The sequence below is a fragment of the Leclercia sp. GLN_9 genome (assembly GCF_043105735.1).
GTDB classification, from domain to species: Bacteria; Pseudomonadota; Gammaproteobacteria; order Enterobacterales; family Enterobacteriaceae; genus Enterobacter; species Enterobacter adecarboxylatus.
On sequence record NZ_JBICLV010000043.1, the window covers coordinates 55,229 to 170,571 of the forward strand.

Consider the following 115,343-nt stretch of genomic DNA (forward strand, 5'->3'; position numbering starts at 1 on the left):
CTGCATTCTTCTTATGTTTACGCAGCCCTTGCGCTGTGCGGCTCGCAGCAAATTTCCAGAACTGTGACCGGCGTCAAATGAGTTGTAACCGCGTTGTTAAAATATGTTCAAAACTGATGGGTGCCAGGAGCCATGATATGAATTCCATCTTTACCGAAGAGAACCTGCTGGCCTTCACCACCGCGGCGCGATTTGGCAGCTTTAGCAAAGCCGCGGCCGAGCTGGGAGTCACCACCTCGGCCATCAGCTACACCATCAAACGTATGGAGACCGGCCTCGATGTGGTGCTGTTTGTACGCAATACCCGCAGCATCGAGCTGACCGAATCGGGGTTCTACTTCTACCGCAAAGCCATAGACCTGCTGAATGACTTCCACGCCATCAAGCGCGGGATCGACACTATTTCCCAGGGGATTGAGACGCGGGTGCGGATCTGCATCAACCAGTTGCTCTATACCCCGCGCCACACCGCACGCTTATTGCAGGTGCTGAAAAAGCAGTTCCCGACCTGCCAGATCACGGTGACCACCGAGGTGTATAACGGCGTCTGGGATTCGATCATTAATAATCAGGCGAATATCGCCATCGGTGCCCCGGATACCCTGCTCGACGGGGGCGGGATTGATTACACCGAAATCGGCGCGATCCGCTGGGTGTTTGCCATCGCCCCGGAACACCCGCTGGCACTGGCGCCCGAGCCGCTGGCGGAGAGCCAGCTGCGGCTGTACCCCAACATCATGGTCGAAGACACGGCGCATACCATTAATAAAAAAGTGGGCTGGCTGCTGCACGGCCAGGAGGCGATCCTGGTCCCGGATTTTAATACCAAGTGTCAGTGCCAGATCCTCGGGGAAGGGATTGGTTTTTTACCGGAGCATATGGCCAGAGAGGCGGTGGAGGCGGGGCTACTGGTCACGCGGCGAATCAACAACCCGCGCCAGGACTCGCGCATGCTGCTCGCCACGCAGCATGCGGCTACCGGTCAGGTCACCCGCTGGATCAAACAGCAGTTTGCACCCCAGGGGGTGTTGACCGGGATCTACAGCGATTTACTGTGGCGAACTTAGCTGCGGCTCTGCACCCAGAACGCATGGATAAGGCCAGGAATGTAGCCCAGCAGCGTCAGGATGATGTTCAGGATAAACGCCCAGCCAAAGCCTTTGCCCAGCAGTACGCCAAGGGGCGGTAAAATGATGGTAATTACGATACGCCAGAAACCCATAAATTCTCCATGCAAGCAGTCAGGTCATTGTATAAAAAGAGGTTTTAACTCTAAGCGTAGTGAGTCTACGCACAGCTGCCAGCCTTCGCGTGAAGTTTTACCCTCTTTTACCCTCTTTACACAGGTTTAGGCTGGCGATTTAGGAGTATTCCGCGCGTGGCGCTGTACCGCGGCCTGCGCCTGGGCTACTGTTAGGGGCGAAACTATCATGAGGAGATAACTATGTTTTCTGTTGGCGATTATGTACAACCGCGTATGGGTGGTCCAAAGCTGAAAGTGATCGAAGTACACGAGGATCAGATTGTGGCGGTACAGGCGAGTAACGAAGAAGGGGAAAAATATACCCTGAAGGCAGCGGACGTATCGCTGTATAAAGAAGATGGCGATTTTGGCGTCTGCTAAACAGACGCGACCGGGCGGCGTTAATCCGCCCGGTGGGTACGGATTAAATCAGGAAATCATCCAGTGATTTTCCTTCCGCCAGGGCAAGGGTAATCGGCTTCGGCGTACGACCCTGACCGGTCCAGGTTTTCACCTGACCGTCGGTATCCGTAAAGCGATATTTTGCCGCACGCGCCTGACGCTTCTTCGGCTGGGCCGGGGTGTTCAACAGGTTGGAACCCAGCAGGTCTTCTGCCGAAATACCGTCAGCTTTCATCTTCTCCAGCAGAGCGTTAATTTTCTGATTCTGCTCAGCGCGCTGCTGTTCAACTTTAGCCTGTTCATTACGCTTTTCTTCGGTGACGATGCGGAGCTTTTCGAGCATATCTTCCAGCACGTCCAGCGAGAATTCACGCGCCGTGGCGCGCAGAGTACGAATATTATTAAGATTCTGTAACAGCGAAGTCATATAAAATGAAAACCTTTTAAGTCGATAAAATAAGCAATAGCGGTCATGGTAATTCATTTGTTTATGAACATCCAGACGACAGTGCAGGAAAATATAATTTATCTCAAATTAAATGAAACAAAGAAATATAAAGTACGACCCCTTACTTTTTGTATGATTTATTCTTATAACCAGTTTAAGGTTTATTTAACTCCTGACCTTTTCCAGGGCTATTACCCCTTCAATTATTTTGATGGTATATCGAATATTCATTCATTCCTGCTGCATAAAGCAAAAATCCCTATTCCGCTATCTTTTGCTTCTCAACCGCAAACTTACAACATAACCCGCCAGCAAAGCGCAGGCGTTATTACGCCGGAACACAGCCCATGCCAGAGGCTGAAAAATAAAAATATAAGCCATTGTTTATAATTGAAAAATTAAAAGACCGAAGAGAAAATGCCGCCGCGCTCACCAAACCGGTACGTTTAGAGCATTTTCCCGACAAAACGCCATTAAATAAAAATTTATCGCTAATTGTAGGTTTTAATGCAGAGAGATACGCTATACACGAAAAATAAAGCAACCTAAAGCACTAGCCTGTCCCGCTTTAGCCTCTCTGATATACGACCCTGAAGGAGTCACAACATGTTCTCTCGGCAGTCTCGCCTGCGTCACGCGGTAGCGGATACCTTTGCCATGGTGGTCTACTGTTCGGTGGTGAACATGCTGATTGAAATATTCCTCTCTGGAATGACCTTCGAGCAGTCGCTTTCCTCCCGTCTGGTAGCCGTCCCGGTGAATATCTTAATTGCATGGCCGTACGGTTTTTATCGTGATGCGGTGATGCGTTTTGCCCGGCGCTACTCCCCTACCGGCTGGATGAAAAATCTGGCGGACGTCGTTGCGTATGTCACTTTTCAGTCGCCCGTTTATGTCGCGATTTTGTTAACGGTGGGAGCCGACTGGCACCAGATCGCCGCGGCGGTAAGTTCAAATATCGTGGTATCGATGATGATGGGTGCGGTGTACGGCTATTTCCTCGATTACTGCCGACGTCTGTTCAAAGTCAGCCAGTATCATCAGGTCAAAGCGTAAGGCACGGCGACTGGCGAAAAGCCAGTCGCGTCGTTATTGCGAGTCGCCAAACAGGCCTTTCAGAAAACGTTCCAGCGCCATGCGGGAACTGAAGCCATGCGGAATACCATAATGTTCCTGGTTATTGCCCCCTAAATAGAGCGGGAACTGCTCATAATGGTCGCTGGTTTTCATCTCTGAGGCAGGCTCCGCAAAGGAAAGACTTCTCTCTTTCAGCGTGGGATGAATGATCAGCGCCGTGCGCCCCATACGTGCTTCGCGGTTCACATAAACATAATTATCGCCACGACGGTACCCGTATGCTTTTTGGGTTACCACATCCACGGTAAATCCCGCTTTTTCAAGTTCGCGCGCAACCTCATCCGGTCGTAAATACATATTCTTTCCTCATTATCATTCCTGCCCGGCAACCTTACCGTATTCAGCAATAGCAGTGCTTTCAGAAAAATCCATAAACGGCCTGATAAGCCGTGACCGGCTTCAGATATTAAAAAGGTGGTCTAAACTGTTAATTACCGCAAATTCAAGGGAGAAGCATATGTTTAACCGTTCAAACCGAAACGATGTTGATGACGATGTTCAGGATATCCATAACGATGTCAGGAAATTAGCGGATTCGCTGGAGAGCGTTTTGAAATCCTGGGGATCAGATGCGAAGGGCGAAGCGGATGACGCCAGACGTAAAGCCAAATCGCTGCTGCGTGAAACCCGTGCGCGTCTGCAGGGTCGCTCCACCGGCAAGCAGGCCGCCTGTGATGCCATCGGCTGCGCTAACACCTTTATTCGTGAACGTCCGATGTGTGCAGTAGGTACTGTCGCCGCGGTGGGGATCTTTATCGGTGCGCTGCTGGCTCTGCGCAAATAATCCCCGATCCCGTTCTATCGTCTTCGCCCCCATGCCCTCTGGTGTGGGGGTTTTTCTTTTTTAACCCCTGCGCGCGCCCTCTCCCGCTGAACGCATCCCCGGCAGTAAAATCCCGCATATTTTCCCATATCTTGTATGGTTGAAACTTATAGCAACTACATCTAGTATTTCCTTTAGCAAGAGAGACTCACGGTGACGCAGCAACTGGCGTCGGAATCCCATTCTAGATGGAAATACGAATCATGCGCATTATTATTTACACTCGAGCCGACTGCGTGCAGTGCCATGCCACCAAACGTGCGATGGAGAGCCGCGGCCTGGTCTTCGAGCAGGTGTTTGTTGACCAGGTTCCTGATGCGGCAGAGAGCCTTCGTGCCCAAGGGTTCCGCCAGCTGCCGGTGGTTATCGCCGGTGATACCCGGTGGTCGGGCTTCCGCCCGGACATGATTAACCGCCTGCCGCAGCCAGCACAGGCCGCCCGGGCATGAGCCTTCTCGTCTACTTCTCCAGCAGCTCGGAGAACACGCACCGCTTTATCGAGCGCGTGGGGCTACCCGCCGTGCGGATCCCCCTGAACGAACGGGAGCGGATCCAGGTAGACGAGCCTTTTATTCTGGTGGTGCCCAGCTACGGTGGGGGCGGAACGGCCGGGGCGGTGCCGCGGCAGGCGATCCGCTTTCTCAACGATCCGCACAACCGGGCGCTTATCCGCGGCGTGATTGCCGCTGGCAACCGTAATTTCGGTGAGGCGTTCGGCCGCGCCGGGGATGTCATCTCACAAAAATGCGGCGTGCCGTATCTCTATCGCTTCGAGCTGATGGGGACGCAGCAGGACGTCGATAACGTGCGTAAAGGAGTGAACGAATTTTGGCAACGACAACCGCAGAGCGCGTAATGCAGCGATCAACCGATTTCCATGCGCTGAACGCCATGCTCAACCTGTACGATCGGGACGGGAAGATCCAGTTCAGTAAAGATCATGAGGCGGTGGACGCCTTTTTTAACGCCCACGTCTATCCCAACACCATGACCTTTGCCAGCCCGCAGGCGCGTCTCGATTACCTGGTCAGCGAGAGTTATTACGATCCGAAGGTGCTGTCGCGCTTCGATCCTGCCTTTGTGCTGGCGCTGTTTGCCCATGCTCACGCCAGCGGTTTTCGTTTCAAGACGTTCCTCGGCGCGTGGAAGTTTTACACCAGCTACACGCTAAAAAGCTTCGACGGCAAGCAGTACCTTGAGCACTTTGAGGATCGGGTGGTGATGGTGGCCCTGACCCTCGCCCAGGGGGATGAAAACCTGGCCCGCCAGCTTACTGACGAGATGCTGGCAGGCCGTTTTCAGCCCGCGACACCCACCTTCCTCAACTGCGGAAAAGCTCAGCGCGGGGAGCTGGTCTCCTGCTTCCTGCTGCGCATTGAAGACAATATGGAGTCGATTGGCCGCGCGGTAAACTCGGCGTTGCAGCTCTCCAAACGCGGCGGCGGCGTAGCGTTTTTGCTTTCGAACCTGCGGGAAGCCGGGGCACCCATCAAGCGCATTGAGAACCAGTCCTCCGGGGTGATCCCGGTCATGAAAATGCTGGAAGACGCGTTCTCCTACGCCAACCAGCTAGGCGCGCGCCAGGGGGCCGGAGCGGTCTATCTGCATGCCCATCACCCGGATATCCTGCGTTTCCTGGATACCAAACGCGAAAACGCCGACGAAAAAATTCGCATTAAAACCCTGTCGCTGGGGGTGGTGATCCCGGATATCACCTTCCGGCTGGCGAAGGAGAACGCCGACATGGCGCTGTTCTCCCCCTATGACGTGGAGCGCCTCTACGGCAAGCCGTTTGGTGATGTGGCGGTTAGCGAGCTGTATGACGACCTGGTGGCAGACGCGCGCGTTCGCAAGACCTGGATGAATGCCCGCGACTTCTTCCAGCGGCTGGCGGAGATCCAGTTTGAGTCCGGCTATCCGTACATCATGTTTGAAGACACCGTTAATCGCGCTAATCCGATTGCCGGGCGCATCAACATGAGCAACCTGTGCTCGGAGATTTTGCAGGTTAACAGCGCCTCAACCTATGACGAGGATCTGGATTACACCCGGACCGGGCACGATATCTCCTGCAATCTGGGTTCGCTGAATATTGCCCATACTATGGACTCCCCCGACTTTGGCCGCACCGTCGAAACCGCGGTGCGCGGCCTGTCGGCGGTATCGGACATGAGCCACATCCGCAGCGTGCCGTCGGTAGAGGCCGGGAATGCCGCCTCGCACGCGATCGGCCTCGGGCAGATGAACCTGCACGGCTATCTGGCGCGGGAGGGGATCGCCTACGGCAGCCCGGAGGGACTGGATTTCACCAACCTCTATTTCTACACCATCACCTGGCACGCCCTGCATACCTCGATGATGCTGGCGCGCGAACACCGTCAGCGTTTCGCGGGCTTTGAACAGTCGCGCTATGCCAGCGGCGAGTATTTTAATCAGTATCTGGAAAACGACTGGCAGCCGAAAACGGAGAAAGTGCGCGACCTGTTTGCCCGCGCTGGCGTTACCCTGCCGACGCGCGAGATGTGGCAGCAGTTGCGTGCCGACGTGATGCAGTACGGTATTTACAACCAGAACTTACAGGCGGTGCCGCCGACCGGCTCTATCTCCTACATCAACCATGCGACCTCGAGCATTCACCCTATCGTCTCGAAAATTGAGATCCGCAAAGAGGGCAAAACCGGGCGCGTCTACTACCCTGCCCCGTTTATGACCAACGACAACCTGGCCCTGTATCAGGATGCCTACGAAATTGGCCCGGAAAAAATTATCGATACCTATGCCGAGGCGACAAAGCACGTCGATCAGGGGCTGTCGCTGACGCTGTTCTTCCCCGATACCGCCACCACCCGCGACATCAACAAAGCGCAGATTTACGCGTGGAAGAAAGGGATCAAGACCCTGTACTACATTCGCCTGCGCCAGCTTGCGCTGGAAGGCACCGAAACAGAAGGCTGCGTGTCCTGCGCGCTGTAAGGAGAGAGGATGAAACTGTCACGGGTACAGGCCATTAACTGGAACAACATCGAAGACGACAAAGATCTGGAGGTGTGGAACCGCCTGACCAGCAACTTCTGGCTGCCAGAAAAGGTGCCCCTGTCTAATGACGTGCAGGCATGGGCCACGCTGAGTCACGCCGAGCAGCAGCTCACCATTCGCGTCTTTACCGGTCTGACGCTGCTCGACACGGTGCAGAACACCGTGGGTGCCCCGGCCCTGATCGCCGATGCGCTGACACCGCACGAAGAGGCAGTGATGTCGAACATCAGCTTTATGGAGGCGGTGCATGCCCGCTCCTACAGCTCGATCTTTTCGACCCTCTGTCAGACCAAAGACGTGGATGCCGCCTACCGCTGGAGCGAAGAGAGCGAGGCGTTGCAGCGCAAAGCCCAGCGGGTGCTGGAACATTATCGCGCTGATGAACCATTAAAGAAGAAGATCGCCAGCGTGTTTCTGGAGTCGTTCCTCTTCTATTCCGGCTTCTGGCTGCCGATGTACTGGTCGAGCCGCGGCAAGCTGACCAACACCGCGGATCTGATTCGGCTCATCATCCGCGACGAAGCGGTACACGGGTACTACATTGGCTATAAGTACCAGAAAGGGCTGGAGAAAATGAGCGAGGCCGAGCGCGAGGCGTTAAAAAACTTTGCGCTGGATCTGCTGATGGATCTCTATGACAACGAGCTGGCCTATACCGAAGAGCTGTATGCCGGAACCGGCTGGGAAGAGGATGTGAAGGCGTTCCTCTGCTACAACGCCAACAAGGCGCTGATGAACCTGGGCTACGAGGCACTGTTCCCACCGGAGATGGCCGAAGTGAACCCGGCGATCCTCGCGGCGCTGTCACCGAATGCCGACGAAAACCATGACTTCTTCTCGGGGTCGGGGTCGTCGTATGTGATGGGAAAAGCGGTCGAGACCGAGGATGAGGACTGGAATTTTTAAGGTCCATCCTGAATCTGGCTTAGCGAGATGTTGATCGAATGTAAATAAGTGACTAACATCCGTCCTTTCGGATAAAGAAAATGTCTGTCACCGATTCACTTCTCGCTTTCTCCTTCGCCGCCTTACTGCTGACGCTTACCCCCGGTCTTGATACCGCCCTTATCCTTCGAACGGCCTGCGCCGAAGGGGGAAAGAAAGCATTTCAGGCGGCGCTCGGCATTGATGCCGGCTGTTTCATCTGGGGGGCGCTTGTCGCACTCGGGGTGGGTGCGCTGCTGGCCTGGTCCGAACTGGCGTATACCCTTCTTAAAATCTGCGGCGCGGCTTACCTGAGCTGGCTGGGCTTACAGCTGCTGATGCGCCCCCGATCGTCATTCACTCAGAACGATGAAACGCCCGCTTCCCGAAGCAACTGGTTTGTAAAGGGGATGCTGGGGAACGTACTTAATCCAAAAATGGGCATTTTTTACGTCTCGTTTTTACCGCAGTTCATCCCGGCCGGGCATTCGCCTTTCATCTGGACATTTATTCTGGTCAGCATTCATGTGCTGATCGGCACCCTGTGGTCGGTGACGCTGATCCTGTCCACACAGCTGGCATCCGGCCTCCTGAAAAAAAAGCGCGTCATCATGGCGATGGATCGGGCCACCGGCGGGCTCTTTTTATGCTTTGCCGCCCGGCTTGCTTTCAGCAATCGGTGAGTCAATGCCGTCCGGTTTAAACGTAGCGATTTATTTATTACGCCCGGCAAAAATAAACGCAGCGCGGCCAGGCTAAATTCAGGCAATAAAAAACCCGCTCAGGGCGGGTTTATTTTTTATCAGCAGAGATTAACTGCTCAGGCTATTACCTTCATCGCTATCGTAATAACTACTGATAATTAACGCAGATTACAGAACTGTGACGTTTCCGGCAGCAGGACCTTTAGCGCCATTTTCAATGGTGAAGGAGATTTTCTGCCCTTCATCCAGAGTTTTGAAGCTGTCGCTCTGAATCGCAGAGAAATGTACGAAGACATCTTTGCTGCCGTCATCAGGGGTGATAAAGCCAAAACCTTTATCTGCGTTAAACCATTTTACTAAACCAGTCATTTTATTAGACATAGATAATTCCTTAATTATGAGCCACTTAATCGCGGCAGTGATGGCCTGTATTGAGAGAGTGTCTTACCTGGCACTTAGGAGGAGACTCATGAAGAAGGGTATCTGTGGATAACACCTGAAATGAGGACTGCTTTACTAAAACTGCTTTCGTAAGGTCTGTTTTCCAAACCGATGACGCTATTAAGACACAGAAAAATTAGCTAAGCAATGTTTATATTATTTATTTTACCCATTCAAACACCCGGATGGCTGAACGGCTGACAAACGCCTTCGTTATTTTATTTCTCCTGACATTCTGATTGCGTGAATATATTCTCGGCTAAAAAATGCGTTGTCTCATTTTTAAATTTAATGTGGTCCACAATCAGAGAGATATCTTTTTTTGCTGGCGGCAAAAGCAAAAAAAAAGCAGCCCCGAAAGGCTGCTTTTGCAGGGTCTGGCATTACCCTCTTGCCAGCTCCTTCAGGTGCTTTTTCAGCCGGTGATATTCATCAATCACGTACTGCTCGGCACCCTGCTGGTCGGCAATCGGCTCCACGCGCACGGCGCAATACTTATACTCCGGCGTTTTGGTAATCGGGCTGAGGTTCTCCGTCACCAGCTCGTTACAGGCCCCAATCCACCACTGGTAGGTCATGTACACCGCGCCGATATTCGGGCGATCGCTCACCTGGGCGCGGGTAATGACTTTGCCTTTGCGCGACGTGACCCACACCAGGGCTTCGTCCTCAATGCCGAGGCGCTTCGCGTCGGCGGTATTGATCTGCGCATAGCCCGGTTCGTCGGCCAGCGCAGCCAGCGCGGCACAGTTGCCGGTCATCGAGCGGCACGAGTAGTGACCGACCTCACGCACCGTCGAGAGCACCAGCGGGTACTCCTCGGTGAGCTTGTCGATCGGTGCCACCCAGTCACAGGTATAGAGTTGCCCCAGCCCGTTCGGGGTAGAGAACTCTTTCTCGAACAGGTAGTCCGTCCCCTGATCGGCCTCTGACTCATCGCGGCACGGCCACTGGATGTAGCCCAGCTCGCCCATCTTCTCGTAAGTGGCACCCAGGAAATCCGGGCACAGATGACGGAGTTCATCCCAGATCTGCTGGGTGTTGTCATAGTGCATCGGATAGCCCATCCGGGTGGCGATCTCGCTGATGATCTGCCAGTCGGTTTTCAGGTCCCACTTCGGCTCTACCGCTTTGAAGAAGCGCTGGAAACCGCGGTCGGCGGCGGTGTAAACCCCTTCATGCTCACCCCAGGAGGTGGACGGCAGGATCACATCGGCGGCGGCGGCGGTTTTGGTCATAAAGATATCCTGCACAATGACCAGCTCCAGCTCTTCAAAGGCCTTACGCACCGCAGACAGCTCGGCGTCCGTCTGGAGTGGATCTTCCCCCATGATGTACGCGGCACGCACTTCGCCGTGAGCGACCCGGTGAGGCAGCTCGCTGATGCGATAGCCGGTATGGGCAGGCAGAGACGCCACGCCCCAGGCTTTGGCGAACTTGGCCCGGTTCTCCGGGTTGTTGATGTACTGATAGCCCGGATAGGTATCCGGCAGCGCACCCATGTCGCACGCGCCCTGCACGTTGTTCTGACCGCGCACCGGGTTAACCCCTGCATACGGCTTGCCGAGGTTGCCCGTGAGCAGCGCCAGGCTGGTCAGGGAACGCACGGTTTCCACGCCCTGGTAGAACTGGGTCACGCCCATGCCCCACAGAATGGCGGCGTTTTCCGCCGCGGCGTACATTCTTGCCGCCTGACGGATCTCCTGGGCGCTCACCCCGGTGATGGCTTCCACCGATTCCGGCGTATAGCCTTCAACGATTTTGCGATACTCCTCGAAGCCTTCAGTACGCGCCGCCACAAACGCCCGGTCGTACAGCTGCTCTTCAATGATCACATGCCCCATCGCGTTGAGCAGCGCGATATTGGAGCCGTTTTTCAACGCCAGGTGCATATCGGCAATGCGCGCGGTTTCAATTTTGCGCGGATCGCAGACGATAATCTTCGCCCCGTTGCGTTTGGCTTTGATCACCCGGTTCGCCACGATGGGGTGCGAATCCGCCGGGTTATAGCCAAAAATAAAGACCATATCGGCTTTTTCTATACCGACAATGGAGTTACTCATTGCGCCGTTACCGACCGACTGGTGCAGACCTGCAACCGATGGGCCGTGTCAGACGCGCGCGCAGCAGTCGACGTTGTTCGTGCCGACTGCCGCGCGGGCAAATTTTTGCATGATGTAGTTGGTTTCGTTGCCGGTGCCGCGCGATGACCCGGTGGTCATGATTGCATCCGGGCCGTGTGCGGCTTTGATCGCGTTGAGTTTAGTGGCAACGTAATCCAGCGCTTCGTCCCAGGAGACGGCTTCCAGCTTGCCGCCGCGCTCGCGACGGATCATCGGCGATTTCAGGCGCGGGGTCAGGATTTGCGTATCGTTGATAAAATCCCAGCCGTAATACCCTTTCAGGCAGAGATCGCCCTGGTTGGTCTTACCCTGTGCTGCTTCAGCCTTGACGACTTTGCCGTTATTGACCACCAGGTTGATTTTGCAACCCGATGCGCAATAGGGGCAAACCGTGACGACTTTCTTCATCGGTAGTTGCTCCGTTAGTAATATGTCCTCAGCGGTATGCATGAAGTGTGCCAGCAAGCAGTTATAAGTTAACCCACTGAAAAAGAAGAGAAATAACGGAGGGAGAATGCGGTGCGCTGTCCATTCGTCAAAAATGCCATGACGAACGGACAGCGATGACGAGCAGCGCCTAGCGAACCACCAGCGCGTCGTAGCCTTTGAAGCGGTAGTTAATCAGCGAGGCGATCCAGCAGACGATAAACAGCCCGACCACGATAAACCCGGCGTTGCCCAGATTGTCGTTCAGCGCTGCCACGCTATTCCACAGCCCGCCCGTCAGGCCAAACTTATCGGCCAGCAGGCCCAGCGCTTCCAGCCCGCCGATAAACAGCGCCACCACCACCGACGTGCCGGTGATGGTGATGTTGTAATAGAGCTTGCGCTGCGGCTTGTTGAAGGCCCAGCCATAGGCACCCACCATAATCAGGTTGTCGAGGGTATCAATCAGCGCCATGCCGCTGGTAAACAGCAGCGGGAACACCATGATCGCCCACACCGACATCCCGCTGGAGGCACCGGCTGCGGAGATCCCCAGCACGCCGATCTCCGTGGCGGTATCAAAGCCCAGACCAAACAGAAAGCCCACCAGATACATATGCCAGCTGCGGGTCACCAGGCGGAACGCCGAGCGGAACAGCCAGTTCATCACCCCGCCGTGGGCAAAGGAGACCGCTTCCGGCACCTTCTCACCGCGCTTCATTTTATTAAAGCTGCCCCAGACATCGCGCAGGATCACCAGGTTCACCAGCGCCATCGCCAGCAGGAAAAAGGCCGACACCGCCGTGCCGATCATGCCGCCGGTTTCGTGGAACCATTCCATATTGCGGCTGAAGGCCGTGGCGGTCGCCGCGATGGCGATGGAGGCCAGCACCACAATGGTGGAGTGACCCAGCGAGAACCAGGCCCCAATGCCACACGGGCGTTTGCCCTGCTGCATCATCTTGCGGGTAACGTTATCGATGGCGGCGATGTGGTCGGCATCCACCGCATGACGCAGGCCGTAGCACCAGGCCAGCAGGCTGGCCGCCATCAGCGACGGGGTGTTGTGAAAGATGTAAAACGCCGTCCCCCAGGCGACAACATTGGTGGCGATCAAAGCCAGCATCAGCGCCATGGCTTTAGGGTGGTTATTGAAGTATTTGATAAACATCGTGATATCCCGATTTAAGAAAAAGACGCGGCAGCGATCACCGCCTGTCCAAATGCAATCGCGCCGTCTCCGGCGGGCAGCCGCCCGGGAAACAGCACGGTAAAATCGCTCAGCCAGAAATGCAGGCGTTCCCGCAGGAGCCGGTTATGCAGGACCCCGCCGCTGCAAACGATAGTATTGAGGTTGCGCATCCAGGCATGCGACGCCGCCAGCGTTGCCAGCCCTTTTGCCAGCGCGTCGTGAAACGCCCAGGCGCGTTGTTCGGCACTGACCTGCCAGCCCAGCCACTGTTGCCAGAACGTCGCCATATCCAGCTCGCCGTCGCGTACCGGCAACGTGACCGGATGGCTGACCGGCCCGCCACGGAGCGCCAGAGCCTCCAGCCGACAGGCGGCCTCCCCCTCGTAGCTAAGCTGCGCCGGGGCGCAACCTGTTGCGGCGGCCACGGCATCAAACAGCCGTCCGGTGGATGAGGCCGTTGGGCAATTCACCCCCCGCGCGATCGCCCGGGCCAGCGGCTGCCAGGGTTTATCCCGCAGCGCATCGGCCTCGGGCAGGGTCTGCCACTCGGGCACAAACGCCTGCCACTGGGCCAGCAGGTTGCGCCACGGCTGGCGCGCCGCCAGATCGCCGCCGGGCAGCGCCACCGCCGGCAGGCCGCCGAGCCGGTCACTGCGACGGTAGTTGACCCGCAGGCACTCCCCGCCCCACAGTGCGCCGTTTTCCCCCTGGCCGATACCGTCCAGCACCAGGGCGATCACATCCCCGCCGTCGCGCGGCCAGCCGTGTTCCGCCAGGCAGGCCGCGGCGTGGGCATGGTGATGCAGCACGCTATAGTGCGGATATGACATCTGCTCCCCCAGCAGGGTTGAGCGATAGCCGGGATGGGCATCGGTCACCACCCCCTCCGGGATAAACTGCCAGAGATCCTGCAACGCATTCAGGGCCTGCTGCCACTGGCCCAGCGCGTCGTCATCCCCCAGATCGCCCAGATGCTGGCTCAGGATCGCCTCCCCACCGCGCACCAGGCAGAAGGTGTTTTTCAGATCCGCCCCAAGACACAACAGCGACGGCACAGCGTCAAAACCGGGCGGCAATGGCAGCGCATCCGGGACAAAGCCCCGGGAGCGGCGCAGCATTTCCCCGCTGGCGCGCAGCACCGAGTCATCCATGCGCTGGACGATCTCGCGGTTATGCAGCAGCCAGCCGTCAGCAATGCCGGCCAGATCCTGTAATGCCCGGTCGTTGGTCAGCGCAGGCGGGCAGCCGTTCAGGTTGCCGGAGGTCATCACCAGCGGGCGATCCAGATCCTGCATCAACAGGTGCTGGAGCGGGTTCGCCGCCAGCATCACCCCCACCTCGTTCAGCCCCGGCGCGATGGCCTCGCAGCAGGCCAGGAGCCGCTTATCCACCAGCACAATCGGCGCGGCCGTTGAACGCAGCAGCGCCTGCGCCCCGGCGGGCAGGGCCTGGGCTAATCGCCCGGGAATCATCACCGCCAGCGGCTTCGCCGGACGCTGCTTGCGCTCGCGCAGGCGGTTGACCGCCTGCGCATCGCTGGCATCGCAGGCCAGATGAAAGCCGCCGAGGCCTTTTATCGCCACGATCCCGCCCTGCTTAAGCATCGCTTCCGCGGCCCGCAGGGCGTGGTCTTTCTCTTCCCGCGCTTCGCCGCACACCCAGCTAAGCTGCGGCCCGCAGTCCGGGCAGGCCACCGGCTGGGCGTGAAAGCGCCGGTCGGCCGGGTCGCGGTACTCCGCTTCGCAGGCCGGACACAGCGCAAACGCCGCCATGGTGGTGGCCGGGCGGTCGTAAGGCATCGCCCGGATAATGGTGAAGCGCGGCCCACAGTGGGTGCAGTTGATAAAGGGATAACGGTAGCGACGCTCGCGCGGATCGTTCATCTCGGCCAGACAGTGCGGACAGGTCGCGGCATCCGGCACCACCTGGGTGGTCATCTGCCCCTGCTGGCTCGGCAGAATGGTGAACGCCACCGGCAGCGGCGACCAGTGCCACGGCTGCTCGCTGATATCATCAATACGCGCCAGCGGCGGGCCACCGGCGGCCAGTTGGGTGATGAAGTCCTGCGTCTCACCGCTGAGACGCACCACCACGCCTGCCCCGTCGTTGCAGACGTCGCCCTTCAACCCCAGTTGCCGGGCCAGTTGCCAGACCCAGGGGCGGAACCCCACCCCCTGGACTTTGCCGCGAATGCGCAGCAGCGTGCCGTTTGTACACATGCGTTAACTCTCTACCGCCTCGCGCAGGCGTTGTTTCATGGCGCTGTAGGTGGTCTGGGCATAGTTTTCCGCCCAGGATTGATCGGCAATGGTATCGATCTTCACCGCGCAGTATTTGGTTTCGGGGGTTTTCGAGACCGGGTCGAGGTTGTCCTGGGTCAGCTCGTTGCAGGCCCCAATCCACCATTGATAGGTCATGTATACCGCCCCTTCATTGATGCGTTCGTTGACGTCGGCGCGGCTGATCACCTTCCCGCGGCGGGAGCTTACCCACACCAGCTGGCGATCGCGGATGCCGAGCTTTTCCGCATCCTGCGGGTTGATCTGCACAAAGCCCGGCTCATCGGCCAGGGTTTGCAGCGCCGCGCAGTTGCCGGTCATCGAACGGCAGGAGTAATGCCCCACCTCGCGCACGGTGCAGAGCACCAGCGGATAGTCGGCGTCCGGCATCTCTGCCGGTTTGCGCCACGGGGCGGCGAACAACTGCCCTTTGCCGCTCGGGGTGTCGAAGCGGTTGTCCGCGTAAAGCCACGGCGTGCCCGGATGATCGAGTGTCGGGCACGGCCACTGGATGTGTCCCATGTCGCCCATTTTTTCGTAGGTCACGCCGTAGAACAGCGGGCAGAGTTCGCGCATCTCGTCCCAGATCTGCTGGTTATCGCGGTACGCCATCGGGTAGCCCATCGCGGTGGCGATCAGGCTGATGATCTCCCAGTCGCGCTTGACGTTGCCCTTTGGCTCAACGGCTTTTTCAAAGCGCTGGAAACCCCGGTCGGCGCAGGTAAAGACCCCGCCGTGTTCGCCCCAGGAAGTGGCGGGCAGCAGCACATCTGCCGCCTCGGCGGTTTTGGTCATAAAGATGTCCTGCACCACCACGAAGTCGAGCGCGTCAAACCCTTTACGCACCAGGCCCAGATCGGCTTCGGTCTGGAGCGGATCTTCCCCCATGATGTAATAGGCTTTGACCTTGCCCTCCAGCGCAAGGTGCGGCACTTCGGTGATCCGCACGCCGACCTGGTCATCCATCAGGGCGGGATCGACTCCCCACGCCCGGGCGAATTTCTCGCGCACATGCGGGTCCGTCACGTTCTGATAGCCGGGGAACTGGTTGGGGATCACCCCCATGTCGCACGCGCCCTGCACGTTATTCTGCCCGCGCACCGGGCCGACGCCGCAGTGCTCGCGCCCGAGGTTGCCGGTGAGCAGCGCCAGGGTAGAAAGCCCTTTCACCACGTCAACCGCCTGCCCGAACTGGGTGACGCCCATCCCCCACATCACGGTAGCGGACGGCGCGGCGGCGTAGATGCGCATCGCATCACGGATTTCCCGGGCGCTGACGCCGGTAATCTCCTCGACATTTTCCGGGGCGTACTCACTGACCGTTTCGCGCAGCACGTCCAGCCCCTCGGTGTAGCGGGCCACGTAGTCGGCGTTATAGAGGTTTTCGTCCAGCAGGGTGTAGATGAAGGCGTTCACCAGCGCCATGTTGCAGCCGTTGTGGATCTGCAGATGCCGGTCGGCAATGCGCGCAGTTTCGATTTTGCGCGGATCGCAGACGATCACCCGCGCGCCGTTCTGTTTCGCTTTGATCACCCGCCGGGCGACGATCGGATGCGAGTCGGCGCAGTTGTAGCCGAAGATCAGCAGGCATTTTGAGTTTTCGATATCGCTGATGGAGTTGCTCATCGCACCGTTGCCCAGCGTCTCCTGCAACCCGGCCACGCTCGGCCCGTGGCAGACGCGGGCGCAGCAGTCGACGTTGTTGGTGTTGAGCACCCCGCGGGCGAACTTCTGCATTACGTAGTTGGTTTCATTCCCGGTGCCGCGGGACGAGCCGGTGGTCATGATGGCGCGCGGGCCATAGTTGGCCTTGATTTCGCTCAGACGTCGGGCGGTATAGCGAATGGCCTCCTCCCAGGAGACCGGCACAAACTTGCCGCCTCTCTGGTAGCGGATCATCGGCTGGGTGAGGCGCGGCGTCAGCAGCCGGGTATCGTTGAGAAAATCCCAGCCGTAATAGCCTTTCAGACACAGCTGATTCTGGTTGGTGACGCCCTGCGCGCCTTCGGCACGAACAATTTTATTGTTATCAACGACAAGTTTTAATTTACAGCCCGCACCGCAGTACGGGCAGACGCTGGTGATTTTTTTCATCAGTAACAGACCTGCTAAAAGTGAAAAGAAGGCAGAGGCTTACAGCATCTGCGAGGAAAGTGTGTCCATCGCCGCACGGCGGCGTTTTTCCAGACTCAACTGCTCAAGCTTCTGCCTGTCGATACAGACGATGGCATTGGTCGGGCAGGCCTGAATGCAGGCGGGGCCGTCCGGCTGGTGGTAGCAGAGGTCGCACTTGTTGGCCTCGGCCTTTTCCGACATCACATTCAGCCCGGCGCCGATGCTGCGCACAACCGGACGCAGCACCACTTCCATCGCGCCGTACGGGCAGGCCACCACGCAGGTTTTGCACCCGATGCAGCGCTCCTGGTGGACGTGAACAAAATCGTTATCGCGGGTGATCGCCCCGTTCGGGCAGACGCTGGCGCAAGGGGCGTCTTCACACTGGCGGCACATGGTGGCCGTGGAGACGTTGACGCCTTTAATGACATGAATGCGCGGCAGGAAGTTCTGCGGGGTCAGCGAGGCGCAGTCCTGTGTGTCGTGGTGCGACACCACGCAGGCCACTTCACAGGTACGACAGCCGATGCATTTGCTGGCATCGGCGATGATGAAACGGTTCATCCTTAATCTCCGGAATGATGGTTAGCTTGCCGGAAGTATGCATAAACCGCGCCAAAAGTTAATTCATTGAAATTTATGATTTTTATTTGGATGAGTGGGTGTCATCGACATAAGTGACGATGACAGTGTTGACGGGTTTGCTGTAGGTGTTAGAGCGCCGGGAAGGTTATTCATTTGAAAAGCGACGGTATTGGCATGGTAGATCGGGCAAGCGAAGCGCCCCCGCGTGGCCTTTCTGGAAGGATGCTCGCAAACCTTAAAGTAACCTTATGTAATTCAGGGTTAAGGCTTTTAATCCCGAAATCAGGCTCGTAAAGTGACGGCGTTGCGGCACATCCGCAATCGGGCGTAGGAACCCGTATTCTACAGAGCGATATTTATATGTCGCGACAGTGCATATCCCGTAAAATCACGGTGGCACTGGCGGAGCAGTCGCGAGACTGGCCGTTTTTCTCTGTAGGCGGCATTCCTACCTCCGTCAGTGCTACCTCCTTTGAGCGTAGGAACTCTTTGGCTGGTTAATTCAATTAATACAGAGAGGATGTCATGATGACTACTATCCCCACCCTGACTTACCCGCAATCTGACGAACAGGCTATTCCCGCTTCCCTGACTACGCCGCTTTCTGCTGCTGCGGATCTCTTCGAGGTCGCCGATCGCTGCGCCGCGCTGGTGAGTGTGTTGATCGAAACGGACGACAGAGCATCCCGCATTGCGCTCTGCGAAGGTCTGCTGCACGCGCTGCGCCAACTGCGTGAACGCTGTGATGCCGAACTCCCGCCGCACCTTATCGCCCAGTTGATCCAGGGGGAAACGCTTAACTCCTGTATGCCGGACTGCTGGCAGGAAACCGCTCCCCAAGTGGATTATGCGCTGGCTTTGGTGCAGGCAATTCTGGGTGGAACGTTGTCCGTCAAAGTCGAGAAAGAACTGGCGGGGCTGCTGCACGATCTGGTCTGGCTGCTGAATGAGTTTGTGAAGGAGCCGTATATCAGGGTGCATTGAGTGTGAGTGGAAGTTGGTGAAGGCTGACTGATTTCAGGTTTGATAAGGGGCTATGGTTGGCCCCTGAATGGGGTTGAGGATGGGGTTGGCATTGGGCGGTTGTAGTGTTTGACTTTTTATACGCTAGCAGTATTGGTGGTGGCATTCATCGTTTGAACTCACAGCCAAAAGTGGATTTACTGAAGAGCCGCAAGGTCAGCTAAGAGCGAAAAACGGACATTAGTATTGACTGTGAATTCACTTACTAGAGCCATCCAGGGGCTATGATACGTCTATTTACCAATGGCGGTGGAGTGAAGATAATAGGCGATAAAAATCCATAACATCATGAAATAAGTGTAGATTACAGATAAAATCTTTATTCACGTCTCTATATGCCCAAACTCACGTTCTATGCAATAAAGAATTCACTAGAATACTAGAAGAAGGTGTGACCAGTTTCTCAACATCAGGTGTGTAAGCAACACAAACTATCTCGGTTAAGCTACAAACAGTATGTGATAACTCTCAACTGGATCTGGAAATTTCCTTTCATTCCAAAGAATGATTAGATCTTAGGCAAGTCTATTAGCATAAGTTTAAGCAATTAAGCCGATTCTAAAGCCAGCGAAATCGTATCATCGGTAACATATGATTATATCTCACCAAAAATACGTAAGTATTTCGAAACTGATCACAATAACGTTATATCAGGTCAATAACTTTCCTTCAATTCTTTTTTCTCTATCATCTTTAAAAGATTTAGCTCATCCCACTTGACAAACCAGTAAAATTTGAGCAGAGACGCTAGATCATTCTCGATCTCAGAGTGTGTCCTTTGCTTTTTTGGCTCAAAACACTTGAGATATTTTTTATAAATAAGCCTTCTTGTTTTTATTGACACAAATGGGCAAGACATTACATCCAAAAATAAATGTGCTTTTTCTGAAGACTGTAACAAATCCATATCCGAGCATAGTAAATCTACAATTTTTCCCTCAACTATACCTTTGAGTTCTTGGAATGGATTCCTATTTCGAAAATAGAAAAGCAATGAAATTATCGTAAAATAATCCAATTTCTTTTTATGCAAAATCCCATTAAAGAAAGATGTGTTTATCAGGTAGTTATCTCCAAAAAATGTTGCTGCCAAAATTAAATTTACTTTTTCAATAGATATGTAATCATCAATAAACAATCCATTGTCATTATCACCAAAATTGATATTCTCTGCAGTGTTTACCAGTGATGTCATAAAAATATTGCTATAATCAGTAGAAATCTCTTTCAAATAATTATTAACGATAATCATCGTTTTAGATAATTTGTATGAGGATGATACTGTTGGGTTTACGCTGAAAAAGAACAACATTAAATCAGATAACGTAAATATGACATCTTTTATTTTTTTAACTTCCTCATTTTTACCTTCTCCAAAAGAAAAGTAATGGATGAGCGATATTAATCTTTTAGATAATGAGGATAATATATATGCCGACACATCTGAATATGAAGACTGACGATCTAAGCATATAGACTTTATATTATTAATCATATAAATTTTTAAATCATGCTTACTTCTTATGTTATTAAGTGTAATAACACCTTCGTCTTTTTTATATAATTTTGATTCCAAACTTTGAATCAATTCATTAATCTTAATAATCAATCCCGTTTTGCTGGTGCAGAATGGTCTAGAATATTTTTTGAATTTATTTACATTTAACTGAAGATTAAACTCATTTAACCTCATGTTAATGGTTTTAGATATCATTTCAGCATTAGATTCATTGTTGCAAAATACAATAAAATCATCTACATACCTTAATATAACATAGTCTTTTTTATTTACCCACCCATGCTCATTCATAAGGTCCGACTCAATATTATTGTCGATACGCTGGAAGATTAATTCTGCAAATACCCGACTAAATTCTGAACCTATTGGGATACCATTTGTTTCATTATTATTGCTTCGTTGCATTAGTGTGTCTAACTCTTGACCAAATTGATTGCCATTAGCCACATGCTTACGAATAAAAGTTTTATTTTTTAAAGCCCAAGATACGGAATGAGTATAAATACTATCAAAACAATGGGATACATCCAACATCCACATTGTTGAGAATCTTTTCTCAAGATCAAAAAAAACTTTACTTTGAAATAATTTATATATTCTATTGAAACCACCATATGAAAAATATGAAGAAGAATATCTCCTCATTAATTCATCCTCAGTCGTTTCAATATCCTCTCCTTTGTATCTTTCCGCTTCATTTCTCTCATATAAAAAAAATGAATTGGCAACCTTCTTAGGAAATCTTATTGAATAATTACTTTTTGAGGAGTTATAGGTTATTACTGACGAGTAATTTTTGTAAAATTCACAGTAATTAAGTTGAGATCTAGGGTGAATTAAAGAAAGGCGTCTTAAACTAAAAACATCCTTAACAATGCAATAACCGAAAGGAAAACTTTGTTTTCTCTTTTTTTGTTCTCTTTCATCAACAGAGATAGACAAATCCAATGAAGGATTGATAATGTTTTTTAAGAAAGATGAAAAAGGGGTGAAATCTGTCGATACTCTATAGTTCACCTCAAAATCGGCTAAATTCACATAAAGCCCATCATTTGAGAAAATAATCGGGCAATCAGCGGGCTGAGTATCACACAATAAAGCCCTGGTGTAATCCTTCTTATCAAGTTTGATATTCTTTTTCAGAGCCATATTTTTGTAATCTCTGTATAACGTTTGAAATTATATTTTCTGTAAACTCTTTCAGAAAAACCTTTTGTAAAATTATTTCGCAACAACTCTTTTCTTTGGCTTAGGGTCAAGGAATATTTGGAAACATTACTTAAACGCCCTTTATTTGACATGGCACAATATATTAAAAATTTATCAAGTTGCTCTAATGCCTTAGAGTTTTCATCTAACCTTGCGTTACTATAATATATTCCAGTACTGATTTTGCTTTTCTCAATTGAACTCAATGATTTAATTTTTCTATTTAAATCTCTATTACTTGTTAGAAAAGAAATCCTGTCTAGCAGTAATTTATAATCACCATTATTTTTAAATGCATAGAAAGATCTTGATATTCTGGTCTTTATTTTTTTTAGTCTACTATTTGATAGATCAACAACTACACGTCTATATATACTGTTTACTGCATTTTTTGATAATGCCGTATCCACAATTGAAAAAGAATACCCAAGAAAATCAAATTTATGAAGTAACTTATCATTATTATTATCACCTTTACTTCTTTTAGGGATCAATGGAGAAATATTTAGCTTGTCTTTATTTATCCTCAAACCGTTAGGAAGAAACAATTCCACCTGTTTCATAAAAGAAACTTGTTCTTCATTTCCACTTGAAACAATTACCATGTCATCTACAAATCGCGAGTAATAAAATACTTCCGGATGCCGATTAATATTGTAGTCAAACTCAGACAAATATAATTCAGAGAGCATCGGACTAATTTCAAGGCCTCTAGGCAAACCTTTTGTTTCATGAATACGCTCACAGGCTTTAAGATACCACTCTAAAAGATTTTTTGTATGTCTAGATAGTCTCGACTCATCATGCATATATTTAAAAAGCTGAGGCAAGTGAATTGATTCAAAAAAAGATTTTATATCTAGTCGATAAACCTTAAATTTCGTACCTTCCTTAAGATAAATCTTTAACTCATCGATTATTTTATTTCTTTACTTGGGCAATAATGATTCCAAGCACTTCAAGTTAGAATTACAATGCCTTAATATCAATTTCTCTTTTAAGTTAGATGCGGAATAAACACAGCGTCCTTTTACATTTAATTTTTTGACACTTACTCCAGAGCGAAAATTTTCATCAGCAATCAACATTGCCTCATTGATTAATAACTCTAATCCTTTACTATTTATTTTACTAAAGTAAAAACTTTTCTCAGATTCACTTAAATTACGCTTAAGTGCAGATGAAGTAAATGGCTGCCGGTTCATTGAAACCTCTCAATACTATTTTTTTATGCTTTTTATAACTTTTTAAATCGTTAGGCGCAATCCTATACTTGCTCGACACTGAGTGACCGTCCGCTTTTGGCACAAAGCGGTCCCTCATAATAGTTCTCAGGCTACCGCCGCACATCAACCCCAGCCTTTTGAAAATCCGGATACATCTTTGAATTGTTAAACCCCGGGAGCTTCGCTTTTTCGGCTTCCATTTTTAACGACACACAGTAGCCTTTGTTGCCGCCCTGATCACCCGCGTCTGTGCGCCCCAGAAATCCCGATCTTCCCAGCGCCCAGAACTGCAACTCCCTATTGCCGAGGTTTTGTGGCATCACGAAGGCTGTAACGGTGTGCAACCTGATGCCAGGCTCACCACCACTGCAAGCATGAACATCTCCCCTGGCATTTCACATGCTCCGACTCCCAGAACACTTATCCTCATGCATCCATTAAAATCCCTGGCGCGTTTTATCCCGCATCCTGGATTATCAGACAACGGCAGTTAATTTTTCCCTGCTCAACACACAAAAAAGAGTCCGCATCTCCGCGAACCCTTTCCCCATAACCCCGTTAACCAGAGCGCCTACAACTCCCCAAACGCCCTCCCCCCATCCCTATCCACCAGACTTTCATAAACCCTCTCGACGGCCCCCTTCACCTTCTCCGTCATCGGATAATAAAACCCTACAATATCCGGCTGTATCCCGAGGAAAATCACCTCCCCCACATCCCCCTTCAGCTGATCCACCAGGTAGTTCAGCGGCATATTGTGGGTCGTCATCATAAACATCTCGGCGATGTCGTCCGGGTCGATGCGGCGGATCTCGCCGGGGTTCAGCCCCATATCCGTCGCATCGACAATCAGCAGGCGCGCCGGGCGCAGCTCGCGGATGGCGACCACGTCGTTTTCCGGGGCGCTGCCGCCGTCGAACACCACCCAGTCACCGCGGGGTGCTTCGCGGCACATCTCGGCCAGCAGCGGACCGGCACCGTCGTCGCCCATCATGCTGTTGCCGACGCAGAGTAAAACATCAGTCACGTTGCCTCCGAACCATCAGATAGATGGCGTTTTCCTGGTGAATGGCATGGAGCATGCCAAGCAATGCTTCGCTCCACGCCTGCTGTTGCGCCGTCTGCCGCGCCATTGCGGCGTCGAAGGCGCTGGCCAGCATCACGATATGATTAGCGTCGATGACGATCTCCCCGTAGCGCGGCACGCCCTCCATTTTGCGCCGCGCCTCGCTGCCCGTTTCCAGGGTGGCGATCCACGCCAGGTAGTCCTCCCACGGACAGGTCAGCGCCGCTTCCAGGCAGTCGATCACCCCCAGATGGTGGCCGATGGCCAGCCCGTAGTAGATCACCTGTTGGGCGTCATCGGGGGTGTTGTCATTTTCGTCAATGAACTTGCGGCTGAGCTGGCTGAACACCACGGTTTCGCTCATCAGATACGCTCCTGCCCGACCACCTCAAGGAGGTTCGCCACAATCTCATTCAAGCGCGGGTCGTTCTCCTGAGCCAGCCAGGCCGCCACGCTTTTATCTCCATCCACCAGATGGCGCATAAAGTCGTCGGCGATCTGGCGGCCATAGCGGTAGCCCGCCAGACGGCGCGCGGCGCGGTCGATGCGTACCCGCAGGGGCTGAACCATCTCCGGGTGCAGCAGTTCCGCGGGCTGGTTGTCCAGGCTGCCCGGTTCGCGGGCGTGGATTTTTTGCTCCAGCAGCCCCAGCGCCATGGCAAAGCCATACAGGGTGGCGGCAGGCGATGGCGGGCAGCCGGGGATGTACACGTCCACTGGCACGATTTTGTCGGTGCCGCCCCAGACGCAATAGAGGTCGTGGAAGATGCCGCCGGAGTTGCCGCACGCGCCATAGGAGATACAGATTTTAGGATCCGGGGCCGACTCCCACGCGCGCAGCGCCGGGGAGCGCATCGCGCGGGTCACTGCGCCGGTAAACAGCAGAATGTCGGCATGGCGCGGAGATGGCACCACTTTGATGCCGAAGCGTTCGGTATCGAAAATCGGCGACAGGGTGGCGAAGATCTCGATCTCGCAGCCGTTACAGCCGCCGCAGTCCACACGGTAGACGTAGGCCGAGCGCTTGATTTTTTTCAGCAGCGAGGCCTTCATGCTGGCGATAGACTCATCCACCGTCACCGGCACCGGGATCCCCTGTTCGTTACGTGGGCCTAAGAGTTCGCTCATCGTGTCGCTTCCTTCATCTCGCGGGTCAGATGGATTTTGTCCGAGGGGGTCAGCCCTTGCAGGCGTTTGCAGTCCGGGCAGGTCTCAAAACTTTCCCGGTGACGTTCCGCGCGTTTGTCGCCGTTGTGGCGCAGCAGTTCGATCACGTAGTCGATCTCTTTCTGCACCGCGTACGGGCGCTCGCACACCCGGCAGTGGCAGATGTCAAAGCGCGACTGCTGGAGGAAATCGGCCTTACTCCACACCGCCAGCTCATACTCCTGCGAGAGTTTGATGGCGGTAGTCGGGCAGACTTCCTCGCAACGTCCGCAGAAGATGCAGCGCCCCAGGTTGAACTGCCAGAACAGATCACCGTTTTTTAAATCGGTCTCCACCGTCAGCGCATTAGACGGGCAGGCGTTCACGCAGGCCGCGCAGCCGATACACTGCTTAGGGTCGTGCTCCGGCTTGCCGCGCATATTTTTGTCGACCGCAATCGGCTGGAGAGGATACGACTCCGTCACCGTGCCGGTTTTGATGACTTTTTTGATAAAGGTAAACATGGGTGCTCCGGGTTATTTCAGCGGCGAGTTTTTGCGTTCGATGCTGTAGCGTTCCAGTTCTTTATAAGGAACCACCTTGCTCTTCTTCTTGCGCACGTCCACCACCGTCATGCGGTCGGTACAGGAGTAGCACGGGTCGAGGCTGCCGATAATAAGCGGCGCATCGGAGACGGTGTTGCCCCGCAACATGTAACGCAGCGTCGGCCAGTTGGCGTAGGTCGCCGCCCGACAACGCCAGCGCCACAGCTTCTGGTTGTCGCCGGTCATGCTCCAGTGGATATCATCCCCGCGCGGCGCTTCGCTAAAGCCCAGCGCAAAACGGTTCGGGATATAGGTAAAGCCTTCCACCATCAGCTCGCCACCCGGCAGGTTGTCGAGGCCAAAATCAATCATGTTCAGGGCAGTGAAGACTTCGTTGATGCGCACTTTCAGGCGGGAGATCACGTCGCAGCCCTGCTCGGTGTGGACCTCCATCGGCAGCAGGCCGTACCCGACAAAGGGGTGATCGGCGCGGGTATCGCGGGCGTGGCCGCTGGCGCGTACCATCGGGCCGACGTTACTGAAGTCGCGGGCGATCTGCGGGTCGAGGCGACCCACGCCAACGGTGCGCTGTTCAATGTTTGGCGTGCTCAGCAGGATATCCACCAGATCCTGCACCTCGCGGCGCATCTGCTGGGCCAGCAGGCGGGTGGCGATCATGTCGTCTTTCAGCAGGTCGCGACGGATGCCGCCGATCAGGTTCAGACCGTAGGTTTTACGCGCCCCGGTGAGGATCTCCGCCATCTTCATCGAGGTCTCACGCACGCGGAAGAACTGCATAAAACCGGAGTCGAAGCCGACAAAGTGGCAGGCCAGGCCGAGGTTCAGCAGGTGCGAGTGCAGGCGTTCCACTTCCAGCAGGATGGCGCGGATCATCTGAGCGCGTTCCGGCACCACGATCCCCATCGCATTCTCCACCGAGGTGGTGTACGCCGTGCTGTGGGCAAAGCCGCAGATACCGCACACGCGATCCGACAGGAAAGTGACTTCGTTGTAGCCCATGCGGGTTTCGGCCAGCTTCTCCATGCCGCGATGGACGTAGAACAGGCGGTAGTCGGCGTCGATGATGTTCTCGCCGTCAACGAACAGGCGGAAGTGGCCCGGCTCATCCGAGGTGACGTGCAGCGGGCCAATCGGCACCACGTTGTTTTTCTTGTCCCCGAGTTCGTTGATGAACTCGTAGGTCTCTTTGTCGGTGGTCGGAGCCGGACGCTGACGGTAATCCATGCTGTCTTTACGCAGCGGATAGAGTTCGTCCGGCCAGTCATCCGGCAGCACCAGGCGGCGCTCGTCCGGCAGGCCGACCGGGATCAGACCGTACATGTCGCGCACTTCGCGCTCGCCCCACACCGCAGCGGGTACGCGCGGGGTCACGGACGGGAACTCCGGCTTATCGGCGTCCACTTCCACGCGCACGGTGAGCCAGCAGCGGGTGCCCTGCTCCATCGACAGCACGTAGTACACGGCATAGCTGCCGCAGAGCTGGCGTTCGTCGTTGCCAAACAGCACCGACAACCAGCCGCCCTGCTTGTAGTACAGGAATTCGACCACTTCCGGCAGGTAGTTAACTTTCACCGTCACGGTGATTTGGTCTTTGGTCTGCCAGGCTTCATCCAGCACCACGCCAGGGAAGGCCTGATGCAGGGCGGCAAGATAGTGTTGACCAACTTTTTCTTCAGACATGGGTATTCTCTACAGTCACGCCGCCAGCAAGGAGACGAAAGCTAAAAATGCCAGACCAAAACCGGTCCAGGTTATCCGGGAGGTGGCGTTAAAGCGCAGACGCGCCATGCTGTTCTCGAACAGCGCAATCACCAGTACGCCCGCCACCAGCTTGATCGCTGCAATGACCAGCGCCAGCAGCAGACCGCCTGCGGAGAAGTGCGTCATCTGCCCCCAGGGGATAAACACCCCGACGAACATCTGCAGCACCACCAGCTGTTTCAGGCTGATGCCCCACTTGAGCAGGGCAAAACCCGCGCCGCTGTATTCCGACAGCGGGCCTTCCTGTAGCTCCTGCTCGGCTTCGGCGAGGTCAAACGGCAGCTTGCCCATCTCAATAAAGGTGGCGAAAGCGCAGGCGCACATCGCCAGAATCAGCGTCAGGCTGTGTGCCACCGGCCAGTGATAAATCGTCGCGGTCACCGCGCTGATGTGGGTCGTGCCTGCCACCTGGGCGGCGACCCACAGACCCAGCAACAGGATCGGCTCTACCAGCACACCGAGCATCGCTTCGCGGCTGGCACCGATCCCGGTGAAGGGGCTGCCGGTATCCAGCCCGGCAATGGCGAAGAAGAAGCGTGCAATGGCAAAGAGGTAGATCAGGGTGATCAGATCCCCTAGCGCAGGCAGTGGAGAGCTAAGGGTGATCACCGGCAGCGCGGTGGCAATGGCGAGCATCACCGCCACCATCACAAAGGGCATCAGACGGAAGACCCAGCCGGAGGCCGCCGGGGCCACGCTCTGGCGGCCCAGCAGTTTGATCAGATCCCGGTACTCCTGGAAGATATCCGGCCCGCGACGGGTATGCAGACGGGCACGCGCTACGCGAGTAATGCCCGCCAGCAGCGGCGCCAAGGCAAACAGCACCAGCGCCTGAAGCAATGCATAAATGAGGGTCATGTTCAGGCTCCTCGGGAGATAACGACAACCACCAGCACCGCCAGCTCAATCAGGGCGATACGGTGGAACAACACGGCGGTGCTGCTGCACTGCCAGCCGGGGATAAAGCGGACCGGGTTGAGCCACTTGCGCAGCTTCAGCACCGGGGCAAAGGACTCTTTCACCGGCATAGCAAACCCGTGGGCGGTGATGACCATCGCGGCTTCGTGGTCGTAACCGCAGACCCAGGCAAAGCCGCGGGAGCGGTTCGGCAGGCGATCGCCTTTGCAGATCACCATCAGGATGAACGGCAGCAGCAGACCGGCGAGCAACAGCAGGGTAATCATCGGCTGCGACACCGTGGAGATCTCGCCGCCGCTCACCGGGAACAGCTGGCTTACGATGGGCAGGAACCAGGGGGCCGCCACGCCGCCCGCCACACAGCACAACGCCGCCAGCAAGGTGCTGGCGGTCATCAGCCAGGGCGCGCAGCAGGCATTTTCCGCCTCCTTGGTGCGCGGTGCGCCCAGGAAGGTGACGCCATAGACTTTCGCCATACACATCACCGCCAGCGCGCCGGTGATCGCCAGACCGGTCGCCAGCAGCGGCCCCAGCAGGCGGGCGATAAAGGCGTCGTGGGTGCCGAGGTTAAAGAAGGACTGATAGATCACCCACTCCCCGGCAAAACCGTTCAGCGGCGGCAGGGCCGCCATCGCCATCAGCCCCACCAGCATCGCCAGCGAGATGAGCGGCATTTTTTTGCCGATGCCGCCCAGCTTCTCGATATCGCGATGGCCGGTGCGATACCACACCGCGCCCACGCCGAGGAACAGCGTGGTTTTAAACAGCCCGTGGCTGACCAGATGGTAGAGGCCGCCGGTGAAGCCCAGCGCAATCAGCAGATTGCTGTGCAGCGCAATACCGGTGACGCCCGCCCCGAGACCGAGCAGGATAATGCCGATGTTTTCCAGAGTGTGGTACGCCAGCAGGCGCTGGATGTTGTGCTCCATCAGGGCGTACAGCCCGCCGATAAAGGCGGTGAGCATCCCCATCACCAGCAGCAGCACACCCAGCCACAGCGGAGGCAGCGCGCCACTGAGGGAAACGGTGAGCATGCCGTAGAGACCGACCTTCATTACCACCGTTGAGAACAGCGCGGCAGCGGGGGCGCTGGCATTGGCATGTGCCTGCGGTGCCCAGCCGTGCAGCGGGATCACCCCGGCCAGCAGGCCAAAGCCCGCCAGCCCTGGCAGCCAGACGCTGGCCCCCGGTGCCTGCGCGGTTGCCAGCGCACTCATCGCCCCAAAGTTCAGGGTGCCGTAGTAGCCCCACGCCTGCCAGCAGGCGATGGCCAGCAGGATCGTCCCCAGACGGCCCAGCACAAACCACAGCTTGCCGGACTGGGCGCAGCCGGTGAGAAACGCGCCACACAGGGCCATCACTTCCGCCATCACCACCAGCCAGCCGAGGTTATCGACCATAATGGCGGCCACGGCGGCGGCCATCAGCAGGTTGGTCAGCAGGCCGTTGGCTTTCGCCTGCGGGTGGCGGTGCCAGGCAATGGTATACAGGCTGACCAGGCACGCTGGCAGGCCAATGGCGATAAGCCATATCGCGCGGATACCGGTCATCTGCATGCCGATGTGCAGCCAGGCCATCTCTGCGTACAGCGGCCCGGTTTGTGAAGCGATCAGCGCGATCGCCCCTGCCCCCACCGTCATGGCGCTGGCCATCGCCCCGCCGATCCCGGCGATAGCGCCGCTGAGCGGCTTGTGGGCGCAAACCACCCACGCCAGCACGGCGCTTATCACATAGATGCCCAGCGCCGGGTTAATTAACGAAAAGGCGTTCATCAAAGCTCTCCTTGTTGCGACTGGAACAGCGACAGATCGCCCAGATCCGTATGCAGGGTGAGTTCGCGCTTGTTCCGGCTGGCGCGTGCGATGTCCTCGTTGTTAATCAGACGCAGGGATTTGGTCGGGCAGGTGCGCACGCACGCCGGGCCGTCGGGGTCGAAGTAGCACAGGTCGCACTTCACCCCGATGGCGCGCACGCCGGGCACCCAGTCCAGGAACGGACTGACGCGGGCGGGTGCCGGGGCGGCCATCGGTGCCTTGCTGGTATTACAGTTGGCAGGAATGGCCCGCGGGCGGCTCCCGGCAAACTCGACGGCGCCAAACGGGCAGGCAATACCGCACAGTTTGCAGCTGACGCACAGGCTTTCATTGAGCTGAATGGCACCGTCAATCCGGGTGATGGCATTGACCGGGCACACCTGGGCGCAGGGAGCATCTTCGCAGTGATGGCAAAGCTGCGGCGCAGAGTCGGTGTTGTTACGCATCACTTTCAGCCGCGGCTGGCTTTGCAGGCCATGCTGGCGATGGTTTTCTGAGCAGGCTGCTTCACAGGTATGGCACCCGATACACAGCGTGGGATCAGCAATTACAAAACGATTCACCTGGTTTCCTCTGGTGATAGTCATTTTTGACGAAAAATGGCGGAAGTGTCATTTTCGACACCTGACGACATCGCATTCAGACGGCGGCGTGGTGCTGCGCGAGTGTCGCCAGCGTCAGCGATTCGCCGCGTTCGGTTGCGGCGTACAGCGCGGCATAGACCCCGTTGATTTTCTCGAGGAAATGGTCGAGCACCTCCTCGCGCTGGTCGATGGCGATGGTGCCGTCCAGCATCCCGTCGTCGCTCAGTCGGGCACGGCCAATCAGCACGCTCTCCTCGTTGTCACGCGCTTCGATGGTGTAATTGAAGATGTGCCCGTTAAACGCCTGCTCAGGCGTCACGCGGATAAGGAAGTGGTCGAACAGCCAGAAACCAAGCCCGCTGTCGTTATTGCAGCCCACACTCAGGTAGAGACTGGCTTTAGAAAGGGTAATGGCCTGAACCAGGGAGTTGCCGTAGTGGTTCCAGTGGGCGCGGAGCGTCCGCTGTTGTCCGGCAATAAAATGGGCTTTTTCGCTCAATTCGGTAAGTGTCATGGTGATATACCTGATGCGTCCTGTATAAAGAGTTCGCTTCACTAAGCACATTTCATGCCATTTTTTAAAGTGCTGATTTAAAACATATTAAATTTTAAAGCCCGCCACATCACAGAAAATGACATGTCATTTCGTCATCTTTGTCAGGCCCGTTATTACTTTCCCGCTTTTCCCTCTCTAAAAGATGGCATCAATATTGCTTTACCCGGCAAGACTCCACCGGGAATAGCACAATGCACGAAATTACCCTCTGCCAGCAGGCGCTGGAATTGATCGAACAACAGGCCCATCAGCATCACGCGAAACGGGTGACGGATGTCTGGCTGCGCGTCGGCGCTTTTTCCTGTGTGGAAAGCAGCGCGCTGCAATTTTGCTTTGAGCTGGTGTGCCGCGGCACCCTGGCCGAAGGCTGCGGGCTGCATCTGGAAGAACAGCAAGCGGAATGCTGGTGTCAGGACTGTCAGGAGTACGTCCAGTTACTTACCCATCGCGTACGACGCTGCCCGCAATGCGGCGGCGCAAGTCTGAATATCGTCGCTGACGACGGACTGCATATCACGCGTCTGGAAATTGAACAGGAGTAAACCATGTGTACCACCTGCGGTTGCGATAGCGGCAACCTCTATATAGAAGGTGACGAGCGGAATGCACATTCCGCTTTTCGCAGCGCCCCTTTCTCCCCGGCACCACGCCAGGCGTTTCACGTCACGCGGATTGGCGGCGGGGACTTTGCCCCCACAGAACAGCAGCCGGGCCAGCTGGATTACGGCCAGGGAGTCGCGGGCACCCATGCGCCGGGCCTGAGCCAGCGTAAAATGGTTGAGATTGAAATCGACGTGCTGAGCAAAAATAATCAGCTCGCCCAACGCAACCGCCAGCGGTTCAGCACACGGCAACAACTGGCGCTGAATCTGGTCTCCAGCCCCGGGTCCGGTAAAACCACCCTGCTGACCGAGACCTTAAAGCGCTTACAGCATCGCGTGTCCTGCGCAGTGATCGAAGGCGATCAGCAGACCGTGAATGACGCCGAGCGGATCCGCGCCACTGGCACCCCGGCGATCCAGGTCAATACCGGCAAAGGCTGTCACCTGGACGCACAGATGATCCATGATGCGATGCAGCGCCTGCCGCTGGACGATGGCGGCATTATGTTTATCGAGAACGTCGGCAATCTGGTCTGCCCGGCCAGCTTCGATCTCGGTGAACGCCACAAGGTGGCGGTGCTCTCCGTCACCGAGGGCGAAGATAAACCACTGAAATACCCGCACATGTTTGCCGCAGCTTCCATCATGCTGCTCAATAAAGTTGACCTGCTGCCGTACCTTAACTTTGACGTGGATAGATGCCTCGCCGCCGCGCGGGAAGTGAACCCGGATATTGCGATCCTGCTTGTCTCCGCCACGCGGGGAGACGGCATGGATGCTTGGCTTAACTGGCTGGAGGCGCAGCGATGTGCATAGGCGTTCCCGGTAAAATCAGCGCCATCGCGGACGGTATGCAGGCCAGAGTGGAGGTCTGCGGCGTGCTGCGCGATGTGGATCTCACCCTGGTCGGCGCGTGCGATGAAAACGGCGACAGCCGTCTCGGCCAGTGGGTGCTGGTGCATGTTGGCTTCGCCATGAGCGTGATTAATGAAGAGGAGGCGCTGGACACCCTCGCCGCGCTACAGAATATGTTTGACGTCGAGCCGGACGTCGGCCCGCTGCTGTTTGGCGAGGAGTCCCGCTGACGCGTTTTGTTGATGAATACCGCGACCCGCAAAAAGTGATGCGCCTGATTGAGACGCTTAACGCCCGCGCCAAGGCCTTGCCTTACACCCCGCAGCGCCCGCTGCGGATTATGGAGGTGTGCGGCGGCCACACTCACGCCATCTTCAAGTTCGGCCTGGATCAGCTCCTGCCGGAAAATATCGAGTTTATTCACGGCCCCGGCTGCCCGGTGTGCGTCCTGCCAATGGGGCGGATCGACACCTGCATTGAGATCGCCAGCCACCCGGAAGTGATCTTCTGTACCTTCGGCGATGCAATGCGGGTGCCGGGTAAAAATGGCTCCCTGTTGGATGCCCGGATGCGCGGCGCGGATGTGCGGATTATCTACTCCCCTGCCGACGCGCTGAAGCTGGCCCAACAGCACCCGGATCGTAAAGTGGTGTTCTTCGGCCTCGGGTTCGAAACCACCATGCCCGCCACCGCCCTGACCCTGCGTCAGGCGAAAGCGGCCAACGTGCAGAACTTCTTCTTTTTCTGCCAGCACATCACCCTAATCCCGGTGCTGAAAAGCCTGCTGGAACAGCCGGAGAATGGCATCGACTCCTTTCTGGCCCCCGGCCACGTCAGCATGGTGATTGGCACCCACGCCTACGATTTTATCGCAGATGAATATCAGCGCCCGCTGGTGGTAGCCGGGTTTGAACCGGTGGATCTGTTGCAAGGGGTGTTAATGCTGGTTGAGCAGAAAATCGCGGGCGTGAGCGAGGTAGAAAATCAGTATCGCCGCATCGTGCCGGAAGAGGGCAACCCGCTGGCGCAGGCGGTTATCGACAAGGTGTTTACCATCGAAGGCGAAAGCGAATGGCGCGGGCTGGGGGTAATTGATCACTCCGGCGTGCATCTCACCGACGCGTATCGCCAGTTTGATGCCGAGCGCCACTTCAGCACCCGCGCACAAGACATCTGCGACGATCCTCAGGCACGCTGCGGCGCGGTATTGACCGGGCGCTGCAAACCGGCCCAGTGCCCGTTATTTGGTAATAAATGCACGCCGCAAAGCGCCTTTGGCGCGCTGATGGTGTCATCAGAAGGGGCGTGTAGCGCCTGGTATCAGTACCGTTCTCAGGAGTGTGAAAGTTGAAACAGATAACCCTCGCCCACGGGAGCGGTGGACAGGCCATGCAGCAGCTGATCGGTGAGCTTTTTATGCGCGCCTTTGCCAACCCGCTTTTGAACGAGCAGGAAGATCAGGCCCGCATTCCCCTTCAGGAACTGACCGCCCAGGGCGATCGGCTGGCCTTTTCCACGGACAGCTACGTTATCGACCCGCTGTTTTTCCCCGGCGGCGATATTGGCAAACTGGCTGTCTGCGGTACGGCTAATGACGTGGCCGTCAGCGGCGCGATCCCGCGCTGGCTCTCCTGCGGCTTTATTCTGGAGGAGGGGCTGGAGATGGCAACGCTGGAACGCATCGTCGCCAGCATGGCCGCGACAGCCGCGGCGGCGGGTATTACCATCGTGACCGGCGATACCAAAGTCGTCCCCCGTGGGGCGGCGGATAAAGTGTTTATTAACACCGCCGGTATCGGTTCGATTCCCGCAGGCGTAAACTGGGGCATGCGCCAGATTGCGGCGGGCGATGTGCTGCTGGTCAGCGGCACGCTGGGGGATCATGGTGCCACCATCCTGAATCTGCGTGAAGGTTTAGGTCTGGATGGCGATCTGCACAGTGACTGCGCCGTGCTGACGCCGCTCATTCAGGCGCTGCGGGCAGAGCCGGGCATTAAAGCCCTGCGCGATGCGACCCGCGGCGGTGTGAATGCCGTCGCCCATGAGTTTGCCGCCAGCAGCGGCTGTGGCATTGAATTACAGGAGAGCGCCCTGCCCGTGAAGCCCGCCGTGCGCGGCGCGTGCGAGTTGCTGGGACTGGATCCGCTCAACTTTGCCAACGAAGGCAAACTGGTGATTGCCGTCGGACGCCATGAAGCGGAGCGCGTGCTAGGCTTAGTACGTCAACATCCTCTGGGCCAGGACGCGGCCATCATTGGCGAGGTAGTAGAGCGCAAAGGCGTCCGGCTTGCTGGACTTTACGGCGTGAAGCGAACCCTGAATTTGCCGCATGCCGAACCGCTACCGCGCATTTGCTGACCCCGGCAGCACCCATTCGCTTCTCATTTTTCTGGATATAACGCATGTCGTATACACCCACGAACGATCCCCTCGATCAAGGATTGTTCGATATTACCCGAACCCTGCTGCAACAGCCGGATCTCTGCGCCCTCGCGCGGTCACTGGCCTGGCATGCCCGGCAGATGAACCTGGCCGATCGCGCGAACATTCTGCTCTGGCAGCCAGAGCAGCGTCGCGTTTATCTGTACAGCACCGACGAGCAGGATCGGGATATCCGCTATGAAGATGAGCCGCTGCTGGCGAACGGGCCTTTTCGCCGCATGCTGTCGCGCCCGGACGTGCTGCACTGCCAGGCAGAGACCTTTAAAGAGACCTGGCCAGCGCTGGCCCGCCTGGATCTGTACACCCCCCTGGCCCACTATTGCCTGACGCCGCTGGCGGCCGACGGTCGGATCTTTGGTGGCTGCGAGTTCCTGCGCAACAACGATCGCCCCTGGAGCGACAGCGACTTTTCCCGGCTGCAAACGCTGACTCAGGCGGCGGGCCTGGCAGTCGAGCAGCTGATGGCCCGCCAGAACAGTAGCGACAGCTATGAGGTGCTGTGCCGGGAACGCAACGACTTTCGTCTGCTGGTCGCCATCACTAACGCGGTGCTGTCTAAACTCGACCTCGACGAGCTGGTGACGGAGGTTTCCCGGGAGATCCAGCGCAACTTCGGCATTGATTCCATCAGCATGGTGTTGCGCAGCGAGCGCAAGGGCAAGCTCCTCGTCTATTCCACCCATTACCTGGATAAAAACGCACCGCTGTACGATCAGAGCGAGGTGGACGAGAAAGGCACGCTGTCTGAAAAAGTCATGCGTAACAAAAAGATGCTGATGCTTAATCTGCACAGCCGGGATCAGCATGCCCCTTACGAACGCATGCTGTTTGATATGTGGGGCGAACAGGATCAGACCCTGTGCCTGTTCCCGCTGATCTTCCGCGAGCGGATCCTCGGCACCCTGAAGCTGGCGCAGTGCAAGGCGCAGGTGTTTACGGCTTCGAATCTGGAACTGCTGAATCAGATTGCCGAACGCATCGCCATTGCCGTGGATAACGCCCTCTCCTACCGCGAAATCAGCCATCTTAAGGAGCGGCTGATCGACGAGAACCTCGCCCTCACCGAGCAGATCAATAACGTCGCCACCGATTTTGGCGAAATTATTGGCCGCAGCTCGCCGATGATGACGGTGATGAAGCAGGTGGAGATGGTCGCGCACAGCAACAGTACGGTGCTGATTCTGGGCGAGACCGGCACCGGCAAGGAGCTGATTGCCCGCGCCATTCATAACCTGAGCGGGCGTAGCGATCGCCGGATGGTGAAGATGAACTGCGCGGCAATGCCCGCCGGGCTGCTGGAAAGCGATCTGTTCGGCCACGAGCGCGGAGCTTTTACCGGTGCCAGTGCCCAGCATATTGGCCGCTTTGAACTGGCGGACAAAAGCACGCTGTTTCTCGATGAAGTGGGGGATATGCCGTTAGAGCTTCAGCCCAAGCTGCTGCGTGTGCTCCAGGAGCAGGAGTTCGAGCGGCTCGGCAGCAACCGCACCATCCACACCGACGTGCGCCTTATTGCCGCAACTAACCGCGACTTAACGCAAATGGTCGCCGATCGTGAGTTCCGCAGCGACCTTTACTACCGGCTCAACGTGTTCCCGATCTTCCTGCCGCCGCTGCGGGAACGCCCGGAAGATATCCCGCTGCTGGTGAAGTCATTCACCTCCAAAATTGCTCACCGCTTAGGGCGCAATATCGACAGCATCCCGGCGGATACGCTGCGTCAGCTCAGCAAGATGGAGTGGCCAGGCAACGTGCGCGAGCTGGAAAACGTGATTGAGCGCGCCGTGTTGCTCACCCGCGGTAATGTCCTGCAACTGTCTCTACCGGATATCGATTACCCCCGGTTTGTCAGCGCTACGCCGCCGGAGACGGCAGTCAGTACGCTTCGTGAAGGCGAAGAGGAATATCAACACATTATGCGCGTGCTGAAAGAGACCAACGGCGTGATCGCCGGGCCAAGAGGGGCGGCCCAACGCCTGGGCCTGAAGCGCACCACACTTCTGTCGCGCATGAAGCGCCTGGGCATTGATAAGAACGATCTTTTGTAAGGCGCAGGGGGGAAATATCACCGGCATGAGAGCAATATTATTCTCATGATTTTGGGGTGATATTTTCCGGCCCTCACCGGCATCATTCTCCTGTCATATTCTTCTGCATTTTTGTTATCTCTCCGCGAATTTCGCCTCAATAAGACATTTCTCAAGAAAAATTCATACCGCGCCCAGCCCTTATCTCATGGGAAATTGCGCCGGTTCGCGCGCGGCAAAAATCATGCCACAAGCCAATTCAGGGTTGTCTCAGATTCTGAGTATGATAGGGTATGGCCGGTTAATTATATTCACTGGTAAATATATCGACGTAAATAAATAACGGGACATTCTTTATTGCATGGCAATTAAATTAGAAGTTAAGAATCTTTATAAAGTATTTGGCGAGCACCCGCAGCGCGCATTCAAATATATTGAAAAAGGACTTTCAAAAGAACATATTCTGGAAAAAACCGGGCTGTCGCTTGGCGTTAAAGACGCCAGTCTGGCCATTGAAGAAGGCGAGATTTTTGTCATCATGGGGTTATCCGGTTCGGGTAAATCCACTATGGTTCGCCTTCTCAATCGCCTGATTGAACCCACCCGCGGACAGGTGCTGATAGATGGCGTGGATATCGCCAAAATATCGGACGCCGAGCTTCGCGAGGTGCGCAGAAAAAAGATCGCGATGGTGTTCCAGTCGTTCGCTTTGATGCCGCATATGACGGTGTTAAATAACACCGCCTTCGGTATGGAATTAGCCGGTGTACCGGCCAGTGAGCGTCAGGAAAAAGCGCTGGATGCCCTGCGTCAGGTCGGGCTGGAAAATTACGCCCACGCCTACCCGGATGAACTTTCTGGTGGGATGCGTCAGCGCGTGGGATTAGCCCGCGCATTAGCGATCAATCCCGATATATTATTAATGGACGAAGCTTTTTCGGCGCTCGACCCGTTAATTCGTACCGAGATGCAGGACGAGCTGGTAAAACTGCAATCGCGGCATCAGCGCACTATTGTCTTTATTTCCCATGATCTTGATGAAGCCATGCGAATTGGCGACCGCATTGCCATTATGCAAAACGGCGAAGTGGTGCAGGTGGGAACCCCGGATGAAATTCTGAATAATCCGGCGAACGATTACGTGCGCACCTTCTTCCGTGGCGTGGATATTAGTCAGGTATTTAGCGCCAAAGATATTGCCCGCCGCACCCCGAACGGCATTATCCGCAGAACCCCAGGCTTCGGCCCACGCTCGGCGCTGAAGCTGTTGCAGGATGAAGACCGTGAATACGGCTATCTGGTTGAACGCGGTAATAAATTTGTTGGTGTTGTCTCCATCGATTCCCTGAAAACCGCCCTTGGCGAAAACCAGGGTATCGATGCGGCGTTGATTGACGCTCCGCTTGCCGTGGACGCCGAAACGCCGCTCAGCGAGTTGCTCTCTCATGTTGGCCAGGCGCCTTGCGCGGTGCCGGTAGTCGGAGAAGAACAACAGTACGTCGGCATCATCTCAAAACGGATGCTGCTGCAGGCTTTAGATCGCGAGGGGGCAAACAATGGCTGATCAATCTAACCCGTGGGGCACCACAGACGCCGCTGACAACGCGGCACAATCCGCTGATGCGTGGGGTTCCACCCCGGCTACGCCAGCACCTGACGCTGACAGCGCGGCACAATCCGCTGACGCATGGGGTTCTTCCCCGGCTGCGCCAGCACCTACCGATGGCGGCGCGGCCGACTGGCTGACCAGCGCCCCGGCACCGGAACCTGAGCATTTCAACATTATGGATCCGTTCCATAAGACGCTGATCCCGCTCGACCGCTGGGTAACCGAAGGGATCGACTGGGTGGTGACCCACTTCCGTCCGGTTTTCCAGGGCATTCGTGTGCCGGTGGATTACATCCTTAACGGCTTCCAGCAGCTGATGCTGGGCATGCCAGCACCTGTGGCTATCGTGCTGTTCTCGCTGATTGCCTGGCAGTTTGGCAGCGCGGGGATGGGCGTGGCGACGCTGATCTCGCTGATCCTGATCGGTGCGATCGGTGCCTGGTCGCAGGCGATGATCACCCTGGCGCTGGTGCTGACCGCCCTGCTCTTCTGCGTGGTGATCGGCCTGCCGATGGGGATCTGGCTGGCGCGCAGCCCGCGGGCGGCCAAAATTATCCGGCCGCTGCTGGATGCGATGCAGACTACCCCGGCGTTTGTCTATCTGGTGCCGATTGTGATGCTGTTTGGCATCGGCAACGTGCCGGGCGTGGTGGTGACCATTATCTTCGCCCTGCCGCCTATTGTACGTCTGACCATTCTGGGGATTAACCAGGTACCCGCCGATCTGATTGAAGCCTCGCGCTCGTTTGGTGCCAGCCCGCGTCAGATGTTGTTTAAGGTTCAGCTCCCGCTGGCGATGCCGACCATTATGGCCGGTGTGAACCAGACCCTGATGCTGGCCCTGTCGATGGTGGTGATCGCCTCGATGATCGCTGTCGGCGGTCTTGGCCAGATGGTCCTGCGCGGCATTGGCCGTCTCGATATGGGGCTGGCCACCGTGGGCGGCGTGGGGATCGTGATCCTCGCCATCATTCTTGACCGCCTGACCCAGGCTGTCGGTCGTGATTCACGCAGTCGCGGCAACCGTCGCTGGTATACCACCGGCCCTGTCGGGTTAATCACCCGTTTTTTCCCTAAATAATTCGGGTTGCAGGAAGGCGGCCAGAGAGCGAATCCCCAGGCACACAGATAACGCTGTGGCTGGGGTAAGCGATCAGAGCCAACGCACCTGCAACGTAAATGATGACGGGTACATTTCTAAAATAAGGAACAACGATGCGACATAGCGTAATTTTTGCCACAGCGTTTGCCACCTTTGTCTCTACCGGCACATTCGCCGCTGAACTGCCTGGCAAAGGCATTACCGTGCAACCGGTACAGAGCACCATCTCCGAAGAGTCGTTCCAGACCGGGCTGGTTAGCCGGGCGCTGGAGAAGCTGGGTTATACCGTCAATAAGCCCAGCGAAGTGGATTACAACGTGGGCTATACCTCGATTGCCTCCGGCGATGCCACCTTTACTGCCGTGAACTGGCAGCCGCTGCATGACGATATGTACGCCGCGGCGGGCGGTGATAAGAAATTCTACCGTGAAGGGACATTCGTTTCCGGTGCGGCACAGGGTTATCTGATCGACAAGAAAACTGCGGATCAGTACCACATCACCAACATCGAACAGCTGAAAGATCCCAAGATTGCCAAACTGTTTGATACCAATGGTGACGGCAAAGCCGACATGATGGGCTGTTCCCCGGGCTGGGGCTGTGAGGCGGTGATTAACCACCAGAACAAAGCCTTCGACCTGGCCAAAACCGTGGATGTTAGCCACGGTAACTACTCGGCGATGATGGCCGATACCATTGCCCGCTTTAAGGAAGGCAAGCCGGTCATCTATTACACCTGGACGCCGTACTGGGTCAGCGACGTGCTGAAGCCAGGTAAAGATGTGGTGTGGCTGCAGGTGCCGTTCTCCTCTCTGCCGGGCGAGCAGAAGGATATCGACACCAAACTGCCGAACGGCATGAACTATGGCTTCCCGGTTAACACCATGCACATCGTTGCGAACAAAGCCTGGGCTGAGAAAAACCCGGCCGCAGCGAAGCTGTTCTCGGTAATGAAGCTGCCGCTGGCGGATATCAACGCCCAGAACGCGATGATGCATGCGGGCAAATCGTCTGAGGCCGATGTTCAGGGTCACGTTGATGGCTGGATCAAAGCCCACCAGCAGCAGTTTGATGCGTGGGTAAATGAGGCGCTTGCAGCGCAGAAGTAAGTGCGCGCGGTTTCCCCTCACCCTAACCCTCTCCCCTGAGGGGAGAGGGAACCTGATTACCCTCCCCCCTTTGGGGAGAGGGTATCTGAGCATCTTCTAACCTCTGAAGGGAGAGGGAATCTGAACACCTTTTCTCCTCTGAAGAGAGAGAACCTGAATACCTTCTCTCCTTTGAATGGAGAGGGAGCCTGAACACCTTCTCTCCTCTGAAAGAAAGACCGGAATGAGGGGGAAGCCCAAACCGCACAATCCATCACTCACCAGTTCTCCTCCTTTCTTATTCATCCGTTATTATGTTTTCTGAAAAAATAATCACTCAACTAATGATTTCAAAAACCTAATGACAAAATCGACTGAGAGGCTTAGCCCCGCACTTATTCTTCTGATGTCCGTGGCAACCGGTCTGGCGGTCGCCAGTAACTATTACGCCCAGCCGCTACTGGAAACCATCGCGCGTAACTTTTCGCTGTCTGCCAGCTCGGCCGGTTTTATCGTTACCGCCGCGCAGCTGGGGTATGCCGTTGGTCTGCTGTTCCTCGTCCCGCTGGGGGATATGTTCGAACGCCGGGCCATGATTGTCTCCATGACCCTGCTGGCCGCTGGCGGGATGTTGATCACCGCCTCCAGCCAGTCGCTGGCGATGATGATCTTCGGCACCGCCCTGACCGGCCTGTTCTCGGTGGTGGCGCAGATTCTGGTGCCGCTCGCGGCCACCCTCGCCTCACCGGAAAAACGCGGCAAAGTGGTCGGGACCATTATGAGCGGCCTGTTGCTGGGGATTTTGCTGGCACGTACCGTCGCAGGTTTGCTGGCGGGCATCGGCGGCTGGCGCACCGTGTACTGGGTGGCGTCGGTGCTGATGGTGGTGATGGCCCTCGCCCTGTGGCGCGGCCTGCCGAAGGTGAAATCCGAAACCCACCTCAACTACCCTCAGCTGCTGGGGTCCGTTTTTAGTCTGTTCACACACGATAAACTGCTGCGTACCCGGGCGCTGCTGGGTTGTTTTACCTTCGCCAACTTCAGCATCCTCTGGACCTCAATGGCCTTTCTGCTGGCCGCTCCGCCGTTTAACTATTCCGAAGGGATGATTGGCCTGTTCGGCCTGGCGGGCGCGGCCGGAGCGCTGGGCGCACGTCCGGCGGGGGGTCTGGCGGATAAGGGCAAGTCGCACATTACCACGACCGCCAGTCTGGTCCTGCTGCTGCTCTCCTGGGCGGCGATCTGGTACGGGCATGTCTCGGTGCTGGCGCTGATTGTCGGCATTCTGGTGCTGGACCTCACCGTGCAGGGGGTGCATATCACCAACCAGACCGTGATTTACCGCGTGAAGCCGGAGGCCCGTAACCGCCTGACGGCGGGCTACATGACCAGCTACTTCATCGGTGGGGCCGCCGGGTCGCTCATCTCAGCCTCGGCGTGGCAGCATGCTGGCTGGGCGGGCGTATGTGCAGTTGGGGCAGTTATGGCTATCCTTAATCTGCTGGTCTGGTGGCGCGGCTACCATCGTCAGGACGCTATTCAATAAGGTTTACATAAGTTTGGGGTTTCTTAGGGTGTTAAGGAACCCCTCAGTCTGTTATGGTGACTGGAATCATTTATTCTGGAAATTTTTATGTGGGTAATATATTAGAATACCGCATGAATAACTTACGCCCGAAGACCCATCCCCGTTTTGCCAGTGCTCCCTCCTCTTTTCTGTGCTTACCGGGTCACGGATCTACCCGGCTCTTGATGACGGTGAAATTTGTCTGATGGATTTTAGTCGCACAAATAATTCATTTACATTATTTGTCACTGTCGTTACTATATCGGCTGTAATTAATGAGGTTATGCCCAAATGGATAGTTCGTTTACGCCCATTGAACAAATGCTTAAGTTTCGCGCCAGTCGCTACGCAGATTTCCCTTATCAGGAGATCCTGTTAACCCGTCTCTGCATGCACATGCAGGGCAAGCTGCTGGAAAATCGCAATAAGATGCTGAAAGCTCAAGGGATTAACGAGACGTTGTTTATGGCGTTGATTACGCTGGAGTCTCAGGAGAATCACAGCATCCAGCCTTCCGAGCTGAGTTGCGCCCTGGGTTCGTCTCGTACCAATGCAACCCGTATTGCCGATGAGCTGGAAAAACGCGGCTGGATTGAACGCCGTGAAAGCGATAACGACCGCCGTTGTCTGCATCTGCAACTGACCGAGAAAGGTCACGAATTCCTGCGCGAGGTGCTTCCACCTCAGCACAATTGTCTGCATCAACTCTGGTCGTCTTTAAGTGGTACCGAGAAAGAGCAGCTCGAGCATATCACCCGCAAGCTTCTCACCCGTCTGGACCAGATGGATGAAGATGGCGCCGTTCTTGAGGCGCTACGCTAACGCGACGACACGCTCCAAAAATCCAGATTCATAAGAAAACCGACAGGCCAGCACATCACAGTGCTGGCCTTTCTGATAACAGGTCGGCTCAGCCGATGTGAAATAATAAGATCGTGGAGAAAATCATGAGCGCAAATGCGGAGAACACAACCCCGCAGCAACCGGTCAATAAGAAGAAAGGCAAACGCAAGCGCGCCCTTCTGCTGCTGACCTTGCTCTTTATTATCATTGCCGTGGCATATGGGATCTATTGGTTTTTAGTACTGCGTCATACTGAAGAGACGGATGATGCGTACGTTGCAGGGAACCAGGTTCAGATTATGGCGCAGGTGTCGGGCAGCGTGACGAAAGTCTGGGCTGACAATACCGACTTTGTGCAAAAAGGCGACGTGCTGGTCACGCTGGATCCGACCGACGCCCAGCAGGCGTTTGAAAAAGCACAGACCGAGCTGGCCTCGAGCGTGCGTCAGACCCGTCAGCTGATGATCAACAGCAAACAGCTGCAGGCCAGCATCAATGTGCAGAAAACCGCCCTCGCCCAGGCGCAGACCGATTTCAATCGTCGTGTTCCACTCGGTAACGCTAACCTGATTGGCCGTGAAGAGCTGCAACACGCCCGTGACGCGGTTGCCAGCGCGCAGGCCCAACTGGATGTCTCTGTTCAGCAATATAACGCTAACCAGGCGATGGTGCTGGATACGACCCTCGATCAACAACCTGCGGTGAAACAGGCGGCGACGGAAGTGCGCAATGCCTGGCTGGCGCTGCAGCGAACCAAAATTGTCAGCCCGATGACCGGCTACGTTTCCCGTCGCTCGGTGCAGCCTGGCGCGCAGATTAGCTCCTCAACCCCGCTGATGGCGGTCGTGCCCGCGACCAACCTGTGGGTGGATGCTAACTTCAAAGAGACGCAGCTGGCGCATATGCGTATCGGCCAGAGCGCAACGATCGTCAGCGATATCTACGGCGACGAGGTGAAATACACCGGTAAAGTTGTCGGGCTGGATATGGGTACCGGCAGCGCCTTCTCCCTGCTGCCTGCGCAGAACGCCACCGGGAACTGGATCAAAGTGGTACAGCGTCTGCCGGTGCGTATCGAGCTGGATGAGAAACAGTTGGCGGATCATCCGCTGCGTATTGGCCTCTCCACGCTGGTCACGGTCGATACCGCGAACCGCGACGGTCAGATGCTGGCGAACCAGGCCCGTTCTAACCCGGCTTACGAAAGTAATGCCCGCGAGATCAGCCTTGAGCCTGTGAATAAGCTGATCGATGAGATCGTGAAGGCGAACGCCGGTTAATCCAAAGGTGAGCGTTATGCAACAGCAAAAACCGCACAAACCGTTGGAAGGCGCGCAACTGGTCATCATGACCATTGCGCTGTCGCTGGCGACCTTCATGCAGGTGCTGGACTCCACCATCGCCAACGTGGCGATCCCGACCATCGCCGGGAACCTTGGCTCCTCCCTGAGCCAGGGGACATGGGTAATCACCTCGTTCGGGGTGGCGAATGCGATCTCCATTCCGATCACCGGCTGGCTGGCAAAGCGCGTCGGGGAAGTGAAGCTGTTCCTCTGGTCTACCACCGCCTTTGTCATCGCCTCCTGGGCGTGCGGGGTATCCAGCAGCCTGACCATGCTGATCTTCTTCCGCGTGATTCAGGGGATTGTTGCCGGGCCGCTGATCCCGCTGTCGCAAAGTCTGCTCCTCAACAACTATCCGCCAGCCAAACGGTCTATCGCGCTGGCGCTGTGGTCGATGACGGTGATTGTCGCCCCGATCTGCGGCCCGATTCTGGGCGGCTATATCAGCGATAACTATCACTGGGGCTGGATCTTCTTTATCAACGTGCCGATTGGCGCAGTGGTGGTATTGCTGACCCTGCAATCGCTGCGTGGCCGCGAAACCCGCACCGAGCAACGGCGTATTGATGGCGTGGGGCTGGCACTGCTGGTGCTCGGCATCGGTAGCCTGCAGATCATGCTCGACCGCGGCAAAGAGCTGGACTGGTTCGCCTCGCAGGAGATCATCGTCCTGACGGTCGTGGCGGTGGTGGCGCTAAGCTTCCTGATTGTCTGGGAGCTGACGGATGATAACCCGATTGTCGATCTGTCGTTGTTTAAGTCGCGCAACTTCACCATAGGCTGCTTGTGTATCAGCCTTGCCTACATGCTCTACTTCGGCGCGATTGTTCTGCTGCCGCAGCTGTTGCAGGAGGTATATGGCTACACTGCCACCTGGGCGGGGCTGGCGTCAGCACCGGTTGGGGTGATCCCGGTCCTGCTGTCACCGATTATCGGCCGTTTCGCCCATAAGCTCGATATGCGTCGGCTGGTGACCTTCAGCTTCATTATGTATGCGGTGTGCTTCTACTGGCGTGCCTATACCTTTGAGCCGGGCATGGACTTTGGTGCTTCCGCGTGGCCGCAGTTCATTCAGGGCTTTGCGGTGGCGTGCTTCTTTATGCCTCTGACCACCATCACTCTCTCCGGCCTGCCGCCGGAACGGATGGCGGCGGCTTCCAGTCTGTCGAACTTTATGCGTACGCTGGCGGGTTCCATCGGTACCTCGATGACCACCACCATGTGGACTAACCGCGAGTCGTTGCACCACGCGCAGCTGACAGAATCGGTGAACGTGTTCAATCCGCAGGCGCAGGAGGTCTACAGCCAGTTGCAGGGGATGGGTATGTCCGAGCAGCAGGCTTCAGGCTGGATAGCGCAGCAGATCACCGCTCAGGGGCTGATAATCTCCGCCAATGAGATCTTCTGGCTATCGGCTGGGGTGTTCATTGTGCTACTGGGGCTGATCTGGTTCGCCAAACCGCCGTTTGGGGCGGGTGGCGGAGGCGGAGGCGCGCACTGAGTCGCCTGCCTGAAAACAAAAACGGATCTGCATGCAGATCCGTTTTTTTATGCTCGCGATTCCCGCAACTGCCTTGTGACTAGATGTGCAGTTCCTGCAGTTTATCTTTTGGCAGCGCCAGCTCTTCGTTGCTGTTAACGCGAACGTCACGCTCAAGAATATGACGTGCAATCTCCTGGGCTTCTTCCAGGGAGTGCATCTGGTATGTGCCACACTGGTAAACGTTCAGTTCCGGGATCTGGTTCTGCTCTTTGACCTTCAGCACGTCGGCCATCGCCGCTTTCCAGGCATCGGCGACACGCGTCTCTTCCGGCACACCAATCAGGCTCATATAAAAGCCGGTGCGGCAGCCCATCGGCGAGATATCGATGATCTCAACGCCATTCCCGTTCAGGTGATCGCGCATGAAACCTGCAAACAGGTGCTCCAGGGTATGGATGCCTTTCTCTGGCATGACTTCCTGGTTCGGTACGCAGAAACGCAGGTCGAATACAGTGATCGTGTCGCCGTGCGGGGTATGCATGGTCTTCGCAACGCGTACAGCAGGTGCTTCCATACGGGTATGGTCGACAGTAAAGCTATCTAATAACGGCATACGTCACCTCCGATAGTGATTTTTTTATAAAAAAATGAACTCTTCTGTTCAACGCGAGTCTGACTATATGAAAGACGCGCATTTGTTATCATCATCCCTGTTCTTCAGAGATGTTATTTTGGCCACAGCGATGTGGCCTTTTTCTTTTCTGTCAGGCCTGTTTCGCCAGAAACGCTTCAAACGACTCAGTATCCGCCGCTTCAATCTCACTCTGACGCACCACGGACGCATCGCGCTCCGCAGCAAACTCGGCTTCGCTTAATACTTCCAGCGGCTCCTGTCGCAGCATATCCCGATACTCCGCCGAAAGCGCACGACCGGTGCCGCCAATCCCCTGATCGATCATCGAACGCAGAATGCGCGCCGAGAACGTCAGCTCAGGGTTATCAAAGCTTTCGACCAGCTGGTCACACACCTGCTGATACGCTTCGCCACCGTACACGCTGTCCAGCGTTTGGGCGACACGTTTAAGGTCGCGGAACAGATCTTTACCCACCTGCTGTAACGGGAACTGCGCCGTTTGACACCCGATGCCCAGCGTCAGCCCGGGCTTGCGCCCTTCGAGGATGACCCGGTTCCAGTTGGTGCGGGTGCAGAGCAGTTCGTCAGCGCTCATCTCCGGCGCATCGGCCAGCACACACCAGACCATAAACAGATCGAGGAAGCGTACCTGCTGCTCATCCACACCAATCGGTGAGAACGGGTTGATATCCAGAGAACGCACTTCGATGTACTCAATACCGCCGCGTTGCAGAGCGTCTGACGGTGTCTCGCCGCTGCGGGTGACACGTTTTGGCCGGATCGGCGCGTACAGTTCGTTTTCGATCTGCAATACGTTGGTGTTGATTTGCAGGCGTTTACCGTCTTTCTCAAGTCCGATGTCGCTGTACGCTTCCGATGGCGTTTTGATCGCCCGCTTCAATCCTGCCACATACTCGTGCAAGTCGTTAAACGTAATTCCGAGATTGCTTTGCGACTTATTGGTATATCCCAGGTCGCTGAGACGCAGAGAGGTGGCGTACGGCAGGTAATACATACCGCAGTCAGTCTTCTCAAACGGCAGCGTGGTGGGTTTGCCCTGCAGGAAAGAGGAGCAAATCGCCGGCGATGCGCCGAACAGATATGGGATGACCCAGCCAAAGCGATAGTAGTTACGGATCAGACGGAAATAGCCTGCAGAGATGGCCTCTTTGTCCGTCTCGCCGCACTTCGCCTGCCAGAATGCCATCGGCAGTGAGAAGTTATAATGCACGCCAGAGATGGTCTGCATCAGTGCGCCATAGCGGTTCTTCAGCCCTTCACGATAGAGGGTTTTCAGACGACCAACGTTAGAGGTGCCATACTGCGCCAGTTCGATGTCCTGGCCCTGTTCGATATAGCAAGGCATGCTGAGCGGCCACATGCGTTCGTCACCCAGATTGCGGGCGCTGTGGCGGTGAATATCTCGCATAACCTTCAGCATGTGGTCAATATCGCCATCGACTGGCGTAATGAACTCAAGCAGCGCTTCAGCGAAATCAGTAGTGATCCACTTATGGGTCAGCGCGGAACCCAACGCCTGTGGATGGCTCGTCGTTGCAAGACTGCCATCCGCGTTTACGCGCAGCGTTTCGCGCTCAAGACCACGCTGAATACCCTTCAGAGCCTGAGGGTGGTTTTCCAGCCAGGCCAGTGCCTGTGATACGTCCGGGATCAATTCGACCTCCCGCCTGTCAAAATCATTTTATTTAGCATAATTGTAATGGTTCATGGTCACAAACAGTCCAATTAGTGCCACCACGTCATGCCCTGCATCGTCACCACTGCCACGAGAACGTAGCGCAGCGCCTTGCCCAGGCATAAAAAAAAGAGCACAGGCCCCCAGGAGATGCGCATCCATCCCGCCAGCAGGCACAGTAAATCACCGATTACCGGCATCCAGCTTAATAACAGCGTGGCAGCGCCATAGCGTTTTAGCCAGCCGACTGCCTTTTCCTGCCAGCGCGACGTTTTGCGTAGCGGAAAGAATCGCCCAAGAATAACGTTAGTCAGCCCTCCAAAGCTATTACCCATTGTTGCTATTAACACAAGCAACCAGGGCTGACTTACGCCGGACAACAGCATCGCCACCAGTACCACTTCCGAATTTCCCGGCAGGAGCGTGGCGCTTAAAAAACTGCTGGCGAATAATGAGGACAGTGACAGCAAGTCACTCACAGTAAGCGAACGTCCACTGCGTCCATGCCGGCAGCGTGCGCCGCCTGAATACCGAAGTCGGCATCTTCAAACACGACGCACCTGGCAGCGGGGACACCCATCAGCTCTGCACACAGCAGGAAGGTGTCCGGGGCGGGCTTGTGATTTTTAACATGATCGGCCGCGACAACCGCAGAAAAGTAGCGGCGCAGGCCAAGGTGGTTGAGTAATGCCTCTGCGATCGCGCTCTCACTGCCCGTCCCGACCGACATTGGCCGACGTCCGTGCCACTCTTTTACCACCTCGATTAATGGCAAAGGGCGCACGGTATCTAACAGCATCGCTTTTACCGCATCGGTTTTTTCACGCGCGAGCATATGGGGGTCGAGATCGGCCTGATTCAGTTCAATCACGGCCTGCGCAATACGCCAGGTAGGCGATCCGTTGAGGGCAATCATGGCCTGCAAGTCGAAACGCATTCCATAACGGCCGAGGACATCAGCCCAGGCTTTACGATGCGTTGGCTCAGTGTCCAGGATGGTGCCATCCATATCGAAGATCAAACCGTCATACTGTGCGTACATCGTGCTCTCGCAAAAGGATTACAAAGCATTACTTTATCGTAAATGATGGTTTTTGTCGCTGACAGAGAAGGTGATTGCTGACGGAACGTCGAAGGAATAAACAATGAGGAAGAAGATGGTGCATCCGGGAGGATTACTCGGCTGCGCCTTGCCCTGCGGGTCGTTGCTAAATCAACGCTATTCTCCCTGGTGCTCGCGATTATCTCGCAGAACATGAAACAACAGTTTATCTGCTATCTCGGAGAAGATGGTGCATCCGGGAGGATTCGAACCTCCGACCGCTCGGTTCGTAGCCGAGTACTCTATCCAGCTGAGCTACGGATGCATCGGGATTTACTGCTGTACTACTCGATACTCAGTATTGCTTCATAAGCAACACAAAGTAAAAGATGGTGCACCCGGGAGGATTACTCGGCTGCGCCTCGCCCTACGGGTCGTTGCTAAAGCAACGCTATTCTCCCTGGTGCTCGCGATTATCTCGCAGAGCATGAAACAACAGCCTGGCTGCTATCTCGGAGAATATGGTGCATCCGGGAGGATTCGAACCTCCGACCGCTCGGTTCGTAGCCGAGTACTCTATCCAGCTGAGCTACGGATGCATCGGGATTTACTACTGTACTACTCGATACTCAGTATTGCTTCATAAGCAACACAAAGTAAAAGATGGTGCATCCGGGAGGATTCGAACCTCCGACCGCTCGGTTCGTAGCCGAGTACTCTATCCAGCTGAGCTACGGATGCATCAGGATTTACTACTGTACTACTCGATACTCATATCACTTCGAAAGCAATATGAAGTAATAGATGGTGCATCCGGGAGTATTACTCGGCTGCGCCTCGCCCTACGGGTCGTTGCTAAAGCAACGCTATCCTCCCTGGTGCTCGCGATTATCTCGCAGAGCATGAAACAACAGTTTAGCTGCTATCTCGGAGAAGATGGTGCATCCGGGAGGATTCGAACCTCCGACCGCTCGGTTCGTAGCCGAGTACTCTATCCAGCTGAGCTACGGATGCAAAATGGCGGTGAGGCGGGGATTCGAACCCCGGATGCAGCTTTTGACCGCATACTCCCTTAGCAGGGGAGCGCCTTCAGCCTCTCGGCCACCTCACCACACAACGCCTCTTTCGAGTGCCTCGAGTAACTCGTTAAGAGCTTCTCGTCGCTGCGTGGCGCATATATTACTTTCTGGGACTTATAAGTCAAACAATTTTCCACAAGCTTTTATCGTTTGCACAAATCGCAGGCAATTCGCATGTAAAAGCCGCAAGAAGGGTGTTTTATAAGCACATTTTACTGGCCAGCTGGCAGTTATGTGGGAGTAGAAAGCGTTGTTGTGGAGGTGAAAGCTGATTGCAGAAGGTTAAAAAGAGAGCAATTGAAATCGAACGGTAACTTTTGACAAGGAATATATCGGGAGGGTTGCGTCTCGCCAGACAGCGAGACGCGATAATATCAGTAACTGGACTGCTGGGATTTTTCAGCCTGGATACGCTGGTAGATCTCTTCACGATGAACAGAGACTTCTTTAGGGGCGTTCACACCAATACGTACCTGGTTGCCCTTTACCCCTAAAACTGTCACGGTGACCTCATCCCCAATCATGAGGGTCTCACCAACTCGACGAGTCAGAATCAGCATTCTTTGCTCCTTGAAAGATTAAAAGAGTCGGGTCTCTTGTATCCCGGCATTATCCATCATATAACGCCAAAAAGTAAGCGATGACAAACACGTAATGTGTAGGTAGTCACGGCATCACAATCTGTTAAACGTAAGTTTAGCCGATATACACAAACTCAACCTGACTTTATCATTATCGATAGCGTAGAGCGCAGTACGCCATAACGTTGTCGTTATGGCGTCTGTGCACGCTTTGTAATTATTACAGTTTAGAACTTACCCAGCTTTCAACACTGGCCAGTGCCGCTGGAAGGGCTGCTGCGTCTGTACCACCGGCTTGCGCCATGTCTGGACGACCGCCGCCTTTACCGCCCACTTGCTGAGCGACCATACCAATCAGCTCCCCTGCTTTCACACGGTCGATCACGTCCTTAGATACGCCCGCAATCAGAGAAACCTTACCTTCTGCTACCGTTGCCAGAACGATAATGGTTGAACCGAGCTGGTTCTTCAGATCGTCGACCATGGTACGAAGCATTTTCGGCTCTACGCCTGCCAGTTCGCTGACCAGCAGTTTGACGCCGTTAATCTCAACCGCTTTGCTGGAGAGATTTGCGCTCTCGGCAACGGCGGCCTGTTCTTTCAGCTGCTGCAACTCTTTTTCCAGCTGACGGGTACGTTCCATCACGCTGCGCACTTTTTCGCCCAGGTTCTGGCTGTCGCCCTTCAGCAGCTGCGCGATGTCGTGCAGCTGATCGCTCTGCGCATGCAGTAATGCAATCGCGCCTTCGCCAGTGACCGCTTCAATACGACGAACACCTGCCGCCGTACCCGATTCAGACACAATACGGAACAGACCGATGTCGCCCGTACGGCTGGCGTGCGTACCGCCGCACAGCTCAGTGGAGAAATCGCCCATGCTCAGCACGCGAACGCGTTCGTCATACTTCTCACCGAACAAGGCCATTGCGCCTTTGTTCTTCGCCGCGTCGAGATCCATGATGTTGGTTTCGATCGGCAGGTTGCGACGGATCTGGGCATTCACCAGATCTTCTACCGCACGGATTTCCGACGGTTTCATCGCTTCGAAATGGGAGAAGTCGAAACGCAGCACTTTGTCGTTGACCAGCGAGCCTTTCTGCGCTACGTGCGTGCCCAGAACCTGGCGCAGCGCGGCGTGCATCAGGTGCGTCGCGGAGTGGTTCAGACGGATACGTGCGCGGCGCGCTTCATCAACGATAGCCTGAACGCCCTCGCCCACTTTCAGCGTGCCGGAGGCCAGCGTACCCTGATGACCAATCGCCTGGCCGTATTTCTGCGTGTCGTTTACCGCAAAGCTGAAATCACTGCCTTTCAGCTCGCCTTTGTCGCCAACCTGGCCGCCCGATTCTGCATAGAACGGCGTCTTATCCAGAACCACAACCGCAGACTGACCTGCGCTGATGCTGTCCACGGCTTTGCCGTCAACAAACAGAGCAGTCACTTTGCCGTTGGTTTCGAGATGCTCATAACCTTCGAATTCGCTGCTGCCATCAACACGGATCATCGCGTTGTAGTCGGCACCAAAACCGCTGGACTCACGCGCGCGGCGGCGCTGCTCTTCCATTGCCGCTTCAAAGCCTGCTTCGTCAACTTTGATGTTGTGCTCGCGGCAGACGTCAGCCGTCAGGTCAACCGGGAAGCCGTAGGTATCATACAGACGGAAGGCGGTTTCACCATCCAGCGTATCGCCTTTCAGCTTCGACAGTTCGTCATCCAGCAGGGCCAGACCACGTTCCAGCGTACGGGCAAACTGCTCTTCTTCGGTTTTCAGAACCTGCTCAACCTGTGCCTGCTGGCGTTTCAGTTCATCGCCGGCTGCACCCATCACGCCAACCAGTGGCCCAACGAGTTTGTAGAAGAAGGTGTCCTTCGCGCCCAGCATGTTGCCGTGACGGATAGCACGACGAATGATACGGCGCAGCACATAGCCACGGTTTTCATTCGACGGGATCACGCCGTCAGCAATCAGGAAGGCACAGGAGCGGATGTGGTCAGCAATAACGCGCAGAGATTTGTTGCTCAGATCGGTTGCGCCAGTCACTTCGGCAACAGACTTAATCAGGTTGCTGAACAGATCGATGTCGTAGTTGGAGTTAACATGCTGCAGTACTGCGGCAATACGTTCCAGACCCATACCGGTATCTACGGATGGCTTCGGCAGCGGCTCCATGGTGCCGTCGATTTGACGGTTGAACTGCATGAAGACGATGTTCCAGATCTCAATGTAACGGTCGCCGTCTTCTTCTGCGCTGCCCGGAGGGCCGCCCCAGATGTGATCGCCATGATCGTAGAAGATTTCGGTGCATGGACCGCATGGACCGGTATCGCCCATCTGCCAGAAGTTGTCAGACGCGTAAGGTGCGCCTTTGTTATCGCCGATGCGAATAATACGTTCGCGCGGGATACCCACTTCTTTTTCCCAGATTTCGTAGGCTTCGTCATCGGTTTCGTAAACGGTAACCCACAGACGCTCTTTCGGCAGGTTGAACCAGTTTTCACCGGTCAGCAGTTCCCATGCGTACTGGATAGCATCGTGTTTGAAATAATCGCCGAAGCTGAAGTTACCCAGCATTTCGAAGAAGGTGTGGTGACGTGCGGTGTAACCGACGTTTTCCAGATCGTTATGTTTACCGCCCGCACGCACGCAGCGCTGCGAGGTGGTTGCGCGAGAATAATTACGCTTGTCGAGACCAAGGAAGACATCCTTGAACTGGTTCATCCCGGCGTTGGTAAACAGTAAAGTTGGATCGTTGTTCGGTACCAGGGAGCTGCTGGCAACAACCTGGTGTCCCTTACTATGGAAAAAATCGAGAAACGCCTGTCGGATCTCAGCGGTGCTCTTGCTCATAATTATCCTGAAATCAAGCTAACGAAATGTCACAGCGGGTCGCTACACAACCTTTGTTGGACGGACCAGCTACTGAAAAAAGTGGGAATAAGATAAGTTTTCTTTAAAGGGAAGTAAAATCCCGCATGCGTTCATTCGGTAAAATTACGCCAGATATCCTGAATATCTTCCATTAGGAAGCCGCGATAAAGCAAAAAGCGCTGGATTTTGACTTTTTCCGAAAACTCCCGCGGCAAAGGCTCACCGTACTTCCGCACGGCTTGTTCCCGCGCCAGTTCGCACCAGTCAATGTCACATTCACGCATCGCCTTTTCGCTGGTTTCGCGGGCGATACCTTTTTGATTTAGCTCCTGACGGATGCGCGCTGGACCGTACCCTTTACGGCTGCGGCTGGCAATGAAGCGCGAGACAAACCGGGTATCGTCCAGATAGCTGTGCTCATAGCACCAGGCGACCACCCGATCGTAATCTTCTGCCGTGGCATCAATGGCTTCTGGTCCGTTTTTGCTCATTACCGGCGCGGCGAGCTTGCGGCGAAGCTCCTGTTCGCTGTGATCGCGAACGGCAAGAATACGTACAGCGCGATCTAACAGACGGTTATAAGCAGGACGACGTGCTGGGGATTCATTCATAGATAAACCTGCTGCAGTCAAAAAGCAAAAGGGCCGCACTAAGCGACCCTTGTCTATTACATCCGATTATCAGAAATCTTCGTTGGTTTCTTCAACGCCTTCGCCATCAACAGCGAACTGCGGTTTGGAATCCTGGTTGCTGAGCAGAAGCTCACGCACCTTCTTCTCGATCTCTTTTGCTGCTTCCGGGTTCTCTTTCAGCCAGGAGATAGCATTCGCTTTACCCTGACCAATCTTGTCACCGTTGTAGCTGTACCAGGCACCCGCTTTCTCAATCAGCTTCTCTTTCACGCCCAGGTCAACCAGTTCGCCGTAGAAGTTGATACCTTCACCGTAGAGGATCTGGAACTCAGCCTGTTTAAACGGCGCAGCAATCTTGTTCTTCACAACCTTCACGCGGGTTTCGCTACCCACCACGTTTTCACCGTCTTTCACGGCACCGATACGGCGGATATCCAGACGCACAGAGGCGTAGAATTTCAGCGCGTTACCACCGGTGGTGGTTTCCGGGTTACCGAACATCACACCAATCTTCATACGGATCTGGTTGATGAAGATCAGCAGCGTGTTGGACTGCTTCAGGTTACCGGCCAGCTTACGCATCGCCTGGCTCATCATACGTGCCGCGAGGCCCATGTGAGAGTCGCCGATTTCGCCTTCGATTTCTGCTTTTGGCGTCAGGGCTGCAACGGAGTCGACGATAATTACGTCTACTGCGCCAGAGCGCGCCAGTGCGTCACAGATTTCCAGTGCCTGCTCACCGGTATCCGGCTGGGAGCAGAGCAGGTTGTCGATATCAACACCCAGTTTACGTGCGTAGACCGGATCCAGCGCATGCTCAGCATCGATAAAGGCACAAGTTTTGCCCTCGCGCTGTGCAGCAGCCACAACCTGTAACGTCAGGGTGGTTTTACCGGAGGATTCTGGCCCGTAGATCTCTACGATACGACCCATAGGCAGGCCGCCAGCACCCAGTGCAATATCCAGCGAAAGCGAACCGGTGGAGATAGTTTCTACATCCATGGAACGATCTTCACCCAGGCGCATGATGGAACCTTTACCGAATTGCTTTTCGATCTGGCCCAGTGCTGCCGCCAACGCTTTCTGTTTGTTTTCGTCGATAGCCATTTTTTCCTCTCATGCCGGGTGAAACAACTGCGCTTCACCTTGGATTTCTGTTCTGTTGGGGCAATTATACTGTATGCTCATACAGTATCAAGTGTTTTGTAGAAATTGTTGCCAGAGCGTTTTTAACGCATAAACGGTGGCCTGACGACGCACGCTTTCACGGTCGCCGCTGAAGCATTCCCGCCGGGTAATCCCCTCCCCTTGCGCTGTCGCAAAGCCAAACCAGACCGTTCCGACAGGCTTTTCATCGCTGCCGCCGTCCGGCCCGGCAATGCCACTAATAGAGATAGCATAGTCCGCGCGGGCGGCACGCAGGGCACCAATCGCCATCTCGATGACAACCGGCTCGCTGACCGCGCCATGCTCGATAAGCGTGGGTTCCCGTACGCCGATCATTTGCGCTTTCGCTTCATTACTGTAGGTGACAAACCCGCGTTCAAACCAGGCGGAACTGCCAGCAATATCAGTGATCACTTTTGCCACCCAGCCGCCGGTACAGGACTCGGCGGTGGTGAGCGTGACACCGCGCTGTTTTAACGCCTGCCCGACGCTCTCACTGAGCTGCATCAATTCATGGTCAGTCATATCGTTTTGACTCCTTAAAAACGTGCAGCACAAGATAGCACTTTAGCCTGTAGATATGAGGATGAGGTGAAGGTTTTACGAGGGGGCTTCAGAAAAATTAACCTGGCCGTCAGGGTAATTTAAAAGTGAGTGGCACCACGCCACCCACTTTTCGGCAAGAAGAGGCAGCGTTAACTGAACGGCGAGCTTACGCGCGCCTGCGCCACGGCCAGCCCCAACTGCCAGACCGCCATCGCATAGTGCGTGCTGTGGTTGTAGCGGGTGATGGTGTAGAAGTTCGGCAGACCGTACCAGTACTGGTAGCCGGTACCGATATCCAGACGCAGCAGGCTGACCTGCTGATTGCCATTCAGCGGCTGCTGCGGCGTTAACCCTGCCGCGGTCAGCTGTGCGGTGCTGTAGCGGGTTTTAAAGCCGTTCTCCAGCCCTGGCGCCTGGCCGTTTGCGAGGATTGCCACCGGCTGACCTTGCGTCCAGCCGTGCTCTTTGAAATAGTTGGCGACGCTGCCAATCGCATCCTCTGGGTCCCACAGGTTGATGTGACCATCGCCATTGAAATCGACCGCATACTGCTTATAGGAGGACGGCATAAACTGTCCGTAGCCCATCGCACCGGCAAAGGAACCTTTCAGATCCAGCGGATCGTCCTGCTCGTCACGCGCCATCAGCAGGAAGGTTTCCAGCTCAGAAGAGAAATACTCCGCGCGGCGTGGGTAGTTAAAGGAGAGTGTCGCCAGCGCATCAAGAATACGGGTTTTGCCCATCACGCGGCCCCAGCGGGTCTCCACGCCAATAATCCCGATGATGATCTCCGGCGGCACGCCGTAAACCTGCTGGGCGCGGGTCAGCGCATCCTCATACTGGTTCCAGAACGCTACGCCGTTTTGCACGTTATCCGGGGTAATAAACTGTTTGCGATAGCGTAACCACGCGCCGTTCGGCCCGGCCGGTGGCTGCGTGGTCGGAGCCTGGCGGTCCATCAACCGCAGCACGTAGTCCAGACGTTTCGCCTGGGAGAGGATCTCCTGCAGCTGGGTTTTATTGAAACCGTGCTTGCTCACCATTTTGTCGATGAACTGTTCCGCCGCGGGGTTGTTGGCGAAATCGCCCCCCATCTGCATCACATTATGCTGGGGTTCCAGCAGGAAGCCGCCGGACGGGGCGCCTGCCGTTTGCTGAACCTCTTCGGTCTTCGGTTTGCTGCTGCAGGCGGAAAGCAGAATAAGCGCAGGCAATAAGGCTGCGTAACGACGCTTGAACATGACAGATCCATTCAACAAATTCGATAAGAGGCAAGTATGGTAAAGCATCCGGGACACCTCAAGGAAGAGATGCGAAGCCGCACGGCAAAATCTTTACGCGTCCAAAGCTAAATTCGTTCTCTTCTCAACCACGTCATCCTCTTCCCGCCCAAGACGGCACTCCGTTGCAGGAGTTAAAGCCTGGTGTGATCATGCCTAATGATTCGCACTGTCAGGATGCATTATCATTAGCGCTTAAATTGAAACAGGGATAATTTCGTTGTGAACGTTATAAGCTGGCGAAATTATCATTTTGCAACCCGAAGAACTCAACGCCTATGAAACCCCGTCAGTAGCAGGCGGCGATTCCCGACCCTCTGCAAAAGCAGGGAGAATACAAGGTGTTCAGCGTCAGTAAAGCGATGTGCAACGCCGCCCGGGAAGTGATCCTGATGGCCGATTCATCCAAATTTGGTCGTAAAAGCCCCAATATTGTCTGTAGCCTTGAGAGCGTCGATAAGCTGATCACCGACGCGGGTATCGATCCGGCGTTTAAAAAAGCGCTGGAAGAGAAAGGAATCGAAGTCATTGTAACCGGAGAGAGAGATGAGTGATTTTTTGTTAAACGCGGGTCGTCAAACCCTGATGCTGGAACTGCAGGAGGCCAGCCGCCTGCCGGAACGTCTGGGGGACGACTTCGTGCGGGCGGCAAACACCATTATCCAGTGCGAAGGAAAAGTGATTGTCGCGGGCATTGGCAAGTCCGGCCATATTGGTAAAAAGATTGCCGCGACCCTGGCCAGCACCGGCACGCCGGCCTTTTTTGTCCATCCGGCTGAAGCACTGCACGGCGACCTGGGCATGATCGAAAGCCGCGACGTGCTGCTGTTTATCTCCTACTCCGGCTCGGCCAAGGAACTGGATCTGATCCTGCCGCGCCTGCAGGAAAAATCGGTCGCGCTGCTGGCGATGACCGGCAAATCCCGTTCGCCGCTGGCGCTCGCCGCCAAAGCCACGCTGGATATTTCCGTGGAGCGCGAAGCCTGCCCGATGCACCTTGCCCCTACCTCCAGCACCGTCACTACCCTGATGATGGGTGATGCGCTGGCGATGGCGGTTATGCAGGCTCGTGGCTTTAACGAAGAAGATTTTGCCCGCTCCCACCCTGCCGGCGCACTGGGGGCGCGCCTGCTAAATAAAGTCCACCACCTGATGCGCACCGACGCGGCAGTCCCGCAGGTGAAGCTAAATACCAGCGTGATGGATGCGATGATGGAGCTGAGCCGCACCGGGCTGGGACTGGTGGCGGTCTGCGATGATGACCTCCAGGTTAAAGGCGTCTTCACCGACGGTGACCTGCGTCGCTGGCTGGTGGGCGGTGGCCAACTGGAGGTTAACGTCAGCAGCGCCATGACCACCGGCGGCCTGACGCTGAATGCCGAAAGCCGTGCCATCGAGGCCAAAGAGCTGCTGATGAAGCGCAAAATCACCGCCGCCCCGGTGGTGGACGAAGCTGGCCGCCTGTGTGGTGCCATCAACCTGCAGGATTTTTATCAGGCAGGCATCATCTAACCTTTCAGACCCAGACGTTTCGCCAGCCGGTGCAGGTTGGCGACGTCGGTCTCCAGCGCCCTTGCGCTCGCCGCCCAGCTGCGGCTGTTCTGCTCCAGCGTCCGGGTGATCATCTGGCGCTGAAACGCCTCCGTTGCCTCACGCAGATTCTGATGTACCACCACCGGGTTTTCCGGCATGACCGCAGGTGTGCTCTCATCATGCAGGGCGAAATGCTGCGCGTGGATCACCACGTCATTCCCCAGCCGCGCCGCCCGGGCCAGCACCACCGCCCGGTGGATGGCATGTTCCAGCTCGCGCACGTTGCCTGGCCAACCGTAACTCAGCAAATGCGCCCGCGCGCCGGGGCTAAGCACCACCCGGGACAACCCCATCCGCAACCGGCACTGTTCGCAAAAATAGCCCGCCAGCAGCACCACGTCTTCGCCCCGTTCGCGCAGCGGCGGCACCGAAAGCGGGAAGACACTCAGGCGGTGGTACAGGTCGGCGCGGAAGTTCCCGGCCAGCACCTCTTCACGCAGATCGCGGTTGGTGGCCGCCAGTACCCGCACATCGACCCGCAGGCTGCGGTCGTCGCCCACGCGCTGGATATCGCCATACTGCAAAACGCGTAACAGCTTGGCCTGTAGCGCCAGCGACAGTTCGCCAATCTCATCAAGGAACAGGGTGCCGTTATCGGCCATTTCAAACTTGCCGCTGCGGTTGCTGATGGCCCCGGTAAAAGCCCCTTTCACGTGGCCGAACAGCTCGCTCTCCGCCACGCTCTCCGGCAGGGCCGCGCAGTTGAGGTACACCAGCGGATTCACCGCTCTTGGCGATGCCTCATGGATAGCTTTCGCCACCAGCTCTTTGCCGGTGCCGGTTTCCCCCTCGATCAGCACGTTCAGGTCGGAAGCCGCGACAATCTCAATCTCTTTTTTCAGGCTCACCATGCCCGGCGATAGCCCGATCATTTCGGTATTTTTCACCTGCTCAAACACCGCCGGGCCAGCGGGCAGGCTGTTCTGGCTCTCCAGTTGCTCAATCAGCAGGGCATTGTTTAGCGCCCCGGCGGCAAGGGCGGCAATGAGCCTCAGCTCCTCGTCGCTGAAGGTATCGAACTGATCCGGTGACATACCGTCGAGGGTCAGCGCACCAATCAGGTTTTGTCCGGCAAACAGCGGCAGGCCGATACAGGCGTGCACCTTCAGGCTCTCTTGTCCGGGGATCAGCCCGTCGTAGGGGTCGGGCAGATCGCTGTCGGCCGGGAAGCGCACCACATCCCCGGCGCGGGCGATGGTCTCCAGCCGCGGGTGGCCCTCCAGGGTAAAGCGCCGCCCCAGCACGTCCTGCGCCAGCCCGTCGATCGCCAGCGGGATAAACTGCCGCCCTTCATAACGCAGCAACGCCGAGGCATCGCAATCCAGCACGTGGCGCAGGGTGGAGATCAGCCGCTGAAAACGATCCTGATGGCCGATACCGCTTTGCAATTCAATGGCGATTTTCGCCAGCACCTCTACAGAAAAACTCATTGTCGCCTCGCTGTCATTTTGACAATGCATCTTGTCATATTGACTATATCAATGACAGTCAAAATGACTACCCCTCAGGGGTTAATAATTTTTAAAATCCTTTTAAATCAACATATTAAAAAGTTGGCATGCAACCTGCAATTACCCTGACATCTTTCGTTTAATTTCGCTGTATTAAGTTGAGGTTGCTATGTCTATTCTGGTTAAAAACAATATTCATTGGGTTGGTCAACGTGACTGGGAAGTACGTGATTTTCACGGCACGGAATACAAAACACTGCGCGGCAGCAGCTACAACAGCTATCTCATCCGCGAAGAAAAAAATGTCCTGATCGATACCGTCGATCATAAGTTCAGCCGTGAATTCGTGCAAAACCTGCGCAGTGAAATTGACCTGGCCGATATCGACTACATCATCATTAACCATGCGGAAGAAGATCACGCCGGGGCGCTGACAGAACTGATGTCCTGCATCCCGGATACCCCAATCTACTGCACCAACAACGCCATCGACTCCATTACCGGTCACCACCACCATCCAGAGTGGAATTTCAACGTGGTGAAAACCGGCGACTCACTGGATATTGGCAACGGCAAGCAGCTGATCTTCGTTGAAACCCCAATGCTGCACTGGCCGGATAGCATGATGACCTACATGACCGGCGACGCCGTGCTGTTCAGTAACGACGCCTTCGGCCAGCACTACTGCGACGAACGTCTGTTCAATGACGAAGTGGATCAGGCTGAACTGTACGAGCAGTGCCAGCGCTACTACGCCAACATCCTGACCCCGTTCAGCCGTCTGGTTACGCCAAAAATTACCGAAATTCTCGGCTTCAACCTGCCGGTGGATATGATTGCCACCTCCCACGGTGTCGTATGGCGAGATAACCCAACCCAGATCGTCGAGCAGTACCTGAAATGGGCCGCAGACTATCAGGAAGATCGCATCACCATTTTCTACGACACCATGTCCAATAACACCCGCATGATGGCCGACGCGATTGCCCAGGGCATCAACGAAGTGGATCCGAACGTGGCGGTGAAAATCTTTAACGTGGCGCGCAGCGACAAGAACGACATTCTGACCAATGTCTTCCGCTCCAAAGGCGTGCTGGTGGGCACCTCCACCATGAACAACGTGATGATGCCGAAAATTGCTGGTCTGGTCGAAGAGATGACCGGTCTGCGCTTCCGTAACAAACGCGCCAGTGCGTTCGGCTCCCACGGCTGGAGCGGCGGTGCGGTTGACCGTCTTTCTACCCGTCTGCAGGATGCGGGCTTTGAAATGTCGATGAGCCTGAAGGCCAAATGGCGCCCGGATCTGGATGCGCTGGAAATCTGCCGTCAGCATGGCCGCGACATTGCACGTCAGTGGGCGCTCGCTCCGCTGCCAGAAGCGACCGCCAAAGCCACACCTGAACAGGAAGCCTGCGCCTGTGCCGCTGCCGCCGACCTCGGCCCACGCATGCAGTGCAGCGTCTGCCAGTGGATCTACGATCCGGCCACTGGTGAGCCGATGCAGGATGTCCAGCCAGGCACACCGTGGAGCGACGTCCCTGATAACTTCCTCTGCCCGGAATGTTCCCTCGGTAAAGACGTCTTCGAAGAACTGGGATCGGAGGTAAAATGAGCCAGGGTATCGTCATTATCGGCTCGGGCTTCGCCGCCCGCCAGCTGGTGAAAAATATCCGCAAACAGGATGCGAACGTCCCGCTGACGCTGATCGCCGCAGACAGCATGGATGAGTACAACAAGCCAGACTTAAGCCACGTCATCAGCCAGAGTCAGCGCGCCGACGACCTCACCCGCCAGACGGCGGGGGAGTTTGCCGAACAATTTAACCTGCGCCTGTTCCCTTACACCTGGGTCACCGACATTGATGCAGCGGCGCATGTGGTCAAAGGGAAAGACAACCAGTGGTCCTATGACAAACTGGTTCTGGCTACCGGGGCCTCGGCCTTTGTGCCCCCGGTTCCTGGCCGTGAACTGATGCTGACCCTCAACAGCCAGATGGAGTACCGCGCCTGCGAAAGCACCCTGCGTGATGCCCGGCGGGTGATGATTGTTGGCGCGGGGCTTATTGGCAGCGAACTGGCGATGGACTTTTGCCGGGCCGGGAAAGCAGTCACCCTGGTCGACCATTCCGCCAGCATTCTGTCGGCGCTGATGCCAGCCGAAGTAAGCAGTCGCTTACAACATCGCCTGACCGATATGGGTGTGCATCTGCAGCTGAAATCCCAGCTGCAAAGCCTGACCAGAAGCGATACCGGCATTTGCGCCCTGATGGATCGCGATCGCTGCATCGAGGTGGATGTGGTGATTGCCGCCACCGGCCTGCGCCCGGAAATCGGGCTGGCACAGCGTGCGGGGGCAGAAACCCAGCGCGGCGTGAAGGTTGACAGCTATCTGCAAACCACGCAGCCGGACATCTATGCCCTGGGGGACTGCGCCGAAATTAATGGCCAGGTGCTGCCGTTCCTGCAGCCTATCCAGTTAAGCGCCATGTATCTGGCGAAGAATCTACTCGGCGCCAATACACCACTGAAACTGCCGGCGATGCTGGTGAAGGTCAAAACGCCGGAACTGCCGCTGCATCTGGCAGGTGAAACCCAGCGCCAGGATTTGAACTGGCAGATCGCCATCGAGCCTCAGGGGATGGTGGCGAAAGGGGCCGACAGCGAGGGCAATTTACGCGCCTTTGTGGTCAGTGAAGATCGAATGAAGGAGGCTTTTGCCCTGCTGAAATCATTACCTGTTTAACCCTCAAACTCTTGCTCTACTCGTTGTATGTTTGTCAGATTTTGCCTTTCGCAGCCCCGGTGCCCCGGGGCTTTTTTGTATTTTTAATTAATCTTAAAATTCGATAAATAATAAAATGCGGAACAGCCGAAAAACATCACCCTGTTTTATTCCGTGATTTGTTTTTAATCTGAGAGGATATTTATTAGCCGGAGATAAACATGGCGACCTTCCTGAAAGAAATTAACGACCTTGCTGACTATTTTAAAAAAGTTCAACCTGTCGAACGCATATTATTCCGCTGGCTTTACCTTAGCCCGGAGGCGCGCACCGAGCGCCTGAAAGAGCTGATGCTGCCTGTCAGCGCGAAAAAGAATTAATAAAAAACGGCGCCACTGCCGTTTTTTTTATTCTCTAAAAGCGGAAGCATTCACCAAACATATCCTTGTTTACTTAAATATAAATATACCAAAAGAGTTTCAGGGGAATTAATTTAAAGCTCATCACATTTTTACGTGCCGCCGTTTCAACCCTCATGAAAAGCTGTTATTTTGCGCCGTGAATTAAGCCCCTTTTTTGGACATGGATATTATGAACGCATTTAGCTATTTGCAACGGCTGGGCAAGGCTCTGATGTTGCCTATCGCGACCTTACCTGTCGCCGCGATTTTATTACGTCTGGGTCAACCCGACGTGCTGAATATTCCTTTTATTGCCAGCGCAGGCGGCGGCATTTTTGACAGCCTGCCCCTGCTCTTTGCGCTCGGCATCGCCATTGGACTGGCGAAAGACAACGCCGGTGCTGCCGCCCTGGCGGGCGCTGTCGGTTTCCTGGTGCTGACCAAAGCCACGGCAGTCATTAACTCCTCCATTAACATGTCCTTCTTCGCCGGGATCATCGCGGGCGTGGTGGCGGGTCACTGTTACAACCGTTTCTCTGATACCAAACTGCCGGATTTCCTGGCGTTCTTTGCCGGTAAACGGCTGGTGCCGATCATGACCGGGCTCATCTGCCTGCTGCTGGCGTGGATTTGCGGCTACGTCTGGCCATCGGTACAGCACGGGATTGATACTTTCAGCCTGCTGGTTTCCCGCAGCGGTGAGCCGGGCTGGTTTATTTACAGCATTCTTAACCGCGCTTTGATCCCCTTCGGCCTGCATTACATTCTGCACTCGGTATTCTGGTTCAGCCTCGGCGACTGCCTGAAGGTGACCTACGATGCGGCCAGCAGCTTGCACAATATCTGCCTTGCGCCAGATGTGGTGAAAGGGTTAGTGGTCGGCGGTGCCGTGCCGGGCATTGACGGCTCCAGCATCACCCAAATTGCTACCGATCTGACCCGCGGCGATCTCAACCGCTTCTTCGCAGGCGATCCGCATGCCGGTGTTTATATGGCATGGGCTTACCCAATCTTTATGGGCGGTCTGCCCGGTGCGGCGCTGGCCATGTACTTCGCGGCCCCGAAAGCGCGCCGTTCGGCGGTGGGCGGGATGCTGCTTTCCGTTGCCCTGACCGCATTCCTGACCGGGATCACCGAACCGATTGAGTTTTCCTTCCTGTTCCTTGCCCCTGCCCTGTATGCCCTGCATGCCGTGCTGGCTGGCGTGAGCATGGTGATTGCCAACAGCCTTGGCGTATTGCACGGCTTTGGTTTCTCGGCGGGTCTGATCGACTTCGTGCTGAACTGGGGCTTAGCCACAAAACCCTGGATCCTGATCCCGCTGATTGCCCTGTTCTTTGCGATCTATTTTGTTGTCTTCAGTTTCGCGATCCGCATTTTCAAGCTCAAAACGCCGGGCCGGGAAGATGACGAGAGCGTTACGGGGGAGTCAGACGACCAGAACGAAGCCATCACGCAGTATATCGCTGCGCTGGGCGGGGAACAGAACCTGAAGCTGGTTGACGCCTGCATTACCCGTCTGCGTTTGACGCTGGTCGATAATAGCGTCCTCGACGAACCGGCCCTGAAAACGCTGGGCGCCAAAGGCATCCTGAAGATGGGCACGCAGAATGCCCAGGTGATTCTGGGGCCGCAGGCAGAAAGCATCGCGTTAAAAATCAAAGCGCGGCTTAACGCATAAAGATACCCCCTCTTCCTACGGGGAGAGGGGTTAGCCTTCAAAACCGGAACAGTTGCTACATCTCTCCCTTATTTCTTCCGTAAAACCACCTACACTCTGACCATTGCGATGATTCCCCGGGAACGCTATGCGCCAGCTTCAGAAAATCCGCCAGTACCAACGACTTACCGTCCATTACGGCTTTACGCCAAAACTCACCACCCTCGGCGAGGTCGCCGAAGTGGCGCTGTGCAGCGAACGCCACGCCCGAACGCTGTTACGCCAGCTAAGTGAAAGCGGCTGGCTGAGCTGGCGCGCCCAGGCGGGACGCGGGCATCGCGCCACCCTGCACTGCCTGGTGACCACCAGCGAACTCAGCGCCCCGCTGATGCATGCCTGTCTTGAGAAGGGAGATTATCAGAGTGCGCTGCAGCTGGCGGATGGCGATCCGGCCAGCCTGCATCACATCATCACCCCCTTTCTCGGCGGCAAATGGCTGAAGCATCAGCCGACGCTGCGCATCCCCTGGTATCGCCCGCTAACCTCCCTGCACCCGGCTCGTCATCGTCGGCGCGCCGAACAGCATATTATCTGCGCAGTACACGCCGGGTTAACGCGTTACGAACCGGGTCAGGCGCAGCCGGTAGCCGATCTGGCACACCACTGGGCCTGCTCCGACGACGGGCTGCGCTGGCATTTTTACCTGCGCAGCGGCGCGCACTGGCATAACGGCCAGCCGTTGAGCGATGACGATATTTTGAGTGCGGTGCAGCAGTTGCTCGCCGACCCGGCGCGCAACAGTGGATTGTTGCATATCGATGCGGTGACCCTCGTCGCCCCCTGGTGCCTGGCGGTTTATCTGCATGCGCCGGATGCCCTGCTGGCGCATCGCCTCGCGCATCCGGTCTGCCGCCTGCCGCATCCCCGGCAACCCGAGGTCGGAGCCGGGCCGTTCGCCATTGCCCGCCACCACTCGCATTTTCTACGCCTCGAGCGTCAGCCCTGGTACTTTGCTTCCCATCCCCTGCTGCACGCCATTGAGTTCTGGCGCACCGGCACAGTAGCCGATAAACCGGCATGGATTACGGTAGGGAAAGGCAGCGCCCCGCAGGAGGCCGTGACCTCAACCAGCGGCGGTTTTGCGTGGCTGATGATGAATGCCGGCCTGCCCGCTCCGCTGGCCGCCTGGCTGCGCCAGACTGCCCTGGCCCTTAACCAGCTGTGCTTTGGCAAGCGTGAGGATCTGCAGATCCACACCGAAATCCTGCCCGGACTGCGGGTACCCACCCTGCCCGCTCCCTCTGATATCGATCTGCCGCCCCGGCTGAAACTGGTGTGCTACAACACCCCGGAGCTGCGCGAGCTGGCAGAAACCTGGCGGCTCCAGCTACAGCCGCATGGCTGTGAACTGCACATCGAGTGGAAAGATCGTGATGGCTGGTATGCCCCCGATACGCTGGCAGATGCCGATCTGCTGCTGGGAGATCATCTGGCCACCGGGATGGCAGCCTTTGCGCTGGCGGAGTGGTTTGTCTATGAACCTGCCTGGGCCACGGCGTTAGGCGAGGCGGGCTGGGAGGCCGCGAAACAGCAGCTGATGCAAAACAGCGACAGCGAAGCGCATTTTCACGCTTATCTGACGCCCTTTTTCCAGCACCTGCTGGCGGAGGGGCGCTGCACGCCGCTGTTCCACTATCGCTACCGGATCAACGCCCTGGAAAACGTGCAGGATATGGTGCTGACTGCGGGGGGCTGGCTCGATTTTACCCGCGCCTGGCTGCCCCCGGCCGCCGGACTGTGATCAACGGTGTGGACCGGGGATCACCGAATCACGCAGGATCAGCTCTCCGGCAAAGGTCTGGCGGAAAGTAAAGTCCCCGCCATCGAGCATAAAAATCAGGCGGCTGATGGTCTCTTTCACCATCTCCGTCACCGGCACACGCACGCTGGAGAGCGCGGGCACCACATACGGTGCCATCGCAATGTCATCGAAACCCACTACCGAAACCGCGCCCGGCGTGGCGATCCCGCTGTCGTGGAGCTGCTTAATGGCCCCAATCGCCATGTCGTCGTTACTCGCCACCAGCGCAGTAAAATTCTCGCCGCGCGCCAGCAGCGTCGCAACGCCTGCCGCCCCGCTGGCCGGGTTCCATTTGCCCTCGACAATCAGCGACTCGCGCAGCGGAATGCGGTGCTGCGCCAGCGCGTCTTTGTAGCCTGAAAGACGCTCAATCCCGGTGGGAGAGTCCAGCGATCCGGTAATAAACGCGATATCGCGATGGCCCTGTTCGATGAGGGTGGATACCGCCGCCTGGCTGGAGGCTTTATGATCCGACCAGACGCAGTGACTGCTGTTTTTACGCAGCCGACGGTTCAGTATCATCACCGGCTGCTCGTGTTTCTGGATGATCTCATCCATCTCATCGACGCTGAGAAAACGCGGGTAGATGATGATCGCATCACAGCGCATATCGAGCAGATACTGAATCGCTTCGCGCTCTTCATCGGCGCTGTGCTTGCCATCGGCAAGGATCAGCTGCCGCCCTCTCTCCTCGGTCATTCTGGCGGCATGGAACAGCAGCTCGCTGAAATAGACCCCATGATAGAGGGTGTTGGTCACCACCAGCCCGAGGGTCTGTGTGCGTTTGGTCGCCAGGTTGCGCGCCAGTAAATTGGGGCGGTAGCCGCTCTCTTCAATTGCCTGAAAAACCCGGTCTTTTGTCTCCTGGCTCACGTAGCCATTGCCCGAAAGCACCCGGGAAACCGTTGCCTTCGAGACTCCTGCCCGCTTCGCCACTTCCAGCATCGTGGTCATCAATCTGTTCCGTCTGAATCTAATGAGCGGCAGTGTACTGCACCGCGTGAAAATTGTCGCAGCAGGACGATCACGCTTTTTGCGTCCTTAGGTGATCGTCATCACGAATCTAAAAAATGAGCAAAACGTGATCTTGTTTGATCCATAGAAACTCTTCATGATTTTGTGGAACCGGTTTCCTATATAAGTTTCATCGTTACATACGGTGAAGACGTACCTTACTGATAAAACAGGATACAACCCGATGGCCAAAAATTATGCTGCGCTGGCGAATGCCGTTGTCAGCGCGCTCGGCGGCAAAGAAAACATCGTCGCCGTCACCCACTGTATGACCCGACTGCGCTTTGTGGCGAAAGACGAGAGCCTGATTGACAGCGCCACGCTTAAAAGCATCAGCGGCGTGCTGGGGGTAGTGCGCAACGACAACCAGTGCCAGGTAATCATCGGCAATACCGTGTCCCAGGCGTACCGCGAGGTAGTCAATCTGCTGCCTGCCGACATGCAACCTGCTGCGCCCCAGGGGCCGCAAAAACTGACGCTGCGACGAATTGGCGCGGGGATCCTGGATGCGCTGATCGGCACGATGTCACCGCTGATCCCGGCGATCATCGGCGGATCGATGGTCAAGCTGCTGGCGATGATCCTCGAGATGACCGGCGTGCTGACCAAAGGCGAGCCGACGCTGACCATTCTGACGGTGATCGGCGATGGTGCCTTCTTCTTCCTGCCGCTGATGGTGGCGGCCTCCGCCGCGGTGAAATTCAAAACCAACATGTCGCTGGCGATTGCCATTGCGGGCGTGCTGGTGCACCCGAGCTTTATCGAACTGATGGCCAAAGCGGCGCAGGGCGAGCACGTTGAGTTCGCCTTTGTTCCGGTCACCGCGGTGAAATACACCTACACGGTGATCCCGGCGCTGGTGATGACCTGGTGCCTGTCGTATATCGAACGCTGGGTGGACAAAATTACCCCAGCCGTCACCAAAAACTTCCTCAAACCGATGCTGATCGTCCTGATTGCCGCCCCGCTCGCCATCGTCCTGATTGGGCCGCTGGGGATCTGGATCGGTAGCGGCATCTCTTCACTGGTTTACACCATTCACGGTTATCTGGGCTGGTTGTCCGTGGCCATTATGGGCGCGCTGTGGCCGCTGCTGGTCATGACCGGTATGCACCGTGTCTTTACCCCTACTATCATTCAAACCATTGCCGAAACCGGTAAAGAAGGGATGGTAATGCCGTCTGAAATTGGTGCCAACCTGTCGCTCGGCGGTTCGTCGCTGGCGGTGGCGTGGAAAACCAAAAACCCGGAACTGCGCCAGACGGCGCTGGCGGCGGCGGCCTCTGCCATCATGGCGGGGATCTCCGAACCGGCGCTGTACGGTGTCGCGGTTCGCCTGAAACGTCCTTTAATTGCGAGCCTGATCAGTGGTTTTATCTGCGGCGCCGTCGCCGGGATTGCCGGACTGGCCAGCCACTCAATGGCGGCACCGGGCCTGTTTACCAGCGTCCAGTTCTTTGACCCGGCGAACCCGATGTCCATCGTCTGGGTATTCGGGGTGATGGCCCTGGCCGTGGTGCTCTCTTTCGTGCTGACCCTGATCCTGGGCTTTGAAGATATCCCGGTAGAAGAGGAAGCGGAAAAAGCGCGCGCCCTGCAAACCGCGCCGGTTCAGGCTAAAGCAGCACAAGCATAAATGTATAGCGAGGTAAAAATGTCAGTTTTTCCACAAGGATTTTTATGGGGCGGCGCACTGGCCGCTAACCAGAGCGAGGGCGCATACCGTGAAGGCGGCAAGGGCTTAACCACCGTCGATATGATCCCCCACGGCGCACATCGCCTGGCGGTGAAAGTGGGTAAGGAAAAACGCTTTGCGCTGCGTGAGGAGGAATTTTATCCGAGCCACGAAGCAATTGATTTTTACCATCGCTATAAAGAAGACATCGCCTTAATGGCCGAGATGGGCTTCACGGTATTCCGTACCTCGATTGCCTGGAGCCGTCTCTACCCGAATGGCGACGAGCCGCTGCCTAATAAAGAAGGGATTGCGTTTTATCGTGCGGTGTTCGAAGAGTGCAGGAAGTACAACATCGAGCCGCTGGTCACGCTGTGTCACTTCGATGTCCCGATGCATCTGGTGACCGAGTATGGCTCCTGGCGTAACCGCAAGATGGTCGACTTCTTCGCCCGCTATGCGCGCACCTGTTTTGAAGAATTCAACGGGCTGGTGAAATACTGGCTCACCTTCAACGAAATCAACATTATGCTGCACAGCCCGTTCTCCGGAGCCGGACTGGTGTTCGAAGAAGGCGAAAACGAAGATCAGGTGAAGTATCAGGCGGCGCACCACGAGCTGGTGGCAAGCGCGCTGGCGACCAAAATCGCCCACGAGGTGAACCCGCAAAACCAGGTGGGCTGTATGCTGGCGGGCGGCAATTTCTACCCGTACTCCTGTAAACCCGAAGACGTATGGACGGCACTGGAAAAAGACCGCGAGAACCTGTTCTTTATCGACGTGCAAGCCCGTGGCAGCTATCCGGCCTACTCTGCCCGCGTGTTCCGCGAAAAAGGCGTGGTGATTGTCAAAGATCCGGGCGATGACGCGCTGCTGAAACACACCGTCGATTTTGTGTCGTTCAGCTATTACGCTTCGCGTTGTGCTTCGGCAGACATGAATGCCAACAACACCAGCGCGGCCAACATCGTCAAGTCCCTGCGCAATCCGCATATCGAGGTGAGCGAATGGGGCTGGGGCATCGACCCGCTCGGCCTGCGTATCACCATGAACATGATGTACGACCGCTATCAGAAACCGCTGTTCCTGGTGGAGAACGGCCTCGGCGCGAAAGACGAGCCGGACGCCAACGGCGAGATCAACGACGACTACCGCATCAGCTACCTGCGGGAGCATATCCGCGCCATGGGCGACGCAATAGAGGACGGGGTCCCGCTGATCGGCTACACCAGCTGGGGCTGTATTGATCTGGTGGCCGCCTCAACGGGCGAGATGAGCAAGCGCTACGGCTTTATCTATGTCGATCGTGATGACGCCGGTAACGGTACCCTTGATCGTAAACGTAAAAAATCGTTCTGGTGGTACAAAAAAGTGATCGCCAGCAACGGTGCTGATTTAGAGTAATCCCGCCTTCGCCGGGCGGCGCCACGCTTGCCCGGCCTGCAAATCCCTTGATAAACACAATAATTTCATCACGTTACCATCATTCATTGACACAATGAATATATCGTTGTATAAAACTCCGCCAAAATAAATGATATTCATTCTCAGCCAGATGTCCGGGCTGTGATCAATAAATAAATTAATGAAGGATAGCGTTCCATGAAGAAGATCATCAGCGCATTAGGATTGCTGATTGCCACAGCAGGCTCCGCCTTTGCGACCACCTATCCTCTGACGATTGAGAATTGCGGATATAAAGAAACCTTCACTAAAGCCCCGGAGCGCGTCGTCGCGCTGGGACAAAACACCGTTGAAATTCTGCTGCTGTTAGGCCTGCAAGATAAAGTGGTCGCCAGCGCCTTCTGGCCCACCAAAGTGCTGCCGCAGCTGGCTGAACAGAACAAAAAAGTCAAAACGCTGACCGTCGAGATCCCGACGCTGGAATCCATTCTGGCGCAAAATCCGGACTTCGTTCCGGCGCAGCTGCCGCTGCTGCTGGGGCCAGAGAGTAAAGTCGCCAAACGCGAAGATCTGGCCACCGTGGGCGTGAACAGCTATATGTCGCCAGGCATGTGTGCCACCAAAAAAGGCGTTGGCGATATGTACGGCAGCCGCCAGAAGCTCTGGGATATGACCTTCCTTTATAAAGAGATCGAAGATTTCGCCAAAATCTTTAATGTCGAAGATCGCGGCCAGGCGCTGATCGCCGATTTCAAAAAGCGCGAAGCCGACCTGCGCAGCGAATTCAGCAAAAACAAAAAAGACCTGTCATTCGTCTTCTGGTTCTCCAGCTCATCCCCCTCTTCTGACGCTTACGTCGGCGGCAAAAACAGCGCCTCTGGTTTTATCGCCAATGTGCTGGGCGGCCACAACGCCATCACCTCTGAAACCGAATGGCCGACCGTTGGCTGGGAAAGCATTATTGCCGCCAACCCGGACGTGATCGTCGTTTCCAGCCTCGACCGTAACCGCTGGGCGCTGGACAATGCCCAGGAAAAAATCAAATTTCTGAAGAGCGATCCGGCTGTCAGCCAGCTGGAAGCCGTTAAAAAAGGTCACATTGTGATCATGGACGGCCAGGCGATGAACCCGACAATCCGCACCATCTATGGCGCAGAGCAGATTGGGGAACAGCTGAGAAAGATGGGGCTTAATTAATGACCGCAGTGGTTCAACAGACCCGACTGAACTGGTTGTTGCCTGCGTCGGGTTTCCTGGCGGTCGTGGCTTTGCTGCTGGTTATCGCCATCGGCGTCAGCGTGGGGGAACTGTCGATCCCCCTGCAAAGCGTGTTCTATGCCATTACCAATAAAATTGGCTTAACCGAGGCTCCACTCAACCGCATCTACGAGAGCGTGATCTGGGACTTCCGCCTGAGCCGGGCGCTGGTAGCCGCCTGCTGCGGCGCGGGGCTGGCCATTTGCGGCGCGGTGCTGCAAAGCCTGCTGAAAAATGCCCTCGCAGAACCCTACGTGCTGGGTGTGTCAGCCGGGGCGTCCACCGGCGCGGTCTCGGTGGTAGTGCTGGGCATTGGCAGCGGCACCGTCACCCTCTCCGCTGGCGCTTTTGCCGGTGCCTTTACCGCCTTTGCCTTTGTCGCCCTGCTGACCAACGGCGCCCGCGGCGGCAGCGAACGCACTATCCTTGCGGGTGTGGCAGCCTCGCAGCTGTTTAACGCCATTACCGCTTACACCATCAGCACCTCGGCCAGCGCCCAACAGGCGCGCGACGTGATGTTCTGGCTGCTGGGCAGTTTTAGCGGCGTGAGATGGCCCGAGTTCCAGCTGGTGCTGGTGGTGATGCTGGTCGGTCTGGCTGTTTGTCTGTATTACGCCAGAGCGCTGGACGCCTTTACCTTTGGCGACGATGCCGCCGCCTCGCTGGGGATCGCCGTTCCCTGGGTACGCCTGATTCTGTTTATCGTTACTGCGTTAATGACGGCGACCATCGTCAGCATGGCAGGCTCTATTGGCTTTGTCGGCCTGGTTGTGCCGCACGTGATGCGCTTCTTCTTCGGCCCGCTGCACCGCACGCTGCTCATCGCCAGCGCCCTGGCTGGCGCAATCCTGATGGTGCTGGCGGATATCGCCTCCCGCCTGCTGATCGCCCCGCAAAGCCTGCCGGTTGGCGTGGTCACAGCGCTGGTGGGCGTTCCGTTCTTTGCCATGATTATCTATCGTTCAAGGAATAAGTGATGAGCATCACGGCTGAAAATATCACCTGGAAGGTGGGTAAAAAGGTCATCGTCGATAATGTCTCTCTGGCGGTATCGCCGGGGCAGACCGTCGGCCTGCTGGGGCCAAACGGCTCCGGCAAATCGTCGCTGCTGCGGATCCTTGCCGGTTTGCGTCGTCCGCATTCAGGCACCGTTGCGCTGGATGGTAAAAGCATCAGTGGGATTGCCAAAAAGCAGCTCGCCCGTCGGGTGGCCTTTGTGGAACAACACGGCATGACCGATGCCAATATGCGTGTGCGGGACGTGGTGAAGCTAGGGCGTATTCCGCACCATTCACCCTTTTCCGGCTGGACGGCGCAGGATGACGAGACCGTGAATTCGGCGCTGAAAACGGTGGATATGCTGCATAACAGCGATCAGGGCTGGCAAAGCCTGTCCGGCGGGGAACGCCAGCGCGTACACATTGCCCGGGCACTGGCGCAGATGCCAACCGAAATCCTGCTGGACGAACCGACTAACCACCTGGATATCCATCATCAGATGCAGCTGATGCAGTTGATCAGCCAGCTGCCGGTCACCAGCATTGTCGCCATCCACGATCTCAACCACGCCTCAATGTTCTGCGATGCGTTGGTTGTGTTGCAGAAAGGGCGCATTGTGGCCACCGGCACGCCGCAGGAGATCCTGACCGAAGAGTTGCTGTGGGAGGTCTTCCGGGTGAAAACCCGCATTGAACTGTCGCCTTACCACGGCAAAAAACACATTCATTACCTCGTCTGAGGCGAGGTAAGCCGTGACCCTGATCCGCCCCGCTAAACAACTCTGGCCGCCCGTCTTACTGGGCAGCCAGTTTGTTTTCAACATTGGTTTTTATGCCGTCGTCCCCTTCCTGGCGATCTTTTTACGCGACGATATGCTGCTCTCCGGCGGGCTTATCGGGCTGGTGCTCGGGCTGCGCACCTTCTCACAGCAAGGGATGTTTATTGTCGGCGGTGCCCTCTCCGACCGTTACGGCGCGCGCATCATTATTCTTTGCGGCTGCGTTGTGCGGGTGGTGGGCTATCTGCTGCTGGCCTTTGGCTACAGCCTGCCCGTCATCATTGCCGGAGCGTGCCTCACCGGGATTGGCGGCGCGCTCTTTTCCCCCTCCATTGAGGCCTTACTGGCAAAAGCCGGAACCCGAAGCGAGGCACAAGGCAAACGCAGCCGCGCCGAGTGGTTCGCCCTGTTTGCGGTGTGCGGCGAACTGGGGGCAGTGCTCGGCCCGGTGGCGGGCGCCCTACTCACAGGTCTGGGCTTTCGTCAGGTGGCCCTAGCAGGTGCAGCGGTCTTTGTGGTGGCGCTGATTGTGCTCTTCTTCTGTCTGCCTGCCGGATCGGCAAAAAACCAGCCGTTGCACATTACTCCGTGGTGGACCACCTTTCGCCAGCCGCGGTTCGTGGCCTTTATCATCGCCTGGAGCAGTTGGCTGTTAAGCTATAACCAGCTCTATCTGGCGCTACCGGTGGAGATCCAGCGCGCGGGCGGCAGCGAAAAAGATCTCGGCCCGCTGTTTATGCTGGCTTCGGCGCTGGTGATCCTCTTTCAGCTGCCGCTGGCGCGCGTGGCCCGCCGGGTGGGGGCGATACGGGTCCTGCCGGTGGGGTTTTTGCTGATCTCTGCGTCCTTCCTGAGCGTCGCGCTTTTTGCGCCCTCGGAACCGGCAACCGGCTGGCTGCGTCTGCTGCCTGCGGCCTGCTTTGTCACGCTGCTTACCACCGGGCAGATGTTGCTGGTGCCGGCGGGCAAAGATGTGGTGCCGTGGTTTGCGAGTGAATCGACATTAGGCGCGCATTACGGTGCGCTGGCCACCGCGGGTGGCTGCGCGGTGCTGGCGGGGAATTTGTTGCTGGGTGACCTGCTTGACCAGGCGCTGACGCCCTCCATCGGAGCGAGTACGCCGTGGCTGGTGCTGGCGGTGTTTCCGCTGTGCAGCGCAATCGCCATGATCTTTATCTGCCGCCCGATGCGCAGGCCGCGCACCTGAGAGATCACTTTTTCGGGCGGTATTTTTCCGGCAGCTCCGGGACCGGGCGACGATCGTCGATAAGATGGCGAACGGTTAAAATCGGATGACGCCACAACATCCGTGGCCCTGCCCAACGCATCACCTGTTTCATCTCTTCGCGTTTGGCCGGCTGATAGCAGTGTACCGGACACTGTTTGCAGGCCGGTTTCTCCTCGCCAAACACGCATTTATCCAGCCGCTTGTCGGCGTACTCATTCAGCGCCGGATAGTGCCCCGCGGCTTTCGATGCCTGCGGACACTGCTTTTCATACAGCGCGATCATCTTGCGGATGGTCTCTTTTTCGCGCGCGATCCGTTTTCCTGACATGGCCTGATACCCACTAGAAAGTTGCATTTATAATACTCTTTTTAGGCTGGATGTTCAGCCCGATTTCATATTTTACATTCCGTTTCCTGAAGGCGCTTCGCAGTTATAGGTTTGTCTTCGCCTCATTTTACTGACATTTTATACAGGTGTTTATGTCACCGGATCCTACCCTGCGAAAAAGGAGTTTCTATGTCGGATATGCCCCTCTCCAGACCGAGCCGTCATCTCACCGTGGGCTATTTCAGAAAGCGTCACGAAGATCGTAAGACCAAAATTCCGACGCGCTACAGCGTGCATGCCGCGCTCAGTTTAAAAGGCGACTGGCTGGAAGAGGCGGGTTTTAAAACCCATTCCCAGGTGCGGGTGCTGGTCGAACAGGGGAAATTGGTGATTGAGCTGGTTCAGGAAAAGGCCTCGTAAAGTCGCGACATTTTGCTGCGCCGGGACTTTTTTTCATGCGACAATAGCGGCATTACACGACCCCAACGTCGCCTGAACAGCACTATTTTCAAAGAAATGGACATCATCACTCCATGACCACTACTGACAATTTCGACGCGCACACCCCCATGATGCAGCAGTATCTGAAGCTGAAAGCTCAGCATCCAGAGATCCTGCTGTTTTACCGGATGGGTGACTTTTACGAGCTGTTTTATGACGATGCGAAACGGGCGTCACAACTGCTCGACATCTCGCTGACCAAACGCGGCGCTTCGGCCGGGGAACCGATCCCCATGGCCGGGATCCCGCATCACGCGGTAGAGAATTACCTGGCGAAGCTGGTCAATCAGGGGGAATCGGTCGCCATCTGCGAACAGATTGGCGATCCCGCCACCTCTAAAGGCCCGGTCGAGCGCAAAGTGGTGCGCATCGTTACGCCCGGCACCATCAGCGATGAAGCGCTGTTACAGGAGCGCCAGGATAACCTGCTTGCTGCTATCTGGCAGGACAGCAAAGGTTTCGGCTACGCCACACTGGATATTAGCTCCGGGCGTTTTCGCCTGAGCGAACCGGCCGACCGGGAAACCATGGCCGCCGAGCTGCAGCGCACCAATCCGGCTGAGCTACTGTACGCCGAAGATTTTGCCGAGATGGGGCTGCTCGAAGGCCGTCGCGGCCTGCGTCGTCGTCCACTGTGGGAATTTGAAATAGATACCGCGCGCCAGCAGCTCAATCTGCAGTTTGGCACCCGCGATCTCACCGGCTTTGGGGTAGAAAATGCCCCGCGCGGCCTGTGCGCTGCTGGCTGTTTGCTGCAGTATGTGAAAGATACCCAGCGCACCGCCCTGCCGCATATCCGTTCCATTACTATTGAGCGCCAGCAGGACAGCATCATTATGGATGCAGCCACCCGCCGTAATCTGGAGATCACCCAGAACCTGGCCGGTGGTGTCGAAAACACCCTCGCCTCGGTGCTCGACAGCACCGTCACCCCGATGGGCAGCCGAATGCTGAAACGCTGGCTGCATATGCCGGTTCGTGACATCGCCACCCTCACCGGACGCCAGCAGACCATTGGTGCCCTGCAGGACCGATACAGCGAACTGCAACCGGTATTACGCCAGGTGGGTGATCTGGAGCGTATTCTGGCGCGTCTGGCGCTGCGCACCGCACGCCCGCGCGATCTCGCCCGGATGCGCCACGCATTCCAGCAGTTGCCTGAACTACGCAGCCAACTGGCAGAGATCGACAGCGCGCCGGTGCAGAAGCTACGCGACGCGATGGGCGAATTCAGCGAACTGCGCGAACTGCTGGAAAACGCCATTATTGAATCCCCGCCTGTGCTGGTACGCGACGGCGGCGTCATCGCTCCGGGGTACAACGAGGAGCTGGACGAGTGGCGAGCACTGGCCGACGGCGCAACAGATTATCTCGATAAGCTGGAGATCCGCGAACGTGAGCGGCTCGGGCTGGACACCCTGAAGGTGGGTTACAACGCGGTACACGGCTACTTCATTCAAATCAGCCGCGGGCAGAGCCACCTGGCGCCCATCCACTATGTGCGCCGCCAGACGCTGAAAAACGCCGAGCGTTACATTATTCCTGAGCTGAAAGAGTACGAAGACAAAGTGCTCACCTCGAAGGGCAAAGCCCTGGCACTGGAAAAACAACTGTATGACGCTCTCTTCGATATGCTGATGCCGCACCTGGCAGATCTGCAGCAGAGCGCGACTGCATTGGCCGAGCTGGATGTGCTGGTTAACCTGGCGGAACGCGCCGAAACGCTGAACTACTGCTGCCCGACCTTTAGCGATAAACCTGGCGTACGCATTACTGAAGGCCGTCACCCGGTGGTTGAGCAGGTATTGAATGAGCCGTTCATCGCGAACCCGCTGAACCTGTCACCGCAGCGGCGCATGCTGATCATTACCGGGCCGAACATGGGCGGTAAAAGTACCTATATGCGCCAGACGGCGCTGATTGCCCTGCTGGCCTATATCGGCAGCTACGTTCCGGCACAAAAAGTAGAGATTGGCCCCATCGACCGTATCTTTACCCGCGTGGGTGCGGCGGACGATCTGGCGAGCGGTCGTTCAACCTTTATGGTGGAGATGACCGAAACCGCCAACATTCTGCACAACGCCACGGAGTACAGCCTGGTGCTGATGGATGAGATTGGCCGCGGAACCTCTACCTATGACGGCCTGTCGCTGGCGTGGGCGTGTGCCGAAAGCCTGGCCAATAAAATCAAAGCCCTGACCCTGTTTGCTACCCACTACTTCGAGCTGACCCAACTGCCGGAGAAGATGGAGGGCGTGGCAAACGTGCATCTGGATGCGCTGGAGCACGGGGATACCATCGCCTTTATGCACAGCGTGCAGGATGGCGCGGCGAGCAAAAGCTACGGTCTGGCCGTGGCTGCGCTGGCGGGGGTGCCGAAAGAGGTGATCAAGCGCGCACGTCAGAAGCTGCGCGAGCTGGAAAGCCTGGCGCCAAACGCGGCTGCGACCCAGGTAGACGGGACGCAGATGTCATTGCTGGTGCCAGCCGAAGAGACCTCCCCGGCGCTGGAAGCGCTGGAGAATCTTGACCCGGATACTCTGTCGCCGCGTCAGGCGCTGGAGTGGATCTATCGTTTGAAGAATCTGGTATAAGTCCGACACGCCCGGCGGCGCTACGCTTGCCGGGCCTGCGTGAGCTGTGATGAACATCGCCGGTGACTAAATTCATCCGCCACTTAAGGGTAAAGGAGAAAGAATGACCTGCTATGAAACAGAAATTATTGATGCTCACATCGCGTTAGAAAACTGGTTAGGCCTGGGTGAAGGCAATCTCGCCCCCCTGCTCGCCCGTTTTCGTCAGGACTTCCTGATGATTGCGCCAACAGGCGCACATCTGGATCATCCCGCACTGGCGCGTTTCCTTGAGGCTCAGCGCGGCAGCCGTCCGGGGCTGAAGATCGTGATTGATGAATTAAAGACGTTACAAACCTGGGACAACGGCGCAGTACTTCACTACCGCGAAACGCAAACCCGCCCCGATCAGCCGGTCAACGTGCGCTGGTCAAGTGCGGTACTGAATCAGGAAGGCGATACCATAACCTGGCGTCTGCTGCACGAAACCACGCAGCTATAACCAAAGAAAAAGGCCCGTCGAGAGACGGGCCTTTTTTGGATGAAAAGTTGCTTACTCACGGAACAGCGCTTCGATATTCAGCCCCTGGCCCTGCAGGATTTCACGCAGGCGACGCAGACCTTCTACCTGAATCTGACGAACACGTTCACGGGTCAGGCCGATTTCACGACCGACGTCTTCCAGTGTCGCAGCTTCATACCCCAGCAGACCGAAACGACGTGCCAGCACTTCACGCTGTTTAGCGTTCAGTTCGAACAGCCATTTGACGATGCTCTGTTTCATATCATCGTCCTGCGTGGTGTCTTCCGGGCCGTTGTCTTTTTCATCGGCCAGGATGTCCAGCAGCGCTTTCTCTGAATCGCCACCCAGCGGGGTGTCGACGGAGGTAATACGCTCGTTGAGACGCAGCATACGGCTTACATCATCAACCGGCTTATCAAGCTGCTCGGCAATCTCTTCCGCACTTGGCTCGTGGTCCAGTTTATGGGACAACTCACGAGCGGTACGCAGATATACGTTCAGCTCTTTCACGATGTGAATAGGCAGGCGAATCGTACGGGTTTGGTTCATGATTGCCCGTTCGATGGTCTGTCGAATCCACCATGTCGCATATGTTGAGAAACGGAACCCACGTTCAGGGTCAAATTTCTCTACCGCGCGGATCAGCCCCAGGTTGCCCTCTTCAATCAGATCCAGCAGAGCCAGACCACGATTGCTGTAACGACGGGCAATCTTGACCACCAGACGCAGGTTACTTTCAATCATACGACGGCGTGATGCCACATCACCACGTAGTGCCCGGCGCGCGAAATAAACTTCTTCTTCTGCTGTTAACAGTGGAGAGTATCCAATCTCTCCCAGATAAAGCTGAGTCGCGTCCAGCACACGTTGAGTGGCGCCCTGCGATAACAGCTCTTCTTCAGCTAAATCGTTATCACTGGGTTCCTCTTCTACTAAGGCTTTTTCATCAAAAACCTCAGCTCCGTTCTCATCAAATTCCGCATCTTCATTTAAATCATGAACTTTCAGCGTATTCTGACTCATAAAGGTGGCTCCTACCCGTGATCCCTGACCGAGACAACCGAAGTGGTATGTCCCGCCAAATTATCGCTGCGGTAAATATTGCAGCGGGTTTACGGATTTCCCCTTGTAACGAATTTCAAAATGCAAGCGTGTAGAACTGGTTCCGGTGCTACCCATAGTAGCTATTTTTTGCCCCGCCTTAACTTCTTGTTGTTCCCGGACCAGCATCGTATCGTTATGGGCGTAGGCACTCAGGTAATCATCGTTGTGTTTTATGATAATAAGATTACCGTAACCCCGCAGAGCGTTACCGGCATATACCACGCGTCCATCTGCGGTCGCGATAATAGCCTGTCCCTTACTTCCTGCGATATCGACACCTTTATTTCCCCCCTCGGAGGAAGAAAAGTTCTCGATAACCTTGCCTTCAGTCGGCCAGCGCCATGAAGAGATTGGCGAGCTGGACGTCATACTGCTGGCAACGGGCACGGTAGAGCTAACGACAGGTGCCGTAACGGGCGCTGTGACAACAGCCGCAGCCCCTTTGTTGTTCGGCAACATCTTGTTAGCACTCTGTTCACCTGAATCCTCAGAATACGTAATTGTCGGTTGCGACGCAACCACTGTGCTTGATTTTTGCGCAGGCGTCACACTGTTATTTTGCGCCGTTACGTCAGCCACCGACACGGTATTGCCAGGCGTTAACGGTGCGCCAGTGTTATTGCCTACCTGTAGCGTTTGGCCAACTTCCAGACCATACGGGGCCTGAACGTTATTTCGCTGCGCAAGATCACGGAAATCGTTCCCGGTGATCCAGGCAATATAGAATAAAGTATCGCCGCGTTTTACCCTGTACGTACTGCCGCCGGTATAGCTCCCTTTCGGAATGTTCCCATACTTACGGTTATACACAATGCGGCCATTTTCCGTCTGGACAGGCTGATCCACTGGCTGAATCTGTACTGGCTGGGTAACCGGACGCTGAACTGGCTGAATTTGCGGTGTTTGTTGTGTTGTGGTGCCCATCTTAGGCGGAGGGGTGATCAGCATGCCGCCGGATGAACTGCCGGATCCGCTGTTGCCGCCAACGGAACTCACCGGCGCAGGGGCATTATTTGAGGATGTACAACCTGCCAGCCACAGTGAAACCAGTGACAGTGCCGCAACTCGGCTGATGGTGAATTTTGGGCTTCCCGCGCTCATTTATCCCCCAGGAATGTTTTTAGTTACCAGTGACTTAAAATTAACCGTAGTGTCACGCGCTTTTGCGCCACAACCATACGCTGAATTGGCCTGAATAACCCTGGAAAAATCCGAGTCTCAGGCGAGCTCTCCTTTTACCAGAGGCACAAAACGTACGGCTTCTACGGTATCGATGATGAACTCGTCGCCCCGTCGACGAACACGCTTTAACAGCTGATGTTCATCGCCCACCGGTAAAACGAGGATTCCGCCGTCATCCAGTTGCGCCATAAGCGCAGCCGGGATTTCCGGCGGTGCTGCCGTCACGATAATGGCATCAAAGGGGCCGCGCGCCTTCCAGCCCTGCCATCCATCCCCGTGACGGGTAGAAACATTATGTAAATCAAGCTGCTTCAGACGACGACGCGCTTGCCACTGCAAGCCTTTAATACGCTCCACTGAGCAGACATGATGCACCAGATGCGCCAGAATGGCGGTCTGGTAACCTGACCCGGTGCCGATCTCCAGCACCCGTGAGTCCGGGGTCAGCTCCAGCAGTTCGGTCATTCGCGCCACCATATAGGGCTGCGAAATGGTTTGTCCCTGGCCTATCGGCAAGGCGACATTTTCCCAGGCTTTGTGCTCAAACGCCTCATCGACGAACTTTTCACGCGGCACCAGCGAGATGGCATTAAGTACATGCTCATCCGCAATACCCTGAGTGCGTAATTGATCCAGAAGGGTTTGTACACGTTTACTTACCATTGTGAGCTAACTCCGGCGCGATCCAGCCAGCCTGACACCACATCCTGCGCGTTATGCGCGGTCAAATCCACATGCAGAGGCGTGACGGAAACGTACCCTTCGTCCACCGCGGCGAAGTCGGTATCCGGTCCCGCATCGTGTTTTTCACCCGGAGGGCCAATCCAGTACAGGGTATTACCCCGTGGATCTTCCTGGGGAATCACTTTATCTGCCGGATGGCGGCTACCGCAACGCGTTACGCGAATGCCTTTAATTTGGTCCAGCGGCAGGTCCGGGACGTTGATATTGAGGATCCGCCCGGTGCGCAGCGGCTCGCGGCTCAGCGCGCGCAAAATGGAGCAGGTCACCGCGGCAGCGGTGTCGTAATGCTGATGCCCGTTGAGCGATACCGCCAGCGCAGGGAAACCGAGGTGGCGTCCCTCCATAGCGGCTGCCACGGTGCCGGAATAGATCACATCATCGCCCAGATTGGGGCCGGCATTAATGCCGGAGACTACTACGTCCGGGCGCGGTCGCATCAGCGCATTGACGCCGAGAAAGACACAGTCCGTCGGAGTGCCCATCTGTACGGCGATATCGCCGTTATCGAAAGTAAAGGTGCGAAGAGAGGACTCAAGGGTTAACGAGTTAGAAGCACCGCTGCGGTTACGATCGGGCGCCACGACCTGCACCTCAGCAAACTCTCGTAGCGCCTTGGCCAGCGTCTGAATGCCTGGCGCATGGATGCCGTCATCGTTACTCAGCAATATTCGCATAGTCACCCGAAGTGTTGATAAGTTCCCTGACAACACTGGTGGCAAAGCTACCTGCCGGCAGCCAGAAACGTAACTCGACGGTCACGTCATCCCACCAGTTCCAGCTCAACTGTTGCGGATAGAGCAGCATCGCCCGGCGTGCCGCTTCGACTTTTTCCCGCACCAGCAGAGAGCATAATTCTGTTTCATCGGCGATGGCCGCCTGCTCAGCCTGCAGCGCCTCGCCCTGCGGCCCCCATTCGCCGGTACCCGGCAGGGCCGCGGTGATCAGCAGGGTTTTCGCATTGACGCGCGCCTGCAAATCAGCCATTTCTTCGTCAGTGGCGACGAACCAGCTGCCGCGTCCCGCTAATTGTAGCGCATCGCCAACAACAACTTGATTCGCGTCTGTTTTTTTCAGACGCTCGCTCACGATTTGATTAAACAACGCACTGCGGGCTGCCGACAACCAAAAACTGCGTTTATTGCGGTCACGCACCGGGGCATTGCTTTGCGCCCAGCGCAGCGCGCCCTGCAAGTTACTGCCGCCAATACCAAAACGCTGGGCACCAAAATAGTTCGGCACGCCCTGCTCGCTGATGGCTTGCAGGCGTTTTTCGACGTCGTCGCGGTTGCTCACTTCACGCAGCACCAGCGTAAAAGCATTGCCCTTTAACGCGCCGAGGCGCAATTTGCGCTTGTGACGGGCGTATTCAAGTACTTTACAACCCTCAAGCTGGAACTGGCTTAAATCCGGCATCTCATTACCCGGCACGCGGGCGCAGAGCCACTGCTCGGTTACAGCTTGTTTATCTTTCTGCCCGGCGAAGCTCACCTCACGGGCATGAATTTTCAGGAACTTAGCCAGCGCCTCGGCCACAAAACGGGTGTTACAGCCGTTTTTCAGGATCCGCACCAGAATGTGCTCGCCCTCGCCATCCGGCTCAAAGCCCAGATCTTCGATCACCACGAAATCTTCTGGATTGGCCTTTAGCAGGCCCGTGCCCTGTGGTTTACCGTGCAGGTACGTCAGGTTATCGAAGTCCGTCATTTGGCCGCCTTCACCAGCAGCGCCACGGCTTCACAGGCGATACCTTCGCCACGCCCGACAAAGCCGAGCTTTTCCGTCGTGGTGGCTTTGACGTTGACGTCGTCCATGTGGCAACCGAGATCTTCGGCAATAAACACCCGCATCTGCGGGATATGCGGCAGCATTTTGGGTGCCTGGGCAATAATGGTCACATCCACGTTTCCGAGGGTATAGCCTTTGGCCTGAATACGACGCCAGGCTTCACGCAGCAATTCGCGGCTGTCGGCCCCTTTGAAGGCCGGATCGGTGTCCGGGAACAGTTTGCCGATATCGCCCAGCGCCGCGGCACCGAGCAGCGCGTCGGTTAACGCGTGCAGAGCAACATCGCCATCAGAATGCGCGAGCAGTCCTTTTTCATAAGGGATGCGTACGCCGCCAATGATAATTGGGCCTTCACCGCCAAAGGCGTGTACGTCAAAACCATGTCCAATTCGCATTATGCCTTCTCCTGATGGGTCGAACGGGTAAGATAAAATTCTGCCAGCTGTAAATCTTCGGGGCGCGTCACTTTTATATTATCTGCGCGCCCTTCAATGAGTTCCGGGTGGAAGCCGCAGTACTCCAGCGCCGAGGCTTCGTCGGTAATGGTTGCGCCCTCGTTAAGCGCACGGGTTAAGCAGGCCTGCAACAATTCGCGGGGGAAAAATTGTGGTGTAAGCGCATGCCAGAGATCAACGCGCTCCACGGTGTGGGCGATGGCCGGAAGCCCCGGCTCGCCGCGCTTCATGGTATCGCGTACCGGCGTGGCGAGAATGCCGCCGACGCGGCTGGTGTCGCTGATAGCCAGCAGCCGTGCCAGGTCGTCCTGATGCAGGCACGGACGCGCCGCGTCATGCACCAGCACCCACTGCGCTTCACCGGCGGCCTGAAGACCCGCCAGCACCGAATCGGCGCGCTCTGCGCCACCATCCACAACGGTAACCTGCGGATGGCTGGCAAGCGGCAGCGCGGCAAAGCGGGCGTCGCCCGGGCTGATGGCGATAACGACCCGCGTCACGCGTGGGTTCGCCAGCAGCGCCGCCACGGTGTGCTCAAGGATGGTTTTATCACCAATTGAAAGGTACTGCTTGGGACATTCTGTCTGCATGCGCCGGCCAAACCCGGCGGCTGGCACAACGGCGCATACGTTCGAAAAAGTGACTGCCATGGCGTAATAATCCTGGGCCTGATTATCGGGTGTTTTGTACTGAGCCCTGGTTGCGTTTAGACGCATCCGGCACCAGACGATAGAAGGTTTCGCCCGGCTTAGTCATGCTGAGTTCGTTGCGCGCGCGCTCTTCAATGGCTTCTTGTCCGCCATTGAGATCGTCAATTTCCGCAAACAGCTGATCGTTTCGCGCTTTAAGTTTGCTGTTTGTTGCCTGCTGCGCCGTCACGTCATCGCTGACACGACTGTAATCGTGTAGACCGTTCTTACCGAACCACAGTGAATACTGAAGCCAGACCAACAAAGCCAGCAACAGCAACGTAAGTTTACCCATCCTGCCCCCTGAAAAACGGCATCATCATCCCATAACTTTCCCCACGACTCTACATCGGGGCTACAGAGATGCCGCACCATTGCGGGCAAATGTACCACATTTTTTTTGCAGATTCGCGCAAGCCAACACCGTGTCACAGTTAGTGACGGTTTGAATTATGGCTGAACTTATCCCATGAGCCACAAAAATAACAGTCCGACCATCGCCACCACCGTCATCACGGTAGTAAATGAACTGTAGAGCAGCTTGCCGTTGAGCAGAGAGTGCAGCGCAATTCCGACCACTACAGCAACGGGCATCAGCGCCAGGAAGAAAGGCCAGGTATAGAGGAAAAAGAAAAGCGTATTACTGCCGTAAAACAGGAACGGGATGCCCAGTGCCATCAGCCATGACGCGAAGCCGACAATCGCCCCTGGGAAAGACCAGGTCGTCTCGTCATTTGTCGATACCCTGTCCGACCCGGTGATAATGTAGTTTTCACTGTTTCGCATAGCTGATCCTGTGACCATGACATACCAATGGGGGGATCACCCCCCATCGATACTATCTCAGGATCTGATAATATCGCCCTGTCTGAGCAGGTCTAATAATTGGCTCACTAAATTTGTTACCAATTGTTGGCCTTCCAGATGAATTTCGGGCGCATCAGGGGTTTCATAAACTGCGTCAATACCGGTGAAATTTTTCAATTCACCCGCTCGGGCTTTTTTATACAGCCCTTTCGGATCGCGCTGCTCGCAGATCGCCAGCGGGGTATCAACAAAGACTTCGATAAAGCGGTTCTGGCCGACGCGCTCGCGCACGAACTGCCGCTCGGCACGGTGCGGCGAAATAAACGCCGTTAACACCACCAGCCCGGCATCGGCCATCAGGCTGGCCACTTCGCCCACCCGACGGATGTTCTCTTTACGATCCGCATCGCTAAAGCCCAAATCGCTGCACAGTCCGTGACGCACATTGTCGCCATCCAACAGATAGGTGCTGACCCCTAACTTATGCAGCGCCTCTTCCAGTGCGCCTGCGACGGTGGATTTACCGGAGCCAGAAAGCCCGGTAAACCACAGCACAACCCCACGGTGACCGTGGAGTTGTTCGCGATCGGCTACGGTGACCGGATGAGGATGCCAGACGACGTTCTCATCATGCTGCGCCATTACTTCCCTCCCAGCAGATCGCGTGCGCCCCAGTGCGGGAAGTGTTTGCGCACCAGCGCGTTCAGCTCCAGTTCAAAGGCGCTGAATTCTGACGGCACCACGCTAGCCTGTTCGTGCGGCTCGCGCACCATGCCAGCGCCCACGGTGACGTTGGTCAGGCGATCGATAATGATTAAGCCCCCGGTCACCGGGTTGTGCTGATACTGATCCAGCACCAGCGGTTCGTCGAAAGTGAAATCCACCAGACCAATGCCGTTCAGCGGGAGCGCATCCACGCTATGCTGCGCCAGATTGTTGATATCCACCTGATACTGAATGCCGTCCACACGGGCGCGGGTCTTCTTACCGGCGATTTTGATATCGTAGCTCTGGCCCGGGGTGAGGGGCTGTTCCGCCATCCACACCACATCAATAGCGGCGCTTTGCACCGCAGGCAACGTCTCCTGTGCATCCACCAGCAGGTCGCCGCGGCTGATATCGATTTCGTCTTTCAGCACCAGAGTGACGGCTTCGCCTGCCCCGGCCTCCTGCAGATCGCCATCAAAAGTCACGATGCGGGTAATCGCTGACTCTACGCCTGACGGCAACACTTTTACACGCTGACCCACCTGGACGCTGCCGGAGGCAAGGGTGCCGGAGAAGCCGCGGAAATCGAGGTTCGGACGGTTAACGTACTGCACCGGGAAACGCATCGGCTGCGTCTCAACGCTGCGCTGGATCTCAACCGTCTCTAACACTTCCAGCAGCGTCGGGCCGCTGTACCACGGCATGCTGGCGCTCTGGGAGGCCACGTTATCCCCTTCCAGCGCCGAGAGCGGCACGAAGCGAATGTCGAGGTTGCCCGGCAGCTGTTCGGCAAAGGTGAGATAGCTTTCGCGGATCTCGTTAAACGTCTCTTCGCTGAAGTTAACCAGGTCCATCTTGTTGACTGCCACCACCAGGTGTTTGATCCCCAGCAAGGTGGAGATAAAGCTGTGACGACGAGTTTGATCCAGCACCCCTTTACGGGCATCCATTAGCAGGATCGCCAGATCGCAGGTTGAGGCACCGGTCGCCATATTACGGGTGTACTGCTCGTGCCCCGGGGTGTCGGCGATGATAAATTTGCGCTTCTCGGTGGAGAAATAGCGATAAGCCACGTCGATGGTGATGCCCTGCTCGCGCTCTGCTTGCAGGCCATCCACCAGCAGGGCCAGATCGAGCTTCTCGCCCTGGGTACCGTGACGTTTGCTGTCGTTATGCAGGGATGAGAGCTGATCTTCATAGATCTGACGGGTATCGTGCAGCAGTCGGCCAATGAGCGTGCTTTTGCCGTCATCAACGCTGCCGCAGGTCAGAAAACGCAGCAGGCTTTTATGCTGTTGTGCGTGCAGGTAGGCTTCTACGCCGCCCTCATCCGCAATCTGTTGAGCAATAGTGGTATTCATGGCGGCTCCTTAGAAATAACCCTGACGTTTCTTCAGCTCCATCGAGCCTGCCTGGTCGCGGTCAATCACGCGCCCTTGTCGCTCGCTGGTGGTCGACACCAGCATCTCTTCAATGATCTCTGGCAGCGTTTGCGCGCTGGATTCCACCGCGCCGGTCAGCGGCCAGCAGCCGAGGGTACGGAAACGCACCATCTGCTTTTTGATCACTTCGCCAGGCTGCAGATCGATACGATCGTCATCCACCATCATCAGCATACCGTCGCGCTCCAACACCGGACGTTCCGCCGCCAGGTACAGAGGCACAATCTCGATATTTTCCAGATAGATGTACTGCCAGATATCCAGCTCGGTCCAGTTAGAGAGCGGGAAGACGCGGATGCTTTCGCCTTTGTTAATCTGGCCATTGTAGTTGTGCCACAGCTCCGGGCGCTGGTTCTTCGGATCCCAGCGATGGAAGCGGTCGCGGAAGGAGTAGATACGCTCCTTGGCACGGGATTTCTCTTCATCACGGCGGGCACCACCAAAGGCGGCATCAAAGCCGTATTTGTTCAGCGCCTGCTTCAGCCCTTCGGTCTTCATGATGTCGGTGTGTTTCCCGCTGCCGTGCACGAACGGGTTAATGCCCATCGCCACCCCTTCCGGGTTTTTATGTACCAGCAGTTCACAGCCGTAGGCTTTGGCGGTGCGGTCACGGAACTCATACATCTCGCGGAATTTCCAGCCCGTATCCACGTGCAGCAGCGGGAATGGCAGCGTGCCCGGGTAGAAGGCTTTACGCGCCAGGTGGAGCATCACGCTGGAGTCTTTCCCGATGGAGTACATCATTACCGGATTAGCGAACTCGGCGGCCACTTCGCGGATAATATGAATACTTTCCGCTTCGAGTTGCCGCAGGTGAGTCAGTCGTTTTTGGTCCATAACCGTTCCTTAAGCCAAAGTCACTACAGAAGAACCAAAGCCTTCTGTGTCGGTAGTGTGTTGAAACCAGGCGAGCGTGCTGTGCAGCTGCACCACCTCTCCCACCACAATCAGGGCGGGCATCGGGGCGTCTTTCGCCAGGGTTGCAAGGTGTTGTAATGTGCCGGTCACCACGTGCTGATCGACGCGCGTGCCGCGAGATATCACCGCCACAGGCGTATTTGCATCACGCCCGTGGCGAATAAGTTGTTCACTGATTTCCGCTGCCTTCATGGTGCCCATGTAGATCGCCAGCGTCTGACGGCTTTGCGCCAGATGCGTCCAGTCGAACGGTGTACTGTCGGCCTTGTAGTGGCCGGTGACAAAGGTGACGCTCTGGGCATAATCCCGGTGCGTCAGCGGAATACCGGCATAGGCCGTCACTGCGGAGGCCGCCGTGATGCCTGGTACGACCTGGAACGGCACGCCCGCTTCGGCTGCCGCCTGTAGCTCTTCGCCGCCGCGGCCAAAGATAAACGGATCGCCCCCTTTGAGACGCACCACGGTCTTACCTGCTTTCGCCGCGTCAATCAACATCTGATTAGTTTCATGCTGCGGCACAGCGTGCTGGCCCGCACGTTTGCCAACGCAGATCTGCTCGGCGTCACGACGAATCAGCTCACGTATGCCATCTGTCACCAGATGGTCATAGAACACCACATCCGCATCCTGGAGTCCCTGCAGGCCACGCAGCGTCAGTAATCCGGCATCCCCTGGCCCCGCCCCGACGAGAATAATCTCGCCACAGGTGCTGCCCGGGTTATCCAGTTCGTCTTCAAGGATTTTTTGTGCCGCCGTCTCATTACCCGCCTGCATCAGGCTGGCAAAGCGGCCGCGAAACACGCGCTCCCAGAAGCGACGGCGTTCCGCCACGCTGGTCAGGCGGGTTTTCAGATGGTTACGCCAGAAGCCGGCTTTTTCTGCCATCCGGCCCAGGCTGGTTGGCAGCAGTGCTTCAATTTTTTCCCGCAATACGCGCGCCAGCACAGGGGCTGTGCCGCCGGAGGAGATTGCCACCAGCAGCGGCGAGCGATCGACAATCGACGGGAAGATAAAGGAGCACAGCGGCTGATCGTCCACCACATTCACCAGACGGTGGCGGGCGTGGGCGGCATCAGAGATGCGCTGGTTGAGCGCCCGGTTTTCGGTTGCGGCAATCACCAGCACCACATTGTCGATTTGCGCTTCATCAAAGTCCGCTTCAGCAACGACCTGCACGCGCGCGCCTGCCCGGTGTAAAAAGGCAATTTTGCGCTCGGCGATTTCGCCCGTGCCGATCACCAGTACCGGACGGTCTTTTACGGCAGCAAATAAAGGAAGGTAATCCACAATGCTACAACTCGCTAACAACCTGGAATAGTGGGACTATAGGGGGCTGCTCAGAACGAATGAAATTACGAATTGGAATGAGTAGTTACTCAATGGAATAACGCTCTGGAAAAGCAAATATCAAAAAGTGCTTAACACGCGTAATTACGGGCATTTAAGAGCAATTCAAATTGTGTAAGCGCGATCACAGTTTCATACTAAGCGCGTTAAAATTTTGCTCGATTTTTTAAGGACTCACTATGTTTTCCGCAATGCGCCACCGTATCGCTGCTTTGGCGCTCGGCGTTTGCTTGATCGGAACTGTTCAGGCTAAAACGCCCCCTCTGGGTGAGATCGCCGCGATGCAGGCGCGTCATATTGCCACCTTTTTCCCGGGCCGTATGACCGGCACCCCCGCCGAAATGCTCTCCGCTGACTATGTGCGCCAGCAGTTCGCTGAAATGGGTTACCAGAGCGATATCCGCACCTTCCAGAGCCGCTATATCTATACCTCACGTAACCAGAGCAAAAACTGGCACAACGTGACTGGCAGCACCGTGATTGCTGCCCATGAAGGTAAAGCCGAACAACAAATTATTATCCTGGCGCATCTGGATACGTATGCGCCGATGAGCGACAGCGATGCCGATAACAATCTCGGCGGCCTGACATTACAGGGCATCGATGATAATGCTGCGGGTGTCGGGGTGATGCTGGAGCTGGCCGATAAGCTGAAAGATATTCAAACGCAGTACAGCATCCGCTTTATCGCCACCAGCGGCGAAGAAGAGGGACGCCTCGGCGCCGAGAACGTACTCAACCGCATGAGCCAGGCCGAGAAGAAAAATACCCTGCTGGTGATTAACCTCGATAACTTAATCGTGGGCGATAAACTCTATTTTAACAGCGGAAAAACCACCCCTGCCCCGGTGCGTAAATTAACCCGTGATCGCGCGCTGGCTATTGCGCGCGCCCACGGGATTTTTGCCGCGACCAACCCGGGAGGTAACGCCGCGTACCCGAAAGGCACCGGATGCTGTAATGACGGTGAGATTTTCGATAAAGCCGGGATCCCGGTGCTGTATGTTGAGGCCACCAATTGGTCATTGGGTAAGAAAGACGGTTATCAGCAGCGGGCAAAATCAAAAGCCTTCCCACAGGGATCGAGCTGGCATAACGTCAGGCTGGATAATCTGCAGCATATCGACGAGGCCCTCCCGCAGCGGATTGAACACCGCAGCCGGGACGTGGTGCGCATTATGCTGCCACTGGTGAAGGAACTGGCGAAAGCGGGGAAAAAAGCCTGATAAAGTGCATCACCCAAGCGGTGCCTGGGCATTTTTCTGTTTATTTTTATACGGAGTAAGATTATTCGTGGGTTATCCCCGCTAAGGCGGGGAAGACGATTTATCGGCTGAACTTACCCCTGTCCCACCCTTCTCCGCGAGCGGTGAGGTCTATAGATGGCGAAACGGCGATCCCTTCTGCATCATAAAAAAATGCAGTCGACATGAAGTCATATACAGTACCGTAAACAGTAAACGAGACGTTATTGCCGATACCGTCCACTTTTGCGCGCGAGGTGTTCGCAGTTAGCGTAGGGGCGATATGCTGTTTTTCAAGCGCCACCAGCGGATCGCCCTCCAACTTGCTCGCTAAAAAATAGCGATACACCTCACCGGTAGTCATGTTTGAGTCTTTATATTGTGTGATGTAGAGCCAGGTGCGGGGTGTAAGCTGGCGCACTTCGTAGAGCTGATCCCGCACTGTTATGCGCTGGACATGCTGGAAATAACAATAAATAGCGATCACCAGGGCCATTAGAATTGTGGCGATCCAGTGCAAGACCTTAAAGGTGGTGCTGTTTAACATAGTCTATGCCTTGCTTAATCCAAAACTGATCGTGTGGGTCATCCCCAAACGGTGGCCCCTGCAAGAAATTCCCCCATGCTGGCTCAGATGTTTTTGCAACCCCCTGGGCCGCGCCAGCGGCTGTATGTAAAATTTCGGCAGGGATACCCGCTGCATAGCCAACCGCCCCGTAATGGAAATTACCGTAGTTTTCCCACACCTTATTTTTCTGTTTGTAATCCCACGGCCCACGGTTTCTTACGCGCTGATAAAACCAGATATAGGTTAATGGCGTGGCCATGTTTTGAACTTCGCGTCGGGCGCGAGCCTGTTTGATATGATCTTTCAGTATTTCCAGTCCACGGGGCGGGTAAATCGGTATACAAGCCATATTGATATTCCCTTTGTGAAAAGGGAAAAATTAAACGCCTGGAAGGCGCGGCGCACTGTCCGAGATCAACTCTACTTATTATTCTTTTTATACTATAAATCAATTTGTTATAGCTAATGATAGCCGTCACAAATCACACAATTTGTATCACGCCCTTTCGCTTTTTATCAGTTAATGAGCGTTTCACAAAAAGGAGTTTAAAATGCCCATTCCTGCTTATTTATGGCTCAAAGACGACGGCGGCGCGCACATTAAGGGATCTGTTGATGTAAAGAATCGAGAGGGGAGCATTGAGGTGCTTTCTTTTAGTCACGGTCTCTTAGTACCAACCGACAACAACACCGGCAAAATAACAGGCACGCGCGTACATGCGCCGCTCGTCATTGAAAAAGAGTTTGATAGCTCCAGCCCGTATCTCTACAAGGCGGTAAGCACCGGTCAGACCCTTAAAAGCGCAGAGATCAAATGGTACAAGATCAACGACGCGGGCCAGGAAGTGGAGTATTTCAACATGCTTCTTGAAAATGTCCGTATCGTGAGCATCACCCCTGTAATGCAAAACTGCAAAGAGCCAGCGCATGCGATACATAATCATAATGAGGGTATTCAATTGCGCTATGAAAAAATAACCTGGCGTTATTGTGATGGTAACATTCAGCACTCAGACGCATGGAACGAGCGTGTAACAGCATAAAAAAAGGGGCGGTTAATCCGCCCTTAAATCTTTTTTTGCGCCAGCTGACACGCACCCTTTGTTTGCCAGTACGCCGCCTCTCCTCGATGGAAACAAAAGCCCGATCGCCTGGCACTGGCTCTCAGCTTTATGCGGGCTGGTGCGGAGAAGACAATAATTCATGAGCCACCAGACAGCAGCCATAGAAAATTAACATCATTTAATTAAATAAATCTGCCTGATAATAACCGAAGTGAGAATTAATGCTTAACGTTAATTACATTGAGTAACTTTAGATTTAAACAGACTTAGAAAAGTTATTTTCTATTAACTCGCAATAAAAAGCCCTTGCCTGGCAGCAAGGGCTAGAGAGAAACACGTCAATTACCCTTCGTGCAATCCACACTCGCGCTTGAGGCCAAAGAAGCGGGTCTCTTCTTCCGCCATGCCCGGCTCCCATTTGCGGGTGGTGTGGGTATCACCAACCGACAGATAGCCCTGATCCCACAGGGGATGGTATTTCAGGCCATGCTGTTGCAGGTACTGATAAACGGTCCGGTTGTCCCAGTCGATAATCGGCAGCACTTTGAACACGCCGCGCTGGATCGCCAGCACCGGCAAACTCGCACGGCTTCCTGACTGATCGCGGCGCAACCCGGCGAACCAGGTTTTTGCGTTAAGATCAGAGAGCGCCCGGTTCATCGGCTCGACCTTGTTGATCGCATTGTATTTCTCAATGCCTTCCACGCCCTGCTCCCACAGCTTGCCATAGCGTGCTTCCTGCCAGGCAGCGCTCTGTTCGGCGCGGTAGACTTTGAGGTTCAGCTTGAGCTTGTCCGTCAGCTCATCAATAAACTGATAGGTTTCCGGGAACAGGTAGCCGGTGTCGGTGAGGATCACCGGAATGTCCGGACGGATCTTATTCACCAGATGCAAACTGACCGCCGCCTGGATACCAAAGCTCGAGGAGAGCACATATTCACCAGGCAGGTTTTCCAGCGCCCAGGCGACACGCCCTTCCGCGTCCAGCTTTTCCAGCTGAGCATTGGTTTCGGCCAGCGCCAGAATGCGCTCGACTTTTGGCTGCTCGTTAAGGGCGTTTAGATCGAGTACGGACATAATTACCTCTCGTAGTTACTCCCAGAAATCCCTTGCGGGATCGAGCACCGGGCGAATGATGCCCGCACGCACCGTAAAGTCACCGAAGCCTTCACCCGCTTCGCGCTCTTTCGCCCAGCGCCCGACCAACTCGTCGATCGAAACCAGAATCTCTGATTCCGTTATGTTCTCGCGATACATACGTGGAATGCGCGTCCCGCTGCGATTCCCGCCCAGATGCAGGTTGTAACGCCCAGGGGCTTTGCCCACCAGACCCAGCTCCGCCAGCATCGCGCGGCCACAGCCGTTCGGGCAGCCGGTGACGCGCATAACAATATGCTCGTCAGGAATGCCGTGTTTTTCCAGCACCGCTTCCACTTTGTCGGTGAACGACGGCAGGAAGCGCTCGGCTTCGGCCATCGCCAGCGGACAGGTCGGGAAAGAGACACAGGCCATCGAGTTTTCACGCTGCGGTTTTACCGCATCCATCAGGGCATGATCCCGCGCCAGCTTCTCGATCTTCGCTTTCTGGCTTTCCGGCACGCCGGCAATGATCAGGTTCTGGTTGGCGGTGATACGAAACTCGCCCTGGTGGATCTTCGCAATTTCCAGCAGGCCAGTTTTCAGCGGGCGACCCGGATAATCCAGGATACGACCGTTTTCAATAAACAGCGTCAGGTGCCATTTATCGTCGATACCTTTTACCCAGCCAATACGATCGCCGCGACCGGTGAATTCGTACGGGCGGATCGGCTCAAACTTGATGCCTGCGCGACGCTCCACTTCCGCTTTAAAGGTCTCAACGCCCACGCGCTCCAGCGTGTATTTGGTTTTCGCGTTTTTACGATCGGTACGGTTGCCCCAGTCGCGCTGGGTGGTCACTACCGCTTCGGCCACCGCCAGGGTGTGTTCCAGCGGCAGATAACCAAACTCGCTCGCGGTACGGGCGTAGGTGTTCTTGTTACCGTGTTCGATAGAGAGACCGCCGCCAACCAGCAGGTTAAAGCCCACCAGCTTGCCGTTCTCGGCAATCGCCACGAAGTTCATGTCGTTGGCATGCAGATCGATATCGTTCTGCGGCGGGATCACCACTGTGGTTTTGAACTTACGCGGCAGGTAGGTCTGGCCGAGGATTGGCTCTTCGTCAGTTGTCGCGACCTTTTCCTGATCCAGCCAGATCTCAGCATAGGCGCGGGTACGCGGCAGCAGGTGCTCGGAGATCTTCTTCGCCCACTCGTAAGCTTCGGCGTGCAGTTCGGACTCATACGGGTTCGACGTACAGAGCACGTTACGGTTCATATCGTTGGCGGTCGCTAAGGCGTCCAGCCCAACGGAGTGCAGCATCTGGTGTACCGGCTTCACGTTCTTCTTCAGAATGCCGTGGAACTGGAAGGTCTGACGGTTGGTCAGACGGATGCTGCCGTAAATAGTGTTGTCATGGGCGAACTTGTCGATCGCCTGCCACTGTTTGGTGGTGATGATGCCACCCGGCAGACGGCAGCGCAGCAGCATCGCATGACGCGGCTCCAGCTTCTGTTCAGCGCGTTCGGCGCGAATATCGCGATCGTCCTGCTGGTACATGCCGTGAAAACGGATCAGCAGGAAGTTGTCGCCTTTGAAACCGCCGGTCAGACCGTCATTTAAATCTTCGGCAATGGTGCCGCGCAGATAGTTGCTTTCAACCTTCATGCGCTCGGCATCAGACAGTTTGCCTTCGACCACCAGAGGGCCAGGATGTTTTTCGCTCATTAGTAGACATCTCGCTGATAACGGCGCTCGACGCGCAGCTCACTTAAAAATTCATCCGCCGATTCAGTATCCATACCACCGAATTCAGCAATCACTTCCAGCAACGCCTGCTCAACGTCTTTCGCCATACGATTGGCGTCGCCGCAGACATAAATGTGGGCACCGTCATTGATCCAGCGCCACAGCTCTGCGCCCTGTTCGCGCAGTTTGTCTTGTACGTATATTTTTTGTTTTTGATCGCGGGACCAGGCCAGATCGATACGGCTCAGCACGCCTTCTTTCACGTAGCGCTGCCACTCCACCTGGTAGAGGAAATCTTCGGTGAAGTGCGGGTTGCCAAAGAACAGCCAGTTTTTGCCTGGCGCTTCGTCGGCGGCGCGCTGCTGCATAAAGGCGCGGAACGGCGCAATGCCGGTGCCCGGGCCAATCATAATCACCGGGGTTTCCGGGTTTGCAGGCAGACGGAAGTTGTCGTTGTGCTCGATAAAGACCCGTACTTCGCCCTCTTCTTCTACACGATCCGCCAGGAAGCTGGATGCGCCACCGGCACGGGCACGACCTTCGATATCGTAACGCACCACGCCCACGGTGACGTGGACTTCGCTTTCTACCTCGGCCTGGGCAGAGGCGATGGAGTACAGACGCGGCGTCAGCGGGCGCAGCAGGCCGATCAATGCATTCGCGTCCAACTGTGCTGGCGCAAAACGCACCATATCCACGATTGGCGTGGTCGCGGCGTACTGTTGCAGTTTGGCTTTATCACCCACCAGCGGTAGCAGGGATTCGCTGCGGGTCAGGGTGGCGTAGTTTTCCACGATATTCGCGGTATTCACGGTCAGCTCAAAATGCCACTGCAGCGCTTCAGAGAGCGGCAGAGTTTTGCCGTCTACTGATACCGGCTCGTCACCTTTCAGCCACAGCAGCTCCACCAGCTCTTTCACCAGCGCCGGATCGTTCTGATACCAGACGCCAAGGGCATCGCCCGGCTGGTAACGCAGACCGGAGTCACCCAGATCGATTTCGATATGGCGCACGTCTTTTTCCGAGTCGCGACCGGTGATTTTCTGGTTGACCGAGAGGCTCGCCGTCAGCGGGGCTTCTTTGGTATATGGGCTGGTGTGAATATCGTTTACCGCGCCAGTGGCGGTGATGGCGGCCTGCGCAGGGGTCTCTTTCGGCACACGGGCTTTCAGCACATCGACAATGCGCGCACGCCATTCGGCAGCCGCGGCCTGGTATTCAACGTCGGTATCAACGCGATCCAGCAGGCGCTCGCCACCCAGTTCGGCCAGCTTGCTGTCAAAATCTTTGCCCGACTGACAGAAGAATTCGTAGGAAGAGTCGCCCAGGCCAAAGACCGCAAAGGCAGTTCCCGACAGTTTTGGGGCTTTTTTCGAGAACAAGAATTTATGCAGCGCAACCGCTTCTTCAGGCGGCTCACCTTCGCCCTGGGTTGAGGTCACAACGACAACCAGTTTTTCTGACGCGATTTGCTTAAATTTATAATCCCCGGCGTTCACCAGGTTCACGTTCAGTTTGGCCGCGAGCAGATCGTCCCGCAGGGCTTCCGCCACGCGACGGGCATTACCGGTTTGCGAAGCGGAAATAAGCGTAATGGCCGGGATCTCAACGGCCGCAGCCGGAGCACTCACCACAGCACCCGGCTGTTGATTGAGCATTCCCCAGAAATAACCGGAAACCCAGGCAAGCTGGGTTGGCGAAAAATCAGTGGTGGCTGCCTGCAGGCGTGCCAGTTGCTCCGGGTTCAGGGGAAGCAAATTTGAAGGTGGGGCCTGTGTTGTCATGCGTCGTTATGTTCCAGTAGCAAAGCTGAATTTTTATCTGAAAGACAGAACAGAGTGTAAGGTTAACGGCACGGATCATAACAATTAAAGACAGGATGGAAATAATAAATAACCAAATGGACTAACCTGTTTTTGCTATCGTTCTTAACGATAAAAACGATTAATTAACCGTATGAAAATAAAAGATAAAAATGGGTTTGATAACCACGAAAAGCCAGCCGGGGGTGAATGGCCGTTTTAGGTAATGATAAAAAAGGTGCTTTCCGGTATTATGCGGCGGTTTTTTACGCATTTTTGAGAGTTCATGATGTCCACCACACTGTTTAAAGATTTCATCTTCGAAGCCGCCCACCATCTCCCTCACGTCCCGGAAGGCCATAAATGTGGTCGCCTGCACGGGCACTCCTTTATGGTGCGCCTGGAGATCACGGGTGAAGTCGATCCCCATACCGGTTGGATCATGGATTTTGCTGAGTTGAAAGCCGCGTTTAAACCGACCTACGACCGCCTCGATCACTACTATCTGAATGATATTCCGGGGCTTGAGAATCCAACCAGCGAAGTGCTGGCGAAGTGGATCTGGGATGAGATTAAGCCACTGGTGCCCCTGCTGAGCGCAGTGATGATCAAAGAGACTTGTACGGCTGGCTGCGTTTATCGCGGCGAGTAAAAAAAAGCCCGGTTTAACCGGGCTTTTTTTTAAGCAATATTCAGGTATTTATGCGTCTGCATCGACAGACGCCAGTTACGGGCAATACAGGTCTCAATGCACAGACGGGTGGCATCTTCTTTCTGGCTGATGGGTTGCAGCGCAATCACCCGCTGTTTGTCATCCGTCAGCGTTACCAGCAGTTCATCCAGCGCTTCGATATCACGCACACGGCCTACCGGGTGTTTAATCTCATCGGCACGCTCCAGCGCCTGAGAGAGCACGTCGTAACCGCCGCGCATATTCACTTTTGGCGATACCGTCACCCAGGTGGTGTGGGAACAGCGTACTTCGTGCGTACCGCTGGTCTCAATCTGGCAGCTAAAGCCGTTGCTCTCCAGCAGGGTGGTTAGCGGCATGAGATCGTGAATGCAGGGTTCCCCGCCGGTGATCACCACGTGGCGCGCCGTCCAGCCCTGACGACCAATAATCGCCAGCAGATCGTCCGGGTTTGCTGCGCCCCATTTATCGCTCTCTTTCGTTTTGGCCAGAATGCTGAACAGTGACACTTCCCGATCCGCCAGCGTTTCCCAGGTATGTTTGGTATCACACCAGGCACAACCCACCGGGCATCCCTGCAGACGAATGAAGATAGCGGGAACGCCGGTGAAGTAACCCTCGCCTTGCAGGGTCTGGAACATTTCATTAATCGGGTACTGCATAGTTATCTCTGGTCAGATTTATGGGTGGGCATTATTGCAGATCGCACATAATCAGGCAAAACAACCCCGGCCACGATTTTATTCCTGTCAGTTTAAGGATAGCCAGGCTAACAGCCTTAAGGTAGAAGCCGTTGTCAGAAGGGAATGTTAAAAACATTAAAATTTACGCTACGCTTTTAAGATATCGCCCATCCGGCACGCGTCGACGTTAACCCCCTTGACTGAGTAGCCATCAGAATACTGGACAAGCAGAATGAGCCATTTTGCGGTAATAACGCTACCGTTATACAGCCATATGCACGCTATGGAAGCACTGGCAAAACACCTTATCGTGCGTGGCCATCGGGTCACTTTTTTTCAGCAGGAAGAGGCCCGCACCTTGCTCACGGAACCGCAGGCGCACTTTATCGCTGTGGGTGACCCGACGCCGTTTGCGATGCAAGAGCCGGGGTTTTTTCACCTGATATCAGGTATGGCAAGCGTTACCGATATGCTGTGCCGTGAACTGCCCCTCGCCTTCCGACAGCACAATATTGACGCCGTGATTGTCGATCAGATGGAGCCGGCAGGAGGGCTGGTTGCACAAGCGCTCAACCTGCCCTTTATCTCTGTCTGCTGCGCCCTGCCGGTAAACCGGGATAACACCATCCCCCTGCCAGTAATGCCTTTTCGCTATGACACCAGCGAGCGCTACCAGAAATTATACGCCTCCAGCGCGGATGTTTATGACTGGCTGATGTCGAGACAAGGCCGGGTAATTGCCCGCCATGCCCGGGCGTTTGGTCTGCCTCCTCGCAGCAGACCAGATCAATGCCTGTCGCCGTTGGCGCAAATCAGCCAGACCATTCCAGGCTTTGATTTCCCACGCACCTTGCCCGCCTGCTTCCATGCGGTAGGCCCGCTACGCTACGAGCCGCCAACGATTTCATCCGGCAAAAAGAAGCCGTTTGTTTTTGCGTCATTAGGCACGATCCAGGGCTACCGCTATGGACTGTTCCGCAAGATTGCCCGCGCCTGTCGACAGGCTGGTGTGCCCTTGCTTATTGCCCACTGCGACGGACTAAATGCAAGTCAAACCGCCCGGCTGGCGCGTGCGGGAACGCAAATTGTAGGATTTGCCGATCAGCTGGCGGTATTACGTGATGCCAGCGCCGTCATCACCCACGCAGGACTGAATACGGTTATGGATGCCATCGCCACCGCCACGCCTATCCTCGCCGTGCCGCTGGCATTTGATCAGCCAGGCGTCGCAGCCCGAGTGGTCTTCAGTGGCATTGGCCTTAAGGCCTGCCGTTTTTCGCCGAGCCGCACGCTCAGCCAGCATCTTCTCGACCTGCTGGAAAATAAGCAGTACACGCAGCGCATCACCGCCCTCCAGACTCAGCTGATAAACGCCGGAGGGGCAGCACGGGCTGCAGAAATTATTGAACAGGCGGTATGCACACGTCGTAGCGTACCGACGGTGTGATGATAAAAAAAAACCCGCCGAAGCGGGTTTTTCTAAAGATTAAGGTTCAGGATTACTGACCTTTGATCTCTTTACGGCCGTTGTATGGTGCTTTTTCGCCCAGCGCTTCTTCGATACGAATCAGCTGGTTGTATTTAGCAACACGGTCAGAACGGCTCATAGAACCGGTTTTGATCTGGCCAGCAGCGGTACCAACAGCCAGGTCAGCGATGGTAGCGTCTTCAGTTTCGCCTGAACGGTGAGAGATAACGGCAGTGTAGCCAGCGTCTTTCGCCATTTTGATCGCAGCCAGAGTTTCGGTCAGAGAACCGATCTGGTTGAATTTGATCAGGATGGAGTTAACGATGCCTTTCTCGATACCTTCTTTCAGGATCTTGGTGTTGGTTACGAACAGATCGTCACCAACCAGCTGGATTTTGTCGCCCAGTACTTTGGTCTGGTAGGCGAAACCATCCCAGTCAGATTCGTCCAGACCATCTTCGATAGAGACGATTGGGTACTGTTTGGTCAGGTCTTCCAGGAAGTGAGTGAATTCTTCGGAGGTGAACGCTTTGTTGCCTTCGCCAGCCAGAACGTATTTACCGTCTTTGTAGAATTCAGAAGCTGCGCAGTCCATCGCCAGGGTGATGTCGGTGCCCAGTTCGTAGCCTGCTGCTTTAACCGCTTCAGCGATTACAGCCAGTGCTTCGGCGTTGGAACCCAGGTTAGGTGCATAACCACCTTCGTCACCTACTGCAGTGTTCATACCTTTAGCTTTCAGAACTTTAGCCAGGTTGTGGAACACTTCAGAACCCATACGTACCGCTTCTTTCAGGGTTTTCGCGCCAACTGGCTGAATCATGAATTCCTGAATATCAACGTTGTTGTCTGCGTGCTCACCGCCGTTGATGATGTTCATCATCGGAACTGGCATAGAGTATTTGCCTGGAGTGCCGTTCAGTTCAGCGATGTGTTCGAACAGTGGCTGACCTTTAGAAGCAGCTGCTGCTTTGGCGTTCGCCAGGGAAACAGCCAGGATTGCGTTCGCACCGAAGTTAGATTTGTTTTCAGTACCGTCCAGATCGATCATGATTTTATCGATGCCAGCCTGGTCTTTGGCGTCTTTGCCAAGGATTGCCTGTGCAATTGGACCGTTAACCGCGCCAACAGCTTTGGTTACGCCTTTGCCCAGGAAACGGGATTTGTCGCCATCGCGCAGTTCCAGCGCTTCGCGGGAACCAGTAGAAGCACCTGACGGCGCAGCTGCCATACCGACGAAACCACCTTCCAGGTGTACTTCGGCTTCAACAGTCGGGTTACCACGGGAGTCGATGATTTCACGACCGATGACTTTAACGATTTTGGACATTAGATTTTCCTCAGTACAAGTTAAACTAAAACTCCAGACAAACAACGCGTACCTTTGGTACGCGTTGCCGTTCTAACTTTTCTTACTTCGCCTGACGCTTCTGGAACTCATTAGCGGCTTTCACAAAGCCAGCAAACAGCGGATGTCCATCACGCGGCGTAGAAGTAAATTCCGGGTGGAACTGACATGCGACGAACCATGGGTGGTTCGGCACTTCGATGATCTCGACCAACTGATCATCCCCGGAGCGGCCCGCAATACGCAGACCCGCAGCTTCAATTTGTTTCAACAGCAGGTTGTTGACTTCATAACGGTGACGGTGGCGCTCAGTAATTGTCGGCGCACCGTACATCTGACGTACCAGGCTATCGTCGGAAAGCTGACAGGCCTGAGAACCCAGACGCATCGTGCCACCCAGATCGCTCTTCTCGGTACGGACTTCAACGTTACCTTCTTCGTCGCGCCATTCGGTGATAAGCGCCACAACAGGGTACTTACAGTCTGGCACAAATTCCGTAGAGTTCGCGTTTTCCATCCCCACCACGTTGCGAGCAAATTCAATCAGCGCAACCTGCATACCCAGGCAAATGCCGAGGTAAGGAATATTGTTTTCACGCGCATAGCGTGCGGTAGCGATCTTGCCTTCAACGCCACGGTAGCCGAAGCCGCCAGGGATCAGAATAGCATCCAGATCTTTCAGAATTTCGACACCGCGGGTTTCAACATCCTGCGAATCAATCAGCTTGATGTTGACGGTTACGCGGTTCTTCAGGCCACCGTGTTTCAGCGCTTCGATAACTGACTTATAGGCGTCCGGCAGTTCAATGTACTTGCCGACCATACCGATAGTCACTTCGCCTGCCGGGTTCGCTTCTTCATAAATAACCTGTTCCCATTCTGACAGGTTAGCTTCCGGACAGTTCAAGCTGAATCGTTTACAAATATAATCGTCCAGACCCTGTGATTTCAACAGGCCCGGGATTTTATAAATGGAATCGACATCTTTCATTGAAATAACGGCTTTTTCTGGCACGTTACAGAACAATGCAATTTTCGCACGTTCGTTGGCCGGTACCGCACGATCGGAGCGGCAAACCAGGATATCAGGCTGAATACCGATGGAAAGCAGCTCTTTAACGGAGTGCTGAGTCGGTTTGGTTTTCACTTCACCTGCGGCAGCCATATATGGCACCAGGGTCAGGTGCATGAACAGCGCGTGTTCACGACCGATATCCACCGCCAGCTGACGAATGGCTTCAAGGAACGGCAGGGATTCGATATCACCGACAGTACCGCCGATCTCAACCAGCACCACGTCGTGACCTTCGCCTCCGGCAATGATGCGCTCTTTGATGGCGTTGGTGATGTGCGGGATAACCTGTACGGTGGCGCCCAGATAGTCGCCACGGCGCTCTTTGCGCAGAACGTCGGAGTAGATACGGCCAGTCGTGAAGTTGTTACGACGGGTCATTTTGGTGCGAATGAAGCGCTCGTAGTGACCCAGGTCCAGATCGGTTTCGGCGCCGTCTTCAGTAACGAACACTTCCCCGTGCTGGATCGGGCTCATGGTACCTGGATCGACGTTGATGTACGGATCCAGCTTCATCATGGTCACATTGAGGCCACGGGCTTCAAGAATGGCTGCGAGGGAGGCTGCGGCAATGCCTTTACCCAGAGAGGATACAACCCCGCCGGTCACAAAAATATAGTTCGTTGTCATGCTGAACCTGAGAAGTTAGGGTGAAACGATGGAATAACCAGGACGGGAAAGTAGTATACCCGAACACGGCGAGCGCCACAAACTTTCATTCTCCGTCTCCTGTCTCAGGCTTTGACTCATATTGGGAGTGAGAAAATAGCCCCTTTTGGGTAAATGTTTTTGACGCAAATCAAGCGCTTGTCATTTAAAAAATCACACAAATTGCGCTTGATCGCAAAAACCCGTTAGAGATCAGATTCCTGGCGTTTTACTTCCTGCCACACTTCTTCCATCGCCTCGAGGTCCACACCGGTCATTTCCAGGCCACGGGCGGCGATAATGCGTTCCACTTCCCGGAAGCGACGTTCGAATTTGAGGTTAGCTTTTTGCAGCGCCACCTCGGCTTTGACCCCTAAATGACGTGAAAGATTGACGGTGGCAAACAGCAGATCGCCCATCTCCTCTTCCAGCTTATCCTGATCCACGACCGCCTGTTGCGCTTCGTGCATCACCTCGTCGATCTCTTCATGGACTTTGTCGAGCACCGGGCCTAAAGAAGTCCAGTCAAACCCGACCGTCGAGCAGCGTTTCTGGATCTTATGGGCACGCATAAGCGCAGGCAGGCTTAGTGGGATATCGTCCAGCGCCGAATGCTGAGATTTTTCAGCGCGTTCGGCGCTTTTGATCTGCTCCCAGCGGGCCAGCACTTCGGTGCTGTTTTCAGCGCTGGCATCGCCAAAGATGTGCGGGTGGCGTCGTTCCAGCTTATCGCTGATGGCGGCACAGATATCGTTGAAATCAAAGCGCCCTTCTTCCTGGGCCATTTGCGCGTAAAACACCACCTGGAACAGCAAGTCACCCAGTTCGCCGCGCAGATCGTCAAAATCTTCCCGGGAGATGGCGTCCAGCACTTCGTAGGTCTCTTCCAGGGTGTAGGGGGCGATAGTGGCGAAAGTCTGCTCTTTGTCCCACGGACAGCCGGTTTCCGGGTCGCGCAGGCGTTGCATAATGCCGAGCAGGCGGTCAATTTGATTCATAATTCGGTCCTGATAAAAAAAATGCCGGGTGGCGGCTGCGCCTTACCCGGCCTACAAAAGAAGATGTGACTATCCGCCGTGCAGACGACGGGCGTCGATGACATCGGGTACCTGGTTCAGCTTGCCGAGCACCCGGCCCAGCACCTGCAGGTTATAGATTTCGATAGTCATATCGATGGTGGCGAGCTGCTGACGGGTGTCGCTGCGGCTGGCAACACCCAGCACGTTGACCTTTTCGTTCGCCAGAATGGTGGTGATATCCCGCAGCAAGCCGCTGCGATCGTTGGCAGAAACCCGCACCACCAGCGAATAGCCCGCGGAGTAACTCTCGCCCCACACCGCATCGACGATACGTTCCGGCGCGTGGGACTGTAAATCATCCAGCTGATCGCAGTCCGCGCGGTGGATAGAAATCCCGCGCCCTTGGGTGATAAAGCCGACGATCTCGTCACCCGGAATTGGCTGGCAGCAGCGGGCAATGTGGTGCATCAGGTTACCGACGCCTTCCACCACCACCCGACCGTTGTCTTTTTCTTTGCTGCGGTGCTGCGGAGTGTAGCTCTTCTGCTGAAGCTGCTTCAGCGCCGCCGCATCCTGCTCAGCCGCGCTCGGTTTGTTGAACTGCGCCTGCAGGAAATTCACCATCTGGTTAAGACGAATATCCCCGCCGCCGATGGCGGCCAACAGCTCATCCAGCTCGTTGAAGTTGTAGCGCGGCAGCAGCTGCTTTTCTGCCTCTTTCAGGTGGATGCCCAGATGTTCCAGCTCGTCGTCGAGGATCTGACGGCCAGCCAGAATGTTTTTGTCACGATCCTGTTTGCGGAACCAGGCGTGAATTTTAGAGCGCCCGCGGCTGGTGGTGACGTAGCCCAGGTTCGGGTTAAGCCAGTCGCGGCTTGGGTTTGGCTGCTTCTGGGTGATGATTTCAATCTGGTCACCCATCTGCAACTGGTAGGTAAAGGGCACAATACGACCGCCGATTTTAGCGCCGATGCAGCGATGCCCCACGTCACTGTGGATGTGGTACGCGAAGTCGAGCGGCGTTGAGCCTGCCGGCAGGTCAACCACATCGCCCTTCGGCGTAAAGACATAGACCCGGTCATCAAAGACCTGGCTGCGTACTTCATCAAGCATCTCGCCCGAGTCGGCCATCTCTTCCTGCCACGCAATCAGCTTACGCAGCCAGGCGATGCGATCTTCGTGGCCGGAACGCGCCCCGCCTGAGGTACCCTCTTTGTACTTCCAGTGGGCGGCAACCCCAAGCTCGGACTCTTCGTGCATCTGTTTGGTGCGGATCTGGATTTCGACCGGTTTACCGCCCGGCCCCAGAACCACGGTATGGATCGACTGATAGCCGTTAGGCTTCGGATTGGCGACGTAATCGTCAAACTCATCCGGCATGTGACGGTAATGGGTGTGAACAATCCCCAGTGCGGCGTAGCAGTCCTGCAAACGCTCGGCAACGATACGCACGGCGCGCACATCGAACAGCTCATCAAAGGCGAGATGCTTTTTCTGCATTTTGCGCCAGATGCTGTAGATATGCTTCGGACGGCCATAAACTTCGGCCTTCACGCCCTCTTCTTTCATTGACTTACGTAAGCCGCCGACAAACTCCTCGATGTAGTGTTCCCGGTCGATACGGCGTTCGTGCAGCAGTTTAGCAATGCGTTTGTATTCTGCCGGGTGCAGGTAGCGGAAGCAGTAATCTTCCAGCTCCCATTTCAGCTGCCCGATACCCAGACGGTTTGCCAGAGGGGCATAGATATTGGTGCACTCTTTCGCCGCCAGCACGCGCTCGTCTTCCGGCGCGTCCTTCACTTCCCGCAGATGGGCAACACGTTCGGCAAGCTTTATGACCACGCAGCGGAAGTCATCCACCATGGCCAGCAGCATACGGCGAACGTTATCGACCTGTTCGGACGAGACGGAATCCGTGTGGGTAGCTTTAAGCTGGCGGATGGCCGCCATGTCGCGCACGCCGTGGATCAGCGACACGATCGAGTTACCGACGCTTTCGCGCAGCACCTCTTCGGAAACCACTTCGGCGTCGGCCAGCGGGAACAGCATGGCGGCAAGCAGAGTGTCGATATCCATGCTCAGCATGGAGAGGATTTCCACCATCTCCACGCCGCGCCACAGCAGCAGCTCGGCATCAGGATGCCCCGTGGTGGTGCGCAGACAATAAGCCCAGGTTTCGGTTAAGCGTTCACACGACTGCTGGCTGGCAATCCCCAGACTTGCGATCCATTTTTGTGGGTCAAACTCACCAGCTTTATTGAGATGTGCACTTCTTACCGCAACCATTGTCCTCTCCTTTAGGGACCCTTGCCTGTCGAATTCGACAAGCCGAAACTCATCAGTTGTGTTCAAACAACGCCATTGATTCCAGATGCCCAGTGTGCGGGAACATATCAAGCATTGCCAGACGCTGAATCTGGTAACCCGCCGCTAATAATGCTTCGCTGTCCCGGGCAAGCGTCGCCGGGTTACAGGAAACATAGACCACGCGTTTAGGGGCCAGTTTAATAATATGCTGCATTACGCCTGGCGCGCCTGCACGTGCCGGATCCAGCAGAATTTTGTCGAAGCCGTGCGCGGCCCAGGGTTGCCGGGTGACATCTTCTTCCAGATTCTCGTGAAAAAATGTCACGTTTTGCAGCCCATTATTAACGGCATTGTCACGCCCTTTCTCCACCAGCGCCGCCACGCCTTCAACACCCACCACGCTGTGCGCCCGTTTTGCCAGCGGCAAGGTAAAGTTACCCATTCCGCAGAACAGATCGAGCACCCGGTCCTCAGGCTGAATATCCAGCCAGGCCAGTGCGGTGGCTACCATCTGCTGGTTAACACCATCATTGACCTGAATGAAATCGCGCGGGCTGAACGTTAAGCGTAGCCCGTCTGAATCGTACCAGGGCGTTTCACCGCTCAGTTGCTCAAGTATCTCGCTTTGCGGGGCGAGATAAAGGTCAAGCTCATGGGAATGCGAAAAGCGTTCCAGTTTTTCGCGATCTTTTGCCGAAAGCGGTGCAGTATGACGCAAGACCATCAGCGGGCCGCTGTTGGCCAGCACCAGTTCGACATGGCCCAGGTGGCGAACGCCCTGCAGCTCAGAGAGGCATTTGCGCACTTCTGGCAGCAATGCCTCAAGTTGGGGCACCAGAATGGGGCACTGTTTGACATCGACGATGTCGCTGGAATTAGCCTTGCGAAAACCCATTTCCAGACGCGCGGTTTTGGGCTGATAGTTCAGGCTCAGACGCGCCCTGCGGCGGTAGCCCCAGGGTTTATCGGCGATCACTTCGTTGACGTCGTGCTTCAGCAACCGCGCCAGAGCATTGCTTTTGCTGCGCTCCTGTAACGCGACGCTCGCATGCTGCTGCTGGCAGCCGCCGCAGACGCCAAAGTGCGGGCAGCGCGGCGTCTCGCGCTGGGGGCTGTCATTAAGGCGGCGTTTTACCTGCCCGCGCGCATACTGACGTTTCTCTTCCGTCAGGGTGATCTCTGCGCGCTCGTCGGGCAGCAGACCCGGAATAAAAAGGGCTTTACCATCATGGCGCGCCACCCCCTGACCGAAGGGATCGAGGTCTGTCACATCAACAGTTATGATCTGACGCGTCGTCACGCGCCGCTTTGCAGAGTAGAATTGCGCCATTACCAGGTATTTTCTCAAATGAATATATTGACTCTAATTGTCCCATAACGGAACTCCATGACCAACTACAGCCTGCGTGCGCGCATGATGATTTTGATCCTCGCCCCTACCGTACTCATTGGTTTGCTGCTGAGTACCTTCTTTGTGGTGCACCGTTATAACGATCTGCAGCGCCAGCTCGAAGATGCCGGAGCCAGTATTATTGAGCCTCTGGCGGTCTCCAGCGAATACGGCATGGCCCTGCAAAATCGCGAGTCTATCGGCCAGCTCATCAGCATCCTGCACCGCCGCCATTCGGATATTGTGCGGGTGATCTCTGTGTATGACCAACATAATCGCCTGTTTGTGACCTCTAATATCCAGCAGGACCCCGGCGTACTGAAGCTCCCGAGCGGCACGGCGTTCCCGAAGCGGTTGAGCGTGATCCGCCAGGATGAGAAGCTGATCCTGCGCACGCCGATCCTCTCGGAAAGCTATTCACAGGATGAATCTGCCGAATCGGATGCTAAGACCAATAACAACATGCTGGGATATGTGGCGCTGGAGCTGGATCTCAAGTCCGTGCGGTTGCAGCAGTACCGGGAAATTTTTATCTCCACGGTGATGATGCTGTTTTGTATCGGTATTGCGCTGATTTTCGGCTGGCGCCTGATGCGCGATGTGACCAGCCCGATCCGCAACATGGTAAATACCGTTGACCGTATCCGCCGGGGCCAGCTCGACAGCCGTGTCGAAGGCTTTATGCTCGGCGAACTGGATATGCTGAAAAACGGCATCAACTCAATGGCTATGTCGCTGGCGGCCTACCATGAGGAGATGCAGCATAACGTCGATCAGGCCACCTCCGACTTACGTGAAACCCTGGAGCAGATGGAGATCCAAAACGTCGAGCTGGATCTGGCCAAAAAGCGCGCCCAGGAGGCGGCCCGTATTAAGTCGGAGTTCCTGGCGAACATGTCCCATGAGCTACGTACCCCCCTCAACGGCGTGATTGGCTTTACCCGCCTGACCCTCAAGACAGAGCTAAACCCAACCCAGCGCGACCATCTGCATACCATTGAACGTTCGGCCAACAACCTGCTGGCGATCATCAATGACGTGCTGGACTTCTCCAAGCTCGAGGCAGGCAAGCTGATCCTGGAGAGCATTCCGTTCCCGCTGCGCAACACGCTGGATGAAGTCGTCACCCTGCTGGCGCACTCCTCCCACGACAAAGGGCTGGAGCTGACGCTGAACATTAAAAATGATGTGCCGGATAATGTGATTGGCGATCCGCTGCGCCTGCAGCAAGTGATCACTAACCTGGTAGGGAACGCCATCAAGTTTACCGAGCGCGGTAACATTGATGTGCTGGTGGAAAAGCGTGCCATCAGCAATACCAAAGTGCAGATTGAGGTGCAGATCCGCGATACCGGGATTGGTATTCCTGAGCGCGATCAGTCCCGGCTGTTCCAGGCCTTCCGTCAGGCCGATGCCAGTATCTCGCGGCGTCATGGCGGCACCGGACTGGGGCTGGTGATCACCCAGAAACTGGTCAACGAGATGGGGGGCGATATCTCTTTCCACAGCCAGCCTAACCGCGGCTCGACTTTCTGGTTCCATATCAATCTCGACCTGAACCCGAATGTCCTGAGCGACCGACCGGTGATGGATTGTCTGCAGGGTAAACGTCTGGCGTATGTGGAGCCTAATACCGCCGCCGCGCAAAGCACCCTGGATGTCTTAAGCACCACCCCGCTGGAGGTGGTTTACAGCCCGGGATTCTCCTCGCTGCCGGTTGAGCATTACGACATTCTGCTGATGGGGATCCCGGTGACCTTTACCGGCGAGCTGACCATGCAGCAGGAGCGGCTGACGAAAGCCGCTTCGATGACCGACTATTTGCTGTTGGCCCTGCCGTGCCATGCGCAGATCAACGCCGAAGAGCTTAAACATGACGGCGCAGCCGCCTGTCTGCTGAAGCCGCTCACCGCCACGCGCCTGCTGCCGACCCTGACTGAATATTGCCGCCTGAACTATCACGCCGCACCGATCGTCGCCGATGAGAGCAAGCTGCCGATGACCGTGATGGCGGTGGATGACAACCCGGCCAACCTGAAGCTGATCGGCGCCCTGCTGGAGGATCAGGTTCAGCACGTCGAACTGTGCGAGAGCGGCTTGCAGGCCGTTGAGCTGGCGAAGCAGATGCAGTTTGACCTGATCATGATGGACATTCAGATGCCCGGCATGGACGGGATCCGCGCCTGCGAGTTAATACGCCAGCTCCCCCACCAGCAGCAAACGCCGGTGGTCGCCGTAACCGCGCACGCGATGGCGGGCCAGAAAGAGAAGCTCTTAAGCGCCGGGATGAACGACTATCTGGCAAAACCCATTGAAGAAGAGAAGTTGCACACCCTGCTGCTGCGCTACAAGCCTGGTCCAGCCGCGGGCAACTGGGTCGCCCCTGCGGAAGCCGCCGAAATCACGGTCAATGAAAATGCCACCCTCGACTGGCAGCTGGCGCTGCGCCAGGCGGCGGGCAAAAACGACCTTGCTCGGGAGATGCTGCAGATGCTGGTGGCCTTCCTGCCGGAGATCCGCAATAAGGTGGAGGAACAGCTGGTGGGTGAGAACCCGGAAGACCTCGTCGATGCGATCCATAAGCTACACGGCAGCTGTGGGTACAGTGGTGTGCCGCGCCTGAAGAATCTTTGTCATTTGCTGGAACAACAGCTGCGTTCCGGGACGCCGGAAAGCGAACTGGAACCGGAGTTCCTGGAGCTGCTTGATGAGATGGATAACGTCACGCGGGAAGCGATGAAGGTGCTGGGATCCTGAGTTCCCCCTTTACCCTCGACTCCCTCAAGATAAAGGGAGCCGGGGGTATAAATTTCAGAAGATAATAACGCTACACGCCCATTCCGACCTTCAGCACTGCCGCAATATTCCTCGCCGCCATCCGCACGTTTTCTTCGGCATCTTCCAGCGCCTCCTCCAGCGTGCAGATGGTGTAGATCACGCTGAACACCGCGTCGATGCCATGATCGTGCACCACGCCGACATCCGCCGTCAGGCTGCCCGCCAGGCCGATCACCGGTTTATTATGGCGTTTCGCGATCTTCGCTACCCCCACCGGCACTTTGCCATGAATGGTCTGGCTGTCGATCCGCCCTTCCCCGGTGATCACCAGATCGGCATCGGCCACCAGGCTGTCGAGGTTGAGCGCATCGGTCACAATCTCAATGCCCTGGCGTAGCTGCGCGCCGCAAAAAGCGTATAGCGCCGCCCCCATGCCGCCTGCGGCACCGCCGCCAGCAAGGCCCAGCACATCAACGTCGAGGTCGCGGGCGATTATCCGGGCATACTGTGTCAGCGCGCCATCGAGGCGCGTAATCATCTCCGCCGTTGCCCCTTTCTGTGGGCCAAACACGGCCGTTGCGCCGTTTTCACCGGTCAGTGGGTTGGTAACATCGCAGGCGACTTCAATCCGGCACGCCGCCAGCCGTTTATCCAGACCGCTGATGTCGATGCGCGCCAGCTTATCCAGCTCGCCGCCGCCAGCACCTATGGTGTTCCCCTGCTCGTCTAACAGCTTTGCGCCCAGCGCCTGCACCATCCCTGCTCCGCCATCGTTGGTGGCGCTGCCGCCAATGCCAATGATGATATGTTTCACACCCGCATCCAGCGCGTGGCGGATCAGTTCGCCGGTTCCCCAGGAGGTGGTTTCCAGCGGATTACGCTGGGCCGGGGGGACCAGCTCCAGACCGCTGGCCGCCGCCATCTCGATAAACGCACTTTTGCCGTCACCGGAACGGCCATAAAAACCGTCAACATGCTCACCGAGCGGGCCTGTTACCCGCACCTGAATAATGTCTCCCTGAGTGGCGGCAACCATCGCTTCCACAGTGCCTTCACCGCCATCGGCGACCGGCAGTTTGACATACTCTGCCGTAGGAAAAATCTCGCAAAATCCCTGCTCTATTGCCGTCGCCACAGCCAGGGCACTCAGGCTCTCTTTATAAGAGTCCGGCGCGATAACTATTTTCATAAGCCGTCCTTACGCATGTTGACTACCATAAGCATATACCTGTCACGCAAGAGAAAATGCCGACTCCCGCAGGAATCGGCACCGGACTTAACGCACCATGCAAGGGCGTTTGTTGTTGAAGGTCCACTCCGGGATCAGGTATTGCATCGCCATTGCGTCGTCGCGCGCGCCCAGACCGTGCTGCAGGTACAGTTCATGCGCCTTCATTACCTGATCCATATCCAGCTCAACGCCCAGACCTGGGGTGGTCGGCACCTGCACCATACCGCCTTTGATTTCGAACGGCTGTTTGGTCAGGCGCTGGTTGCCCTCTTGCCAGATCCAGTGGGTGTCGATAGCGGTGATATCGCCCGGCGCGGCCGCGGCCACATGGGTGAACATCGCCAGGGAAATATCGAAGTGGTTGTTGGAGTGTGAACCCCAGGTGAGGCCGAACTCGTGACACATCTGGGCGACACGTACCGAGCCTTGCATGGTCCAGAAGTGCGGATCCGCCAGCGGAATATCGACCGACTGCAGAGAGAGAGTATGACCCATCTGACGCCAGTCGGTAGCGATCATGTTAGTGGCGGTTGGCAGACCGGTGGCGCGGCGGAACTCGGCCATCACTTCGCGCCCGGAGAACCCTTGCTCAGCGCCACACGGATCTTCCGCATACGCCAGCACGCCTTTCAGGCGTTTACCGATACGAATCGCCTCTTCGAGTGACCAGGCCCCGTTTGGATCGAGGGTAACGCGCGCCTCCGGGAAGCGTTTCGCCAGCGCGATAATAGATTCGGCTTCCTCTTCCCCGGCCAGCACGCCGCCCTTCAGTTTGAAATCGTTAAAGCCGTATTTCTCATAGGCTGCTTCCGCCAGACGGACAACCGCATCCGGGGTCATCGCCTCTTCATGACGCAGACGATACCAGTCGCACTGCTCATCCGGCTGGCTCTGGTACGGCAGTGGGGTAAGCTTACGGTTGCCGACGAAGAACAGGTAACCCAGCATCTCGACTTCGCTGCGTTGCTGCCCGTCGCCCAGCAGGGAGGCCACGTTGACGCCCAGGTGCTGGCCCAGCAGGTCGAGCATTGCCGCTTCAATACCGGTCACCACGTGAATGGTGGTGCGCAGGTCAAAGGTTTGCAGCCCGCGGCCGCTCGCATCACGGTCGGCAAACTCATTACGTACCGCATTCAGGATATTTTTGTACGCGCCCAAGGTTTTACCCACCACCAGCGGGATCGCGTCTTCCAGGGTTTTGCGGATCTTCTCGCCACCGGGGATCTCGCCCACGCCGGTATGGCCGGAGTTATCTTTGATAATTACGATATTACGGGTGAAGAACGGGGCATGGGCGCCGCTCAGGTTCATCAACATGCTGTCATGACCGGCAACCGGGATGATCTGCATGGAAGTGACAACAGGCGTAGTAAATGTGCTCATAATTCAATCCTTTAATCAGTGGCGACCAAACGCCGGGCGTTTACGGTCAAATGTCCAGCCGGGAATAAGGTACTGCATCGGGCCTGCGTCATTACGCGCGCCGCCGGGCAGTTTCTTATAGGCTTCGTGGGCTTTGTGGATCTGATCCCAGTCAAGCTCCACGCCAAGTCCCGGTGCATCCGGTACGGCAATTTTGCCGTGTTTAATTTCGAGTGGATTTTTGGTCAGGCGCGCTTCGCCTTCCTGCCAGATCCAGTGGGTGTCGATAGCCGTTGGCGTGCCGGGTGCAGCGGCACCAACATGGGTGAACATCGCCAGCGAGATATCGAAGTGGTTGTTAGAGTGGCAACCCCAGGTTAAGCCCCAGTCGTCGCACAGTTGCGCCACGCGTACCGCCCCGGAGAGCGTCCAGAAGTGCGGATCGGCCAGCGGAATGTCCACTGAGTTCAGCATGACGGCATGACCCATCTCGCGCCAGTTAGTAGCAATCATGTTGGTCGCTACCGGCAGGCCGGTGGCGCGGCGGAACTCTGCCATCACCTCACGGCCAGAGAAGCCCTGTTCGGCACCGCACGGATCTTCGGCGTAGGTCAGGACATCGCCCAGGCCTTTGCACAGTGCGATGGCCTCGTCCAGCAACCAGGCGCCGTTGGGATCAACGGTAATGCGCGCATCCGGGAAACGTTTTTTCAGGGCGCGGGCGCTGTCAATCTCCTGTTCGCCCGGCAGAACGCCGCCTTTCAGTTTGAAATCTTTAAAGCCGTAGCGATCCTGCGCCGCCTCTGCCAGACGAACCACCGCCTCGCTGGAGAGCGCCTCCTGATGGCGCAGGTGATACCAGTCGTGGCTGCCTGGCGAACGTTCCAGATAAGGCAGATCGGTTTTGGTGCGATCGCCCAGGTAGAAGAGATAACCCAGCACGG

General features: G+C 55.9%; 104 protein-coding genes, 5 tRNA genes and 2 pseudogenes (1 of these 111 cut by a window edge). 45 read left to right on the top strand and 66 right to left on the bottom strand.

Going from position 1 to position 115,343, the window contains the following annotated elements; translation table 11 throughout:
• The first annotated feature begins 137 nt into the window (after positions 1-137).
• Complete coding sequence (locus ACF8PE_RS21960; RefSeq protein WP_077226181.1) at positions 138-1,067, top strand: LysR substrate-binding domain-containing protein; 930 nt, start codon at positions 138-140, stop codon at positions 1,065-1,067.
• Here ACF8PE_RS21960 and ACF8PE_RS21965 read toward each other — a convergent pair.
• A complete protein-coding gene (locus ACF8PE_RS21965) occupies positions 1,064-1,222 on the bottom strand; it encodes a YqaE/Pmp3 family membrane protein (protein ID WP_032613478.1) in 159 nt (52 codons plus the stop codon). The two genes, ACF8PE_RS21960 and ACF8PE_RS21965, sit on opposite strands and share 4 nt — an antisense overlap.
• A gap of 222 nt (positions 1,223-1,444) precedes the next feature.
• Between ACF8PE_RS21965 and ACF8PE_RS21970 the strand changes: the two genes are divergently transcribed.
• On the top strand, positions 1,445-1,624 hold the full coding sequence (locus tag ACF8PE_RS21970) for a hypothetical protein (protein WP_392495288.1): 180 nt from the start codon (positions 1,445-1,447) through the stop codon (positions 1,622-1,624).
• Positions 1,625-1,667: 43 nt separating this feature from the next.
• On the opposite strand, the gene stpA is transcribed toward ACF8PE_RS21970, so the two are convergent.
• Positions 1,668-2,072: a DNA-binding protein StpA gene (gene stpA, locus ACF8PE_RS21975; protein ID WP_392495289.1), complete on the bottom strand. Its 405-nt coding sequence runs from the start codon at positions 2,070-2,072 to the stop codon at positions 1,668-1,670.
• 63 nt (positions 2,073-2,135) lie between these two features.
• On the opposite strand from stpA, the gene ACF8PE_RS21980 reads away from it, so the two are divergent.
• Both ACF8PE_RS21980 and alaE read left to right on the top strand, forming a co-directional pair.
• Complete coding sequence (locus tag ACF8PE_RS21980) at positions 2,136-2,483, top strand: hypothetical protein (protein ID WP_392495290.1); 348 nt, start codon at positions 2,136-2,138, stop codon at positions 2,481-2,483.
• A 216-nt stretch (positions 2,484-2,699) separates the two neighbouring features.
• Positions 2,700-3,149 carry an L-alanine exporter AlaE gene (alaE, locus tag ACF8PE_RS21985; protein ID WP_032613484.1) on the top strand — a complete coding sequence of 150 codons (450 nt, stop codon included), beginning with the start codon at positions 2,700-2,702 and terminating at the stop codon, positions 3,147-3,149.
• 33 nt (positions 3,150-3,182) lie between these two features.
• Here alaE and ACF8PE_RS21990 read toward each other — a convergent pair whose 3' ends face one another.
• A complete protein-coding gene (locus ACF8PE_RS21990; protein WP_032613486.1) occupies positions 3,183-3,527 on the bottom strand; it encodes a DUF2002 family protein in 345 nt (114 codons plus the stop codon).
• Positions 3,528-3,687: 160 nt separating this feature from the next.
• Between ACF8PE_RS21990 and ACF8PE_RS21995 the strand changes: the two genes are divergently transcribed.
• The 6 genes from ACF8PE_RS21995 to ACF8PE_RS22020 all read left to right on the top strand — a co-directional run bounded on the left by ACF8PE_RS21995 (position 3,688) and on the right by ACF8PE_RS22020 (position 8,696).
• Positions 3,688-4,014: a DUF883 family protein gene (locus tag ACF8PE_RS21995; protein ID WP_032613488.1), complete on the top strand. Its 327-nt coding sequence runs from the start codon at positions 3,688-3,690 to the stop codon at positions 4,012-4,014.
• Between the two features lie 227 nt (positions 4,015-4,241).
• Entirely contained in the window at positions 4,242-4,502 is a 261-nt protein-coding gene (nrdH, locus tag ACF8PE_RS22000) for a glutaredoxin-like protein NrdH (protein ID WP_071886424.1), read from the top strand.
• Positions 4,499-4,909 (top strand): class Ib ribonucleoside-diphosphate reductase assembly flavoprotein NrdI, encoded by a 411-nt coding sequence (nrdI, locus tag ACF8PE_RS22005; protein WP_077226180.1) that lies wholly within the window; start codon positions 4,499-4,501, stop codon positions 4,907-4,909. Before nrdH ends, nrdI begins: the two co-directional genes overlap by 4 nt.
• Positions 4,882-7,026 carry a class 1b ribonucleoside-diphosphate reductase subunit alpha gene (nrdE, locus tag ACF8PE_RS22010; RefSeq protein WP_392495291.1) on the top strand — a complete coding sequence of 715 codons (2,145 nt, stop codon included), beginning with the start codon at positions 4,882-4,884 and terminating at the stop codon, positions 7,024-7,026. The genes nrdI and nrdE overlap by 28 nt, the downstream gene beginning before the upstream one ends.
• Before the next feature lie 9 nt (positions 7,027-7,035).
• Complete coding sequence (nrdF, locus tag ACF8PE_RS22015) at positions 7,036-7,995, top strand: class 1b ribonucleoside-diphosphate reductase subunit beta (RefSeq protein WP_144882633.1); 960 nt, start codon at positions 7,036-7,038, stop codon at positions 7,993-7,995.
• An 80-nt stretch (positions 7,996-8,075) separates the two neighbouring features.
• Entirely contained in the window at positions 8,076-8,696 is a 621-nt protein-coding gene (locus tag ACF8PE_RS22020) for a LysE family translocator (RefSeq protein ID WP_103792524.1), read from the top strand.
• Positions 8,697-8,885: 189 nt separating this feature from the next.
• Here ACF8PE_RS22020 and cspA read toward each other — a convergent pair whose 3' ends face one another.
• From cspA to hydN, 6 genes are all read right to left on the bottom strand, one after another.
• Entirely contained in the window at positions 8,886-9,098 is a 213-nt protein-coding gene (cspA, locus tag ACF8PE_RS22025; RefSeq protein ID WP_032613504.1) for an RNA chaperone/antiterminator CspA, read from the bottom strand.
• A 443-nt stretch (positions 9,099-9,541) separates the two neighbouring features.
• On the bottom strand, positions 9,542-11,689 hold the full coding sequence (gene fdhF, locus ACF8PE_RS22030; protein WP_103792525.1) for a formate dehydrogenase subunit alpha: 2,148 nt from the start codon (positions 11,687-11,689) through the stop codon (positions 9,542-9,544).
• A gap of 169 nt (positions 11,690-11,858) precedes the next feature.
• Entirely contained in the window at positions 11,859-12,878 is a 1,020-nt protein-coding gene (locus tag ACF8PE_RS22035) for a HoxN/HupN/NixA family nickel/cobalt transporter (protein WP_336995058.1), read from the bottom strand.
• Between the two features lie 14 nt (positions 12,879-12,892).
• The gene (gene hypF, locus ACF8PE_RS22040) at positions 12,893-15,118 is read right to left on the bottom strand and encodes a carbamoyltransferase HypF (protein WP_392495292.1); all 2,226 of its coding nucleotides are present in this window, start codon (positions 15,116-15,118) and stop codon (positions 12,893-12,895) included.
• Between the two features lie 3 nt (positions 15,119-15,121).
• Complete coding sequence (gene fdhF, locus ACF8PE_RS22045) at positions 15,122-17,272, bottom strand: formate dehydrogenase subunit alpha (RefSeq protein ID WP_392495293.1); 2,151 nt, start codon at positions 17,270-17,272, stop codon at positions 15,122-15,124.
• A 39-nt stretch (positions 17,273-17,311) separates the two neighbouring features.
• Positions 17,312-17,857 (bottom strand): electron transport protein HydN, encoded by a 546-nt coding sequence (gene hydN, locus ACF8PE_RS22050; RefSeq protein WP_032613517.1) that lies wholly within the window; start codon positions 17,855-17,857, stop codon positions 17,312-17,314.
• Positions 17,858-18,406: 549 nt separating this feature from the next.
• Between hydN and ACF8PE_RS22055 the strand changes: the two genes are divergently transcribed.
• Entirely contained in the window at positions 18,407-18,862 is a 456-nt protein-coding gene (locus ACF8PE_RS22055) for a hypothetical protein (protein ID WP_392495294.1), read from the top strand.
• A 694-nt stretch (positions 18,863-19,556) separates the two neighbouring features.
• Here ACF8PE_RS22055 and drt3b read toward each other — a convergent pair.
• From drt3b to ACF8PE_RS22115, 12 genes and pseudogenes are all read right to left on the bottom strand, one after another.
• Positions 19,557-21,569, bottom strand: a complete 2,013-nt coding sequence (gene drt3b, locus ACF8PE_RS22060) for an antiviral reverse transcriptase Drt3b (protein ID WP_336995062.1) — start codon at positions 21,567-21,569, stop codon at positions 19,557-19,559.
• Positions 21,560-22,549 carry an antiviral reverse transcriptase Drt3a gene (gene drt3a, locus ACF8PE_RS22065; protein WP_392495314.1) on the bottom strand — a complete coding sequence of 330 codons (990 nt, stop codon included), beginning with the start codon at positions 22,547-22,549 and terminating at the stop codon, positions 21,560-21,562. The genes drt3b and drt3a overlap by 10 nt, the downstream gene beginning before the upstream one ends.
• A 416-nt stretch (positions 22,550-22,965) precedes the next feature.
• Positions 22,966-23,231: pseudogene (locus ACF8PE_RS22070) on the bottom strand (tolA family protein).
• Positions 23,232-23,426: 195 nt separating this feature from the next.
• Complete coding sequence (gene hycI, locus ACF8PE_RS22075; RefSeq protein ID WP_336995064.1) at positions 23,427-23,882, bottom strand: hydrogenase maturation peptidase HycI; 456 nt, start codon at positions 23,880-23,882, stop codon at positions 23,427-23,429.
• The gene (locus ACF8PE_RS22080; RefSeq protein WP_144839306.1) at positions 23,875-24,285 is read right to left on the bottom strand and encodes a formate hydrogenlyase maturation HycH family protein; all 411 of its coding nucleotides are present in this window, start codon (positions 24,283-24,285) and stop codon (positions 23,875-23,877) included. Before ACF8PE_RS22080 ends, hycI begins: the two co-directional genes overlap by 8 nt.
• Complete coding sequence (gene nuoB / locus ACF8PE_RS22085) at positions 24,285-25,049, bottom strand: NADH-quinone oxidoreductase subunit B family protein (RefSeq protein WP_059349865.1); 765 nt, start codon at positions 25,047-25,049, stop codon at positions 24,285-24,287. The genes ACF8PE_RS22080 and nuoB overlap by 1 nt, the downstream gene beginning before the upstream one ends.
• The gene (locus ACF8PE_RS22090; RefSeq protein ID WP_032613532.1) at positions 25,046-25,591 is read right to left on the bottom strand and encodes a formate hydrogenlyase complex iron-sulfur subunit; all 546 of its coding nucleotides are present in this window, start codon (positions 25,589-25,591) and stop codon (positions 25,046-25,048) included. The genes nuoB and ACF8PE_RS22090 overlap by 4 nt, the downstream gene beginning before the upstream one ends.
• Positions 25,592-25,603: 12 nt before the next feature.
• A complete protein-coding gene (gene hycE, locus ACF8PE_RS22095) occupies positions 25,604-27,313 on the bottom strand; it encodes a formate hydrogenlyase subunit HycE (RefSeq protein ID WP_077226166.1) in 1,710 nt (569 codons plus the stop codon).
• 15 nt (positions 27,314-27,328) lie between these two features.
• A complete protein-coding gene (locus ACF8PE_RS22100) occupies positions 27,329-28,252 on the bottom strand; it encodes a respiratory chain complex I subunit 1 family protein (protein ID WP_151586264.1) in 924 nt (307 codons plus the stop codon).
• Positions 28,253-28,254: 2 nt separating this feature from the next.
• Entirely contained in the window at positions 28,255-30,084 is a 1,830-nt protein-coding gene (gene hycC / locus ACF8PE_RS22105) for a formate hydrogenlyase subunit 3 (RefSeq protein WP_392495295.1), read from the bottom strand.
• Positions 30,084-30,689, bottom strand: coding sequence for a 4Fe-4S dicluster domain-containing protein (locus ACF8PE_RS22110; protein WP_032613540.1), 606 nt, complete (start codon positions 30,687-30,689; stop codon positions 30,084-30,086). Before ACF8PE_RS22110 ends, hycC begins: the two co-directional genes overlap by 1 nt.
• A 76-nt stretch (positions 30,690-30,765) precedes the next feature.
• Positions 30,766-31,224, bottom strand: a complete 459-nt coding sequence (locus ACF8PE_RS22115; RefSeq protein ID WP_392495296.1) for a transcriptional regulator — start codon at positions 31,222-31,224, stop codon at positions 30,766-30,768.
• Between the two features lie 233 nt (positions 31,225-31,457).
• Between ACF8PE_RS22115 and hypA the strand changes: the two genes are divergently transcribed.
• The 13 genes from hypA (at position 31,458) to emrB (ending at position 46,245) form a co-directional block, all read left to right on the top strand.
• The gene (gene hypA, locus ACF8PE_RS22120) at positions 31,458-31,808 is read left to right on the top strand and encodes a hydrogenase maturation nickel metallochaperone HypA (RefSeq protein WP_032613544.1); all 351 of its coding nucleotides are present in this window, start codon (positions 31,458-31,460) and stop codon (positions 31,806-31,808) included.
• A 3-nt stretch (positions 31,809-31,811) separates the two neighbouring features.
• Positions 31,812-32,684: a hydrogenase nickel incorporation protein HypB gene (gene hypB / locus ACF8PE_RS22125; RefSeq protein ID WP_392495297.1), complete on the top strand. Its 873-nt coding sequence runs from the start codon at positions 31,812-31,814 to the stop codon at positions 32,682-32,684.
• Positions 32,675-32,953, top strand: coding sequence for a HypC/HybG/HupF family hydrogenase formation chaperone (locus ACF8PE_RS22130; protein WP_117386724.1), 279 nt, complete (start codon positions 32,675-32,677; stop codon positions 32,951-32,953). Before hypB ends, ACF8PE_RS22130 begins: the two co-directional genes overlap by 10 nt.
• A complete protein-coding gene (hypD, locus tag ACF8PE_RS22135) occupies positions 32,950-34,074 on the top strand; it encodes a hydrogenase formation protein HypD (RefSeq protein WP_392495315.1) in 1,125 nt (374 codons plus the stop codon). Before ACF8PE_RS22130 ends, hypD begins: the two co-directional genes overlap by 4 nt.
• Positions 34,071-35,081, top strand: a complete 1,011-nt coding sequence (gene hypE / locus ACF8PE_RS22140; RefSeq protein WP_032613552.1) for a hydrogenase expression/formation protein HypE — start codon at positions 34,071-34,073, stop codon at positions 35,079-35,081. Before hypD ends, hypE begins: the two co-directional genes overlap by 4 nt.
• Positions 35,082-35,125: 44 nt before the next feature.
• The gene (gene flhA, locus ACF8PE_RS22145; RefSeq protein ID WP_077226158.1) at positions 35,126-37,213 is read left to right on the top strand and encodes a formate hydrogenlyase transcriptional activator FlhA; all 2,088 of its coding nucleotides are present in this window, start codon (positions 35,126-35,128) and stop codon (positions 37,211-37,213) included.
• Between the two features lie 340 nt (positions 37,214-37,553).
• The gene (gene proV, locus ACF8PE_RS22150) at positions 37,554-38,756 is read left to right on the top strand and encodes a glycine betaine/L-proline ABC transporter ATP-binding protein ProV (protein WP_032613556.1); all 1,203 of its coding nucleotides are present in this window, start codon (positions 37,554-37,556) and stop codon (positions 38,754-38,756) included.
• Positions 38,749-39,882, top strand: a complete 1,134-nt coding sequence (gene proW, locus ACF8PE_RS22155; RefSeq protein WP_392495298.1) for a glycine betaine/L-proline ABC transporter permease ProW — start codon at positions 38,749-38,751, stop codon at positions 39,880-39,882. The genes proV and proW overlap by 8 nt, the downstream gene beginning before the upstream one ends.
• A gap of 134 nt (positions 39,883-40,016) precedes the next feature.
• A complete protein-coding gene (proX, locus tag ACF8PE_RS22160; RefSeq protein WP_077226157.1) occupies positions 40,017-41,012 on the top strand; it encodes a glycine betaine/L-proline ABC transporter substrate-binding protein ProX in 996 nt (331 codons plus the stop codon).
• A gap of 340 nt (positions 41,013-41,352) precedes the next feature.
• On the top strand, positions 41,353-42,537 hold the full coding sequence (locus ACF8PE_RS22165) for an MFS transporter (RefSeq protein ID WP_392495299.1): 1,185 nt from the start codon (positions 41,353-41,355) through the stop codon (positions 42,535-42,537).
• Positions 42,538-42,849: 312 nt separating this feature from the next.
• A complete protein-coding gene (gene mprA / locus ACF8PE_RS22170; protein ID WP_032613564.1) occupies positions 42,850-43,380 on the top strand; it encodes a transcriptional repressor MprA in 531 nt (176 codons plus the stop codon).
• Between the two features lie 125 nt (positions 43,381-43,505).
• Positions 43,506-44,681, top strand: coding sequence for a multidrug efflux MFS transporter periplasmic adaptor subunit EmrA (gene emrA / locus ACF8PE_RS22175; RefSeq protein WP_032613565.1), 1,176 nt, complete (start codon positions 43,506-43,508; stop codon positions 44,679-44,681).
• 16 nt (positions 44,682-44,697) lie between these two features.
• Positions 44,698-46,245 (top strand): multidrug efflux MFS transporter permease subunit EmrB, encoded by a 1,548-nt coding sequence (emrB, locus tag ACF8PE_RS22180; protein WP_032613566.1) that lies wholly within the window; start codon positions 44,698-44,700, stop codon positions 46,243-46,245.
• A gap of 79 nt (positions 46,246-46,324) precedes the next feature.
• On the opposite strand, the gene luxS is transcribed toward emrB, so the two are convergent.
• The 15 genes from luxS to mltB all read right to left on the bottom strand — a co-directional run bounded on the left by luxS (position 46,325) and on the right by mltB (position 57,714).
• The gene (gene luxS / locus ACF8PE_RS22185; protein ID WP_032613568.1) at positions 46,325-46,840 is read right to left on the bottom strand and encodes an S-ribosylhomocysteine lyase; all 516 of its coding nucleotides are present in this window, start codon (positions 46,838-46,840) and stop codon (positions 46,325-46,327) included.
• 151 nt (positions 46,841-46,991) lie between these two features.
• Positions 46,992-48,536 carry a glutamate--cysteine ligase gene (gshA, locus tag ACF8PE_RS22190; protein ID WP_392495300.1) on the bottom strand — a complete coding sequence of 515 codons (1,545 nt, stop codon included), beginning with the start codon at positions 48,534-48,536 and terminating at the stop codon, positions 46,992-46,994.
• Positions 48,537-48,607: 71 nt separating this feature from the next.
• Positions 48,608-49,036 carry a YqaA family protein gene (locus ACF8PE_RS22195; protein WP_032613573.1) on the bottom strand — a complete coding sequence of 143 codons (429 nt, stop codon included), beginning with the start codon at positions 49,034-49,036 and terminating at the stop codon, positions 48,608-48,610.
• On the bottom strand, positions 49,033-49,599 hold the full coding sequence (gene yqaB, locus ACF8PE_RS22200) for a fructose-1-phosphate/6-phosphogluconate phosphatase (protein WP_151586284.1): 567 nt from the start codon (positions 49,597-49,599) through the stop codon (positions 49,033-49,035). Before yqaB ends, ACF8PE_RS22195 begins: the two co-directional genes overlap by 4 nt.
• Before the next feature lie 248 nt (positions 49,600-49,847).
• Positions 49,848-49,924: transfer RNA gene (locus ACF8PE_RS22205), tRNA-Arg, on the bottom strand.
• A 197-nt stretch (positions 49,925-50,121) separates the two neighbouring features.
• Positions 50,122-50,198, bottom strand: a tRNA-Arg gene (locus ACF8PE_RS22210).
• Between the two features lie 65 nt (positions 50,199-50,263).
• A tRNA-Arg gene (locus ACF8PE_RS22215) sits at positions 50,264-50,340 on the bottom strand.
• A gap of 196 nt (positions 50,341-50,536) precedes the next feature.
• Positions 50,537-50,613 (bottom strand) — tRNA-Arg (locus ACF8PE_RS22220).
• A 4-nt stretch (positions 50,614-50,617) separates the two neighbouring features.
• Positions 50,618-50,710, bottom strand: a tRNA-Ser gene (locus ACF8PE_RS22225).
• A 342-nt stretch (positions 50,711-51,052) separates the two neighbouring features.
• Positions 51,053-51,238: a carbon storage regulator CsrA gene (gene csrA / locus ACF8PE_RS22230; RefSeq protein ID WP_000906486.1), complete on the bottom strand. Its 186-nt coding sequence runs from the start codon at positions 51,236-51,238 to the stop codon at positions 51,053-51,055.
• Between the two features lie 241 nt (positions 51,239-51,479).
• Entirely contained in the window at positions 51,480-54,107 is a 2,628-nt protein-coding gene (gene alaS, locus ACF8PE_RS22235) for an alanine--tRNA ligase (protein ID WP_392495301.1), read from the bottom strand.
• A 131-nt stretch (positions 54,108-54,238) separates the two neighbouring features.
• Complete coding sequence (recX, locus tag ACF8PE_RS22240; RefSeq protein ID WP_059307307.1) at positions 54,239-54,739, bottom strand: recombination regulator RecX; 501 nt, start codon at positions 54,737-54,739, stop codon at positions 54,239-54,241.
• Between the two features lie 69 nt (positions 54,740-54,808).
• Positions 54,809-55,867, bottom strand: a complete 1,059-nt coding sequence (gene recA, locus ACF8PE_RS22245) for a recombinase RecA (RefSeq protein ID WP_032613584.1) — start codon at positions 55,865-55,867, stop codon at positions 54,809-54,811.
• A gap of 87 nt (positions 55,868-55,954) precedes the next feature.
• The gene (gene pncC / locus ACF8PE_RS22250; protein WP_392495302.1) at positions 55,955-56,452 is read right to left on the bottom strand and encodes a nicotinamide-nucleotide amidase; all 498 of its coding nucleotides are present in this window, start codon (positions 56,450-56,452) and stop codon (positions 55,955-55,957) included.
• Positions 56,453-56,622: 170 nt separating this feature from the next.
• Positions 56,623-57,714, bottom strand: coding sequence for a lytic murein transglycosylase B (gene mltB, locus ACF8PE_RS22255; protein ID WP_032613589.1), 1,092 nt, complete (start codon positions 57,712-57,714; stop codon positions 56,623-56,625).
• 377 nt (positions 57,715-58,091) lie between these two features.
• Here mltB and srlR point away from each other — a divergent pair.
• A pseudogene (gene srlR, locus ACF8PE_RS22260) lies at positions 58,092-58,307 on the top strand (glucitol operon DNA-binding transcriptional repressor SrlR); the annotation flags it as partial.
• Positions 58,300-59,265, top strand: coding sequence for an arabinose-5-phosphate isomerase GutQ (gutQ, locus tag ACF8PE_RS22265; protein ID WP_059307306.1), 966 nt, complete (start codon positions 58,300-58,302; stop codon positions 59,263-59,265). The pseudogene srlR and the gene gutQ, both read left to right, overlap by 8 nt.
• On the opposite strand, the gene norR is transcribed toward gutQ, so the two are convergent.
• Complete coding sequence (gene norR / locus ACF8PE_RS22270) at positions 59,262-60,776, bottom strand: nitric oxide reductase transcriptional regulator NorR (protein WP_103792546.1); 1,515 nt, start codon at positions 60,774-60,776, stop codon at positions 59,262-59,264. The genes gutQ and norR overlap by 4 nt on opposite strands.
• A gap of 190 nt (positions 60,777-60,966) precedes the next feature.
• Here norR and norV point away from each other — a divergent pair, with 190 nt between their 5' ends.
• The 5 genes from norV (at position 60,967) to ACF8PE_RS22295 (ending at position 67,380) form a co-directional block, all read left to right on the top strand.
• Positions 60,967-62,409: an anaerobic nitric oxide reductase flavorubredoxin gene (norV, locus tag ACF8PE_RS22275; RefSeq protein ID WP_165718289.1), complete on the top strand. Its 1,443-nt coding sequence runs from the start codon at positions 60,967-60,969 to the stop codon at positions 62,407-62,409.
• Complete coding sequence (gene norW / locus ACF8PE_RS22280; RefSeq protein WP_164540969.1) at positions 62,406-63,539, top strand: NADH:flavorubredoxin reductase NorW; 1,134 nt, start codon at positions 62,406-62,408, stop codon at positions 63,537-63,539. Before norV ends, norW begins: the two co-directional genes overlap by 4 nt.
• A 200-nt stretch (positions 63,540-63,739) precedes the next feature.
• Positions 63,740-63,898 (top strand): hypothetical protein, encoded by a 159-nt coding sequence (locus ACF8PE_RS22285; RefSeq protein WP_164530006.1) that lies wholly within the window; start codon positions 63,740-63,742, stop codon positions 63,896-63,898.
• 211 nt (positions 63,899-64,109) lie between these two features.
• Positions 64,110-65,600 (top strand): N-acetylglucosamine-specific PTS transporter subunit IIBC, encoded by a 1,491-nt coding sequence (gene nagE / locus ACF8PE_RS22290; protein ID WP_392495303.1) that lies wholly within the window; start codon positions 64,110-64,112, stop codon positions 65,598-65,600.
• A 127-nt stretch (positions 65,601-65,727) separates the two neighbouring features.
• Entirely contained in the window at positions 65,728-67,380 is a 1,653-nt protein-coding gene (locus ACF8PE_RS22295; RefSeq protein WP_150872280.1) for an SgrR family transcriptional regulator, read from the top strand.
• Here ACF8PE_RS22295 and ACF8PE_RS22300 read toward each other — a convergent pair whose 3' ends face one another.
• The gene (locus ACF8PE_RS22300) at positions 67,381-68,394 is read right to left on the bottom strand and encodes a LacI family DNA-binding transcriptional regulator (RefSeq protein ID WP_164540972.1); all 1,014 of its coding nucleotides are present in this window, start codon (positions 68,392-68,394) and stop codon (positions 67,381-67,383) included.
• 244 nt (positions 68,395-68,638) lie between these two features.
• Between ACF8PE_RS22300 and ascF the strand changes: the two genes are divergently transcribed.
• The 6 genes from ascF (at position 68,639) to ACF8PE_RS22330 (ending at position 75,774) form a co-directional block, all read left to right on the top strand.
• Complete coding sequence (ascF, locus tag ACF8PE_RS22305; RefSeq protein ID WP_032613606.1) at positions 68,639-70,090, top strand: PTS cellobiose/arbutin/salicin transporter subunit IIBC; 1,452 nt, start codon at positions 68,639-68,641, stop codon at positions 70,088-70,090.
• A gap of 18 nt (positions 70,091-70,108) precedes the next feature.
• Positions 70,109-71,533, top strand: coding sequence for a 6-phospho-beta-glucosidase (locus ACF8PE_RS22310; RefSeq protein ID WP_032613669.1), 1,425 nt, complete (start codon positions 70,109-70,111; stop codon positions 71,531-71,533).
• A gap of 198 nt (positions 71,534-71,731) precedes the next feature.
• Positions 71,732-72,730 (top strand): ABC transporter substrate-binding protein, encoded by a 999-nt coding sequence (locus ACF8PE_RS22315; protein WP_032613609.1) that lies wholly within the window; start codon positions 71,732-71,734, stop codon positions 72,728-72,730.
• The gene (locus ACF8PE_RS22320; protein ID WP_032613612.1) at positions 72,730-73,767 is read left to right on the top strand and encodes an iron ABC transporter permease; all 1,038 of its coding nucleotides are present in this window, start codon (positions 72,730-72,732) and stop codon (positions 73,765-73,767) included. Before ACF8PE_RS22315 ends, ACF8PE_RS22320 begins: the two co-directional genes overlap by 1 nt.
• Positions 73,767-74,528, top strand: coding sequence for an ABC transporter ATP-binding protein (locus ACF8PE_RS22325; RefSeq protein ID WP_032613614.1), 762 nt, complete (start codon positions 73,767-73,769; stop codon positions 74,526-74,528). The genes ACF8PE_RS22320 and ACF8PE_RS22325 overlap by 1 nt, the downstream gene beginning before the upstream one ends.
• 13 nt (positions 74,529-74,541) lie before the next feature.
• Positions 74,542-75,774, top strand: coding sequence for an MFS transporter (locus ACF8PE_RS22330; RefSeq protein ID WP_392495304.1), 1,233 nt, complete (start codon positions 74,542-74,544; stop codon positions 75,772-75,774).
• A 4-nt stretch (positions 75,775-75,778) separates the two neighbouring features.
• Here ACF8PE_RS22330 and ACF8PE_RS22335 read toward each other — a convergent pair whose 3' ends face one another.
• Entirely contained in the window at positions 75,779-76,123 is a 345-nt protein-coding gene (locus ACF8PE_RS22335; RefSeq protein ID WP_032613618.1) for a nitrous oxide-stimulated promoter family protein, read from the bottom strand.
• A gap of 189 nt (positions 76,124-76,312) precedes the next feature.
• On the opposite strand from ACF8PE_RS22335, the gene ACF8PE_RS22340 reads away from it, so the two are divergent.
• The 3 genes from ACF8PE_RS22340 to ACF8PE_RS22350 all read left to right on the top strand — a co-directional run bounded on the left by ACF8PE_RS22340 (position 76,313) and on the right by ACF8PE_RS22350 (position 79,699).
• Positions 76,313-76,543, top strand: a complete 231-nt coding sequence (locus ACF8PE_RS22340) for a SymE family type I addiction module toxin (RefSeq protein ID WP_032613620.1) — start codon at positions 76,313-76,315, stop codon at positions 76,541-76,543.
• A gap of 113 nt (positions 76,544-76,656) precedes the next feature.
• A complete protein-coding gene (gene mutS, locus ACF8PE_RS22345; RefSeq protein ID WP_059307298.1) occupies positions 76,657-79,218 on the top strand; it encodes a DNA mismatch repair protein MutS in 2,562 nt (853 codons plus the stop codon).
• A gap of 103 nt (positions 79,219-79,321) precedes the next feature.
• Positions 79,322-79,699, top strand: a complete 378-nt coding sequence (locus ACF8PE_RS22350) for a DUF4440 domain-containing protein (protein WP_059307297.1) — start codon at positions 79,322-79,324, stop codon at positions 79,697-79,699.
• Positions 79,700-79,750: 51 nt separating this feature from the next.
• Here ACF8PE_RS22350 and rpoS read toward each other — a convergent pair whose 3' ends face one another.
• The 13 genes from rpoS to cysG form a co-directional block, all read right to left on the bottom strand.
• Positions 79,751-80,743: an RNA polymerase sigma factor RpoS gene (rpoS, locus tag ACF8PE_RS22355; RefSeq protein ID WP_032613624.1), complete on the bottom strand. Its 993-nt coding sequence runs from the start codon at positions 80,741-80,743 to the stop codon at positions 79,751-79,753.
• Positions 80,744-80,803: 60 nt separating this feature from the next.
• Positions 80,804-81,925 (bottom strand): murein hydrolase activator NlpD, encoded by a 1,122-nt coding sequence (gene nlpD, locus ACF8PE_RS22360; RefSeq protein WP_032613625.1) that lies wholly within the window; start codon positions 81,923-81,925, stop codon positions 80,804-80,806.
• Positions 81,926-82,042: 117 nt separating this feature from the next.
• On the bottom strand, positions 82,043-82,669 hold the full coding sequence (locus ACF8PE_RS22365; RefSeq protein ID WP_032613627.1) for a protein-L-isoaspartate(D-aspartate) O-methyltransferase: 627 nt from the start codon (positions 82,667-82,669) through the stop codon (positions 82,043-82,045).
• A complete protein-coding gene (gene surE / locus ACF8PE_RS22370) occupies positions 82,663-83,424 on the bottom strand; it encodes a 5'/3'-nucleotidase SurE (RefSeq protein WP_032613629.1) in 762 nt (253 codons plus the stop codon). Before surE ends, ACF8PE_RS22365 begins: the two co-directional genes overlap by 7 nt.
• Positions 83,405-84,454: a tRNA pseudouridine(13) synthase TruD gene (truD, locus tag ACF8PE_RS22375; protein WP_204231399.1), complete on the bottom strand. Its 1,050-nt coding sequence runs from the start codon at positions 84,452-84,454 to the stop codon at positions 83,405-83,407. The genes surE and truD overlap by 20 nt, the downstream gene beginning before the upstream one ends.
• Complete coding sequence (gene ispF, locus ACF8PE_RS22380; protein ID WP_059307294.1) at positions 84,451-84,930, bottom strand: 2-C-methyl-D-erythritol 2,4-cyclodiphosphate synthase; 480 nt, start codon at positions 84,928-84,930, stop codon at positions 84,451-84,453. Before ispF ends, truD begins: the two co-directional genes overlap by 4 nt.
• Positions 84,930-85,640: a 2-C-methyl-D-erythritol 4-phosphate cytidylyltransferase gene (ispD, locus tag ACF8PE_RS22385; RefSeq protein WP_130588274.1), complete on the bottom strand. Its 711-nt coding sequence runs from the start codon at positions 85,638-85,640 to the stop codon at positions 84,930-84,932. The genes ispF and ispD overlap by 1 nt, the downstream gene beginning before the upstream one ends.
• A gap of 22 nt (positions 85,641-85,662) precedes the next feature.
• Positions 85,663-85,974 (bottom strand): cell division protein FtsB, encoded by a 312-nt coding sequence (gene ftsB, locus ACF8PE_RS22390; RefSeq protein ID WP_032613637.1) that lies wholly within the window; start codon positions 85,972-85,974, stop codon positions 85,663-85,665.
• A 167-nt stretch (positions 85,975-86,141) separates the two neighbouring features.
• Complete coding sequence (locus ACF8PE_RS22395) at positions 86,142-86,465, bottom strand: DUF3561 family protein (RefSeq protein WP_032613639.1); 324 nt, start codon at positions 86,463-86,465, stop codon at positions 86,142-86,144.
• Positions 86,466-86,522: 57 nt separating this feature from the next.
• Positions 86,523-87,128 (bottom strand): adenylyl-sulfate kinase, encoded by a 606-nt coding sequence (cysC, locus tag ACF8PE_RS22400; RefSeq protein ID WP_032613641.1) that lies wholly within the window; start codon positions 87,126-87,128, stop codon positions 86,523-86,525.
• Entirely contained in the window at positions 87,128-88,555 is a 1,428-nt protein-coding gene (cysN, locus tag ACF8PE_RS22405) for a sulfate adenylyltransferase subunit CysN (protein WP_032613643.1), read from the bottom strand. The genes cysC and cysN overlap by 1 nt, the downstream gene beginning before the upstream one ends.
• A gap of 9 nt (positions 88,556-88,564) precedes the next feature.
• Positions 88,565-89,473: a sulfate adenylyltransferase subunit CysD gene (cysD, locus tag ACF8PE_RS22410; RefSeq protein ID WP_032613645.1), complete on the bottom strand. Its 909-nt coding sequence runs from the start codon at positions 89,471-89,473 to the stop codon at positions 88,565-88,567.
• Between the two features lie 9 nt (positions 89,474-89,482).
• The gene (gene cysG, locus ACF8PE_RS22415; protein ID WP_392495305.1) at positions 89,483-90,841 is read right to left on the bottom strand and encodes a siroheme synthase CysG; all 1,359 of its coding nucleotides are present in this window, start codon (positions 90,839-90,841) and stop codon (positions 89,483-89,485) included.
• 239 nt (positions 90,842-91,080) lie between these two features.
• Between cysG and ACF8PE_RS22420 the strand changes: the two genes are divergently transcribed.
• On the top strand, positions 91,081-92,127 hold the full coding sequence (locus tag ACF8PE_RS22420; protein WP_392495306.1) for an aminopeptidase: 1,047 nt from the start codon (positions 91,081-91,083) through the stop codon (positions 92,125-92,127).
• A 100-nt stretch (positions 92,128-92,227) separates the two neighbouring features.
• Here the strand turns inward: ACF8PE_RS22420 and ACF8PE_RS22425 are convergent, their stop codons facing one another.
• Positions 92,228-92,692, bottom strand: coding sequence for a hypothetical protein (locus tag ACF8PE_RS22425; protein ID WP_059307290.1), 465 nt, complete (start codon positions 92,690-92,692; stop codon positions 92,228-92,230).
• The gene (locus ACF8PE_RS22430) at positions 92,670-93,062 is read right to left on the bottom strand and encodes a polymorphic toxin type 44 domain-containing protein (RefSeq protein ID WP_130588271.1); all 393 of its coding nucleotides are present in this window, start codon (positions 93,060-93,062) and stop codon (positions 92,670-92,672) included. The genes ACF8PE_RS22425 and ACF8PE_RS22430 overlap by 23 nt, the downstream gene beginning before the upstream one ends.
• Before the next feature lie 202 nt (positions 93,063-93,264).
• On the opposite strand from ACF8PE_RS22430, the gene ACF8PE_RS22435 reads away from it, so the two are divergent.
• Entirely contained in the window at positions 93,265-93,756 is a 492-nt protein-coding gene (locus ACF8PE_RS22435) for an Hcp family type VI secretion system effector (protein WP_032613656.1), read from the top strand.
• Between the two features lie 363 nt (positions 93,757-94,119).
• Here the strand turns inward: ACF8PE_RS22435 and cysH are convergent, their stop codons facing one another.
• Genes cysH through cysJ form a run of 3 tightly spaced genes read right to left on the bottom strand, consistent with a single transcriptional unit; the run spans position 94,120 to position 98,387 of the window.
• Positions 94,120-94,854, bottom strand: a complete 735-nt coding sequence (cysH, locus tag ACF8PE_RS22440; protein WP_032613658.1) for a phosphoadenosine phosphosulfate reductase — start codon at positions 94,852-94,854, stop codon at positions 94,120-94,122.
• A gap of 15 nt (positions 94,855-94,869) precedes the next feature.
• Positions 94,870-96,582 carry an assimilatory sulfite reductase (NADPH) hemoprotein subunit gene (cysI, locus tag ACF8PE_RS22445; protein ID WP_032613661.1) on the bottom strand — a complete coding sequence of 571 codons (1,713 nt, stop codon included), beginning with the start codon at positions 96,580-96,582 and terminating at the stop codon, positions 94,870-94,872.
• A complete protein-coding gene (gene cysJ / locus ACF8PE_RS22450; RefSeq protein ID WP_032613663.1) occupies positions 96,582-98,387 on the bottom strand; it encodes an NADPH-dependent assimilatory sulfite reductase flavoprotein subunit in 1,806 nt (601 codons plus the stop codon). The genes cysI and cysJ overlap by 1 nt, the downstream gene beginning before the upstream one ends.
• A 304-nt stretch (positions 98,388-98,691) precedes the next feature.
• On the opposite strand from cysJ, the gene queD reads away from it, so the two are divergent.
• Entirely contained in the window at positions 98,692-99,057 is a 366-nt protein-coding gene (queD, locus tag ACF8PE_RS22455; RefSeq protein ID WP_164530011.1) for a 6-carboxytetrahydropterin synthase QueD, read from the top strand.
• A 29-nt stretch (positions 99,058-99,086) separates the two neighbouring features.
• Here the strand turns inward: queD and queE are convergent, their stop codons facing one another.
• Positions 99,087-99,758, bottom strand: coding sequence for a 7-carboxy-7-deazaguanine synthase QueE (gene queE, locus ACF8PE_RS22460; protein WP_032613676.1), 672 nt, complete (start codon positions 99,756-99,758; stop codon positions 99,087-99,089).
• A 253-nt stretch (positions 99,759-100,011) separates the two neighbouring features.
• Between queE and ACF8PE_RS22465 the strand changes: the two genes are divergently transcribed.
• Positions 100,012-101,226: a glycosyltransferase gene (locus ACF8PE_RS22465; protein WP_392495307.1), complete on the top strand. Its 1,215-nt coding sequence runs from the start codon at positions 100,012-100,014 to the stop codon at positions 101,224-101,226.
• A 52-nt stretch (positions 101,227-101,278) separates the two neighbouring features.
• Here ACF8PE_RS22465 and eno read toward each other — a convergent pair whose 3' ends face one another.
• From eno to rlmD, 5 genes are all read right to left on the bottom strand, one after another.
• Positions 101,279-102,574, bottom strand: coding sequence for a phosphopyruvate hydratase (gene eno, locus ACF8PE_RS22470; RefSeq protein WP_032613680.1), 1,296 nt, complete (start codon positions 102,572-102,574; stop codon positions 101,279-101,281).
• An 82-nt stretch (positions 102,575-102,656) separates the two neighbouring features.
• Positions 102,657-104,294 carry a glutamine hydrolyzing CTP synthase gene (gene pyrG / locus ACF8PE_RS22475; RefSeq protein ID WP_032613682.1) on the bottom strand — a complete coding sequence of 546 codons (1,638 nt, stop codon included), beginning with the start codon at positions 104,292-104,294 and terminating at the stop codon, positions 102,657-102,659.
• Positions 104,295-104,518: 224 nt separating this feature from the next.
• Complete coding sequence (mazG, locus tag ACF8PE_RS22480) at positions 104,519-105,310, bottom strand: nucleoside triphosphate pyrophosphohydrolase (RefSeq protein ID WP_077227391.1); 792 nt, start codon at positions 105,308-105,310, stop codon at positions 104,519-104,521.
• 69 nt (positions 105,311-105,379) lie between these two features.
• Positions 105,380-107,617, bottom strand: a complete 2,238-nt coding sequence (gene relA, locus ACF8PE_RS22485) for a GTP diphosphokinase (RefSeq protein WP_032613687.1) — start codon at positions 107,615-107,617, stop codon at positions 105,380-105,382.
• Positions 107,618-107,669: 52 nt separating this feature from the next.
• On the bottom strand, positions 107,670-108,968 hold the full coding sequence (gene rlmD / locus ACF8PE_RS22490; RefSeq protein WP_130588267.1) for a 23S rRNA (uracil(1939)-C(5))-methyltransferase RlmD: 1,299 nt from the start codon (positions 108,966-108,968) through the stop codon (positions 107,670-107,672).
• Positions 108,969-109,025: 57 nt separating this feature from the next.
• Between rlmD and barA the strand changes: the two genes are divergently transcribed.
• A complete protein-coding gene (barA, locus tag ACF8PE_RS22495) occupies positions 109,026-111,785 on the top strand; it encodes a two-component sensor histidine kinase BarA (protein ID WP_392495308.1) in 2,760 nt (919 codons plus the stop codon).
• Between the two features lie 70 nt (positions 111,786-111,855).
• On the opposite strand, the gene ACF8PE_RS22500 is transcribed toward barA, so the two are convergent.
• The 3 genes from ACF8PE_RS22500 to ACF8PE_RS22510 form a co-directional block, all read right to left on the bottom strand.
• Entirely contained in the window at positions 111,856-112,995 is a 1,140-nt protein-coding gene (locus ACF8PE_RS22500) for a glycerate kinase (protein WP_392495309.1), read from the bottom strand.
• Positions 112,996-113,082: 87 nt separating this feature from the next.
• The gene (gene gudD / locus ACF8PE_RS22505; RefSeq protein WP_032613694.1) at positions 113,083-114,423 is read right to left on the bottom strand and encodes a glucarate dehydratase; all 1,341 of its coding nucleotides are present in this window, start codon (positions 114,421-114,423) and stop codon (positions 113,083-113,085) included.
• Positions 114,424-114,435: 12 nt separating this feature from the next.
• Positions 114,436-115,343: the 3' portion of an enolase C-terminal domain-like protein gene (locus ACF8PE_RS22510; RefSeq protein WP_392495310.1), read on the bottom strand. 433 nt of this gene lie beyond the right edge of the window; the window shows 908 of its 1,341 coding nt (coding positions 434-1,341); its start codon lies off the right edge, out of view; its stop codon occupies positions 114,436-114,438.

Coding starts and splice junctions, on each gene's coding strand:
- norV (WP_165718289.1), top strand. CDS start 60,967: ATGTCTATTCTGGTTAAAAACAATATTCATTGGGTTGGTCAACGTGAC.
- emrA (WP_032613565.1), top strand. CDS start 43,506: ATGAGCGCAAATGCGGAGAACACAACCCCGCAGCAACCGGTCAATAAG.
- eno (WP_032613680.1), bottom strand. CDS start 102,574: ATGTCCAAAATCGTTAAAGTCATCGGTCGTGAAATCATCGACTCCCGT.
- ACF8PE_RS21965 (WP_032613478.1), bottom strand. CDS start 1,222: ATGGGTTTCTGGCGTATCGTAATTACCATCATTTTACCGCCCCTTGGC.
- nlpD (WP_032613625.1), bottom strand. CDS start 81,925: ATGAGCGCGGGAAGCCCAAAATTCACCATCAGCCGAGTTGCGGCACTG.
- ACF8PE_RS21995 (WP_032613488.1), top strand. CDS start 3,688: ATGTTTAACCGTTCAAACCGAAACGATGTTGATGACGATGTTCAGGAT.
- ACF8PE_RS22285 (WP_164530006.1), top strand. CDS start 63,740: ATGGCGACCTTCCTGAAAGAAATTAACGACCTTGCTGACTATTTTAAA.
- cysH (WP_032613658.1), bottom strand. CDS start 94,854: ATGTCCGTACTCGATCTAAACGCCCTTAACGAGCAGCCAAAAGTCGAG.
- alaS (WP_392495301.1), bottom strand. CDS start 54,107: ATGAGCAAGAGCACCGCTGAGATCCGACAGGCGTTTCTCGATTTTTTC.
- mltB (WP_032613589.1), bottom strand. CDS start 57,714: ATGTTCAAGCGTCGTTACGCAGCCTTATTGCCTGCGCTTATTCTGCTT.
- fdhF (WP_392495293.1), bottom strand. CDS start 17,272: ATGAAAAAAATCACCAGCGTCTGCCCGTACTGCGGTGCGGGCTGTAAA.
- pyrG (WP_032613682.1), bottom strand. CDS start 104,294: ATGACAACGAACTATATTTTTGTGACCGGCGGGGTTGTATCCTCTCTG.
- nagE (WP_392495303.1), top strand. CDS start 64,110: ATGAACGCATTTAGCTATTTGCAACGGCTGGGCAAGGCTCTGATGTTG.
- ACF8PE_RS21970 (WP_392495288.1), top strand. CDS start 1,445: ATGTTTTCTGTTGGCGATTATGTACAACCGCGTATGGGTGGTCCAAAG.
- ACF8PE_RS22295 (WP_150872280.1), top strand. CDS start 65,728: ATGCGCCAGCTTCAGAAAATCCGCCAGTACCAACGACTTACCGTCCAT.
- rpoS (WP_032613624.1), bottom strand. CDS start 80,743: ATGAGTCAGAATACGCTGAAAGTTCATGATTTAAATGAAGATGCGGAA.
- ACF8PE_RS22395 (WP_032613639.1), bottom strand. CDS start 86,465: ATGCGAAACAGTGAAAACTACATTATCACCGGGTCGGACAGGGTATCG.
- ispD (WP_130588274.1), bottom strand. CDS start 85,640: ATGGCAGTCACTTTTTCGAACGTATGCGCCGTTGTGCCAGCCGCCGGG.
- ACF8PE_RS22435 (WP_032613656.1), top strand. CDS start 93,265: ATGCCCATTCCTGCTTATTTATGGCTCAAAGACGACGGCGGCGCGCAC.
- mutS (WP_059307298.1), top strand. CDS start 76,657: ATGACCACTACTGACAATTTCGACGCGCACACCCCCATGATGCAGCAG.
- ACF8PE_RS22320 (WP_032613612.1), top strand. CDS start 72,730: ATGACCGCAGTGGTTCAACAGACCCGACTGAACTGGTTGTTGCCTGCG.
- nrdF (WP_144882633.1), top strand. CDS start 7,036: ATGAAACTGTCACGGGTACAGGCCATTAACTGGAACAACATCGAAGAC.
- ACF8PE_RS22310 (WP_032613669.1), top strand. CDS start 70,109: ATGTCAGTTTTTCCACAAGGATTTTTATGGGGCGGCGCACTGGCCGCT.
- hycC (WP_392495295.1), bottom strand. CDS start 30,084: ATGAACGCCTTTTCGTTAATTAACCCGGCGCTGGGCATCTATGTGATA.
- barA (WP_392495308.1), top strand. CDS start 109,026: ATGACCAACTACAGCCTGCGTGCGCGCATGATGATTTTGATCCTCGCC.
- recA (WP_032613584.1), bottom strand. CDS start 55,867: ATGGCTATCGACGAAAACAAACAGAAAGCGTTGGCGGCAGCACTGGGC.
- hydN (WP_032613517.1), bottom strand. CDS start 17,857: ATGAACCGTTTCATCATCGCCGATGCCAGCAAATGCATCGGCTGTCGT.
- gutQ (WP_059307306.1), top strand. CDS start 58,300: ATGAGTGATTTTTTGTTAAACGCGGGTCGTCAAACCCTGATGCTGGAA.
- ftsB (WP_032613637.1), bottom strand. CDS start 85,974: ATGGGTAAACTTACGTTGCTGTTGCTGGCTTTGTTGGTCTGGCTTCAG.
- queE (WP_032613676.1), bottom strand. CDS start 99,758: ATGCAGTACCCGATTAATGAAATGTTCCAGACCCTGCAAGGCGAGGGT.
- ascF (WP_032613606.1), top strand. CDS start 68,639: ATGGCCAAAAATTATGCTGCGCTGGCGAATGCCGTTGTCAGCGCGCTC.
- ACF8PE_RS22090 (WP_032613532.1), bottom strand. CDS start 25,591: ATGTTTACCTTTATCAAAAAAGTCATCAAAACCGGCACGGTGACGGAG.
- mazG (WP_077227391.1), bottom strand. CDS start 105,310: ATGAATCAAATTGACCGCCTGCTCGGCATTATGCAACGCCTGCGCGAC.
- proV (WP_032613556.1), top strand. CDS start 37,554: ATGGCAATTAAATTAGAAGTTAAGAATCTTTATAAAGTATTTGGCGAG.
- nrdI (WP_077226180.1), top strand. CDS start 4,499: ATGAGCCTTCTCGTCTACTTCTCCAGCAGCTCGGAGAACACGCACCGC.
- proX (WP_077226157.1), top strand. CDS start 40,017: ATGCGACATAGCGTAATTTTTGCCACAGCGTTTGCCACCTTTGTCTCT.
- emrB (WP_032613566.1), top strand. CDS start 44,698: ATGCAACAGCAAAAACCGCACAAACCGTTGGAAGGCGCGCAACTGGTC.
- rlmD (WP_130588267.1), bottom strand. CDS start 108,968: ATGGCGCAATTCTACTCTGCAAAGCGGCGCGTGACGACGCGTCAGATC.
- ACF8PE_RS22020 (WP_103792524.1), top strand. CDS start 8,076: ATGTCTGTCACCGATTCACTTCTCGCTTTCTCCTTCGCCGCCTTACTG.
- ACF8PE_RS22130 (WP_117386724.1), top strand. CDS start 32,675: ATGTGCATAGGCGTTCCCGGTAAAATCAGCGCCATCGCGGACGGTATG.
- norR (WP_103792546.1), bottom strand. CDS start 60,776: ATGAGTTTTTCTGTAGAGGTGCTGGCGAAAATCGCCATTGAATTGCAA.
- cysJ (WP_032613663.1), bottom strand. CDS start 98,387: ATGACAACACAGGCCCCACCTTCAAATTTGCTTCCCCTGAACCCGGAG.
- pncC (WP_392495302.1), bottom strand. CDS start 56,452: ATGACTGACCATGAATTGATGCAGCTCAGTGAGAGCGTCGGGCAGGCG.
- ACF8PE_RS22425 (WP_059307290.1), bottom strand. CDS start 92,692: ATGTTAAACAGCACCACCTTTAAGGTCTTGCACTGGATCGCCACAATT.
- ACF8PE_RS21960 (WP_077226181.1), top strand. CDS start 138: ATGAATTCCATCTTTACCGAAGAGAACCTGCTGGCCTTCACCACCGCG.
- cysN (WP_032613643.1), bottom strand. CDS start 88,555: ATGAATACCACTATTGCTCAACAGATTGCGGATGAGGGCGGCGTAGAA.
- hypF (WP_392495292.1), bottom strand. CDS start 15,118: ATGTGTACAAACGGCACGCTGCTGCGCATTCGCGGCAAAGTCCAGGGG.
- mprA (WP_032613564.1), top strand. CDS start 42,850: ATGGATAGTTCGTTTACGCCCATTGAACAAATGCTTAAGTTTCGCGCC.
- ACF8PE_RS22325 (WP_032613614.1), top strand. CDS start 73,767: ATGAGCATCACGGCTGAAAATATCACCTGGAAGGTGGGTAAAAAGGTC.
- queD (WP_164530011.1), top strand. CDS start 98,692: ATGATGTCCACCACACTGTTTAAAGATTTCATCTTCGAAGCCGCCCAC.
- ACF8PE_RS21990 (WP_032613486.1), bottom strand. CDS start 3,527: ATGTATTTACGACCGGATGAGGTTGCGCGCGAACTTGAAAAAGCGGGA.
- cspA (WP_032613504.1), bottom strand. CDS start 9,098: ATGTCTAATAAAATGACTGGTTTAGTAAAATGGTTTAACGCAGATAAA.
- ACF8PE_RS22335 (WP_032613618.1), bottom strand. CDS start 76,123: ATGTCAGGAAAACGGATCGCGCGCGAAAAAGAGACCATCCGCAAGATG.
- ispF (WP_059307294.1), bottom strand. CDS start 84,930: ATGCGAATTGGACATGGTTTTGACGTACACGCCTTTGGCGGTGAAGGC.
- relA (WP_032613687.1), bottom strand. CDS start 107,617: ATGGTTGCGGTAAGAAGTGCACATCTCAATAAAGCTGGTGAGTTTGAC.
- ACF8PE_RS22365 (WP_032613627.1), bottom strand. CDS start 82,669: ATGGTAAGTAAACGTGTACAAACCCTTCTGGATCAATTACGCACTCAG.
- surE (WP_032613629.1), bottom strand. CDS start 83,424: ATGCGAATATTGCTGAGTAACGATGACGGCATCCATGCGCCAGGCATT.
- ACF8PE_RS22055 (WP_392495294.1), top strand. CDS start 18,407: ATGACTACTATCCCCACCCTGACTTACCCGCAATCTGACGAACAGGCT.
- luxS (WP_032613568.1), bottom strand. CDS start 46,840: ATGCCGTTATTAGATAGCTTTACTGTCGACCATACCCGTATGGAAGCA.
- ACF8PE_RS22165 (WP_392495299.1), top strand. CDS start 41,353: ATGACAAAATCGACTGAGAGGCTTAGCCCCGCACTTATTCTTCTGATG.
- flhA (WP_077226158.1), top strand. CDS start 35,126: ATGTCGTATACACCCACGAACGATCCCCTCGATCAAGGATTGTTCGAT.
- ACF8PE_RS22300 (WP_164540972.1), bottom strand. CDS start 68,394: ATGACCACGATGCTGGAAGTGGCGAAGCGGGCAGGAGTCTCGAAGGCA.
- cysI (WP_032613661.1), bottom strand. CDS start 96,582: ATGAGCGAAAAACATCCTGGCCCTCTGGTGGTCGAAGGCAAACTGTCT.
- alaE (WP_032613484.1), top strand. CDS start 2,700: ATGTTCTCTCGGCAGTCTCGCCTGCGTCACGCGGTAGCGGATACCTTT.
- ACF8PE_RS22315 (WP_032613609.1), top strand. CDS start 71,732: ATGAAGAAGATCATCAGCGCATTAGGATTGCTGATTGCCACAGCAGGC.
- ACF8PE_RS22115 (WP_392495296.1), bottom strand. CDS start 31,224: ATGACACTTACCGAATTGAGCGAAAAAGCCCATTTTATTGCCGGACAA.
- ACF8PE_RS22430 (WP_130588271.1), bottom strand. CDS start 93,062: ATGGCTTGTATACCGATTTACCCGCCCCGTGGACTGGAAATACTGAAA.
- cysD (WP_032613645.1), bottom strand. CDS start 89,473: ATGGACCAAAAACGACTGACTCACCTGCGGCAACTCGAAGCGGAAAGT.
- ACF8PE_RS22500 (WP_392495309.1), bottom strand. CDS start 112,995: ATGAAAATAGTTATCGCGCCGGACTCTTATAAAGAGAGCCTGAGTGCC.
- ACF8PE_RS21980 (WP_392495290.1), top strand. CDS start 2,136: ATGAACATCCAGACGACAGTGCAGGAAAATATAATTTATCTCAAATTA.
- truD (WP_204231399.1), bottom strand. CDS start 84,454: ATGACGGACTTCGATAACCTGACGTACCTGCACGGTAAACCACAGGGC.
- nuoB (WP_059349865.1), bottom strand. CDS start 25,049: ATGAGCGAACTCTTAGGCCCACGTAACGAACAGGGGATCCCGGTGCCG.
- ACF8PE_RS22465 (WP_392495307.1), top strand. CDS start 100,012: ATGAGCCATTTTGCGGTAATAACGCTACCGTTATACAGCCATATGCAC.
- ACF8PE_RS22035 (WP_336995058.1), bottom strand. CDS start 12,878: ATGTTTATCAAATACTTCAATAACCACCCTAAAGCCATGGCGCTGATG.
- norW (WP_164540969.1), top strand. CDS start 62,406: ATGAGCCAGGGTATCGTCATTATCGGCTCGGGCTTCGCCGCCCGCCAG.
- nrdH (WP_071886424.1), top strand. CDS start 4,242: ATGGAAATACGAATCATGCGCATTATTATTTACACTCGAGCCGACTGC.
- recX (WP_059307307.1), bottom strand. CDS start 54,739: ATGAATGAATCCCCAGCACGTCGTCCTGCTTATAACCGTCTGTTAGAT.
- hycE (WP_077226166.1), bottom strand. CDS start 27,313: ATGTCTGAAGAAAAAGTTGGTCAACACTATCTTGCCGCCCTGCATCAG.
- proW (WP_392495298.1), top strand. CDS start 38,749: ATGGCTGATCAATCTAACCCGTGGGGCACCACAGACGCCGCTGACAAC.
- ACF8PE_RS22080 (WP_144839306.1), bottom strand. CDS start 24,285: ATGAGCGAAACCGTGGTGTTCAGCCAGCTCAGCCGCAAGTTCATTGAC.
- ACF8PE_RS22100 (WP_151586264.1), bottom strand. CDS start 28,252: ATGACCCTCATTTATGCATTGCTTCAGGCGCTGGTGCTGTTTGCCTTG.
- yqaB (WP_151586284.1), bottom strand. CDS start 49,599: ATGTACGCACAGTATGACGGTTTGATCTTCGATATGGATGGCACCATC.
- ACF8PE_RS22350 (WP_059307297.1), top strand. CDS start 79,322: ATGACCTGCTATGAAACAGAAATTATTGATGCTCACATCGCGTTAGAA.
- drt3b (WP_336995062.1), bottom strand. CDS start 21,569: ATGGCTCTGAAAAAGAATATCAAACTTGATAAGAAGGATTACACCAGG.
- hypB (WP_392495297.1), top strand. CDS start 31,812: ATGTGTACCACCTGCGGTTGCGATAGCGGCAACCTCTATATAGAAGGT.
- cysC (WP_032613641.1), bottom strand. CDS start 87,128: ATGGCGCAGCATGATGAGAACGTCGTCTGGCATCCTCATCCGGTCACC.
- hypA (WP_032613544.1), top strand. CDS start 31,458: ATGCACGAAATTACCCTCTGCCAGCAGGCGCTGGAATTGATCGAACAA.
- ACF8PE_RS22340 (WP_032613620.1), top strand. CDS start 76,313: ATGTCGGATATGCCCCTCTCCAGACCGAGCCGTCATCTCACCGTGGGC.
- csrA (WP_000906486.1), bottom strand. CDS start 51,238: ATGCTGATTCTGACTCGTCGAGTTGGTGAGACCCTCATGATTGGGGAT.
- stpA (WP_392495289.1), bottom strand. CDS start 2,072: ATGACTTCGCTGTTACAGAATCTTAATAATATTCGTACTCTGCGCGCC.
- ACF8PE_RS22420 (WP_392495306.1), top strand. CDS start 91,081: ATGTTTTCCGCAATGCGCCACCGTATCGCTGCTTTGGCGCTCGGCGTT.